Source organism: Pantoea sp. PNA 14-12, assembly GCF_004364735.1.
In the GTDB taxonomy this organism is placed as follows: Bacteria; Pseudomonadota; Gammaproteobacteria; order Enterobacterales; family Enterobacteriaceae; genus Pantoea; species Pantoea stewartii.
The window spans coordinates 1-115343 of sequence record NZ_SOAJ01000003.1 but is presented as its reverse complement, the minus strand read 5'-3'; the positions used below and the strand labels follow the sequence as shown (position 1 = coordinate 115343).

Sequence of the window (115343 nt, the reverse complement as noted above, 5' to 3'; positions counted from 1 at the left end):
GTCACCGCCCTGCGTCTCTTCGGTCAGAAAGGCCAGCTCTTCCTCCGACAGCTTGACCACATCTGCCCGTTGCAGCGCGCGGTTCACACAGTCACGTAACTGCGCGTCATCGCGCCACAGGTCGTGACGAATGTTGGGATCAAAGCTGACATATCCCCCGGCTTCGCTTATCCGCTGCATCGCCGTAAAGGTCGTGGAACGGGACGGTTCGGCGGCCAGCGCAATGGAACAGCAGTGAAGCCACTCGCCCGGCTGAAACGGCGGCAGATCGCCTTGTTCAAGAAACAGGTCTGCGCTGGGCCGGACCATGAAGGTAAAAGAGCGTTCGCCCTCATGGTCGAGCGCGACCACGACCGTTGACGTGCGATGCGCGCTGTCCAGCGTCATATACGCCGTCTCAACCTGCTCACTGGCCAGCGTTTGCTGCATAAAATGGCCAAAGGGATCGTCCCCGACCCGGCCGATAAATCCGCTCTTGCCCTGCAAGCGGGCAATGCCGACGGCCACATTGGCGGGCGCGCCGCCTGCACACTGAATTAAATGCCCCGGTCCGTCCGGAAGCAGGTCCACCACGGCGTCACCCAGACACCAGACTCGCGCTGTCATCGTTCTCTCCTGCTCAGCTATAGCTAAATTTTACTAAACCGTTTTAGCATAGCAATACTCAGCCGTCATCAATGTGATTTATGCAGAGAAAACAGACACAGGGCTGACGGTCAATTGCCTTAAGCATTGTAGTAAAGCGATACAAAGTCACCGCCACCAGGGTTAAACCGGCGTGCTGGCAACTGCTACACTCGTGACACTCCAAACACAAAAAGGCGAACCTCATCATGTCTGAACAACACTATCAGCCCGCTAAAGTCTGGAAGTGGGACCCGGAAGCCAAAGGTAACGGCGCCAAAACAAATCGCCCAACCGCAGGCCCAACGCATGAAAAAGCCCTGCCGGTCGGTAAACATCCTTTGCAGCTTTACTCCCTTGGTACGCCAAACGGCCAGAAAGTCACCATTCTGCTGGAGGAGCTGCTGGCGCTGAACGTAAATGATGCGGAGTACGATGCCTGGCTGATTAACATTGGCGAAGGCGACCAGTTCACCAGCGGCTTTGTTGATATCAACCCGAATTCCAAAATCCCGGCCCTGAGTGACCACTCTGCCACGCCGCCGATTCGGGTGTTTGAATCCGGTAATATCCTGCTCTATCTGGCAGAGAAATACGGTTATTTTCTGCCAAAAGACATTGCGAAGCGCACCGAGACGCTGAACTGGCTGTTCTGGCTGCAAGGCTCTGCCCCTTATCTGGGCGGCGGTTTTGGTCACTTCTATCACTACGCGCCAGAGAAAATTGAGTACGCCATTAACCGCTTCTCACTGGAAGCCAAACGTCAGTTTGACGTTCTGGATCGTCAGCTGGCCAATAACCGCTATCTGGCCGGTGATGACTACACCATAGCTGATATCGCCACCTGGCCGTGGTACGGCAGTATGGTGCTGTACAACCAGTACAACGCGGCCGAATTCCTGGATCTTCAGTCCTATAAAAATGTGGTGCGCTGGGCCAAAGAGATCGCCCAACGTCCGGCTGTAATGCGTGGTCGCAAAGTTAACCGCGTGATGGGCGATCCCGCCGACCAGCTGCGTGAACGCCATGATGCATCGGACTTTGATACCCAAACCCAAGACAAGCAGGCCTGAGGAGAAAGACAGTGAGTGCATATGTCGTATTTATTCGTGATAACACCCTGAATCAGGATGAAATGGCTGCCTACGCGGAAAAAGCGGGCAAAGCACGGGGAGACCATCCCATCAAACCGCTGGCGTTCTATGGCGAACTGGAAACGCTGGAAGGGCCTGAAGCCGAAGGCGTTGTGATTATTGAGTTCCCGACGACTGAGGCGGCGCATGCCTGGTATGACAGTCCGGAATATCAGGCGGCGAAACAGCATCGCCTGAAAGGCGCCAACTACCGTGTACTGTTAGTGAAAGGCGTGGACAGCTAACGGCCAGGGGCCGCTGTCGTCCTGCGGATCACGACGTCATCCTGACGGACCCGCAGGCCGGCGGCTGTCCACTTAGCCAGCCAACGTAACCCCTGCCCTTGTGAACCTCATCCCGGGATGGTTCCCCTGTCTTTGATCAGCTAAAACGAAACAGCGAAATCGCCTGCTGCAACGCGCCTGCCTGCTGCCGTTGCTGCTGCGCAACCTGAAGCGTTTCGGTCACATGTTTGACGTTATGCTGCACGCTGTGATCGATACTGCTAATACTTTGCTGAATCTGCGCAATGCTCTGATTCTGCTGGACGCTCATCTCAGAGAGTTCACTCACCAGCTGTGACAGGCTGTCGATACTCACGTGAATGGCCTGCATGGTTTGCGCGGCCTGGTCAACCTGAACGGTGCCCTGACCGGCGCTGGAGCTGGAGGCATCCATCAGTTGCCGGATTTCCCGTGCCGCATTCTCACAGCGTAATGCCAGGGTACGCACCTCACTGGCAACGACTGCGAATCCGCGCCCTTCCTGACCGGCTCGTGCGGCTTCCACCGAGGCGTTCAGCGACAGGATGTTGGTCTGGAAGGCAATGCCGTCAATCAGTTCAAGAATGGTTTTTACCCGCCCCGACTCGACATTAATCTGGGCCATTGAGTGCATGGCCTGCTGAATATTCTCCTGGCCTTTACTGGCGACCTGGCGGGTTTCCCGGGCCAGATCGCAGGCCGTTTGCGCTTTGTCGCGCGCCAGACTTGCCGCCACGCTGATTTGTGACATTGCACTGGTCGCAACATCCAGCGCCTGCGCCTGCTCGTCAGTGCGCTGTGACAGCGCGGCATTACGAGACAGCATGCTGTCTGATTCCTGCAGCAGTTCCGCAACGCCGTGGCTGACCTGATTTAACGTACCGCGCATCGTCCCCAGCGTCTGACTAAAGGTGCGGGCAAAGGGCGTTTCGCTCTGCTGACTGTCTGCAAACAGCGTCAGGCAACCAGGCTCGCGGTTAATGCGGGCAGCCAGTTGCGCCACTTCGCTGGAGGCGCGCAAATCCGCAGCCATCTGCCGGGCAATAAGCACCAGCATCGCGGTTTGCGCCACCACAAACAGTGAATGAAACAGCACCATCTCCAGACCAGGATGGTGAAAGACCACGATGCCAAACCGATCGTGCTCCTGTAGATAGTTGAATACCAGGTGATGCACCGCGCCCGTCGCGGCTGCCATCAGAAGCGGTCGGCTGTCGCGGTAAACCAGCAAGACCGACAGTAAAACAAACACCGAAAAGTGAAACTCGGTTTCGCCCCGGCCCAACTGAATCAGCAGCCCCGCAAACCCAATCAGCGTGAAGGCCAGCCAGAGTCGGGAAAACAGCGTTCCGTTTGCCAGCCATCCCACCAGCGTGGCGACCAGCGCCAGCGCGGTACCCACGGTTATGGCCAGCCACGTTGACTGATACAGACTGCCGACGATAGCGGAAATCACTACCAGGGCCCAGCACAGCATAACAATCAGCCTGTCGGCCTGCTTCGCAATACGCTGAGGGGAAACCCCCTCCCCGACGCGGGTTAAATCTGTATTCATAGGTACGCATCCACCAGAGGTTGCACCGCGCCTCAGACCTGAGGCGTGCCCAGAGTTGGTCGGCGCAACGGGCGCAGACACATAAGATTGGTATCGACGCGTTCCGTAAATACTTTATGGCGGGTAATGCATAACTGAGGGCGATTTTTCAAAACCTCACAGATTCGTTAACGATGCATCCATCTGCAAATTTTCCTGCAGAAAAGTCACAAACGCCGAGATGCGTGCTGGCGGCTGCCGCTGCGCCTGCCAGACGGCAAAAATATCGCCATCGGGCGCATGCCAGGCAGGCAGAACATGCAGCAATTCCCCCGCCGCAATGCTGTGTTTTGCGTCCCACCATGAGCGCAGCAAAATACCATGACCATCCAGCGCCATGCGCATCGCCACTTCCCCGTCGTTGGTCACCAGATTACCGCGCACCTTCTGGCTCAGGCTCTCAACGCCGCTGACTAAGCGCCACAGAGCGAAGTCGCTGTCATGTTGCCTGAGTAAAATGCAGTTATGTTGCGCCAGCGCACGGATACTGTCTGGCAGGCCGTGCTTCGCCGCATAGCCTGGCGAGCAGCACAGCACGCGCGGATTCTGGACCAGCTTACGGGCGATCAGCCGCGAATCCGGCGGCTCACCTACGCGAATATCAATATCCACATGCGCATCAAGAAAATTCAGCGGCTGGCTGCTGAGCTGCAGGGAGAGGGCCAGATGAGGATGGAGGGCGGCAAAAGCTGACACGCAGGGGGCAATATGGCGACGGCCAAAGCCGAAGGAGGCGTTGATGTTCAGCGTGCCGCGTAACTGCGTCGTTTCACCACTGACCGCCTCTTCCAGTGCCGCCAGTTGCTCCAGCAGCGGACGGGCACCGTCCAGATAGCGCCGCCCTTCCGGCGTCAGCTCCAGCCTACGCGTGGTGCGGCGCAGTAACTGTACGCCCAGCCGCTGCTCCAGCTGGCTTAATCGTTTGCTGACGGCCGCCAGCGATAATCCCAGCTCGCGCGCCGCCGCCGTTAAGCTGTCCAGAGAAGCGACGCGCAGAAAGAACACTAAGTCATCACTGGATGTGCGTGATTCTCTACTTTGATTCAACATGGGATTAACTTCCAGGCTAATTATTTACCTCAGGTGGAGAGTTATACTGCGCCGATGCCCGATCATTAATCAAGCTGCATATCGACAGCCTTCACCCACTGACGGGCCCCTACAACATCAACCTCAGAGGTACCCTGTGACAGAGAAAATTCATCGTATCGCCGTGATTCCCGGCGACGGCATTGGTAAGGAAGTAATGCCAGAAGGTATTCGCGTGATGAATGCAGCAGCAGAGAAATTTAATATTCCGCTGCAGTGGACGTGGTTCGATTATGCCAGCGCGGAATACTGGCAACAGCATGGCAAAATGCTGCCTGATGACTGGTTTGCTGAGCTGAAAACCTTTGATGCGATCTATTTTGGCGCGGTCGGCTGGCCCGATATCGTGCCGGATCACGTTTCTCTGTGGGGGTCGTTACTGCAGTTCCGTCGTGAGTTCGATCAGTACGTTAACCTGCGTCCGGTCCGCCTGATGCCCGGCGTGAAAGCGCCGTTAGCCAACCGGCATCCCGGTGATATCGACTTTTACGTCGTGCGCGAAAACACGGAAGGTGAGTACTCCAGCGTCGGCGGCACGATGTTCCCCGGCACAGAACGAGAAGTGGTCATTCAGGAAACCGTGATGACCCGGGTGGGCGTTGACCGCATCCTGAAGTTTGCCTTTGACCTGGCGCAGCGTCGGCCTAAAAAACACCTGACCTCTGCCACCAAATCAAACGGCATCGCCATCACCATGCCTTACTGGGACAACCGCGTTCAGGCAATGCAGGCGCATTATCCTGACGTTAAGGTCGACAAGTATCATATTGATATTCTGACCGCGAATTTTGTTTTGCATCCCGACTGGTTTGATGTCGTGGTGGCCAGCAATCTGTTCGGCGATATTTTGTCAGATCTGGGCCCTGCCTGTACCGGCACCATCGGCATCGCGCCGTCCGCCAATATTAACCCGGAAGGCAACTTCCCCAGCCTGTTTGAACCGGTACACGGTTCCGCGCCCGATATCGCCGGTAAAAACATCGCGAACCCGATTGGTCAGATTTGGTGTGGTGCGATGATGCTGGAGCATCTGGGCTACAAGGCGGCAGGAGATGCCGTGCTGGATGCCATCGAACGCACGCTGGCCGCAGGCGAGCACTTAACCCGCGACCTGGGCGGCAGCGCCAATACACAGCAACTGGGCGACGCTATCGCAGCGGCGCTGTAAGTTACTCCGCCAGCAGCACTACGCTGTCCGGATGCCAGCCTGGCGGCAGTGGCTCAGGCCGCTGAATCGCCAGGTGATGCAGGTGCAAATGTTCAACGCCGCGCGCGAACAGGCCCGGCAGCCCGCCCGGATAGCGCTCCACGCCGTACGCCTCGCCCGTGGTCACATCGACCCGGTACGCGTTGTCCAGCCCCATCCCGGTCGGTGAGTCCGGATTACAGGGCGGCCGAACATCGAACTGACCCTGTACGCCCTGCGCGACTGTCTGACGCAGCTGTAGCTGGCTGATGACGATGTCGCGGATCCAACCCGGCTGCGCCGCATGCAGGTTGATCGCCCCTTCTGCCACACCGCTGAGATGGCTGAACTGAACCTGTTCAACGATCCCTGGTGGCACCTGCGGATCGCGCGTGCGCACAGAAATAAACAGGGGATCGGCTTTGCCCCAGTGGCAGGCGGCAACATGGTGACAGTGAAAGGTGATGTGACTGAACAGGACGCGCCGTATCGCACCGCCGTCCCGCGAGACAATGCCAATGCCGCGGTTGGAATCAAATAGGCTGCAGCCGGTCACGGTAATATCTTCGACGTCATCCCAGGTTTCCGTGCCGATTTTAATCGCGCAGCTGTCGCTGCGCAGCAGGCAGTTGCTGATCGCGATGCGCCGGGCCGGACGGCGCAGGCTGCCAGGCTTCAAGGTCGTTTTAATGCAAATCGCATCGTCAGCGGCGCTGAAATAGCTGTTGCTAATCAACACGGCCTCGCAGCTGTCGATATCCAGCGCGTCCGTGTTGGGCAGCGTCATGGCGTTATCAATGGTCAGATGGTCAATGTGTACATGGCGGCAGCTGACAAGGTGCACCGTCCACATTGGGGCCTGGAACAGGGTAAAGTCCTTGAGCGTCACCTGCTCGCAGTCCTCAAAGACGATCATGCGCGGTCTGTCTGCCCTGGGCATGCGATAGCCCTGTTCGTCGGCCTCTGCCGCAAACCAGGCTTCGGCGTCGCCTTCTATACGGCCTTTGCCACTGATCGTCAGATTGCGCTGCCCCAACGCATACAGCAGGACGTTATGCGATTTCTCAGCACTGCTCAGCGTCTTCCATTGCTGATAATCTGCCAGGTGCCGGCTGGCAATCAGCACCGCCCCGGCGGCCAGATGCAGCTCAAAATTGGAAGGCAGATTCAGGCTGCCACTGCGATAACGCCCCGGTGGCAACGTCAGCCGACCGCCGCCCGCTTCAGCAATCTGATCGATCGCGCGTTGCAGTGCCTGCGTGTCCGGCGTTTCACCGTCCGCTGCCGGATGAAAATCAGCAAGAGAAAGATCCATTTTTCGGCCTCCGTCGTGAAGTGTGACCTGGTGGGGTTATTTCACCGCGCCTTCGGTCACGCCACTGATGAATTTGCGCTGGAAGAACAGGAACACCAGAATGAGCGGCATAATGACGATCATCGCCCCTGCCATCAGTACCGGGATATCGATGGTGTTTTTATTCTGAAAAAACATCATGCCAATCGGCAGGGTACGCAGTTCGTCTTTATTCACCAGAATTAACGGGATAAGAAATTCGTTCCACGTCCAGATAAATAGCAGCAAGGCCAGCGTGGAGATCGTCGGCCAGATAGCCGGGACTAAAATGCCCCACAGGATTTTGACGCGCGACGCACCATCCATCACGGCCGCTTCAACCAGCTCTTTCGGAACCTGCTGGAAGGCGCTGGCAATCATCAGCGTCGTAAAGGGCAACGAGAGCGCAATCTGCGGCAGGATCAGGGCCAGAGTGGTATTAGTTAATCCCATCCAGTGAAGTTCGTGATACAGCGGAATGATAAAGGCTTCACTTGGTAATACCATGCCCAGCGCCAGCATCGCCGCCACCAGCTTTTTACCGGGAATTTTCAGCATGGCAAAGCCAAATCCGGCCAGAATACCCAGCAAAATACTGCACAGCACCACCGGAATCACGACCAGCACGGAGTTCATAAAGTAAACGTTAAAATGCCCCTGTTGCCAGGCGGTCACGTAATTTTTGATATTCAGAGACGCGGGCAGCGTAAACACGCCCTGAAACAGCTCTGTCTGAGTCTTAAATGAGGTCATAAACGCCATCAGAAACGGCATGATGGTCAGCAACGCCACGACCCAGATGAGCGCACGAGAAATAACCGGAGTGCTTTTCATCAGTAACGCTCCTTCAGGGCCAGATGAATCAGGTAGTTAATCCCTAGCACAATCACCATGCTGAATACGGCGACCGATGAGGCATAGCCGAAGTAGTGCAGATCAAAACCCTGCTTATACATAAAGATATTGGTGACCATCGTGGAAGTGCCCGGCCCGCCCTGGGTCATCACATAAACCAGATCAAAGGCTTTTAAGCTGGCAATCACTGTCAGGAGCAGCGCGATACGCAACTCCGGGCGCAGGCCCGGCAGCGTGATGCGCATAAACTTACGCCGCCGCGACGAGCCATCCAGATCGGCCGCTTCCAGCAGGGACGGGTCCATACGCTGTAGACCCGCCATAAACAGCACCAGACAGAAGCCAAAGAAGTACCAGGTGGCCACCATGCCCACGGCAGGCAGTGCCCAGGTAAAATCCCCCAGCCACGACATTGCCAGCTGCGGTAAACCGACAGCACGCAGGAACTGATCGATCGGGCCAAATGCCGGGTTATAAAGCCAGCGCCAGACCACGCCCAGCACCGCCATCGGCATGATATAGGGCAGGAAGAACAGAATCCGCAGCACGCTGCGCTCGGTATTGTTGCGGGTTTCATACAAAAAGCTGCATAGCAGGAGTCCGACGCTGATCGGCAGCAGCGTATAAAACAGCATCAGGATGGCGTTGTTGCCCAGCGCAATCCAGAACACCGGATCGCTGAACATGCGCAGGTAGTTAGCGACGCCGGCAAAAACCGGCATGGATATGCCATCCCATTCGGTAAAACTGATTCCCAGTGACGCCAGCAGCGGCAATAACAGAAACAGTCCATAAACCAGCACGGCTGGAAGAAGATAGAGAAAATTGCGCCAACTGCTTTGATTCAACATAACCGTACTCGTCGTAGTGAGATCGACATTCAGGCCCGGCAGATATGCTGCCGGGCACCCGGCTTAGTGTTTCAGGGTTTTTATATAACGCTGATAGTTGTTATCGAAGTTAGTGACCATCTGATTCGCCGTGAGTCGTCCCGCCAGCAGCAGCTGTACGTTTTGATTGAGTTCGGCGTTCATCGTCGGGGTGGCCCAGTCCACATAGTGACCCAGTCCGTCATAGGCATTGAGCGTCAGCCAGACCTGATAGGCCTCGCCTAAGAGCGGATTGTCGGCCGGGATTTTTGCGTCTTTACTGGTGCTGGCGGGCAGGAAGCCCACACTCAGCCAGCGGTTTGCCATGCTGTCTGACACCATATAGTTGATAAATTTGGCTGAGGCATCCTGCTGCGCTTTGGTTTTTGCCATGCTGGTCATCGAGAAGGCCAGGTCAGTCCCGCCGACCATCAACGGCTGCTTCACACCCTCACCCGCCGGCATCGCGGCAAAGTGAATATCTTTATTGTCTTTAAACTGGCCCAGATACCAGGTGCCGCTGACCAGAAAAGCCGCCTGACCGTTCTGGAACAGCGTGGCGGCATCATCGTGGCCAATGCCCTGATAGCCAGGGAACAGGTAACCTTTATCGGCCCAGCCTTTCATCATCGTGGCGGCCTTAATCAGCTTTTCATCTTTGAACGTGCCGCCCACGTCATAAATCAGGTCATCCAGCGCTTTACGATCGTGACTTTCAATCTGCGCTTCCCACAAGGTGCTGAGCAGTTGCTGACCCATATTGCCGTCCAGCAGACCTAACATCATTGGCGGCGTGCCCTGCTGCTTCAGTTTTGCCATGGCGGCTTCCAGCTCGCTCAGGGTTTTCGGCACCGCAATACCGGCTTTATCCAGTAGCGCTTTGTTGTAATACAGGCCGACCATTTCACCGAGGCTGGCAACACCGTACAGCTTACCGCTGCCAAACTGACCACTGTCAGACCAGCGGTTACGCTTCAGAATGGAGTCCGGGAAGCGTTTGGTCCAGCCGTACTCGGCCGCATAGCTGTCCAGCGGCAGCAGCAGTTTGTCTTTTACCAGCGATCCCATATCGCCGCCGCCCTGGTTCACCTGTGCGATCTGCGGCCCTTCACCTGCGGTTAACGCCAGCTTCAGGGGAATTCGGGTATCTTCGAAAGAGTGCACGGAGCGATTAATGACGATGCCGGGGTTTTGTTGAGTGAATTCTTTAATGCCTTCATCGACTGCCGCCGTTTGCTGAGGATACGTATAGATATCCCACTCATTCAGCGTGACTTTGCTGTCGGCATGCGCAACGCTGCCCATCAGCAAGCCCGCCGCCAGGAGGCTACGAACCGACGTGCGAAAACGGAACGAACGAACTGAGGAATCAGACATCATGCTCACTTTCTCCAATAGAGGACGGGCATCCTTTCTTCACACGGTCTGCACTCCCGCAGACTGAAGCCGCATAACTCACCTTCTCATCCATAGTTACTTTAATAAAAAAATAAAGTCAAACACCGGGCCGGCGGAATTGCCAGGTTGTGAGCCTGCGCAAAAAATCAACCTGGCAGACCGCTTATCCGAATAAGCGCGGGGTGATAAAAAGAAATGCAGCGTAATATTCATGCTGATCTTTTCCGCAGCAGCACAATAATCCACCGCCAAAATGACGTAATAACCTGCTGATAAAAAATATGAAAATCCTATGACGCTCACATTTTTAACTTTTAATTTAAACGGGTAATCCGCGCAGGCCTTGCGGTAGCACGCCACAAGGGCGCACGGAGACTGGTCTGGTCAGGCAGAGCGCGGGCATAACGGGAAGCCCACTGACAGCACGGTAATTATTCCATCTTGAAAACTAAGTCAGCTTTCATTAACGTGAGATTGTTCAATGACTGACCTGTGAGAAATGACGATGGTGAATCAAGGTGTCATTCGTCCGGCGACCGCGTCGGATTATCCCGCGCTCTACCGTATTTGTCTGGAAACGGCCAATGCTGGAAAAGATGCCAGTCACTGCTATTCCGACCCTGAGTATCCCGGGCAGCGCTTTGCCGTGCCCTATGCACGCTTTGCCCCGGATTTTGCCTTTGTGCTGGAGGTTGAGGGTGAGGTGATGGGATATGTCGTTGCCACACCGGATACCGTCGCCTTTGAAGCGCAGCTTGCACGCGACTGGTGGCCCCGGCTGCAGGAGAAATACCGCGATCGCACACCTGTCGCCCCTTACGACAGCAAGATCCTTGACAGTATCCGTCAGCCTGAGCCTGCCGCACAGGCGTTGGTGACGCAGTGGCCTGCCCATCTGCATATCAATCTTCTGCCGCCCGTTCAGGCGGGCGGCTGGGGGCGCAGGATGATCGAACATGAACTGGCAGCCCTGCGCAACGCGGATGTGCGCGGTGTCCATCTTGGCGTCAGCCTGCAAAATGAGCAGGTTTGCGCGTTTTATCAACGCCTGGGATTCAGCCATATCCTGCGCAGCAACGCCATCTATATGGGCCAGTTACTTTGATCAGGGGAAGCTTATGACCAGCCTGCGCTTACAGAACGTTAAGAAGTCCTATGACAACATCGGGGTGATTCACGGGGTCGATCTCACCATAAACAGCGGCGAGTTTGTTGTGTTTGTCGGGCCTTCCGGCTGTGGCAAATCCACCCTGCTACGCATGATCGCCGGACTGGAAGAGATTACGGACGGAAAGCTGCTCATCGACGACAAAGACATGACCCGCCAGCCTGCCACCGAACGCGGCATTGCCATGGTCTTTCAGTCTTACGCGCTCTATCCCAATATGACCGTGCGCGGCAATCTGGCGTATCCGTTAGAGGTCATGAAGAAATCAAAAGCGGAGATTGCCCAGGCCATTGAACAGACCGCCGCGCGCTTACACCTGACAGAACTGTTAGACCGCCTGCCGCGCGCACTGTCCGGTGGTCAGCGCCAGCGCGTCGCCATTGGCCGGGCCATCATTCGTCATCCCCGCATTTTCCTGTTTGATGAGCCGCTGTCCAACCTGGATGCCGAACTGCGTCTGCAGATGCGCATTGAAATCGCCCGTCTGCATGCCTCACTGGGCAATACCATGATCTATGTTACTCACGATCAGTCTGAGGCGATGACGCTGGCCGATCGCATCGTCGTGCTGCGTAAAGGCAAGATTGAGCAGGTGGGCGCGCCGCTGAGCCTGTACAGCGATCCCGACAACCTGTTTGTGGCCGGATTTATTGGCTCACCGAAGATGAATTTCCTGCGAGCTGAGATTACGGCGACGCGTCAGGGCGAAGTGCAGTTAACCGTCCCTGATCTCGCCATCACGCAGCTGGTACTGAAGATTGAGGCGCCCTGCCATGAAGGTCAGCGCGTAACGCTGGGCATTCGCCCTGAACATATTCAGCCCGCTGCCGCCACACCATCTGCACAGCAATTTAGCGGAACGCTGTCCTTTGCCGAAATGCTGGGCCATACCAGCTACCTTTATCTGGATGTGGGCATTGAACAGATGTTGGTGGTAGAAGAACGTGAGGCTCAGCCACGTGAGTTGGGGACGGCGGTCAGGCTGGGACTGTCGACCGATCACTGCCTGCTGTTTGATGAGCAGGGGCAGCGTCTGCGCTAAACCGGATGGCGCCCCGGCGCCGTCAGATGACTTTTCCAGCTTCACCAGTGCAGACCGCATCATCATACCAGCGGCCTGCGTGCCCCTCGTCAGGTCACCGGTTCTTCGTCTGCCTGTGCAGCCAGCAGATCGAGCAGCATGTTCACGGCGAAACCCGCCGCGCCCAGGGCCCACATCCGGTTGGATTCGGTGAGAAACTGCAGCGGTGTCATATGAGGCGTAAGCTTCAGACGATAGGCCTGAAAGCTTTGGGTGATATGGTCTAAAAGAATACGCGAGGCCATATGCGGCTCCATAGCCAGATAAACGATATCCGGATCGTAGGCGACCGACAGGTTTGCCAGTGAAATTCCCAGCTCACGACCGGCCTCTTCCAGCGCCGCCAACACATCGGCCGTCGGACGCTGATCAAGCGCCTGCAGCGTTAACGGACCGCCCTCCTCATCCTGCGCCACACGTTGCAGAATGGCGCGGGACGAGGCCACATCCTCCAGCAGGCGCATCGAGCCATCACCGACCAGGCCATTGCCAATTTCGCCCGCTTTGCCGTGCCGTCCACGGTACAGTCGCCGGTTGAGAATGATGCCCGCACCGATGCCTTTGCCGTACGTGGCGATAACGGCAGACTGTGCATGACCCAGTTGCCCAAAGACCATCGTTGCCATCGCCATCGCGTTGGCATCGTTTTCGATAAAGACCGGCAGAGAAAAGCGCGTTTCCAGTAGCTGCGCAATGGGGACATTTTCCCAGTCGAGAACTTTAGACCGAATGCAGTAGCCGTTTTCGGCATCGACTAAGCCGGACAGGGCCAGGCCAATCGCGCCGACGTGTTTTTCTTCAACACCGCGTAAAAACCTGGCCAGCGCGTCGCCTAACTGACGCGGCGTGATCGCGCCCGCAGGCATCTGCTGTTCCCCCAGCAAATTGCCGCTGAGATCCGTCATGACGATCAGGTTACGTTCGGCATTCAGCTGGATTCCGATGACGCTGGCGCGATCGGGATTCAGCCCCAGCAAAGTTTTAGGCCGCCCCATTGACACCCGCCGCAGGCCAAGCTCCTGCACAATTCCCTGGGCGAGCAGGCGGTTGGTCGCCTGAGAAACGGTCGACATACTGAGTCCACTGCGAACCTTCAGGTCAGACTGACTGATGGGCGCATGTTCCACAATCAGTCGCAGAATGCGCGCGGTGACGTTGGGAGCGATCATAAAGTCCTCAGATTTGATCGTGCCATCATTAATGCGCCGTCCAGCGCATCGTATTGCGCAGCGACCAGGCGAGCCTGCACATCACTTGCCAGCCAGGGCAAAATCGGGGTTGCCAGCCCGCCCATTAACGCAACCTGCCCCTGACTGATGGCGGAAAGACGATTCACCATCAAACCAATATCGTGAGCGGTTTGCCGCAGTAAGACGGTAGCATGAGGATCGTCTGCATGTGCTGCGGCGAAAACCTCGGGCACCACGCGCGCCCAGTCGGCCGGCATGGCATCGCGCGTCCACAGCAGCATGGATTCCGGGCTGTGATCAAAACGCGCCATCAGGCTGTGCATCAATGCGGTACGTTCAACAATGGCTTCATGCGCCAGCAGCGCCAGTCGCAGTGCCCGTCGACCAAGCTCAGCGCCCGATCCCTGGTCGGAAAGCGCAAATCCCCAGCCGCCCAGCAGCGTAAAGCGTTCGCCATCCCATGCCGCGCCCTGGCTCCCGGTGCCGGTAATAAAGACCGCGCCCGGTGCCGCCGCATGCGCACCGGCGCAGGCGATTTCCACATCACTGACGACCTGCAGGGCCGCGCAGTCGGGCTGCCATTGTGCCAGACGTGCCTGAACGGAGGCCACATTGGCCCCCGCTAAACCGGCTACCAGCGACGTGTGAGACAGCGCCTCGGGGGCCAGACCGGCCTGAGACAGCACCGCCGCGATTAATTGTTCAACGCTGTTCAGTGCGGCATCGAACTGGGACCAGACGTTAGCGGGACCGCCCACAACCTGGGCCAGGAGCGTGCCCTCGCTGTCGGTTAACCGTGCGCGACACTGGGTGCCGCCGCCATCAATACCAAGGAGATAGTGTGATTGCACGCGCTTCCTCCCGCCTTAACTCATCTCGATTCTGTAATCTGCGAACGATAGGTGAAAAAAACTTAAATCGCAATAACAAATAAATATAGGGAAAAAACAATAACTATTTTTTATTTAAAATCAGTTAAATAACAAAAAATACGTACGCAAATCACACAACCCGTTATTGACATTACTTTTTCCATCGTAATAAGTTGGTGGGCAGCATCTCAACCATAACGTCCGGTCAGCGGCGTGATTACCGTTGTCAGAACTCAGGATCAGGGGTTTCCCATGAAAGTAGGCATTATTGGTCTCGGCTTTCGTCTTTCTCACGTGGTTAAAGAGTTTCACAAAGCCGATCCCGCATTTTCGCTGGTAGGCTATTGCGATCCCGCACCTGCCGGGCTGCCGAATCTGCACAGTTTTGGTATCGATCCCGGCAAGGCGTTTGACTCCATTGACGCGCTGCTGCAGCACGGCGGCTTTGATTTGTTGCTGGTGGGCTCGCCAAACTTTATGCATCTTGAGCATGTCACGCAGGCGCTGGCAGCAGGTTATACCGTATTTACGGAAAAGCCTGTCGTGATCAATGAAGAACAGACGATGGCGATGGCAAGACTGGTGCGCCAGTACGGTGAAGACCGAATCCTGGTTGGGCTGGTGCTGCGTTATTCACCGCTGTACCACGATCTGTTGGCCGCACGGGACGATCGTCGACTGGGTGAAATTACCTCAATTGAAGCCACTGAGCATATTAAGCCTTACCATGGCGCGTTCTTTCAGCGCGACTGGCGCAGGCTGGAAAAATATGCCGGCCCCTATATTCTGGAAAAATGCTGTCACGACATCGATCTCTATCAGGGATTAATGCAGGAACGTCCTGTGCGGGTTGCCAGCTTTGGTGGACGCAAATCCTTTACACCGCAACATGCGCCGCAGGGCGCAGTGAATGCGCAGTCTGAGATTTACCATACTAAACCGAGTGGCTGGGCGAGTACCGACGCGGTCTTTGACAGCGATGCGGACATCGTCGATTACCAGACGGCCCTGATTGAATATGCCAGTGGCGCGACGCTCGCCTTTCACGCCAACCTGAATGTCCCGGACGAGTTCCGTCGCTTCTGCGTGATCGGGACTGACGGCATGGCCGAGGGCGATTTTGTCCGTAACTATTTCCGCGTGCACAACGCACGTACCGGCGAAAAAGAGGTTGAAACCATCTATAACGGTAATGCCTACGATGGCCACTACGGGGCCGATGCCTTGATGGCTGAAGAGATCGTGAAACATATTAAGCAGGGCACGCCGCTTAAAGTTTCTGTGATCGATGCACTGGAAGCGGGCCTGACGGCCATTAAGATTGACGAAGCGCGCAAAACCCGCAGCGTCATCGATCTGACCGAAAGCTGGGAAAATTTTGACGCCAACCTGGGAAAAACGGGAACGCCTTAGTTCCCTCCTGATCTTTTCTCCCCCGAGAGCATCAGGTTGATCGCTAGCATCACTGACTGGTACCTCACTCAAACCGGCCCTCTGGGCCGGTTTTTTTTAGGGCAAAGGGAAACGTACCGTTTCTTACCAGCCTGCCCGCCGACACGAAAGGTTGCTGACAGCCTGTGCGTGAACGACGCTCCGCACCTGCGACGCCTTCATCAGGTTCACGCTGAGGCGCGCCAGTGTGGCTGCCTGCTTACAGGAGCCACATTCAGAGTGGCTCCTGTAAGCAGGCCATTCGGCGCTGCACGCGCCTTGCGGCGTCAGGGACCAGTCAGCCACAGCCCGGTTTCTTCGGGCGTTGAGGACAATGCCTGTACCCGCCCTGTCCGGCGTGCCATACCGTTTCGTACGCCCCTCAATTCGTCCCGCTATTTAGCAATCTGGTCGCGTTTTCTGTCACGATTATCACAATCATAATTACGTGCGAACGATAAAAAAACCGATAACTCTGCTGCTAACTTTAGCCAGGAGAAAATAAAGCCATAACCGAAGCGGTAAGTCAGGCAAAAACACGACAGTTTATTCTGTGAATCTTAACTGCGGACTTTCCCGATTTCGTAAAGTTATCGCGTGTTGCTAAATTAACATGCGTGCAGTAATCACGTCTGGAAAAACCATTCAACGTTATAATTAGATGTCATATAAAGTTAAATGAATGCCTAATAAGAAGAGTGAGATAATGTGTTTGCCAACAGAATAGCGTATATTCATTGCCGTACTTCACTTTGTTAATGAAAAAATATAACGCACAGCAAACATAAAAAACGTTTCGAAGAGATAATGAAAAATAGCTTATATAACCCTTATATTACTGAGCCTATTCATCACGTCACGAGCCAGGTGGCCGGTATTTGCTATCATCTTCCCAATGCGGACTTTGCACGTCCTGAGAAAATGATACTTAATGACGACAACATTATTTCATTACACAATCACCTTGCAACTGAAGCAGCATTAATGATTATTCCGCTGTGCGATCGCCAGTTAAAGGAATGGATGAATCAGCCTGCGCGTTATTTACCTTTGCAGGATTCACGGGTGCGTATTGGTATTAATTATCACAGTCTTTTGCTTTACCGGGAAAGATTACTGGAATTAATTAACACCTATGCTTTCTGGCTTTTTGATTTCGCACCGCCTGGCGCAGAGTGGCATTTAGTCGAATCTTTTCCCTTTTCCGCAATTGTCCTGAGTGAAACCTTCTTTAATGACAACTATCGGAAATTTAGTTTTCCTTTCTTAATTGAATCGTTAAGGGAAAAAGGCGCCGAGATATTCGTCCGCGGTTATGATCCAACGTTAAGCGCAGAACAACTCGCAGCCGTGAACATCAGCGGCTGGCAATTACAGCGTTTATCGGGCGATCTCATTCCTTTTACGCTTTAACCTTTCCTGCGTTCGATTAGTAATGGATCATATCGAGATGAACCATTAACCCCTTCTAAAGTGTTGCCTTAGGTGCGTTGTTAAGAGTTTTAAGCCAAAAAAATCAAAACTCATACCAATTTTGCTATAACATTTAACACATCTGGATCATCGAGCTTAACGGAAGAGCCTAATTAAGAATGCCTTTAACTTTTGTACTTTATGACTGAAAACAATCTATCTGATTGTTTTCTTGTGTTTTATGGCAACGAAACGAGGTCAACATTATGGGGAAAAACTCCTCATCCTTTAGCGTGGTCCGTTTTTTAACGGTGCTGTTCGCCGTGCTAACGGGTGCGTTCATGTTAATTGGTGGTATCTGGTTAGCCACGATTGGTGGTTCCTGGTACTACATCATTGGTGGTGCAGCTATGCTGCTTACCGCTTTTCTGCTCTGGCGTCGAAACAGTGCTGCGCTGCTGGTCTATGCATTACTGCTGCTGGCGACCCTGGCATGGGGCGTTTGGGAAGTCGGTACTGACTTCTGGGCGCTGGCACCTCGCACCGATGTCCTGGTCATTTTTGGCGTCTGGCTGGTGTTGCCTTTTGTTTACCGGGTCTTTTATCGCCCAGGCAAAGGCCCATTGAGTGCCATGGCGGTTGCCCTGGTGGCCAGTGCAGTCGTATTAGCCTATGCCGTCTTTAACGATCCGCAGGTTGTTAACGGCGCCGTGCCTGCCACAGCAGATACGGCGACACAGGCTCAGCCGTTGAGCAATGTTGCCGATGCTGACTGGCCAGCTTATGCACGCGATCAGCAAGGTACACGCTATTCACCGCTGAAGCAGATCAATCACGATAACGTGAAAGAGCTGCAGGTTGCCTGGCAGTTCCAGACCGGCGATATGAAAAAGCCGAGCGATCCCGGTGAAATCACCGATGAAGTGACGCCGATTAAAATCCGCGACACGCTGTATCTCTGCTCACCTCACCAGATTTTGTTCGCCCTGGATGCGGCAACGGGTAAGCAGAAATGGAAATTTGATCCCGTTTTGAAAACTGACCCAACCTTCCAGCATGTTACCTGCCGTGGTGTGTCCTACCACGAGTTCCCGGCAGCTAAAGATGCCGCGAATACGCAGCCTGCGCTGTGCTCGCGTCGTATCTACCTGCCTGTGAACGATGGTCGCCTGTTTGCACTGGATGCGGAAACCGGTGAACGTTGCCCGGCCTTTGGTAATAACGGTGAGCTGGATCTTCAGCACAAACAGCCGGTCACTACGCCTGGCATGTATGAGCCGACCTCTCCGCCAGTGATTACCGACACCACCATCGTGATGGCGGGTGCGGTGACCGATAACTTCTCAACCCGTGAGCCATCCGGCGTTATCCGTGGTTTTGACGTTAATACCGGCAAACTGCTGTGGGTATTTGATCCGGGTGCGAAAGATCCCAACGCGATTCCGGCGGATGAACACACGTTCACCATGAACTCGCCGAACTCCTGGGCACCTGCGGTCTACGATCCGAAACTGGATATCGTTTATCTGCCTATGGGCGTGACAACGCCTGATATCTGGGGCGGTAACCGCACCCCAGAGCAGGAGCGTTATGCGAGCAGCGTCCTGGCCCTGAATGCCACCACCGGTAAGCTGGTGTGGTCTTATCAGACCGTGCATCACGATCTGTGGGACATGGATCTGCCGTCGCAGCCGACGCTGGCCGATATTACCGATAAAGACGGTAACACCGTGCCGGTGATTTATGCGCCAGCGAAAACCGGGAACATTTTCGTCCTGGACCGCCGTACCGGTAAAACCGTTGTACCGGCCCCCGAAACCCCGGTTCCGCAGGGTGCCGCAAAAGGCGACCACGTCTCTCCGACTCAGCCTTACTCTGAACTGACCTTCCGTCCAAAACAGAATCTGACGGACAAGGACATGTGGGGCGCCACGATGTACGACCAACTGGTGTGCCGCGTGATCTTCAAACGCCTGCGCTATGAAGGTCCGTTCACCCCGCCTTCTGAGCAAGGTACGCTGGTGTTCCCGGGTAACCTGGGCATGTTTGAGTGGGGCGGGATTTCGGTCGATCCGCATCGTCAGATTGCGATTGCCAACCCAATGGCACTGCCGTTTGTGTCCAAGCTGATTCCGCGCGGACCGGGTAACCCGGAAGAGCCACCAGCCGGCGCAACAGGCGGTTCGGGTACCGAAACCGGTATTCAGCCGCAGTACGGCGTGCCGTATGGCGTGGAACTGAATCCGTTCCTGTCACCGTTTGGTCTGCCCTGTAAACAGCCTGCATGGGGTTATGTATCGGCGGTTGACCTGAAAACCAATAAGGTCGTCTGGAAGCAACGTATTGGTACCGTTCGTGACAGTGCGCCAGTGCCGCTGCCATTCAAAATGGGTATGCCAATGCTGGGTGGCCCGGTCGCCACAGCCGGTAAAGTGTTCTTTATTGGCGCAACGGCCGATAACTACCTGCGTGCTTACAGCACCGATACCGGTGAGCTGCTGTGGCAGGCGCGTCTGCCCGCAGGCGGTCAGGCGACACCAATGACTTATGAAGTTAACGGTAAGCAGTACGTCGTGATTGCTGCCGGTGGTCATGGTTCATTTGGTACCAAACTGGGCGATTATGTCATTGCCTATGCACTGCCGGACCAGAAATAACCTGAACCTGTAAAAACAAGGCGGACTCCGGTCCGCCTTTTTTATGCCGACCTTCCGCCCTTTCTGCCCTGCCGCCAGTTTAGCCAGGCGCACACGCCCACCACGAGGCTGGTCGCCAGAAAGACGGGCCGCATGCCCCATGCGCCGCCAATAAACCCGCCGAACACCGGCCCCGTTACCTGCCCGATATACTGCGCCGAGGTGGAATAGCCCAGCATCCGCCCCACCTGCGTGGCCGGAACAGTGTGACGAATAATGGCGGTAATACAGGGCATCAATCCGCCCAGCGCCAGCCCCATCAAAAAGCGCAGAGGCAGAAGTTGCCAGGCGTCGGTAATAAACGCCTGCGGAATGAGTAACAGCGCACAGCTCAGCAATCCGCCACTCAGTACGCGCCAGTGGCCGATACGGTCGGCCAGCCTGCCGGCATAAGGCGCGGAAAGAATGCTGCCCAGCGCGGCTGCCGCCATGACCACACCCGACATCAGCGTTATGGCATGCTGCTCATGTAAAAACTGGCCGATATACAGGGTAATGATCGGCTCAATCGACATGTTGGCAAAAATCAGCAGCATGCCTGAGAGCCACATCAGCCTGACGTTAACAAGCTTGTGCGGCGACGGGTCGTCAACCGGCTGAGACAGCTCCTGGTCGGTTTTTCGCACCGGCGGCCGCGCTTTCAGTAAAAAGGTCGTCGCCAGAAAGGCCACAAAGATGATCGCCCCCATCAGCCAGAAGGTCGCTCTGATCCCTATCAGCGGCGGCAGGACGCCACCCAGCAGCGGACCAACAATGTTACCGGCCATCATGCCGGATGCCAGCACACCCAGAGCCCATCCGGTGTGCGCTTTGGGCGTTTGTGCCGCAATCAAAATGGTCGAACCGGAGGCATAACCGCCCAGTAATCCCGCCAGTAAACGCAGCGCCACCAGTTGCCAGGCCGCCGTCGCCATGCCCGTCAGCGCCATGGCTACTGCCATACCCAGACTGGCGCGGATGAGCATCAGCTTACGTCCGTAGCGATCGGCCAGTTTCCCCCACAGCGGCGCGGTTAAGGCCGCACTGAAGAAGGTGGCACCATAGGCGATGCCCGACCAGCGCGCAATTACAGCAGGCGCGTTGACGCCAAGCTGCTGCACATACAACGGCAAAAACGGCAGCAGAAGCGTCATCGCTACCAGTGTGGTAAAGGAGCCGAATACGCAAACCCACAAGTTGCGTTGCCAGTGTTCAGAGTCAGGTGCTTCCGACGCGGTTGCCATGCGATATCCCCCTTATGTTCAGGGACTCAGGCTACCAATGGTCACGAGACAACAACAGTGAGGGCGGGATATTTGTCTGCTGGCATAGTTTGTTGCTGTATTGCAACAATCAGCGACCACTGAGCTGGCTGATAAGCACATCACAGAGCAGATTGACCGCGGAAACCGCCAGACTGTCCTGATGCACCAGCAGGTAACTCTGCAAGCGATCCATCTGCCACTCTGACAGCACCTGCACAATCGTGCCCTGCGCCAAGGCTTCCTGCACCATGTACGCAGGCAAATAGGCAATACCCGTGCCTGCCAGCGCGGCATTCAGCAAAGCCATACTGTTGTTAGCGCGAAAGCGGCTGCGGACATCCACCGCCAGGCGCTGTTTATCACGGCGAAAAGGCAGCGCAGCCGTATGTGCCGGGCCGTGGAACATCAATAAATCATGGCGCGGTAACAGGCGAGGATGCGAGATAGCAGGATGCTGCGCCAGATAAGCCGGGGCGGCATACAGCCCCCAGTGGATATCGTTCAGTACCCGGAAATTGCCCTGACGTGGCGCATGAGCGCGGATGATAACCGCGACATCCACGCCTTCGTCCATCGTCTCGTCGTTGTTATCCGTCAGACTGAGGTCGACGTTGATGTGCAGATGACCGCGCAGAAAGCGATTGAGGATGGGAACGATGCACTGACAGCCGAAGGTAACGGGAGCCTGCAGGCGCACATGTCCAACGGGATGTTGATGCGTCTCCTGAACAAACGCCTCTGCCCGCTGCATTTCATCCAGCATGCGCACGCAGTAGGGATAGTAAGCCTGGCCTAATTCGGTCAGGGTCATCCTGCGGGTGGTGCGCTGCAGTAAACGGATCCCCAACCGTTGTTCCAGTCCGGCGATCTCCCGACTGATGTGGGATTTTGACACGCCGAGTACGCGCGCGGCTTCTGTGAAGCTTTTTAATTCAACCACGCGTGCAAACACCATCATGGCGATGAGGTTATCGCTGTTATTCATGGGCTTCCTGCGGACATCGCGGCATGCTGCCGCCGGGTGCAACATGGCAGGCGCGCCATGTATCAGGCGTTAAGCATAAAGGAACGTCAGGAAAGCTGACAACATCACGGCGGAAAGGAGGCAGAACATCGCGCGGGCGATGTATGGACATTGCCACAAGCGATCAGGATGGCAATGTCCATACAGAGACTAACTGGCCATGGCGAGAGGAAACAACAAGCGATCCGGTTCAACACGGCGCTGGCGTCGTAACTGGCCGGGCGTCATCATAAAATAGTTTTTAAAGGTGCGCGTGTAGGCCTGTTGCGTATCAAAGCCGTAGTTCATCGCCACCTGCAGGATCGCTTCATTGCTGTTGAGCAGCGTCAGGGCCGATTCGGTCAGGCGGCGCTGGCGGATGTATTCGGCAAGTGAGAAACCGGTGTGCTGGCGAAACAAACGCTGTAAGTGCCAACGGGAATAGCCCGCCCGGCGGGCGACTTCGTCCAGATGCAGATCGTGTCCTAAATTGCTTTCTATCCATTCCAGCAAACTACGAATAAACTCGCGCTGATTCATGGTGTTCTCCTGGTTAAAGCAGATGTGCAGGAACACACTTTAGCGCGCTAAATTTATCCCTTAATTAGCGGAAAATTAGCGCAGAATTAGCAAAGCGCTCCATGCCTGCACCGACGCCAGGTTTTGTCGCCTTCCCGGCCAGTGCGGTAAGAGTGCTGAGGCTGGTAACAGCAATAATTCTGCGCTAATAATCCAGCGCTACACTGGGGTCATTTTTCTGGGGGACGTCATCCATGCGCGTGTTGCTGGTTGAAGATGATGAAATGATCGGTGCCAATTTACAGCAGGCGCTGGAAGCCGCGGGCTGGTCTGTCGACTGGGTACGCGATGGCGTGTATGCGCACAATGCCTGGAGCGAAGGCGGTTACAGTTGCGTGCTGCTTGACCTCGGTCTGCCTCGCGACGACGGGTTGCAGGTGCTCAGACGCGCACGTGGGCGCGGTGATGCCACACCGGTATTAATTCTGACCGCACGCGACACGGTCGCTCAGCGGGTGCAGGGCCTGGATTACGGGGCAGATGACTATTTGCTCAAACCCTTTGATCTGCAGGAAGTCATGGCCCGTATGCGCGCGATCACCCGACGCCACCATGGTTCTGCCGATTCGGTGCTGGGCAGCGGCGATGTTCAACTGGATATGTTGACCCGCGAAGTCCTGTACAAAGGGCAGCGTGAACAGCTCACCGCCCGGGAATATGCCCTGCTTTATGCTCTGCTGGAGCGGCCCGGTGCCATTCTGTCACGTGAACAGCTGGAAAACCGTATCTACGGCTGGGGCGAAGAAGTCAGCAGCAATGCCGTGGACGTTCTTATCCACGGGATGCGGCGCAAGCTGGATAATGATGTGATTCGCAACGTGCGTGGGCTGGGCTGGCGAGTACCGGCAATATGAAAATCTTTATGCGTTCATTACGAAATAAATTACTCAGTACCCTGCTGTTGATTCATTTACTGATGATTGGCGGTGTCGCCTGGTATTTTTTTAACTGCTACGGCGAAATGGTTGGCGTCATTAAGGACGAACAGCTCGCCAAGCTGGCCGATGCGTGGTCCGTTAACCGTGAAATCCCCCCGTTGATGCCGGTGATTGCGCCTGCGCATAAGATCAAAAGTGCCTTTGTCATTCAGCTGTGGGATGCGCAGGGCCGGTTACGATCCAGCTCATGGCCAGAGCTGCATGCGCCCTTACAGCCGGAAAATGGCTACAAAGACGTGCAGATAGGTGACTGCCGCGACTGTGAATGGCGTATTTACACCCGTTCCGGTCAGCCAGGCAGTGAGATTAAAACTATTCAGGTCATGCTGAACCTGAGCTACATGAAAGAGATGATGGTGCGACGGGCGCTATCGGCGATTATTCCGCTGATTTTGATGATGCCGCTGTCGCTGCTGGTCATCTGGCTGGTCGTGCGCAAGATCACCCGGGATTTGCGCGTTGCCTCGCGAGAAATCGCCGCCCAGGATGCGCACCATCCCCACAGCGTATCGCCGGAACGGCTGCCCGACGAAATTCAGCCCCTGGTTGAGGCCTACAACTCCTTACTGGATAAACTGCGTGCCGCCTGGTCTTCACAACGTCAGTTTATGGAAGATGCCGCTCATGAACTGCGGACGCCAGTCACCGCCGTCACGCTGCAACTGGAAAATCTGCGTCAGCACATTCAACCCGGCGAGGCCAGCCGTCAGTTCGCTCAACTGGAATCAGGTGTGACCCGCACGCGCCATCTGGTCACTCAACTGCTGAATATGTCGCGCTGGGAAGATCAGTCAGTCGTCGCGCACCTCGAAAATATCGATCTGGAAGATGTGCTGAAAGAGAGTATTGAACAGCTCATGGTTGTGGCGGATAAACGCGGTATCGACATTGGCTTTAGCGGCACCACGCACTATCGACTGCAGGCCGGGCGTTCCGAACTTCGCAGCCTGTTTGATAATCTGATTGGCAACGCGATGTTACATACGCCTGAAGGCAGCATGGTCGATGTGCTGCTGCATCGAGTGGCGGGACAAACCGTTGTCGACATCGTTGATAACGGTCCGGGTGTACCGGAATCCTTTCTTGAACGCGCATTCGATCGCTTTGCCCGTTCACCCGACGTTAAAGCGCAGGGCAGCGGTTTAGGTCTGTCTATCGTGCGCAGCGTCGCCCAGAAACACCATATCGACGTTGCCCTTGCCAACTGTCGGGACGCACAAGGCCTGCGCTGCGGTTTTCAGGTGCGCGTCACCTTTCCCTGATTCCTGCCGATCGATTCGGAACCCGACAACGTAAACGGTTGCCTGGTTCCGTTCGCCACAACCCTATATTGTGACAATCGTCACAATTATGATGAATTGTTATGCAACACATTTTGACAAATGTGATCAAAAGCTATTTTCTATCTCTCTGTTACAGGCACGCTACGCTAACTAAAACAGGCGGCCTGAGTACATTACTGCCCAACTTTTGGGATTGATTTCCAAACAGCACGCAAACGATTGTCTTGCGTATGAAAACCAGTGGTCAAATATAATGAAATTTAAAACGTTAGTTGCAGGTGCCCTGCTGGCAGGCTCCCTGAACGGTGCAGTGCAGGCTGCAGAAAACGATCCCCAGTACCTTTCCGACTGGTGGCATCAGAGCGTCAACGTGGTGGGCAGTTACCACACCCGCTTCGGGCCCCAGTTCAATAACGATGTCTATCTGGAATACGAAGCGTTCGCCAAAAAAGACTGGTTTGATTTTTACGGCTACGTTGACCTGCCAAACTTCTTTGGCGTAGGTAACAACAACGCCAACGGTATTTTCGACCACGGTTCACCGCTGTTCATGGAAATCGAACCGCGTTTCTCTATTGATAAACTGACCGGCACCAGCCTGGCTTTCGGTCCGTTTAAAGAGTGGTATTTTGCCAACAACTATATCTACGATATGGGCCGTAACAGCGCAAACCGCCAGAACACCTGGTACATGGGCCTGGGCACCGACATCGATACGCACAGCGATATCGGTCTGTCACTGAACGTCTATGCCAAGTACCAGTGGGAAAACTACGGTGCTGCGAACGAAGACAGCTGGGACGGCTATCGCTTTAAGGTGAAGTATTTCGTGCCAATCACCACACTGTGGGGTGGTAACCTGGGCTATGTGGGCTTTACCAACTTCGACTGGGGCTCAGATTTGCGTGATAAGACCGGGCCGATCCGTACCAGTAATTCCATTGCCTCCAGTCATATCCTGTCACTGGGCTACGAGCACTGGCACTTCTCTGCTGTGGCGCGTTACTTCCATAACGGCGGTCAGTGGGGAGACGGTCAGGAGTTAGGTTTTGGCAGCAGCGCGTCTGAAATTAAATCAACGGGCTGGGGTTACTATCTGGTGGCTGGCTATAACTTCTGATCAGTTTGTTGCAAGACAGGCACGGTAATTGACGGCGGCCTTCCCCCTGGGAAGGCCGCCGTTGTATGCGCCATCCAACGCCGTTGAACGGCATCACCGACAAATTACTCGTCTGATTTAACAACGTTAATGCGCCACGGAATATTGAATTTATCAATAAACATGGCGAAGCCATCAGACCAGAAAGTTTTTTGCCACGGTGTGGTCACTTTCCCGCCTGCCGACAGCTTTTCAAACCAGGCTTTACCCTGTTCTGAATCCGTGGTCGCCAGACTGACGGCATAGCCTGCGTGCTCTGACGCCGGTGGCTGGTCAGGATTGCCGTCACTCATCATCAGTTCGCCCTGCCCGATACGCAGATGCGCATGCATAATTTTTTCAGGTGGCAACGGGGGTGCAGACTGGTCGCCAATCTGTTCACCCTGCTCCGGCATATCACCAAACGTCATTTTTTGCAGCAGCTGTCCACCTGTTGCCTGCAAATAGAATTCCATCGCCTCTTCACAGCGACCATAGAGAAACAAATAAGGACATACTTGCATTATTACCTCGATACAGGTGAGTAGAAACTTCCTTATAAAGAAGTAATAAGTGTAGACGACAGCGCAGAGAAGAGGATTCATAACGGCGCAAAGAATCTCCTTTCAGAGGATTTACCCAATCGCCTGAGACGTCGCCCCCGTTTTTTTTCAATTAAATCAATGCCTGGTACGCTAATAATGTTTTACGTGTTAATAACCATATTATCTCACAGGCAATAGTCACCTTTATTTACTACTGCAAGGATTATAATTAACCCTTAAATTACAATGACTTAAAATAAATAATAAATGAACTGTTCAGACAAATGCTGACAACCGCACTTTCCTGCTTTGCACTTCCTCGTTGACTCAACCTATTACTGGACCTGAAAACCATACCGCCGGCGTTAAAGCATGAAATAACCGAAGCGGCAAGCGAAACGTCAACCTGATAATAGTGAATCAGTTGGTTCATTATTTCGCTTATGTTTTATGCACTTAATTCTGTGCTTATTTCGGTGCGTTCCAGCTAAATATTTAGCCCCAGGATGCCGATATATCTGTCCATAATCCCCCCTGTTCAGGACTGTGTTATGTCGTTAAAAAAATCATCACTGTTGGTGTTGTCTTTTCTGTTAATTCTTTTTCTTATCAGTATTTCCGTCAGCATCTGGTTACTGGCCCGCAGCAACGCGTCACTTAATGCCGTGAATAAAGAAATTCGTGTGGTGCTGTCGGTGATTGACCCCATCAACCACAGTCGTACCTTACGCGTCCGTCTGATGGAGTACATGAAAGAGACGGAGAATGGTGGCCCGCAGGGCGCCGCTTCACTGGACAGCGTAAAAAGCGTTGCCGCTAAAGCCGATGCCGCTTTCCAGGCTTATCTGAACGCGCCACGTATTCCGGGAGAAGAAGCGGAAGCAGAACGCTATCGTCAGGCTTACCTGGCCTACCGCGATCAGGGCATTCAGCCTTTAATCGCAGCGGCCGAGGCCGGGGACCAGCAGCGCTTTAAAAACCAGATCGCAAACGTCGTGCGCCTGGATCGCCAGTATGAAATTGTCCTGGACAAGGTGCTGGCACAACATGAAGCCTTTGCGAAGAAGCTCAATACGGATGCCCAGAGCAACTTTTCCTCTGGGATCCTGTTGTTAGTCGTATTTGGTGTGCTGTTTCTTGCCATTATCGTGGCCATACTGGTCTTTGTCAGACGCTATATTTTATCGCCGCTTGATCACGCCAAAGCCCACTGCAGCCAGATTGCCGCAGGAATTCTGGACAAACCGGTGCCGGTCAACACCGGTTCAAAGAGCGAGATTCAGCAGTTAATGACCTCTATGGAAAGCATGCGTACCGCGCTGACCGGCATTATTACCCGCGTCCGCCAGGCAACCCAGGCGGTCTCTTTCGCCTCGCAGGAAATTGCCAGCGGCAACGTTGACCTGGCCTCGCGCACGGAACAGCAGGCCGCAGCCCTGACCGAAACGGCCGCCAGTATGGAGCAGCTGGGCGCGACCGTGAAACAGAATACGGACAATGTCTTTGAAGCCTGCCGTCTGGCCAGCGAAGCCGTGAAGAATGCGGAGAGCGGCGAACACGTGTCCCAGCAGGTCATCGTTTCCATGTCAAAAATTAACGAGAGTTCGAAAAAAATCGAAGACATCACCAACGTCATTAACGGCATAGCGTTCCAGACCAATATTCTGGCGTTGAACGCGGCCGTTGAAGCCGCGCGAGCCGGTGAGCAAGGTCGCGGATTTGCCGTGGTAGCGGGCGAAGTACGCAATCTGGCCCAGCGCAGTGCGGTGGCGGCAAAAGAAATTGAAGGACTGATTGCAGAATCGGTGGCGACAATCCGGGTCGGCTCCGATCAGGTCAGCCAGACCGGTGAAGCGATGAATGCGATTATTGCCTCGGTCGGTCGGGTCAACGTTCTGATGGATCACATTTCGACGGCCTCCAATGAGCAGCATCATGGTATTAGCCAGATTGAAAAGGCGGTGACCGAAATGGACAGCGTGACCCAGCAAAACGCCGCACTGGTGCAGGAATCGGCCGCCGCGGCCGCGTCGCTGGAGGAGCAGGCGCAGTACCTGACGCATTCCGTGTCGGCGTTCCGTCTGGCTGACGCTTAATTGCCTGCCCGCCCCGGAAAAAAAGCGGGGCGGGCAGGGAAGTCTGTCAGGTGGTATCGACACCTGACAGGCTGTTATCGCATCTGACTTGACCTTATTTCTCTCTGCACCGCGTCTGAACGCTGACTGCCCATCCGATCCAGCCATAACTGGACTCTGCCCTGTTAAAAATTCACCACTATTCCTATCGGCAAGAATCAGAGAATTGATTATTCTGCTGCTTCCTGCTCGCGAACGGGCACCTGTTTCAAAGCGATTATTGCCTGTAGTGAGAATGGCCATCATCCTTACATGAGGTTTACCCTAAATGACACCAGCCTTGACTTCAGGGATGGCACCGACGTCTGCCTCGTCGACTGCCCATACCAGCTTAGCCGGGCGCATTGACGCGCTGCCCTCTTCTGGCGGTTTGTGGCGATTCATCTCGCTACTGGCGTTAGGCGGCTTTTTTGAACTCTACGATCTGTTTGAAACCGGCTATATCAGCACAGGGTTACTGGCCGCCGGCATTTTCCATGCGGGCAGCGCCGGTATTCTGGGCATTACCGATCAGGCCGCATTTGCGTCGGCGACCTTTCTGGGCTTATTTGTGGGGGCCAGTTTGCTTACGCCTTTTGCCGATCGGTTTGGCCGTCGGCTGACCTTTATCTGTGCGTTAGCCTGGTACGGATTTTTCTCGTTACTGATGGCGTTTCAGCACAGCGCAGAGATGGTGATTCTGTGTCGCTTTTTGGTCGGTATTGGGTTGGGCGTGGAGCTGGTAACCATCGACACCTACCTGAGCGAATGGATGCCCACGCATCTGCGTAACCGGGCGTTTGCCTTCTCCTTTTTTATTCAGTTTTTATCGGTGCCAACAGTGGCGCTCATGTCATGGTGGCTGATGCCGCAACATATTCTGGGCCTGGAGGGCTGGCGTTGGGTGGTCATCGCGGGCGCTGTCTGCTCGCTGATTATCTGGCTGGTGCGTAAAAACCTGCCGGAATCCGCCCGCTGGCTGGCCCAGCAGGGACGGCATGAAGACGCCCATGCCGTGATGTCGGCCATGGAAAAACGCTGCGGCATCGTGCCCGGCCAACACCTGACGCACTCACAGCCTGCGGCAGCCTCTGACACGAAAAGCCGCTTCCGCGACATCTGGGCTCCGCGCTACCGTAACCGCACCCTGATGCTGGTGATAATGAACTTCTTCCAGGCGATTGGCTTCTACGGCTTTGGTAACTGGCTGCCTGCGCTGCTGTCCGGGCAGGGTACGTCCATTACCCATAGCCTGCTGTATGCCTTTTTTATCACGCTGGCCTATCCCATCGGCTCGTTGATTTGTGGCAGCTTTACCAGCCAGCTTGAGAATAAATGGCAAATCGTCCTTTCTTCGCTGATGACAGTGGTGTTTGGTACGCTGTTTGCCCTGCAGACGAACCCGGTGTTGCTGGTGATATGCGGATTTTTGATCACCTTCTCTAATGCCTGGCTGACCTGCAGTTATCATGCTTACCAGACCGAGATTTTCCCGACCGCTATCCGCGCCCGAGCAGTAGGTTTTTGCTACTCCTTTAGTCGGTTATCGACCGCCTTTAGCAGTCTTCTGATCGGCGTGATTTTGCAGCACACCGGTACGCATGGCGTCATCGCCTTTATTGTATTGAGCATGCTGATGGTGATGCTGTCGGTGGGCGTTTTTGGTCCTAAGACGCGCGGTGTGACGCTGGAAAATATTTGATCGTGCAGCCTTCCCCCGGTGGGGGAAGGCTGCAACCTAACGTGTTACTTGCCTTCTAACACCTTGATATCTGCACTGCCCTGACGATCTTTCACATCCTTGCGCAGGTCAGCCACCTGCTTCGCGGTGACCGTTCCCGGTACGTTATTGCCCCAGCTGTGACGGATGAAGTTCACCACGTCTGCGACCTGTTGATCGTTCAGACGCCAGCCAAAGGCAGGCATGGTAATCGTTGACGGCGCGCCCTTCACCCCACGCAGCTCGCCTCCGACCAGCACAATGTGAATCAGCGAGGTCGGATCGTCCGCCATCACCACCGGGTTGCCGCGCAGCGCGGGATAAAAGCGTGTATAACCGCTGCCGTCCGTTTTATGGCAGGCCGCACAGCTGTCGACATAGGCCGCAGCGCCTGTCTGGCTGTCATCGCCTTTCCATAAGGCCTTCGCGGTCGCGTCATCCACGCTAAAAGCCACCTGATGCGGATCTTTCGCACCCAGCGACTTCAGGTAACGGGCAATCGCCGTGATGTCGTCATCCGTCAGGTGCTGCAGGCTGTGATCAACCACATCCACCATGCCGCCAAAGGCTGAGGTGTGATCGTTACGGCCATAGCGCAGGAACTGGCGCAGGTCATCCTCACTCCAGCGGCCCAGGCCGTCACGGTTGTCCCCGCGCAGGTTGCTGGCGGTCCAGCCATCAATCGGCGCACTGCTGCCCGCCAGATAATCGTTACTGTCGGCGTTGGTTAACGCTTTCTCCTGCATGGTCACGCTACGCGGCGTATGGCAGGCACCGCAGTGACCCAGCCCTTCTACCAGATAACGGCCTCGCGCCAGCGTCGGGTCCTCCTGCGCGGCAGGCTGGAACGCTTTTACATCCGGTGCGAACAGGTTGCGCCAGATCGCCAGCGGCCAGCGCATCGACAGAGGCCAGGGGATATCGCTCGCTTTGTTGGCCTGACTGACAGGGGCGACGTCATGCATGAAGTAGGCATACAGCGCCTTCATGTCCTCATCGCTGACCACCGCATAAGAGGGATAAGGCATGGCGGGATAGAGCGTATCGCCATTTTTCGCAATACCGTGCCGCACGGCTTTCTGAAAGTCATCGTAGCTGTAATCACCAATCCCGGTCGATTGATCCGGCGTGATGTTCGTTGAGTAGATCGTGCCAATCGGCGTGGCCATCGGCAAGCCACCTGCGAAGGGCTTGCCGCCTTCACTGCTGTGGCAGGCGACACAGTCGCCCGCGCGGGCCAGATACTCGCCGCGTTTTATCAGTTCGCTAGTGCTCTCATCGGCCAGGGCAACAAAGGAAATACCGCCCAGAATCAGGGCTAAAATGCCGTTTTTCATCGCCATCATCCTTATGCCTGCACCAGAGGGCCTGGGTTTTTCAGATACTGCTCGCGAATCGCTTTCGCTGACCAGTAAGTCAATGCCGCCACCATACCGGTGGGGTTATAGCCGAGTCCCTGAGGAAACGCCGATGCGCCAGGCACAAAGACGTTAGGCACATCCCAGCTTTGCAGATAGCGGTTAACCGCGCTGGTTTTAGGATCCTCACCCATAATCGCCCCGCCGCTGATGTGGGTGGTCTGGTAGACGGTGGTGTCGAAATGTGTGCCGGGTTTTTTAGCCCCGCCAATGATCATTTTCGGGTTCATGGCTTCGGCGATTTTATGCATTTTCCCCACCATAAACTGCGCCATCTTGATGTCATTTTCCTGCCAGTCAAACGTCATACGCAGCAGTGGCTGACCGTAGGCGTCTTTATAATTCGGGTCCAGATCCAGATAGTTCACGCGGTAAGACTGGTGCGCACCATGGGCATCCATAGAAAGGTGGTGCGTGTACGTATCGGCAACGGCGGCCTTCCACTGGCTACCCCAGTTAGGTGTTCCCGGCGGGGTGGGCAGACCCGAGATGGGTTTGGTGCCCGCCTGATTGACCCAGAATGGCGAGCCACCGACAAAACCGTGCGGCCCGTGGTCAAAGTTATCGGCGTTGAAATCATCCACGCCGACACCGGCACCGCCTGCCCCAATAAACGGGTTGGTGGTGGTGTTTTTGTCGAACAGCGCTTTCAGCGTCGACAGATTCTGGTAGGCAAAGTTGCGTCCGACCGTGCCTTCGTTAGTGATCGGGTTGTAAGGCTGGCCAATGCCGGACAGCAGCATTAAGTGGACATTGTGGAACTGGAAGGCTGACAGGATGACCAGATCTGCCGGTTGCACATGTTCACGCCCCTGCGCGTCTACATAGGTGACGCCGGTAGCGCGTTTCTTATCGTCCGTGAGGTTGACGCGCAGCACATAAGCATTATTGCGCAGCTCAAACTTTGGCTCCTGACGCAGCGCAGGCAGGATATTCACATTGGGTGAGGCCTTGGAATACATATAGCAGGCGTAACCGCTGCAGTAGCCGCAGAAGTTGCACGGTCCCATCTGCGCGCCATAGGTGTTGGTATAAGGACCTGAGGTATTCGCCGAGGGCAGATCGTAAGGATGATAGCCTACTGACTCGGCGGCCTGGGCAAACAGCTGTGCTGACCAGGTGCGCTTTTGCGCGGGCAACGGAAAGTTGTCAGAGCGATCGGGCGCAAACGGGTTACCGCCTTTGTCTTTGCCGACAACCTTACCCTGAATACTCCAGGCACTACCGGAGGTGCCAAACACTTTTTCTGCTTTATCAAAAAATGGCTCCAGCTCCTGGTAGTCCACGCCGAAATCCTGAATGGTCATCCCTTCAGGAATAAACTTTTTACCGTAGCGCGCCTCATAGTGGCTGCGAAGTTTTAGCTCAACCGGATCGACCCGAAAATGTACACCTGACCAGTGCAGTCCTGCACCACCGGTGCCCGTCCCCGGCAGGAAAGCCGCTAACTGCCGATACGGCACGGCAGTCTGTGACGCATCATGACGGATAGTGACGGTGCTTTTGGACAGATCCTGGAACAGCTTTTTCCGGATGTTATAGGTCAGTTCATCAATCGACTGTGGATAGGATCCATCGGGATAGGTATCACGATGCGGACCGCGTTCCAGTGCCAGCACATTCAGACCGGCCTCGGTCAGCTCTTTGGCCATAATGGCCCCTGCCCAGCCAAAGCCGACAATCACGGCATCCACTTTCTTTAATTCATTTGCCATGCTCAGCTTCTCTCTCCACGAATCGACACTGACGGGAACGGATACCGTTCACCGCGCTCTACCCAGTCCATAAAATCGGCGCGGGCGCCAGGGAAGTTGATGAGCTTCCAGCCCACCATGCCCTGATTGCCACCGTGGATCGGATCGCTAAAGAAGCCTTCACGGGTGTTTTGCAGGAGATAAGAGAAAAACACGTTGGCGGGGAGCTGGCTGAAATGGGCCTTGCCGCTCTCCATCACCTGAAGCGCCGCATCCTGCTGTTCAGCGTTCAGTTGGGCAAAGACCTTACCGTACTGCTGCCGGCTATACTGGTCGGCATCGGCAAGGCCGAGACGGTAAATCTGCTGCGGTACCAGCGGCAGCTGATAGCCCATTTCTTTGGGGAGATCCGGGTTAAAGGGGCCCTGCATATACCAGTTGGCCCCGGTGGCATAAGGCGTATTCATCTGGCGATCGATAAACTCCGGCACGCCCGCTTCCAGCGCGCCCGGACCGCGTTCATCGGCGGGGATCAGCCGCGCCACGGCAGCGTTGATAAACGCAAATTCCTCGGCAGTAAACCAACTGGGTTGATAGTCTCGGGCGACCTGGCTTTCGGCAGGCGTTGCGGCCTGTGCCTGAGCGGGTGCAGAAAAGGCACCCAATGCGCTGCTGCCTACCGCCACTGCGGGCGCCAGGGTGATGGTCTTCAGCAAAAAATCCCTGCGTGAATGACCCTTTTTCTGGTCTGACATGACATTGCCTCATCACCGCATCAACTGCGGTACGAAAAAGAGAAGTGAATGCGCGTTGTAGTGGTTTTTATTTGCGGATTTCGGGTACAACAAGCTGTTACCGGTAACAGTGGCGCTAAGTGTAACACCATTACCGACAAATACTTAGTTTAAGGAAACAAAAAAGCACAATTTCATTAACATATAAGTTGTCAATGTCATGTTCAGAAACAACAGGCTACAGACAGATGGCCGTTAAGACGTTATAAAAGCGATTACACAACAGCGGAGTACCTATGTTTAAGTCTTTCTTTCCACGACCTGGGCCGTTTTTGAGTTCGGCGGCCATCTGGAGTTTACTGGCGATTTTTGCCTGGTTTGGCTTTGCCAGCGATTTACCGGCCCATTTCTGGCCTGCGTTTCAGGCCGCCATCAGGCAGCCCCTGCCCACGACGGTGATGCGCTTTATTGCGCCGGGTGAGTTATGGTTCTATGGCTATTACTGGCTGATGGTTGCCCTGTTCGCTCTTGCGTGGCGCATCATTGATAACCATCCCTGGCAGCGCTGGTCGGTCTGGGGCTCCGCGCTGATTATTTTTGTGACCTGGTTTGGCGTCCAGGTTGGCGTGGCCGTCAATGCCTGGTATGGCCCGTTCTACGATTTAATTCAAAAAGCGCTGACGAAAGCCGGTTCGGTACAGATTGCCGAATTTTATGCTCAGGTCATCGCCTTCCTGGGTATCGCGTTGATTGCGGTGGTCATTGGCGTGATGAATGCTTTTTTCATCAGCCACTGGGTATTCCGCTGGCGCACTGCGATGAATAATTACTATATGCATCACTGGCAGCGCCTGCGCCACGTTGAAGGCGCGGCACAGCGTGTGCAGGAAGATACCATGCGCTTTGCTACCACGCTGGAAGGCTGGGGCGTGAGTTTCATTCAGGCCATTATGACCCTGGTGGCGTTTTTACCCGTTCTGGTGGCGCTTTCACATCATGTAAAAAGTATCCCGATTCTGGGCAGCATCCCCTATGCGCTGGTGATCGCGGCGGTGTTGTGGTCACTCTTTGGTACGGCGCTGCTGGCGCTGGTGGGCATTAAGCTTCCCGGCCTGGAGTTCCGTAACCAGCGCGTTGAAGCGGCTTATCGTAAAGAGCTGGTTTACGGCGAAGATCACGCCGATCGCGCCACGCCGCCGACCGTAAAAGTGCTGTTCCACAATGTGCGGATTAACTATTTCCGTCTCTATTTTCACTATCTTTACTTCAATATCAGCCGCATCCTTTATCTGCAGGTGGATAACGTGTTCGGGCTGTTCCTGTTGTTCCCGTCTATTGTGGCCGGTGCCATTACGCTGGGCCTGCTGAACCAGATCACCAACGTGTTTGACCAGGTTCGGGGATCGTTCCAGTACCTCATTACCTCGTGGTCCACCCTGGTCGAGTTAATGTCGATCTATAAACGTCTGCGCAGTTTTGAACAGATTCTGGACGATGTGCCGCACGATGAAATGATGCACGACGCTTCTGAAGAGGTGTCATAACCTTTCTGGTCGCCTGGGGTAGTTGCCGCAGGCGACCCGCGGTCGATTCCGCATTGTCTCCCCCACTTTCCTTTTCCTTCTCCTGCCATTCATTGCGCATGATGCCGCGGTGTTGTCCGTTCAGGACGACATCCGCGCCCGGGTTATCGCCGGTACGCGCAGCATTGAGGGATGATGGCGCGCATACAAGGGGCTTTTCTGGCAAAGGCTGAACGGTTAAGCGAACGATCTGTTGGTCAAAGAGACAGGCCCGATGGGGCAGAATGATGCCGGAAAGCGGAGTAGAGGCGGTAAAGTGACAGGTTCTGTTGCGCTAAAAACGGAGCCAGGACGCCATCAGGCGTCCTGTCAGCACAGACGTTCAAGGCTTATTTATACAGCTCAGCCGTCATGTGCACACCGTTGTTGGTGTTCGCTTCGGTGATCTTATAGGAAGCACCAGCATCCTGCGCCTGAGCAGCAATTTTCGCTTCTGCGCTGTCCAGTGTTGAGCCGGTCGCCGTCACAGTTTGTGCAAAAGCCGCAGCAGGCAGAATAGTCAGGGCGATTAAAGCAGCAAAAGTTTTGATAGTTTTCATGGTCAATTCCTCGGTCTTTTTCGTTTATATAAGGCTACATGCCTTGTGTGAAAGCATAATAGGACGAATATCGCACAAGAAAAAGCAGAGGGTTTTGCTCATATCATTCAATAAAACTGAAAATGAAAAGCACGTTTAGCGCTGTTTAAACACGAAAGGTTAAATGACTACACCTTGCATAGCAGGCAGTATTAATGACTACCTGTGCGCCTGACGACTTTCGCCCAGCGCTATGCTGTTATGTCACAAGACGGCAAAGACAGGCGTTACGCCGTGATGCTCTGAGACGAGCCAGGCCGTGATGGGATGTTGGCTGAGGGTATGCAATTGGGCAGCAGAAGAGACGATTAGGACGGGAAAGCCTCTTAGCGATCATGCCGTACCAGACGGCATGATCACGGTTCGCACCCTGCGCGCGCGAAGAGCGTGATCACGCCGAATGGCACAACACCATCCGGTGGCAGGCCGGTCGAAACTTAGCGGAACACGCTGATCGCTTCCACCAGACGGTTAGCCTGATGGGTCATACGGCCCGACGCTTCTGCGCTTTCCTGAACGCGGGCGGCGTTTTGATGGGTAATATCGTCCAGATCTTCTACCGCCGTGCTGACTTCACTGAGCGCGGTCGCCTGTTCCGCCGTGGCCGCGCTGATTTGGGCAACGAGCGAAGTGACGTTCTGCACCTGTTGCACAATATCCTGCATGGTATGTCCCGCAGCACCGGCGTGCTCGTTGCCTGAACTGACCCGGCTGGCGCTGGTTTCCACCAGCGCTTTAATCTCGCTGGCGGCTTTTGCGCTGCGCTGTGCAAGGCTGCGTACTTCGCCAGCCACAACGGCGAAGCCTTTACCCTGCTCACCCGCGCGTGCCGCCTCAACGGCGGCGTTCAGCGCCAGAATATTGGTCTGGAACGCGATGCTGTCGATTACGCTGGTGATGCTGGCAATGCGTTCTGAGCTGTCGGCGATATCCGCCATCATACTCATCATCTCTTTCATCACCTCGCCACCTTTGCTTGCCGCATCGCTGGTATTGACGGAGAGCGAATTCACCTCCTGGGCCGTTTGCGTATTACTCTTCACGGTGGCGGTCATTTCGTTCATGGTCGCGGCCGTTTGCTGCACGTTCGCTGCGGCCTGTTCGGTCCGGCGGCTCAGTTCATTGTTACTGCGGGCGATGGCGTCACTGGCGCTCAGCACGTTAATCGCCTGGCCACTCACATCGTCCACCAGCCAGCGGAACATCAGCCCTAGCTGTCCAATGGCGCGCAACGTCAGCCCCACCTCGTCAATGCGGTCCATCTGCTCCACCTGGTGACTGGCCCCGGTGGCCACGCGCAGTGCCTGTTTGCACATGCGCTCAACAGGACGGGAAATTTGCTGCTCCAGCCACAGGCTGGCAAGCAGCAACAGAACGGCCATGCCGCCCGCAAATCCGCTCAGCGCCAGCGGTGCCATTCCCAGCGCCCAGACGCCTGCGACGGACAGCGGCAGTAAAGCCAGCAGCGCCGTACGGATGCGCCAGCGCAGTGGCAGCGTTTTTAAGATCGAGCCAAGGCGACGCCAGCCGCTGCGGACAATTAATCCTTTGTGAAAGCGGCGGCCTTGCGCGCGACCTTCACGAAAATCACGGTAGAGCGCTTCACTGGCTTTCACGTCCTGGGCGGATGGCTTCGTCCGCACCGACATATAACCCTGCACCTGACCGTTGCGCACCACCGGAATCGCGTTCGCCCGCACCCAGTAGTGATCCCCGTTTTTACGGCGGTTTTTCACCAGCGCTGTCCAGGGTTCGCCCTGTTTTAACGTCGCCCACATATCGGCAAAAGCTTCGGGTGGCATATCCGGGTGACGCACCATATTGTGCGGCTGCCCTTTGACCTCATCAGATGAAAAGCCACTGGCTTCAACGAATGCATCATTGGCATAGGTGATATAGCTGTTGAGATCGGTCGTTGTCATCAGTGTGGCATGATCGTCATACACATATTCACGCTGAGAAACAGGTTGGTTGTTGCGCATAGGAGTCCTTGATAGTACCAGTCAGACTTGCACCAGAAGCATGGATGAAAGCACGTGAAAGGTAAGCTTTACCTTTTTTTATGTTTTCGGCAGTGGCGCATTTACACTTTAGTGCTACGCGTTAATTTATTGCATTAAAAAAGCCGCTCAGTAGCGGCTTCGTTTACTCACGGGGATTTTTAACCCATTACATTTTAACGATTTACTTTAACGCAACTGATTAGCGCGCAGCACCATCCCACCCGCGCCCGGCGCGTGACATCCGCAGTGAGACTAACGTCTTACCGTACCGCTTGACGGGTTAATAGCGCATTCCTTATGGATTCAGCTTAAATGGACATCCCGTAAGCCAAACCACCACGTCAGTACAAAGCCACTGACCCAGGCCACGATCAAACCTCCCAGGTACACGGCCATGCCAGCAAAAATGCCCTGATGCGAGGTCATTAACGGAAGCGTGACCAGACCCGAAGGACCAAACACCGTATTCATGCCGACCGGCAGCCCCAGCCAGGCCACCAGACCGATAAAAAATCCGCCCACTGCCCCGCCGCCGCAGGCCGTGATAAAGGGTTTGAGCCGCGGTAGCGTGACGCCATAAATCAGCGGTTCACCCACGCCCAGCAAGCCGGGCACGATGGCGCCTTTTATCTGGGTGCGCAACAACGCGCCTTTTTCCGCTTTACACCAGAGCGCCAGTGCGGCCCCCACCTGACCGGCACCGGCCATAGCCAGAACAGGGAACAGTGAATTAAATCCCTGGGTTTCCATCAGCGCAAAATAGACCGGAATAAACCCCTGATGAATGCCAAACATCACGGCGTTCAAAAACAGCCCAGCCAGCAGGGCGCAGCCGAAGGGGTTGTTATTGAGGTGGATAAACAACCACGACATTCCCTTAAACAGCTCGCCGCCGAGCGGCATGATGAGCAGATAAGTCAGCGCGCCCGTGATTAATAAGGTTAACAGGGCGGTAAGAATCATATCCAGGTTATCCGGGATGACCTTGCGCAACTGCCTTTCAAGCCAGCCACCAAACATCGCGGCCAGCAGCACACCGATAATGTTGCCACGCGGATCGATAGCCAGACCAAAAAAGCTGTCCATGCCGCTGTAATAGCCGACCTTCGCATCGGGCACATAGCCCAGAAGAAACAGCGAGGCGATAATGGCCCCGTTTACGCCGGTGCCGCCAAAGGCTTTTTGCGCGTTATAGCCAATCAGGATGCTGAGAAAGGTGAATAACCCTTTACTGAACACTTTCATATAGGCCACGGTGTGCAGTAAGCCTGCAGGATGTGCGCCCGGCGTGCTGAGGTGCAGGCTTTGCTCAATCAGCGTGGCGAATCCCAGCAGTAAACCTGCGGCGATAAAGCTGGGGATGAGCGGTGTGAAAAGGGTGGCGAAACGTGCCAGAAACTGATGCACTGCGCGGGTCTGTCTGGCCTTTATCTGCTGTTTTTGTTGCGCAGCCACCTGTTGCAGATTCGGTGCCCCCTGTGAAAGCAGCAAATGCATCCGTTCCGCCGCCGTTTGCGCCTTGCCGGGACCGAGCACGATCTGCAGTTGATCGTCACCCTTGATGACACCCAGCACGCCAGGCAAACCTTTCAGCCGGGCGATGTCAGCCTGATTCTGCTTCAGCGTCAGGCGTAAACGGGTCATACAATGGCCGCAAACGGCAATATTGTCTGCGCCGCCTGCTGCCTGCACGATAGCGTGCAGAAGTGAATCGGTCACGTCCGCCATCAGCGTGCTCCCGCAGCCTGTAGCGCCCGACGAATAAAGCCCTGATGTTGGGTCAGCAACGTTTTTGCCTCATCAGCACTCAGTTCCGCCAGCACCATGAGAATGGCGGTTTTGCAGTGCCCGCCGCAGGCCGCCAGGGCGGCACTGGCGCAGGCTTCATCACAATCAGTAGCCTGCATCACAATATTGACCTGGCGCTGTACCAGCTTCTGGTTCGTGGCTTCAACGTCCACCATCAGATTGCCGAAGACTTTGCCTGTACGAATCATCGCGCCGGTCGTCAGCATATTCAGGACCAGCTTCTGTGCGGTCCCCGCCTTCATGCGTGATGACCCCGTCACCACTTCAGGCCCGACCACGGGCGTCAGGGCAATATCGGCGAAGTCGGCCATTTCGCTGTGCGGATTACAGGTCAGCGCAACCGTCGTCGCCCCACATTGCCGGGCGTAATCGAGCGCGCCCAGAACATAAGGCGTGCGTCCACTGGCGGCGATGCCCACCAGCACGTCCTGCTGGCTGAAGTGGATATCTTTCAGATCCTGCGCGCCTTGCGCCACATTATCTTCAGCGTTTTCCACCGCCTGCAAAATGGCCTGATGGCCCCCGGCAATCAGGCCAGTTACCTGCTCACGCGGTGTGCCAAAAGTTGGTGGGCATTCACTTGCATCCAGGATCCCCAGGCGGCCGGAGGTGCCCGCGCCCACGTATATCAGTCGCCCACCGGCCTGAAAGGCGGCGCAGATAATATCCACAGCGCGGGCGATAGCCGGCACAATAGCCTCAACGGCCAGCGCAACTTTTTTATCTTCATCATTAATGACGCGAAGCATCGCTTCCGTGCTCATTTCGTCAATATTCAGGCTGGCCGGATTGCGCCCTTCCGTGACCATCTGACTGAGATCAATTTTCACGCTTGTTCTCCACAGGAATAATTTATTCTGGATATTTTTAACACAGCGAATGAAAAATTCATCCTTTCCAGCTGCTTTTTTGTGGCGCCGTGAGCGGTGCAGCCAGACAGAATAAAAAAAAGGCCCAACCATCGTTGAGCCTTTGATTTGCTAATCCGCATTAAGGCGCGGTTTGCGTCCGTAACTGCAATTCATACGCTTTCGCCTGCTCTGCATCGAACTGGTTTTCCCAGCGGGCAATCACCAGCACCGCCAGGGCGTTACCCACGACATTCAGCGCGGTACGGGCCATATCCATGATGCGGTCAACGCCAGCAATAAACGCCAGTCCTTCCAGCGGAATACCGACGCTGCCAAGCGTCGCCAGCAGGACGACAAACGAAACGCCTGGCACGCCTGCAATCCCTTTAGAGGTCACCATCAGCGTCAGCACCAGGATGATTTCATCAGTCAGTGACAGGTCGATACCGTACAGCTGCGCGATGAAAATCGCGGCGATACTTTGGTATAACGTTGAACCATCCAGGTTAAACGAGTAGCCGGTGGGCACGACGAAGCTGGTGATGGCTTTTGGTGCACCGTAAGCTTCCATCTTCTCCATGATGCGTGGCAGCACGGTTTCAGAACTGGAGGTCGAGTAGGACAGGATCAGCTCGTCTTTTAAAATGCGCATCAGCGTAGTAATGCGCAGTTTGCAGAAGCGTGCTACCGCCCCCAGCACCACAAACGCAAAGAACAGGATAGCGACATAGACCAGCAACACCAGCTTCGCGAGTGGCCACAGCGAGGCAAAACCAAAGTTAGCAATCGTCACGGCGATCAAAGCAAACACGCCCACTGGCGCGTAGCGCATGATCATATGCGTCACTTTAAACATGGTTTCAGACACGCCGCGGAACAGGTTGACCAGCGGATCGCGCTGTTCGGAGGGCAGGGCCGACAGCCCCAGACCAAACAGGACTGAGAAGAAAATAATCGGCAGCATTTCACCCTTCGCCATCGCGGCAAAGATGTTCTGCGGGATCAAAGAAAGGATGGTCGCAACCAGACTGTGCGTCCCTTCTTGTACCTGCGCCGTCGTGGCTTCATATTTAGAGATGTCCACCGTTGCCAGCGTAGACATATCAATGCCAGTGCCGGGCTTAAACACATTTGCCAGGGTAATCCCGACCACAATGGCAACGGTGGTAATCACTTCAAAGTACACAATGGTTTTGAGACCAATACGACCCAGCTTTTTCGCATCACCAACACCGGCTATACCGACAATCAGGGATGAAATCACGATAGGCACGACAATCATCTTTATCAGGTGAATAAAGATATCGCCCGCCGGGCTGAGAATATTATTGACTAACCATTCACGATCATCTGGCTGATTATGCAATACGGCACCCACGATGATGCCGAGCACCAGTGCTATCAGAATCTGCCACGCAAGGCTGATTTTAAAACCTTTCATAACGCGTAATTTCCTCAGTCAAAACCCGTTTCTCTCTACTGCGAAGGTGCAGAAGACAATACACACAGGGAAGTGAGCAAAAAGCCCGGTAAAGTAGAGGGTGTTTTAGACAGCGTCCCGCATTGCGATGCGATGATTTCTAAACCCATTTCAGACGCGGTCTGAGTTGATACCTGATTATCAGGGGCGAGATAAGTACCATTTTCGCTGCAGTAAATGCAACCCTTGGTGGCTTCGATTAAAACTTAACCATCTCTTAAGCATAAAATGCTGATACGGTTATTTATTCCTAACCTGCTGTTATGAAAAGTAAACTTTCGATAAGTTTTCGCATAGCTATTCAGATTGTGGGCAAACACTACGCGGTTCGTTCGCTGCTTTTTTAAACAGCGCAAGACACAAAATGTTGCAATCTAAATCCCTATCCTTTGCATGGCGTTAGCGCGTTTTTCATTCTTTTGCGACGTTTTTATGTCAACAAGGTTAACGCGTGATCTATGGCGCAAAAAAGAAACAAATCTTGTTGCTCCGCTTCACTTAACTATTGATTGACATATGATTAACATCTTCAAGGAGAATCGCCATGAGCCAAAATCATAACTATCCTGTTCCAGAAAATATCGCAGCAACCGCGCTGATTACGGCCGAACAGTATCAGGCGATGTACCAGCAGTCTGTTACCGATCCAGAAACCTTCTGGGGGGAACAAGGTAAAATCCTCGACTGGATAAAACCTTACAGCAAAGTCAAAAACACCTCATTTGCGCCAGGCAATATTTCAATTCGTTGGTATGAAGACGGCACGCTCAATCTGGCCGCCAACTGCCTGGATCGCCATCTGGCTACCCGGGGCGATCATCCCGCCATTATCTGGGAAGGCGACGATGCCAGTGAAAGCAAAACCCTGACCTTCCGTCAGCTGCATGCTGATGTGTGCCGCTTTGCCAATGTGCTGGAACTGCTTGGCGTCAAAAAAGGCGACGTTGTGGCGATTTATATGCCCATGGTGCCCGAGGCCGCCGTCGCGATGCTGGCCTGTGCTCGCATCGGGGCGGTGCACTCCGTCATTTTCGGCGGCTTCTCACCGGAAGCCGTCGCGGGCCGGGTGATCGACTCCAGCGCATCATTGATTGTGACAGCCGACGAAGGCGTACGTGCGGGCCGCACGATTCCACTGAAGAAAAATGTGGATGATGCATTAAAAAATCCCAATGTGAACAGCGTGAAAAACGTGGTGGTCTTTCAACGTACCGGCAAAGATGTCGGCTGGGTTGAAGGACGCGATCGGCACTGGCATGAGCTGATGCAGAACGCCAGCACCAACCACTCTGCCGCCGAAATGCAGGCCGAAGATCCACTGTTTATTCTCTACACCTCCGGTTCAACCGGTAAGCCTAAAGGCGTACTGCATACCACGGGGGGCTATCTGGTTTACGCCGCCACGACCTTTAAATTTGTCTTTGATTATCATCAGGATGACGTTTACTGGTGTACGGCGGACGTGGGCTGGGTCACCGGCCACAGCTATCTGCTCTATGGTCCCCTGGCCTGTGGGGCCACGACGCTGATGTTTGAAGGCGTGCCAAACTGGCCGACGCCAGCCCGCATGGGCCAGGTGATTGATAAGCACAAGGTGACCCTGTTGTATACCGCGCCTACCGCTATCCGCGCGCTGATGGCGGAAGGGGATAAAGCGATTGAGGGCACCGACCGTAGCAGCCTGCGTATCATGGGTTCAGTGGGCGAGCCCATTAACCCGGAAGCCTGGGAGTGGTATCACAAAAAAATCGGCAACAGCCGGTGTCCGATTGTCGATACCTGGTGGCAGACAGAGACCGGCGGTTTCATGATTACGCCGTTGCCGGGTGCCACCGTGCTGAAACCCGGCTCGGCGACCACGCCGTTCTTCGGTGTCCAGCCTGCCCTGGTGGATAACGAAGGCAATCCTCAGGACGGCGCCTGTGAAGGTAATCTGGTGATCACGGATTCCTGGCCAGGTCAGGCGCGCACGCTGTTTGGCGATCATGAACGTTTCGAGCAGACCTACTTCTCGACGTTTAAAAATGCCTATTTCAGCGGCGATGGCGCGCGACGTGATGAGGACGGCTACTACTGGATTACCGGCCGTGTGGATGACGTACTGAACGTGTCAGGGCACCGCCTGGGCACTGCCGAGATCGAATCCGCGCTGGTGTCGCATCCGAAAATTGCCGAAGCGGCCGTAGTAGGTATTCCGCACAGCATTAAGGGCCAGGCTATTTATGCCTATATCACCCTGAATCACGGGGAAGAGCCCTCACCGGAGCTTTACACCGAGGTCCGTAACTGGGTGCGTAAAGAGATTGGCCCGATTGCCACGCCTGATGTACTGCACTGGACGGATTCGCTGCCAAAAACCCGTTCCGGCAAAATCATGCGCCGTATTCTGCGCAAGATTGCCGCAGGCGATACCAGTAATTTAGGCGATACCTCCACGCTGGCCGATCCTGGCGTCGTTGAGAAACTGCTTGAAGAGAAACAATCCATCACCCTGCCGTAATACCACGCCGGCGGAAAGCATCAGGCTTTCCGCCACCGCTTCCCTACGTAGTGTGTTTCTGTAGTCACAAAAAATATAACGCATTCACGCCGTTGCGTGAGGTCCACGCCTGCAAGCTTCTGGAGATAATGTGATGAACGATGCCCTGCCCGAACAGGAAAGAATCTACCAACAAATTGAAAAGAATCCGCGCTTTCAGGAGTTGGTCCATAAGCGCCAGTCCTTTGCCCTGCTGCTGTCGCTAATCATGCTGGTGCTCTATGTCGGCTTTATTCTGCTGATTGCGTTTGCTCCCGGCTGGTTAGGTACGCCGCTGCATGCCGGTACCAACGTGACGCGCGGTATTCCGATTGGCGTGGGCCTGATCGTTATCTCCTTTTTACTGACCGGCGTGTATGTCTGGCGCGCCAATGGCGAGTTTGATCGCCTGACAAAAGCTATCCTCAGCGAGGTAAAACCATGATGCGTCTTATGCTGTGGATGCTGGCCGCCCTCCTGCCCTTTTCCGCCCTGGCCGCCGATGCGATTACCGGGGCGGTGCAGAAGCAGGCCGTTAATTATCAGGCCATTGTGATGTTTGTCATTTTTGTCGGTGCGACGCTGAGTATTACTTACTGGGCGTCAAAGCGAACCCGCTCGCGTAGCGATTATTATACGGCGGGCGGCAATATTACCGGCTTCCAGAATGGGCTGGCGATGGCCGGTGACTTTATGTCTGCCGCCTCCTTTCTGGGGATTTCTGCGCTGGTTTATACCTCGGGTTATGACGGCTTAATCTATTCGCTCGGTTTTCTGGTCGGCTGGCCGATGATCCTGTTCCTGATTGCTGAACGTCTGCGTAACCTGGGCCGGTATACCTTTGCCGATGTTGCCTCTTACCGCCTCAAACAAAAGCCCATTCGCACCCTGTCCGCCTGCGGCTCACTGGTGGTGGTTGCGCTTTACCTGATTGCGCAGATGGTCGGTGCCGGTAAGCTGATTCAGTTACTGTTTGGTCTGAACTATCATATCGCCGTCATTCTGGTGGGCATTTTGATGGTGCTGTACGTGCTGTTTGGCGGGATGCTGGCGACGACCTGGGTCCAGATCATCAAAGCCGTTCTGCTGCTGTTCGGTGCCTCATTTATGGCGATTATGGTGATGAAAAGTACCGGCTTCAGCTTTAATACGTTGTTCACTGAGGCGATGGCAGTGCATCCGAAAGGGGCGGCCATTATGCAGCCTGGCGGGCTGGTTAAAGACCCGATCTCTGCCCTGTCGCTGGGGCTGGGGCTGATGTTTGGAACGGCGGGCTTACCGCATATCCTGATGCGTTTCTTTACCGTCGCCGATGCGAAAGAGGCGCGTAAAAGCGTTTTCTGGGCCACCGGCTTTATGGGTTACTTCTATTTCCTGACCTTTATCATCGGATTCGGTGCCATTTTACTGGTCGGAGCTAACCCGGCCTTTAAAGATGCTTCGGGTGCGCTGATTGGCGGCACCAATATGGCGGCAGTGCATCTGGCTAACGCCGTGGGCGGCAGCACCTTCCTGGGCTTTATTTCCGCCGTCGCTTTCGCCACGATTCTGGCGGTGGTGGCGGGCCTGACCCTGGCTGGCGCGTCGGCGGTGTCGCATGATTTGTACGCCAGCGTTTACCGTAAAGGCCAGGCCAGCGAGCGCGACGAACTGCGGGTATCGAAAATTACGGTGCTGGTGCTGGGCGCAGTAGCCATCGCGCTGGGCATTCTGTTTGAGAAGCAGAACATCGCGTTTATGGTGGGACTGGCCTTCTCGATCGCGGCCAGCTGTAACTTCCCGATTATCCTGCTGTCCATGTACTGGTCAAAGCTCACCACACGAGGTGCGATGGTGGGCGGCTGGCTGGGGCTGATCACGGCAGTGGTGCTGATGATCCTGGGACCCACGGTCTGGGTACAGGTGCTGGGACATGCTTCCCCCATTTACCCTTATGAATATCCGGCGCTGTTCTCCATTGCCATCGCCTTTATTGGCACCTGGCTGTTTTCCATTACCGACCATTCACCGCAGGGTGCTGAAGAACGCTCCCGTTTCCGGGCACAGTTTATTCGTTCCCAGACGGGTTCAGGTATTGAGCAGGGTAAAGCGCACTAATCTGTAGTGCCTGCAATAAAAAAAGGGCAGCCACCGCCAGGTCGCTGCCCTTTTTCTCAGACCGCTGTCAGAAACGCAGTGACGCGCCGACGTACGGACCGTCGACCAGTACGTTATCTTTACGGCCACCTTTGTTATTCAGCTCGATATACTGATAACCGACGCGCAGGTTAAGCAGAGAAACAGGCGTGAAGCTCACACCACCGCTTGCCTCCTGGTAGCTGTCCAGGTGGTCAGTCAGGCCTTCTGGTGCGTAATAGTACTGACCGAATAAGCCCCACATGCTGTTGATGTTGTACTGCGCGCTGCCGCCCAGCGCCACCGCAAATCCGTCTTTCCCGTCTTCAGGATGGGTAAAAATCGCCTTTGCGGTTGGCGCCAGGCGCAAATCGCCAACATCAACGTTGTAACCCAGTCCTGCACCGTAGGTGCTTCCGTCATGATCGCTACGTAACCAGTTGCCATTCAGGAACAGGCCCGGTGACGTGGTGCCCAGTCCGAGATTGAGATTCGTACTGTGCTCGCCCACATCCACGCTGCCTTCGATAGCCTGCGCAGCGCCGCTCAGCAACATAACGCTCAGCGCGCTTCCTGTGACAAGTTGTTTAAACATGATTCTACTCCATGAGGGGTCCAATAATTCCGCCTCAAGGGTAGCAGTCTGAAACGAGGTGACAACTTTATTTGGAAAGCTTTACGTAAAAAGTGATGTCATTCATGACAATCATGTCTGTCAGCTGGCCAGTGACGGCGGGCACCGTTGTGCCGTCTGCCGCCTTACTGTGCCCACATAATGTGCCCGATTAACGGTGCCAGAATCACCGTAACCACGCCGGATAACATCATCACCAGGCTGGACACGACGCCTTCCTGTTGGCCCAGCTGGTAAGCCCGCGCGGTGCCCGCACCGTGGGAGGCGGCCCCAAATCCAGCCCCTTTCGCCACGCTTTGCTGGATAGCAATGCGTAAAAACAGGACGTCGCCGACCGCCATGCCAAATACGCCAGTAATGACCACAAACAGCGCCACCAGATCGGGCTGTGCGCCCATGGGTTTGGCGGCCGCCAGGGCAAAAGGCGTGGTAATGGAGCGCACCGCCAGGCTGCGTTGCAGGCTTTCGGGCAAACTCAGCAAACGCGCCAGCCACACCGAGCTGCACACCGATACCGTGGTGGCGGTCAGCACACCGGCGCTGAGCGATAACCAGTGGCGTTTTATCACGTCCATGTTTTCGTACACGGGCACTGCAAACGCCAGCGTGGCGGGCCCCAACAGCCACAGCAACCAGTGACTTTCGGCAATGTAGTTTTGCCAGCTGATATGGGTGACCAGCAACAGCAGCACCAGAATCATGGGCGTCATGATCAACGGCATCAGCAGCAGCGTTGGCCAGCGGCGATACAGCCGTTTATTCACGTAGTAGATCACTAACGTGGCGGCCGCGCACAGGAGGCTGATCGGCAAATCAGGCATCGTTGTTCTTCTTACGCGCCGCGCGCGCCACTTCAAACCGATAAAGCCGGTCCACAACCAGCGCCGTTGCCGCCAGCACCAGCGTGGTACTGACCGCAATCACCAGAAAAATTCGCCAGCCGTCCACCTGCAGCAGGTCCGCGTAGTTGATGACCGCAACCACCGCCGGGATAAAAAACAGTAGCATCTCTGCCAGCAACCAGCTTGCCCCGGCCTTTACCCAGCGCAGGGGTAAAATACGCAGCGCGATAAGCAACAGCAGCAGGAGCATGCCTACCACGTTGGCTGGCAGCGGCAAGTGCAGCCAGTTCACCAACTGTTCGCTGGCGATAAACAGCGAGATGTAGAGCGCCAGTTGTACCGGCACGCTCAGCCGGTTTATGTGGCTGACGTTCAGGCGACGCAAGGCCAGTGCCATTTGTCTTTCCCCTCTGGAATGAATGCGTCCAGTATAGATTTGCTGCATGGGGTGAAAGAAATGAATTAAAATTATCCAAATCATGCCAAAAGGGAATAGTTATGGACGTTCGCGCCCTGCGTTACTTTACCGAGGTCGTCCGCCAACAAAGCTTTACCCGGGCTGCACAGGCGTTGTTCGTGACGCAGCCGACAATCAGCAAAATGGTGCGCCAGTTAGAAGAGGAACTGGGCTGTGCCTTACTTCTGCGTGATGGTCGCCGCCTGCATCTGACGGACAGCGGTCAGGCGGTCTACCAACGCGGTCTGGCGATTCTGCAAGAGTTTCATCAGCTTGAGGCAGAGATAGGCGATATTAACGATCTGAAAACCGGCCAGTTGCGCCTCGGTATTCCCCCAATGGTGGGCATGCAGATTGCCGGTTCCGTCTCCGCGTTTCGCCGCCGCTATCCGGGCGTGGAACTCAACATTGCTGAATTTGGCGGGCTGACGGTGCAGGAAGCCGTGCTGGCCGGAACACTGGATATCGCCCTGACGGCGCTCCCGGTCGATCCCGAACTGCCCCTCGCCACCTTATCCCTTATGCGCCATCCGCTCTGTGTGTTGCTGCCGCGTAAGGCGCCCTGGCTACGTCGCACCCGGCTTTCACTCTCTGAGCTGGCGGCGCATCCGCTGCTTATCTTTAACGAAGAATTTTCACTGAACCGGCAGTTGATGCAGGCGTTTCAGCGTCAGGGAATAACGCCCACGATTGCCGTCCGAAGCGGGCAGTGGGATTTTCTGGCCGCCATGGTTCAGGCAGAGATGGGCCTGGCCATTCTGCCGGAACCCATTTGTCAGCGTTTAGATAAGCAGTCGTTACTGTGGCTGCCGCTGGCGTCTGAACTTCAGTGGCATCTGGGGCTGATTTGGCGGGAAGGAAGTTATCTGTCGCGCAGTGCGCAGGCGTGGATCGCCTGTTGCCGGGCCCACTGGCCCGATGATGCACCCCGCCTGTCTGTCTGATGCCCCGCCAGCTCACCGCCGCACGGCGAAGCAGGCTGGGCCCGAAAGCGGCGGCGAGTTACGCCTCTTTCTCGATTAACAGCGCTTCCAGCAGATCCAGATCGTGCAGCAATTTTTGCATGGTCTCGTTCGAAATCGCCTTGGTGGCACGCAGGTGATAGACCTCCGCACGCTCGGCACGGAGCGCGGTCAGACGGAAGCGGCGCTCCAGATTTTCGGCAAACAGGGCATGTTCAAGGTCATTTTTGCCCTCGGCGCGACGGCGCAGATTCCCGGTCACGCGCAAGCTTACCTCTTTTAACAGCTCTGGATCGATGTTTTCATCGGTTTCTTTTTCGAGCCTGGCTTCCATTTTTTGCAGACTCTCAATCGCCGCCCCCGCCATTACCGCCTTCGCATGCTGTATTTCATGGCGATGCGCATTTTTATCCAGTGTTTCGACGCCGCGCAGCAGGACGGGCAGAATAATGACGCCGACCAGCAGGGAGAACAGAATCACCCCGGTCGCGATAAACACCAGTTCGTAACGGGCCGGGAAAGGATTGCCGTTGCTCAGAAACAGCGGGATCGACAGCACACCGGCCAGCGTAATCGCACCGCGCACGCCCGCAAAGGAGGCGATCAACAGTTCACGCAGTGAGTACGAGGAGAACACTAACGGCTTGTTTTTCAGCAACCGTTTACTGAAGCGCTGCATAATCCACAACCAGCCGAAGCGCACCACCATTAACGCCGCATAGACCAGCACGATATCGGCAAAAATCATCCAGATATCCACATTGGGATCCGCATTGGCCTCGGCGATGGATTTTTGCAGGATAGAGGGCAGTTGCAGACCCAGCATCAGGAACACCATGCCGTTAAACACAAATTCCAGCATATGCCAGACGCTGTTGGCGCGCAGGCGCATCGTCAGCGGTGCCTGACGAATAATGCCAGAGCGCGTAATCGTCATCCCGGCCGCGACGGCGGCTAAGATCCCGGATACGCCGAGGTGCTCAGCAATCAGATAAGAGGCGAAAGGCAGCAGTAACAGCAGAACAATTTGTGTGGCTGCGTCATCACTGCCGCTCCAGCGGTTCAGCACACGTAGCGACTTCCCGTAAAGCCAGCAGACCGCAACCCCAGCCACCAGGCCGCCCAGCGCCACCTTGAGGAACTCTACGCTGGCACCGCCCCAGCTAAATACCATGGTGCCCATCGCGACCGCGACGGCGAACTTCAGTGAAACCAGGCCAGAGGCATCGTTCATCAAGGCTTCGCCCTGCAGAATCGCCATGATTTTCTTAGGAATGCGGCCTTCACCGACGATACCAGAAAGGGCCACGGCATCGGTGGGTGAGAGCACGGCGGCCAGCGCAAACGCAGGGATAAGCGGAATGCCCGGCACGGTCCAGTAAATCAGGTAGCCGATACCGACGACGGTGATCAACACCAGTACCAGCGCCAGGCCAAGGATTTCCCGGCCATAGTGCAGAAACTCGCTGACCGGTGTTTTCCAGCCGTCGGCAAAGAGCAGCGGCGGAATAAACAGGACGAGGAATAATTCCGGGTCAAAATCCACATGCAGCCCAAACGTGGGCCAGGCCAGCAGCGCACCAACGGCAATTTGCACCAGCGGCAGCGGGATTTGAAAAGGCAAGATACGCGCGGCGACCCCAGAGAGCGACACCACCAGCGTCATGATCAAAATAGTAAAAAAGATTTCCATGCTTTCCTTAGGCGGGTTGTTATCTTTGAATCAACGTGAAGATAAAGTGTAAAACAAACTGGCAAGCGCGGAAAAAGCTACGTGTGCTTCGGTGAGGAAAAAGCGGAAAATTCCGGACGCGCGGCTGCACGTCCGGTCAGACAGTCAGATCGCCCAGCCTCCGGCATAAAAAGCCACCAGCGCAACGGCAATCACGACCGTGCCAATATTTAACTTACGCCATTCACCGGCAAACAGTCGGCCAACCACAAGGGTGGCAAAACCGATCATGATGCCGGTAACAATGTTACAGGTCAGGACAATAATGACTGCGGTGAGCAGGCCCGACATCGCATCGACAAAGTCGGCGAAGTCGATTTTAGCGACGTTGCTCAGCATCAGCAGGCCGACATACATCAGGGCGGGTGCCGTCGCATAGGTTGGTACCAGATAAGCCAGCGGAGACATAAACAGAATCACCAGAAACAGCAGACCCACGACGATTGCCGTCAGGCCGGTTTTACCGCCTGCCGCCGTACCGGCCGCCGATTCAATATATACCGCGGCGGGCGACGCGCCCACCAGTCCGGCAAACAGGCTGCTCAGCGAATCCGTGGTCAGTGCCCGTCCGCCGTTAATAATCTGCCCGTCTTTATCGAGTAAATTGGCCTGCCCGGCCACGGCGCGAATCGTACCGGTCGCATCAAATACCGCCGTCATCACTAACGCCAGTACGGTGGGCAAGACGGCAGGCTGCAACGCGCCCATAATGTCGAGGCTGAAAAACAGCGATGTCCCCTGCGCATCACGCAGGCTCGGCAGCGCAAACAGCCCTTGCCAGCGGACGGCGGGATCGAAGGCCAGGCCGAGAGCAGAGATCACGATGACCGTCAGCAAAATACCGCCAGGCACCCGGCGCTTCTCCAGACCAAAAATCGCCGCCAGTCCCAGCAAAGACATGAGGACGGGGAAGGAGGTAAAGTGCCCCAACGCCACCGGTAAACCTGAGCCAGGGTTTCTGACCACCAGCCCCACGTTGTCAGCGGCAATCAGCAGTAAAAACAGGCCAATCCCGATGCCCGTACCGTGTGCGACGCCCATGGGCAAATTACGTAAGATCCAGGCCCGAATCCCGGTGGTGGAAATCAGCGTAAACAGCAGCCCCATGAGGAACACAGCGCCAAGCGCGACCGGCACGCTGATGTGCTGACCCAGTACAAGACTGAACGCTGTAAAGGCCGTCAACGAGATTGCACAGCCAATCGCCATGGGTAAATTGGCCCACAGCCCTATCAGGATTGACCCGAAGCTTGCCACCAGGCAGGTGGCAACAAACACCGCCGTAGGAGAGAACCCCGCTTTACCCAGCATACCGGGGACCACGATCACCGAATAGACCATGGCAAGAAAGGTCGTCAGCCCGGCCAGGATTTCCTGTCGCACGCTGCTGCCACGGGCCGAAATGGCGAACCAGGCATCCAGTCTTCCACTGGTCGGGCGTGATTCAATTGACATAGTTAAGCCTCAAAAATTTTTATTGTGTAATTCACGCGGTCACCGTTCTGCATTCCCTGAATATGTCTTTACCCACGGGCAACCGACAAAAGGCAAACGTTTACTTCGCCACGCAGAACGGGTGTAACAAGCACCACCAGACTGAAGGGGGCAGATTATCCGGTCTTTAACCGCCGCTTTTCAACCGTTCAGAGGGAATTACTGCGTATAAAGATCAGGTTAGTAACATCAGGAACGTGCTGGAAACCTGCCAGTAACATTCTTGCAGGCAGCGTGGCCGGTCGATGAAAGAGGATGTTGGTGGAAGAGAGATGACGCCGGACGGCGTCATCAGAGCGCATCGCCTCAGCCCGGCAGAGTGAGTTCACCGCCCTGCTGGATGGCCCGTTGCCATGCGGCGCGCTGCTGAACGGTGGTTAACCATTTTTGCGTGGCGGGCGCATTGTGCAAGCCGGCGCGCTGGCTCAGCGCCAGAACAGGAAAGCTCATTTGCACATCGGCGATGCTGAATCGTTGACCGGCAAACCAGGGATTGGCCGAGAGATGATCTTCGATCATTTGCCTGTGGACGTGGAGCTGTTTGTCCAGCCAGGCTTTTTGTACGCCTTTCCCCAGCGCGGCACCCACGGGACGCAGCAACCAGGGCACGGGCGCGCTGCCCAGCCGGCCAAACACCAGCTTCATGACCAGCAGCGGCATCAGGGAACCTTCAGCGTAATGTAACCAGTAACGCGCCTGGAGGCGCGCCTCTTCGTCGGTAAGCTGTAATCGCTTCTCGCTGTCGTACTTTTCTTCGAGGTATTCCAGTATGGCCCCGGACTCCGCCACCACCCGATTGCCATCTGTGATAACCGGCGATTTGCCTAAGGGATGCACTTTTTTCAGTGCTTCCGGTGCCAGCATGGAGGCTTCACGCTGGTAACGTTTAACCTGATAAGGCACTTCCAGCTCTTCCAGCATCCACAGCACGCGGTGCGAACGAGATTGTTCCAGATGGTGAACAGTAATCATCATGATTCCCTGCGAATGAATATGCAGACAGTATAGACGTCACTTCACCTTGTGCAGAGAACCATCCTGCTCGGGATCCAGCAGGACCGCACCTGATCCCTGCTGTCCCAGCCGATCACCGGGGTTACGGAGCGGACAGTCACGCATGGATAAACAGCCGCAGCCAATGCAGCCATCCAGGTCGTTACGCAGGCGCGTCAGGGTTTCGATGCGCTTATCCAGTTCATCCCGCCAGTGCTGCGTCAGATTGCCCCAGTCCTGCGCAGACATGCGTTTATCCGCAGGCATGTTTTCCAGACTGTCGCTGACGCTGGCGAGCGGAATGCCGATGCGCTGGGCGATTTTAATGATCGCCACACGGCGCAGGACATCACGGCTGTAGCGCCGCTGATTGCCGGGATTGCGCGTGCTGGAAATCAGCCCTTTGCTTTCATAAAAATGCAGCGCTGATACGGCCACGCCGCTTCGCCGCGCGACTTCCCCCGGTGTCAGCACCGGTTTTGGATAATTGCGATCTTTTTTCATCTGGCACTTTACCTCAAGTTAACTTGAGGAATTATACTCCTTTCCCATCAGAACAACACCCGCCCTGACGACGTCACGCCCCCTGCAGGCTGATTATCAGCCTCACAAACTGCGGCATGCACGGTGACGGGGACATTCACCAGAAGGATGAGGCCATGATACAAGAAGAGATCATTCATTCACTGACCCACTGGATTGACCAGAACCTGGATAAAAGCCTGTCAATCGATGAGGTGGCCGCGAAGTCCGGTTATTCGAAATGGCACCTGCAACGTATGTTCCGTAGCGTAACGAAACAGACGTTGGGTGGTTATATCCGCGAACGCCGGCTGACGCTGGCCGCAGAAGCGCTGCGTCAGACGCAGCGTCCGGTATTCGATATTGCGATGCAGTACGGCTACGATTCGCAGCAGACCTTCTCACGGGTCTTTCGCCGCCAGTTTTCCCAGACGCCTACGGCGTATCGCCACTACATGCGTCGCCAGGCGGTTCAGCGTCCACGCCTGCTGAGCTTTGACTGTGGGGAAACGATGAGCAGCTTTACGCAGCGTACAACGGGTGAATGTTGTCCGCTTAATTAACAGCCCGCGTGCGCCCGATCGGGCGCACGGCTTTATCCCCTCTTTTTACCCTTCCGCTGGCTTGACACTGCGCTGACAAATCAAACAAATTCTGTACAAAAATTGAGAACCAGATGATATAATGTGACCCACATCACATTATGACGTTTGTTGCCGACGAAAGAGCCCCACCTGACAGACTTTTCCGCCGACGTGATGTTCGCAGACAGTCAGGCGTCCTTTCCGATTTTGAGGTCAAAATTGATGGCTACCCTAACCACCAGTTTTCTTGTTATGCGCTGGGAATTGCTGAGCGCTGTAATGATGTTTTTCGCCAGTACACTGAAAACCCGCCTTCGCCAGGACAGCCATCATGTCATGGCCTTTCTCTGTGGCGGCGTGGGCGTTGGTCTGTCGTGCTGGTTTGTGACCGGTTTAATGGGCATCACGCTAAGCATGGAAAACGTGCACCATTTTTTGAGCGTCTCTAAAGAAGTGTTCATTGACATGATGAGCCGTGCGCCTGCGAACTGGCCAATGCCCTGAATGACCAATAAAAAACCCCGCAAAGCGGGGTTTTTTATATTGCTGTGTAAAGTCAAATTTTCTTCAACATGACAGGAATGGCGACATCCTGTACGTCAACGTCCGGTCTCTGCGTTCCGCAACGTTCCTGAATCCACATTTCACCCATCATCTTGTCTAAGCCACGATCCAGTCCGGTTACCATGCCTGCGCCAGGCGTAAACGTCAGTTCACCAAAATAGATGTGCTGGTCGTGGATATACCAGTCGACTCGCACGTAGTCAAAGTCACTGGCCAGCGTTTTGCTCAGGGCTAGTGCCCGCTCCAGTGAGGGCATGATCGGGGAAACATCCAGGCCGGTATCGCGAATTTTATGGTAAGCCTCGGAGAGGTTATTAACGTAAAAATTCATCGAAAGCTGAGGCTGACAGCGGTTGTAGATGACCTGAAGAACATACTCAAAATTGCCATCGCGCTTATTGAACATATGAAACTTGTAATCAACCGGCGCGCTTTTACCGTCACCAATATACTGCTCAACCAGAATACGTGGCTTGATATAGCGATAGTGGATCTCACGCGCTTCGTTGGCGAAATCGGTTTTTAACCACGAATAGCAGTTATGAATGATTTGCTGCTTACGAAGCGCATCCGGTTCTTCCAGCACGATCTCTACCATGTTTGAAGCATGATTCGGTTTGATAACCGTGCCCTGCCAGCGCGTAAGATCATTCAACGTGGTGGGATCGGTGGTGTCGTGGAGCAACGGAATCAGATAGTCATTACCGATCTTTTCCGCAATATAGTCGCGCACCGAATACTTATCGGACAGGCGCGCATACAGCTGGTAATCACCATGGATAAACTTGCGATACAGCACTTTTTCGTTAAAGACCTTGGGCTCACGCAGATTCGGGAGCTTTCTGAACTTGCGGAAGTAATAAATACGATCCTGATAAGTCCAGGGCATCTTCTTAATAAAGTACTGCAAACTTCTTCTGAGCTCTTGCTTCAACCTGAGCATATTTGACCTCATTTGTAGGTTTTGTAGTTAAGTGAGGAAACCTGAATTTTTTGAATCACGCCGCGTTTAAAGAAGTAATTCATGACGGTGAGGGACAGGAGCTCAGACAGAAAAACGCTCCAGGCGGCCCCCATGATGCCGTAGCCCTGAATTAGCCACCAGGAAAGCGGGATGCTGATGAGCACCAGACAAATGATTTTCTTCAGTAAATAATCAAAGCCCCCTTCTTTCACCATAAAACGGTACGCGACGGTTCCCATTGCCGAAAAACTGGTCGCCAGGGATAACAGCGTGATGAGGTTGCCTGACTGCCTGTAGGCCGGGCCATATAACGCCACAATAATGTGCTCACCCCACAACGCGACGATAAACAACATCAACAGCGACACGGCCATCACGTAGCCATTGAGCCGGGCCGTCAGCCTGACGGCTTCGTCTCCACGCGCACGAAAAATCTCGCTGAAACAGGAGGTAATCAGCGCCACGGGAATAAAAATCCAGGATGCGGCAATCGTATTGGCAGCAGCGAATAAACCCAGCTCGCGCGCCGAGGCGATGCCGGCCAAAAACATCTGCGCGGTTTTGACCTGGACAGAAATAAAAATGCTGGAAATGGCCAATGGCAAGCCCGCATATAGCAGATAACGCAAATACAGGGTGCGTGTTTCCCGCGGGGGAAATTGCTCCTGATGCTGCTGGTAAAAGCAGTAGCGTTTAATGACATACGGCACCAGCGTTACCGTGATAACTGACAATGTCAGCCACAGCGGATTCAGGCGTAGCCAGGCAATAGTGAAACTCAACGCAAAACTCACCAGCATGCCGACGGCATTCGCCACGGTATTCAGCTTTGATGCCAGACGTGCATTGTTATAAACGCTAAACGTATCCTGCGTGACAAAAACAGAGGCAACAAATGAAGCCAGTGCAAATGCCAGGAAATTTTCCTGCATGTTGTACCAGACCCAAATTAACACTGGTGCCGAGGTAATAAGTAATAAAACCATACGCAAAGTACGTGCAATACGCATTAAGCGCAAACCTTTGGTGGCATTTTTGCTGACACGTTTAAACAAAATAGTTTCAGTGCCAAATAGGGCTATGGTTTGCACCATGGCAAATAACGATGTTGAAAACGCCATCTGCCCAAATAGGGTTGGGCCAAAGGATTTAGCCACGTAAGACGTCACGAAAATGACGCCAAAGACGGAGATAATCTTTTCAGACATCATCCAGGCGGCATTAGACATTACGCTAAATTTCATCGACTGTTCCTTAGTAATACTCAACATCTACCGCTTCGGCACGCCCATCCGTGGGCGAATTAATAAGCGCTTAAATTTCAAAGCGAAATGATAATCATCAAGCCAACCCGGCTCGAAAATGAGAATCCGATTATATTTTAATGAAAGAATTCAGGAGAATTCTGATTATATCTGGCACGAATGCCGACTACTGGAAACGATTTCAAAATGAAATCATTAATGTTAACAAAAACCGTCATTCCTGAATAAAACGGATGCGGAGGCGTCAACCAGCCAAATTACAGTCATTTTTTATCTTTGGGGTGCGATGAATTTATATCAAAAAACCCATACCAGGAAGGCGCGGCATCCCGATCAGAATAAAATAAGATTTATCCCATGATGATATTTATTCTAAATATCTTAATTTAACCCACGTAATTTAACGTCCGTATTTAAACACGGCATTCCACACACTTTTACAGTACCAAAGGTTAATAAAGTAATCCTCATCCATTAATTGATAAGAAAGGTAAGAGCATTTATGAGAAAGTCACGATATAGCGAAGATCAAATCACAAATGCCATTAAAGCTTCTGAATCGGGCGTTAAGGTTAAAGAGATTTGTGAAGAGCTTGGCATCTCTGAGGCAACCTTCTATAGCTGGAAGAAGAAGTTTTCTGGGTTAGCCTCGGAAGAAGGCAGAAAAATCAAGGAGCTGGAAGAAAAGGTTCAGTTACTGACGCGCGAACTGCACGCACTTCATTCCGACAAGGAGATGCTGCAAAGCGTTCTGAAGAACTTCTTTACTACGCACGAGAAGCGTCAGGCCGTCAACTTCCTGCAGGACACATTCGATGTCGGCACCCGCCGCAGCTGCCGTTTGCTGGATATTAGCCGTAGTGTTTACCATTACCCAACGGGATCAGAAAACCGTTAATACTGAGAGCATTGCTTTTGATAGCTACCTCGCTGAGATTTGTTCTTACCAGAAGAGATGAAGAGCATTTAACAGGACATTAGGATGGCGCGCCTCGCCCAGTCCGTAATTAATGAATGGATTTGCGGTTACGCTTCCTTTTTTGCGGTAAAATTGATTTACAACAGCAAAAGTCTCTCAATCTACACCACTTTTATCCCCCCAGTCTCATTTCGATGAGACTGGACCTTCCTTTTTTTTCATTAGCTCGTCTAAAAGAAACTGCCGCTGTTCCACTTTTTCGTTTAATCCCAGTAATCATATTTTGATTTCTCCGTACATTTCCTTAGCACCGACTGGTCCTGAGAAATGTTTTGCCGATCGTCAGATTATGCGTAATCGCATAAAAAGATAAAAATGGCCCAGAATAATCTCAGATTAACAGTTTATTGATACTTAACACTTTCATCCGGTAGCGCACAATTGATGACTATTTCTGCCTGCTATTGATGTCTGCTGTTAAACAGTAAATATAAGCGAAGCGCAGTCTGATTCTGCTGAAATTAAGGCTGCCTGAAGTAAAAGGTGGTTTCTGATAAGGATTTCTCTTAGCCAAACGGTATGTTTTCCCCGTTTTTTAAACATAAAAGCTGGGTGCGGGTTAGCGCTTTACCTTCATCTGTCCGCTTTTTGAGGAATAAACGCGCTTTACTCAGCCATTTTCTGGCTATTTATTGAACAATATGTGCGATTGTCTTGCTGTTAATGGGGCGGAAGCCGCCTGTGTGGATAAATACGGCATGGCTGAGTGGCGGTTTTGAGGAAGATTTAAACCCGGCAGATTACCGAGGCGGCTTTATTTCGCCGTTTTACACCTCGGTATAATCCGAAAAAGCGTGAATATCACTCCCAGTAATTATTCATTATCCGGGACGTTCAGATGATTTCCTGTTCAGGGCGGTCACGCGGGGTTGTGGCTTGATGCGCATCGCCCAAATCACGCCAACGATCAGGCAAACAATACCGATCATTGTCAGAACAGGTGGCCAGTGTTGATACCAGATAAACGTCCATAGCAAGCCAAAGAGAATCTCAAAGACGATGAGTGGCCCCATCAATACGGTAGGCAGTCGCTGGCTGGCCGCATTCCAGCATAACGTTCCGGCCCATGAGCACAGCAGGCCAATCGTCAGCATTAATGCAATAAACACCAAAGGCCGGGGGCCGAAAGGCAGCGCAAAATCAGGCTGTTGCCACGCCAGCTGTATGCTGACCAGCGCATACATGATAAGTGCCAGCGGTAAGGTCACAATGCCCTGCGCGGTGGCCCAGGTCGCAGCCTTAAGCTGAGGATGGTTGCGTAACCAGCGCGCATTGCGCAACGGATACCAGGTCCAGCACACCACCGCCATCACCGCCAGGGCAATGCCGGTCAGATAACGCTGGCCGTTGAGCGTTGCCCCCTGGAGTTGCCATTCCGCCGCATTAACGCAAACCAGGCCTGCGCCCGTCACCAGCAGTGCCGGGATAAGCCGTCGCCATGAGAGCCGTCCTTCAAGATGGCCATAACAGAGGTTTGCAGTGACAGCGATGACGATCGGTAAGGTACCAATGATCATCGTGGAGACCGGAGCCCCAGTTCGCTGAATCGCATTGGCGAGAAACGCGTAATAGAAGAGATTGCCAACCAGCGACAGCTTTAATGCTTCCCGCCAGTGGGCGGCGCTCAGTTGGCGCAGTTGGAAACGATCGTGCCAGGCAAGCGGTAACGCAACCAGGCCAAACGCGACATAGCGCCCGGCTGACTGCAACGCGCCCGGATAATCCGGGACGATGACCGGTCCAACAAAAATCAGCCCCCACATCATGCCTGCGGCAAGGGCAAACATTATTCCTGTCAACATGGCTTTTTCCTGTCTGTCTTTTTGCTTCAGTGTGAACCAAACAGGTAAGCATGCCTTGTAGCAAATTGCGGTCAGGACGTGTGTGGCGCGATCTGCTTTTGATAGCGGCCCGGTGTAATGCCGTAACGTTGGGTAAACGCACGGGTCAGATGCGCCTGATCGGTTAAGCCTACCGCTGCCGCGACGCTGGCTATGGCCTCACCCCTGGCAAGCATCTGTTTGGCTTCATAAAGCCGGTAAGCCATTAACATTTGCTGGGGCGTGACATGGAAATGATCGCGGAAGGCGCGTAAAAAATGCCACGGTGATAACGACGCTAATGCCGCCAGCGTGTCCAGCCTGACCGGCTCCCCAAGATGGGCGCGCAGGTAGTCGCGCACGTCATCAAAACGGTGTCTGGCATCGACTTTACGCGCTGAGGCCATACGGGCCTGTGGACGGATGCGCACCAGCAGGTCTGACAGCAGGCTATAACGCGCCAGGGCCGTATCGGCCTGCCACAGCGCCGCCAGACACTGCGACACAGGCTGCGCAAGTCGCACGTCCGTTCGCAGCGCATCCCCGAACCACCAGCCACGGTCGCCACTCAGCTCATCCATACAGTCGGGCTGGATGTAGATCATTTGATAACGCCAGCCCGTTTCGCAGGCCGATTCCCCGGTGTGCAGCTCATCAGGATTCATCATGACCAGAGAATGGACAGGGGCAGTGTAGTGCGTACCGCGGTAACGGAAGCGCTGTGCCCCGGCCTCGATGGTGCCGATGCCAAAGGCTTCGTGCGTATGCGGAGCAAAGGCATAACGGGAAATATGCGCCTGGTAAAGTTCCACGCCCGGCAGTTCAGGCAACTGCCGAAACAGCGCACGATCTTTTTCACAGGGAAAAACAGCTGGAACGCCTTCCACGTTATCGCTCCTTATCCGGTTGGCAGAATGTGCAAGCATGCCGTTAAAAGGGGATGAAATGCAAAGATTGTCATCCCCGGTTGAATACATGACACTGCGTAACAGGTGTACTGACGAGGAAACATCATGCAGCGTGTTGTAATGGTAGTTGATATGCAAAATGGCGTATTTACCACGCCGCGTTTCGATCGGGCTGGCCGGGTCAGGCAGATTAACCGCCTCATCGAACAGGCTGATCTTACGCTGTTTATTCAGCATAGCGAAGGCGACATGGTGCCAGGCAGCCAGGCCTTTGCGCTGTTACCCGAGATGGCTCAACCCCGGAATGCGCACTTTATTACCAAGACAGCCTGCGACAGTTTCTGGCGGACGTCCCTGGCCTCACTGCTGAGTGAGCTGGCTATTCATGAGTTTGTTATTTGTGGGTGTGCCACTGATTACTGCGTCGACACCACCATCAAGGTCGGCGCAGGACTGGGCTATCGCATCACCGTCGCCGCTGACGCCCATACCACCGCCGACCGGACCTGTGCCAGTGCGGAACAGTTAATTGGCCAGCATAATGAAGTCTGGGCGGGCTTAAGTCTTCCGGGTAACGTACCACGCGTGATCGATACCGATACCGTGCTGGCCGGGTGGCGTTAAGCGACCACGCTTTCATCCGTGTCAGACCATCTGACTCTTTCTTCATCCTGAGTCGCATCAGCCCGGCCAGTCATGGCCGATTTTGGAGGCGCTATGTTTGAGTCGTTTGCCTGGATCAATGAGCCTGCAACGTGGCAGTGCCAGAACGGTACGCTACAGGTCACCACCGATGATAAGACCGATTTCTGGCACAAGACCTGGTACGGGTTTGAGCGCTTTTCCGGCCATGTCTTTGCCACGGAGGTGGACGGCGAAATGACTTTTCAGCTCAAAATCTGCGCAGACTTTACCACGCTGTACGATCAGGCCGGACTGATGCTGATACGCGACGCACAGCACTGGCTAAAAGCAGGAATTGAATATAACGATGGTGCGCCCGCCATTGGCAGCGTGCTGACGCTCGGCCATTCCGACTGGGCAACGGGGATATTTCCTGGCGATCCGCGAGCGTTCTGGCTCCGGCTGACGCGCAAAGGTGACAGCCTGAGACTGCAGTATTCGGCAGACGGACAGACGTGGCCTTTATTACGTCTGAGCTATTTTCCACCCGGTCCGCTCAGGATAGGTGCTATGTGTTGCACGCCGGAGCGTGCCGGCCTGGCGGTCACCTTCCGCGACATGCTTCTGACGCCGCCGCTGGATAAAGCACTGCATGATTTAAGTTAACGGCGGACGCGTCGTCCAGAGATGTGATGACATGTTTTTTGTCGCCCGTGCCCGATCTTGCCCGGGCTTTCAGGATACAGGCCATGTATTTCGGCCAGGTCATGCCCGCCGGGTCATCGCGCCTCCAGTGTCGGCGCTGGATAAACCACGCCAGGGTGTGCGTGAAAGGCGGGATAGTGGTGCAGAGTTAAACCAGACATCCCCAACAAAACAAAAATGCCCCGGTAATGGGGCTTTCTGCAACAGAGACTGACAGACGGCTTAGAACGGAATGTCGTCGTCAAAATCCATCGGCGGTTCGTTATTGTTGCTGGCCGGAGCGCTGGGCTGCTGCTGCGGACGAGACTGTGCGCCGCCGCTGAACTGGTTGTTATTGCCCTGCTGCGGTTGCTGAGGCTGGCCCCAACCATTGTTGTTGCCCTGACCGCCGCCTGCTGGCGCGTTACCGCCCTGCTGACGTCCACCCAGCATCTGCATAGTGCCGCCCACGTTGACAACCACCTCCGTGGTGTAACGTTCCTGACCGCCCTGATCCTGCCATTTACGGGTGCGCAGCTGGCCTTCAATATACACCTGAGAACCTTTACGCAGGTATTCGCCCGCCACTTCCGCCAGTTTGCCAAACAGCACGACACGGTGCCATTCGGTAATCTCTTTGTTCTCACCGGTCTGCTTGTCGCGCCAGCTCTCAGAGGTAGCCAGCGTAATGTTGGCGACAGCGCCACCATTTGGCATGTAACGTACTTCCGGATCCTGACCCAGATTCCCGACAAGAATCACTTTGTTAACGCCACGACTGGCCATGTTGCTGTCTCCCGATGAATGATTACGTCAACTCTAAACAATCAATTCTAACACGTCCCGCGCCTGGTTTCCCACTTTCGAGCGGTGTTCCATTTTTAATCATCTGCCGGAAAAAAGCAAAAAACTACTGGATATTTATTCAGTCTATTTTTTGTGCCATAATGATGCGTTTATTCTGGCCGTGTCACAGGGCGCGGTGAGTGCAGCTAATCCGGGAAAGGTGAATGGATAAGATCGAAGTTCGTGGTGCCCGCACCCATAATTTGAAAAACATCAACCTGACCATCCCTCGCGACAAACTCATTGTGGTTACTGGCCTTTCCGGGTCCGGTAAATCCTCTTTGGCGTTTGATACGCTGTATGCGGAAGGTCAACGCCGCTATGTGGAGTCGCTCTCTGCCTATGCGCGCCAGTTTCTGTCTTTGATGGAGAAGCCTGACGTCGATCATATTGAGGGTTTGTCGCCGGCCATCTCCATTGAGCAAAAGTCGACCTCGCATAACCCGCGATCGACGGTAGGCACGATTACGGAGATTCACGATTATCTGCGCCTGCTGTTTGCCCGCGTGGGTGAACCGCGCTGCCCGGACCATGATGTCCCGCTGGCTGCTCAGACAGTGAGCCAGATGGTCGATCAGGTGCTTGAACAGCCCGAAGGTCGCCGTCTGATGCTGCTGGCACCGGTCGTGAAAGATCGCAAAGGTGAACATACCAAAACGCTGGAAAACCTGGCGACGCAGGGCTACATCCGCGCCCGGATCGACGGCGAAGTGTGCGATCTTTCCGATCCCCCTAAGCTGGAACTGCAGAAAAAACACACCATTGAAGTGGTTATCGATCGCTTTAAAGTCCGCGATGATCTGGCGACACGCCTGGCGGAATCCTTTGAAACGGCGCTGGAACTCTCTGGCGGTACCGCGATTGTGGCCGATATGGACGACAGCGCGGCAGAAGAGTTGCTCTTCTCCGCGAACTTTGCCTGTCCGGTTTGCGGATACAGCATGAGTGAGCTGGAACCGCGCCTGTTTTCGTTTAACAACCCCGCCGGTGCCTGCCCGACCTGTGACGGTCTGGGTGTGCAGCAATATTTCGATCCCGATCGCGTAGTGCAAAATGCAGAGCTGTCGCTGGCTGGCGGCGCCATCCGTGGCTGGGACCGTCGTAACTTCTATTACTTCCAGATGCTGCGCTCACTCGCCGATCATCTCGACTTCGATATAGAAGCGCCGTTTAACAGCCTCAAGGACAGCGTGCAGAAAGTCATTCTGTACGGTTCCGGCAAAGAAACGATTGAATTTAAATATATTAATGACCGTGGCGACACCTCCGTGCGCCGCCATCCGTTCGAAGGCGTGCTGAACAATATGGAGCGCCGTTATAAAGAGACGGAATCCTCAGCGGTACGCGAAGAACTGGCGAAATTTATCAGCAATCGCGCCTGCGCCAGCTGTGAAGGCACGCGTCTGCGTCGTGAAGCGCGCCACGTCTATGTCGAAAACACCACGCTGCCGACCATTTCAGACATGAGCATCGGTCATGCCATGGCGTTTTTTGAAAATCTGAAACTCAGTGGTCAGCGGGCTAAAATCGCGGAAAAAGTGCTGAAAGAGATCGGCGATCGCCTGAGTTTTCTGGTCAATGTTGGCCTGAACTACCTGTCGATGTCGCGTTCTGCAGAAACATTGTCGGGCGGTGAAGCCCAGCGCATCCGTCTGGCAAGCCAGATTGGTGCCGGTCTGGTCGGCGTGATGTACGTACTGGATGAACCGTCAATCGGCCTGCACCAGCGGGATAACGAGCGCCTGCTGGGCACGCTGATTCACCTGCGCGATCTGGGTAATACCGTGATTGTGGTAGAGCACGATGAAGACGCGATTCGCGCCGCCGACCACGTGATCGATATCGGTCCCGGCGCGGGCGTGCACGGCGGCGCTATCGTCGCGGAAGGTACGGTTGAGCAGATTATGGCGGAAGAGGCTTCGCTGACCGGCCAGTTCCTCAGCGGCAAGCGCGCAATCGCCGTGCCTGAAACGCGCGTGAAAGGCGATCCCTCGAAGGTCCTGAAAATTACGGGCGCGCGCGGTAACAACCTGAAGGACGTCACCTTAACGCTGCCTGTTGGCCTGTTTACCTGCATCACCGGCGTCTCCGGGTCAGGGAAGTCGACGCTGATCAACGATACGCTGTTCCCGATTGCCCAGCGCGCGCTGAACGGGGCCACCATTGCTGAGCCAGCACCGTATCGCGATGTCGCCGGTCTGGAGCACTTCGATAAAGTCATCGATATCGACCAGAGCCCCATCGGCCGCACGCCGCGCTCTAACCCGGCCACCTACACCGGTATTTTTACGCCGGTTCGTGAACTGTTTGCCGGCGTGCCTGAATCACGTTCACGTGGTTATAACCCAGGCCGTTTCAGCTTTAACGTGCGTGGCGGACGTTGTGAGGCCTGTCAGGGCGACGGCGTGCTGAAAGTGGAAATGCACTTCCTGCCGGATATTTATGTGCCGTGCGATCAGTGCAAAGGCAAACGCTATAACCGTGAAACGCTGGAGATTAAATACAAAGGCAAAAGCATTCACGAAGTGCTGGAAATGACGATTGAGGAAGCGCGTGAGTTCTTTGATGCCGTTCCTGCCCTGGCGCGTAAGCTGCAAACGCTGATGGACGTTGGATTGTCCTATATCCGCCTGGGTCAGTCGGCCACCACCCTGTCCGGTGGTGAAGCGCAGCGCGTCAAGCTGGCGCGTGAGCTGTCGAAGCGCGGCACGGGACAGACGTTGTATATTCTGGATGAGCCCACCACCGGGTTACATTTTGCCGATATCCAGCAACTGCTCGAAGTGCTGCATCAACTGCGCGATCAGGGCAACACCATCGTGGTCATTGAGCACAACCTCGACGTCGTGAAAACGGCGGACTGGATTGTCGACCTGGGGCCGGAAGGCGGCAGTGGCGGCGGTGAAATTCTGGTGGCAGGCACGCCAGAAACCGTGTCCGAATGTGAAAAATCACATACGGCCCGCTTCCTTAAGCCCTTGTTGAAAAAATAAAATTGCAGGCCCGCATCACGCGGGCCTTCTTACAGGGATTGCACAATTTACCCTGAAAAATGCAGGATCAGGCAAGATTCAGACACATATAGGCATATACGCTTTTCCCTCCCCTGACTATCCTTAATTCGTTCCCCTTTGGTACGCCCCTGGCGTCACCTTCTTGCTGCGCGCGTTATGCTGCGGCGTTGATCGAAAAATCACGACACACTTTAACTGGAGACACCATGAACATTACCCATGCGTATGCTGCTCAGGATGCAAAGTCCAAACTGGCACCGTTTGATTTCAAACCGCGTGAGCTTCGTGCTCATGACGTACAGCTTGACGTGCTGTTTTGTGGCGTTTGTCATTCTGACTTGCATCAGGCGCGCAATGAGTGGAAAAACACCATTTTTCCTGTGGTTCCGGGACACGAGATTGTTGGCCGCGTGACCGCAGTCGGCCCCGAGACGCAGAAGTACAAAGTCGGCGACCTGGTCGGCGTTGGCTGTATGGTTGATTCCTGCCGCAGCTGCCCAAGTTGTCAGGAAGGTCTGGAGCAGTACTGTGAAAATGGCTTTGTCGGCACGTATAACGGTCAGGATCGCCAGACAGGGGCTATCACCTACGGTGGATACTCCACCTCTATGGTAGTGGATGAAAGCTTTGTGCTGCGCGTTCCAGAAAACCTGGAGCTGGCCGGTGTGGCACCGCTGCTGTGTGCCGGTATCACCACCTATTCACCGCTGCGTCACTGGAATGTCGGCCCGGGTAAAAAAGTCGGGATCGTGGGGCTGGGTGGCCTGGGGCACATGGGCGTAAAAATTGCTCACGCGATGGGCGCGCATGTCGTGTTATTCACCACCTCACCGTCAAAAATCGAAGACGGAAAACGTCTGGGCGCAGACGAAGTGGTCATTTCGAAAGATGCCGACCAGATGGCGCAACATGCCAACAGTTTTGACTTCATTCTTAACACAGTGGCGGCGCAACACGACCTTAATCCGTTTATCACCTTGCTGAAGCGTGACGGCAATATGACTCTGGTCGGCGCGCCTGAACACGATCATCCCGCGCCACAGGTTTTCAATTTGATCTTTAAACGCCGCAGCATCGCTGGCTCGCTGATTGGCGGTATCGCTGAAACCCAGGAGATGCTGGATTTCTGTGGCAAACACGGCATCACGTCAGATATTGAGCTGATCGCCATGGATCAGATCAACGAGGCTTACGAACGTATGCTGAAGAGCGATGTAAAATATCGCTTTGTCATTGATATCGATACGCTGCGTAAAAACGCGGCGGCGTAATGCTGTCCTGTGCCCTTTCCCACGCCGGGAAAGGGCCGTTACCGCCCGGTATCTGCCTGCTGAAAAGAGGCATCCACCAGATAGTAAATTTGCGAATCTTTCAGCGTGCCGTCTAAAAACAGCGTGTTCCAGTGTGATTTATTCAGATGTTCACTGGGAAACACATCGCTGTGCTCATCCCGCATCAGTTCAGCCAGCGCGGGCGAGGATTTGAGCGACACCGCCGGACGCCCTTTGACTTCATGCACCATGGCAAACAGCACGCCGTTGCTCTTGATCTGCGTAGCTTTCCAGTCGCTGTGAACGCTCTGCTCTGCGCCGGGTTTGCTCATGCAGTACGTCAGTAAGTCCGAATTATTCATACTCATTCCCCTTGTAAGGTCGCCACAATACGTCGGGCTCCGCCATGAATACGATGTTCCCCCAGCCAAATGCCCTGCCAGGTGCCCAGTACCAGCTGTCCACGCTGCACCGGTAGCATCAGTGAAACGCCCAGCGTGGACGACTTAATGTGGGCGGGCATGTCGTCACGGCCTTCGTAATCGTGTTGATAAGGAGCCGCTTCCGGGACATGGCGCATAAAGTGTTGTTCCATGTCGCTCCGCACTGTCGGATCGCAGTTTTCATTCAGCGTCAGTGAGGCCGACGTATGCTGCAACAGCAAATGGAGTAATCCGGTGTGGATATCACGGAGTGCGGGCAACTGTTGCACAATCTCTTCCGTGACGAGGTGAAAACCTCGCGATTTTGCGCTTAAGGTCAACGTTTGTTGATACCACATACTTTTTTCCTGAATCTGTGAGACACAGTTAAGTGTGCAGAATGTGGCGCAAAGGTAAACCCGATCCGTAAAAATAAAAAAGCCGCCAACAAGGTTGGCGGCCCGGGGAAGATTGTGTGCGGAATTACATTACTGCCGCAAAGGCTTCCGCGACCTGATGCACGTTTTTGCTGTTCAGACCTGCCACACACATACGGCCGCTGCCGACGAGGTAGATCCCAAACTCTTCACGCAGGCGGTCCACCTGCTGCGCACTCAGGCCGGTGTAGCTGAACATCCCGCGCTGCTTCAACAGGTAGTCGACGTTCTTACCGGGTAGCGCCGTACTCATCACCTGTACCAGCGCCTGGCGCATGTCGATAATGCGCAACCGCATGGCTTCGACCTCGGCCAGCCAGTTAGCTTTCAGCGTAGCGTCGTTTAACACGCGGGCCACAACCTGTGCGCCGAAGTTTGGCGGGCTGGAATAGTTACGGCGGACGGTCGCTTTGAGCTGACCTAATACGCGGCTGGCCTCTTCAGCGCTGTCACATACCACAGACAGGCCGCCGACGCGCTCGCCATACAGCGAGAAAATTTTTGAAAAGGAGTTGCTGACCAGCGCAGGCAGACCTGCCGCAGCAACCGCACGCATCGCGTACGCATCCTCTTCCATGCCAGCACCAAAGCCCTGATAAGCGATATCCAGGAACGGGATCAGCTCCTGTGCTTTCAGCACGGCAACGGTTTCGTCCCACTGCGCATTGGTCAGGTCGGCCCCGGTTGGGTTATGACAGCACGGATGCAGCAGCACGATGCTTTGCTTTGGCAGGGTTTTAAGCGTGCTCAGGAACGCATCAAAACGTACACCGTTGGTTTCCGGGTCATACCACGGATAGGTCTTCACCTCGAAACCGGCACCGTTAAAGATGGCGATATGGTTTTCCCAGGTCGGATCGCTGACCCAGACGTTGGACTGCGGGAAATAACGCTTCAGGAAATCCGCACCGACTTTCAACGCACCTGAGCCGCCCAGGGTCTGAATCGAGGCGATCTGGCCCGCTTTTAATACGGGATGATCGGCTCCGAACAGCAGTGGCGCTATCGCGTTGCGGTAGGTATTTAATCCTTCCATAGGCAGATAGAGCGAAGCCTGCTGCGGTTCGGCACGTAACTGCTCTTCAGCATCAGCCACCGCCTGCAGCTGAGGGATGATGCCTTGCTCGTTATAATAAAGCCCAATACTCAGGTTCACTTTATGCTCGCGCGGATCCTGTTTAAAGGCTTCCATTAGCGACAAAATCGGGTCGCCAGCATAGGCATCAACGTTCTGGAACACGGTGCAGATCTCCATGATTGTTCTTGAAATAAAAAAGGGCGATTAAACCCTGTACCGCCCGGGACGATGGTTCATTGCGATGATCATATTCAGTACCACCGCGCCCGCAATGGACGCAAGCAACATCGGCAGGCTGACGACAAACAGCGAGGCCAGCACCACGCAGGTATCGACCGCCATTTGCAGTTTACCGGCGCGAATGCCGAAATGGTCTTGCAGCCAGAGCGCCAGGATATTGATCCCGCCCAGGCTGGCTTTATGGCGAAACAACACTATAAACCCAATCCCCATGATGACGTTACCGAACAATGCCGCATAAAAAGGATTCAGTGTGGAAAAATGCATAAACAGGGGATGAAGATGGGTAAAAAGCGACACCAGCCCCACGGCACAAAAGGTTTTTAGCGTAAATTCCCAGCCCATTCGCTTCACAGCCAGCCAGTAGAACGGCAGGTTGATTACAAAGAAAACGCTGCCAAATGACAGGGGCGAAAGATAGCTGATGAGGAATGCCAGCCCAGCCGTGCTGCCGGTCAATGCGCCTGCCTGCTTCAGCATGAGCACACCAAACGAGACCATTAAGGTGCCGAGCAGGATAGCCAGCGCATCTTCAAGGCGAGAGTGAGGAATATCGGCGGGTTGTACAATGTTGTCCATAAAGCAGTCTCAGTGCGAATGATGCAGCACCAATGCAATAACTGCGCCAGCCTGTGCAGGCGCTCAGGCATAAGCGTCTTACCGGATTTTACTGCCCCGCCGGGGAGGTCGATTGTGCATTGCACGACTCAAATACGCATAAAAAACGCATCATTCCGCCACATCATGCACCACCTGCGCGCATTATGCCTTTTTTTGGCGCACAGCCTGCTGCTCGCCCATCATTAATCCGTTCTCTTTGAGTCTGCCCAGTACCACCGATGTTTTGACATGGGAAACGCTCTGGTGACCGGCTAACAGCTGGCTGATTACCGCGCTCAGTGAAGCCAAATCGGCCACGGCGACTTTCAGCAGGTAGTCGGCATCACCGGTGGTTTTATAGGCATCAATAATTGCGTCTTCCTGTTCCACCATGCGATGGAAGCTGTCGACATAGTCAGCGGTATGGTTAATGAGCCGCACTTCAATGAGTCCGACAATGCCCAGCCCCACCGCGTCCGGCGACAGCCGTGCGTGATAGCCAAGAATCAGGTTGGCCTGTTCAAGATTGATACGCCGACGTGAACATTGTGAAGCAGAAAGACCGACCAAATCGCTGAGTTCCTGATTGGTCAAACGGCCATTAGATTGGAGCAGAGTAAGGATTTTTAGATCGTAATCGTCTACGTGCGTCATGCTGTTTCCGTCGCGTGTCAGTGTCGCTTTGCTACAGATAACCCGATTCACTGCGACGTTGTCCAACACTATTTTGCACGGTCCTGCCTGCCATGCACAGATCGTGCATGGCAGGCCAGTGACGGATTATTCGTCGTCGTACTGCGGGCCTGCATAGTTATCAAAGCGTGACCACTGACCGTTAAATGTCAGGCGTACGGTACCGATCGGGCCGTTACGCTGCTTACCCAGAATGATCTCTGCGATCCCTTTCAGGTCGCTGTTTTCGTGATAAACCTCGTCACGATAAATAAACATGATCAGGTCAGCATCCTGCTCGATCGAACCCGATTCACGCAGATCCGAGTTTACGGGACGTTTATCGGCACGTTGCTCCAGGGAGCGGTTCAGCTGAGATAACGCCACCACGGGCACGTTAAGCTCTTTTGCCAGCGCTTTTAATGAACGGGAAATCTCGGCGATTTCCAGCGTACGGTTATCTGACAATGCGGGCACGCGCATCAACTGCAGGTAGTCGATCATGATCAGACTGAGGCCACCGTTTTCACGATAGATGCGACGCGCGCGGGAACGGACCTCGGTCGGCGTCAGGCCAGAAGAATCATCGATATACATATTCTTCTTTTCCAGCAAAATGCCCATCGTGCCGGAAATGCGCGCCCAGTCTTCATCGTCAAGTTGACCGGTACGAATACGGGTTTGGTCAACCCGCGACAAGGAGGCCAGCATACGCATCATGATCTGTTCGCTGGGCATCTCCAGACTGAAAATCAGTACCGGTTTGTCCTGCAGCATCGCCGCGTTTTCACACAGGTTCATGGCGAACGTGGTTTTACCCATTGAGGGACGTGCGGCCACGATAATTAAGTCTGAGCGTTGCAGCCCGGCCGTTTTCTTATTCAGATCCTGATAACCGGTATCGATGCCCGTGACGCCATCGTGCGGCGTCTGAAACAGCGACTCAATCCGTGAAACCGTCGCTTCCAGAATTTGTTCGATGTTTTTGGGGCCCTCGTCTTTGTTAGCCCGCGCCTCAGCGATTTTAAATACGTTCGACTCGGCAAAATCCAGCAGGTCTTCACTGCTGCGCCCCTGGGGATCATAACCGGCATCGGCTATCTGATTCGCCACGGCGATCATTTCGCGCACGACCGCACGTTCACGCACAATATCCGCGTAAGCGCCGATGTTCGCCGCACTGGGCGTGTTTTTCGCCAGCTCAGCCAGGTAAGCAAATCCGCCGGCCATCTCCAGTTCGCCGCGCGTTTCCAGCGATTCTGACAGCGTAATCAGGTCGATAGGTTTGCTGTTTTCCAGCAGGCGCTGCATCTCTGAGAAAATAAGACGGTGCGAGCGATTGAAAAAATCATTTGCCACGACGCGTTCGGACACGTTGTCCCAGCGCTCGTTATCCAGCATTAACCCACCCAGCACCGACTGCTCCGCTTCCAGCGAATGCGGGGGCATTTTCACGCCTTCTAACTGGCGATCCTGCGTTTCGTTCGATTTGTTGGTGGGTTTATTTCCTGCCATAGTGAATGCATTACCGATCTTCTGTGGGGACGCGCAAGTATACCTCAGTTAAGGGGCGTGCCTCACCTTCATGATGAAACAATCACAGGAGTAAGCATGGCAAAGCGTATTCAGTTCAACGCACACGGCGGCCCGGATGTCCTGACCTGGATTGATTTTGAGCCTGCCGATCCCGCCGATGATGAAATCCAGGTCGAAAACCGCGCGATTGGCATTAACTATATTGATACTTACGTGCGCAGCGGGCTGTATCCGACAGGTCATTTTCCCTCTGGTCTGGGCACCGAGGCGGCGGGTGTGGTCACCCGCGTGGGATCGGCGGTCACGCGTTTCAAACCCGGCGATCGCGTCGTGTACTGCCAGGCCGCACTCGGGGCTTACAGCGAGCTGCATAACGTGGCGGAAGACCGTCTGATGCTGTTACCCGACGCCATCAGTTTCGAGCAGGCTGCCGCCAGTTTTTTGAAAGGCCTGACGACGCAGTACCTGTTACGACAGACCTATAAGCTCAAAGCCGACGAAATTTTTCTGTTTCATGCCGCGGCGGGTGGCGTGGGGTTGATTGCCTGCCAGTGGGCAAAAGCGCTCGGCGCCCATCTGATCGGCACCGTCGGCTCCGCCGAAAAGGCGACACTGGCCAAAAACGCGGGAGCCTGGGCCACCATTAATTATCAGCAAGAGGACATTGCACAACGGGTCAGTGAGCTGACCGGCGGCAAGAAGGTTGGCGTGGTGTACGACTCTGTGGGGAAAGCGACCTGGGAAGCCTCGCTGGACTGCCTGCGTCGTCAGGGACTGATGGTGAGCTTCGGGAATGCTTCAGGGCCGGTGACCAATGTTGATCTCAGCATTTTAAATAAGAAAGGCTCGCTGTTTGTTACCCGTCCTTCCCTGTTCGGCTACATCACCAATCGTCAGGAGCTGGAAACGGCCAGTGCAGAATTGTTCTCTTTACTGGCAAGTGGCGCCATTAAGGTCGATGTGCCCGAGCAGCAAAAATTTGCACTGAAAGAGGCCAGCCGCGCTCACCAGTTGCTGGAGAGCCGCGCGACGCAGGGATCGAGCCTGCTGATTCCCTGATGTAAAAAGGGCTTCCCGCAGGAAGCCTTTCTTTTATTTTTCATTCGCACTGATGTAGGGGCAGAAGCGATGAATATGTTATGAATCAACGACAGCTATCCTGACAGAAAACATAAGTAAAAAGTATGATTGTTGTTAATATTCTGAGCACCAATTTTGCACTGTGTGATCACGCACACATTTATCCCCTGCCATTCCGCTCCAGCCTGCGGATCCTGCGCCTGTACAGGACGCGCTGGCGAGTGTCTTCGTCAGTGAAAAAGCGCCGATAGAGCCATACTGCGGCCACGGCCAGCAGTAGCCAGGGCAGCACCTTCACAATCAGCATCACCATACCGCCGACAAACATCACGATCGTGGCCACGACCAGGGCAGCAATGACGCCGATTAAGGACACGCCAGTCAGCAACAGCATCAGGAAGAAACCGAATACAAAAATAATGTCCATTTGTTCACTCCTCACGATGAATACGTTACGTATTACAAGAACCATGCCAACAAGTAACCTGTTGATAGTGATGAGTTAAGTATGAAGTATGCAAAATCAACGTGGCGAGATTCACCTGATTATGGTGAAAAAAAACCAGCCGGCTGGCTGGTTTAACTGTATCAGGCTTCCTGAGGGATCTTATCGGCGACCAGCGCTAATGCAGCCTCCAGTACCCGCACATCGGCACCGGGCTTATGGGCATTCTCGCTAAGGTGACGACGCCACTGGCGCGCGCCAGGGATTCCCTGGAACAGCCCCAGCATATGGCGCGTCACATGGCCAAGGTACGTGCCTTTTGCCAGCTCGGCTTCAATATAAGGGTACATGGCGCGCACCACCGCCACCGGATCAGCGGCAGGCTGTTCCCGGCCAAACACTTCCCGATCGACATGCGCCAGGATGCCGGGGTTTTGATAGGCCTCGCGGCCCATCATGACACCATCCAGGTGCTGAAGATGCGTTTTAGCCTCTTCCAGCGTTTTCACGCCGCCGTTAATGGCAATCGTCAGTTGTGGAAAATCACGCTTTAACTGATAAACCCGGGGGTAATCAAGCGGTGGAATCTCGCGGTTTTCTTTCGGACTCAGACCCGAAAGCCATGCCTTGCGCGCATGAATGATAAAGGTGTCGCAGCCACCGCGCTCTGCCACAGTGCCGATAAAATCGGTCAGGAAGGCATAGCTGTCCTGTTCATCGATACCGATACGGGTTTTGACCGTGACCGGAATATCCACCACATCACGCATCGCTTTGATGCCGTCAGCGACCAGCCCGGCTTCCGCCATCAGGCAGGCACCAAAGCGGCCATTCTGAACACGATCTGACGGGCAACCCACATTGAGGTTAACTTCATCGTAACCGCGCTGTTCAGCCAGCGCCGCACACTGCGCCAGTGCAGCCGGATCGCTGCCGCCCAGTTGTAACGCGACCGGGTGCTCCTCTTCACTAAAGGCCAGATAATCGCCTTTACCGTGAATAATGGCTCCCGTGGTGACCATTTCGGTATACAGAAGCGTATCGCCGGTCAGCAGACGATGGAAATAGCGACAGTGACGATCCGTCCAGTCGAGCATGGGGGCAACAGAGAAGCGTTGGGAGGAAAAAGTGTCGGTCATGAAGCGCAGTCGATCCGGTGGTTAACAGTGATGATATTCTGCGCAAGGATAGCATAAGGGCGGGCGACAAGGTATCGCCCGCCCGTTAATGGCACGGAATCAGAAGTTAAATCCGAGTTGCGCCATGGCACCCCAGGTATTGTTTTGCCCCACCGAGCCTGCCAGATCCAGATGCACAGAATTGTTGAACGGTGACAGCCCAAAGCCTGCGGTCGCCACATTTTCGTCGTTGGAACGCATATCTGCGCGATAACCGGCGCGTAACTGTAACCAGTCCAGTACGCGATATTCCGCGCCCACGCCTGCATACTGGCTGTTTTCCTGAGATTTGAAACGGTGCGTTTCGGTCAGGTCAACATCGCCTGTCAGCGTTACTGGCCCTTTATCCCAGGCTAAACCCGCCGTCACTAATGGACGGATTTCATAGGTATCCTGATAGCCATTCACCTCTTTGGTTTGCAGGTCACGTGATACCAGGTTCTGTCCGGTCACGCCTAATGTCCAGTTTTCTGCGAATACCGTCGCCAGGCCGGCGTCAACGTTGAACCCGCTTTCGGTGCTGCGGTAGCGACCATCCCGTAAATCGTTTTTATCGTAGTTATAAACGCTGGCGGAATAGTTATACAGCCAGGTCTTTTGCAGCTTAGGCGTCACACCAATCGACACCGGATGGCCGGCAATCGTGAACTCATGGGCAACGGCGATACCATAATCGGTATTTAGCGCAGCCAGCCCGTTCGCGCTTGAGCCCAGCAAGTTTTGTACATTAGGCAGACCAAATACACCGCCAGGAATACCGGCAAACGTTCCGTCAGCCACGCCTTGTAAAATAACGATATCGCCTTCTTTTACATTCGCGCGGACATGCGCCGTACCATAGGCTTTGGTGACAAAGGCAAAAGGCAGCGTTTCATTCGGAACGGTGACTGCAATCGCGACACCTGCTGTCGCGTTGGCTTTGTTACCGCGTAAATCTCTGAGCGTATTGGCCAGATCCCCTGACGCAGCCTGTATCTCAGGAATACGGCGCAGCAGCTCTAACGTCGAGGCATTATCAAACAGATCCTGATAGCGATTTACCGTGTCAGTAATGTTATCGATCTTATCGACCATCTTGTCTTTATCAGTAATTTGCGCGCCCGCACTGGGAAAAATGATGCTGACGTTGTCATCGGGCTTCGCTTTGGTCATTAACGCCGGGTTAGCTAAAACGGCAGACCCGTAGGTAGAGGACGCCACGCCCGTTCCCCCCATTGCATCGTTACGGGCATCGTACCAGGTTCCCGCGGCCAGCGCGGATGATGAAAAAACCAGAGCATTAAACACTGCAGGGAAAACCAGAACGGAACGTGGGACGGTTAATTTTGCCATTTGCTTATCATCACCTGAAAAATTGCCGTTAAAACATTAACGACCGAATAGTTTGTTAGCCCCATTGTGGAGGATGGCTAACGCTTTATTGCTGTGAATTCAGAGTAAATAGTGGCGCAATTCCATTGATTGATTATTTTTCGATCCGTTATGTCTGGTTACCGTCCAAAAAGCGTTAACAGAAGGAGGCCGGGACCAGCACTTTATTAAGAACTTTTAAACATTAGTTCTTAACTCAGTGAGATGTAAAGCAAAAGGAAAAAATATTTACAAACATTCTGACATATATTGGCATCGCAGACGGGCGCAAAGTCGTAAGGAACAGATAAGCACGGATAAAGGGAGGAGGTGCAGACAGGCAAGGTGCATCGTACGTATCATTAATGTGATAAGATAACATCACCTGTCAAACGGAGAAATTCCATGTCAACCATGACGCCAGAGCAAATCATGACCCAGGCTGAGAAACTGTGTTTACAGCGCGGTGTACGCCTGACGACCCAGCGCGCAGAGGTCCTGCGGTTGATGGCCGGACAGCCAGGATCGATCAGTGCTTATGACCTGCTTGATCAGTTGCGTGTCAGTGAGCCTCAGGCCAAGCCTCCTACCGTCTACCGTGCGCTGGATTTTCTTCTTGAGCAGGGTTTTATCCACCGCGTCGAGTCCAATAACAGCTATGTGATGTGTCACCATTTCGACGCACCCGCCCATACATCGGTGATGCTGGTCTGCGATCGCTGTGCAGTGGTCACGGAAAAGCAGGCGCAGGGCGCAGAAAAAATCATCGCATCGCTGGCGCAAGAGGCAAGCTTTGTCCTACGGCATAGCGTGATAGAGGCGCACGGGTTATGTGAAAACTGTGCGGAAGTTGAAGCCTGTGAACAGCATGAACATTGTGATCATGACCATCAGGCTGACGGGAAGAAACGCAGTAAACGAAGTTAATTGCACATCCTTGTGCGGTCTGGCCGGCATGAGCGTACCGGCCCGGGTAGGAGCATCCCTGAATAACGTGATTACCAGCGGTAATCCTTGTTGTGACCTTCCCAGTCCGTTACTTCTTTCTCCGCCTGATCTTTCGCGTAGCCGTAACGTTCCTGAATTTTGCCGACCAGCTGATCGCGTTTACCTTCAATGACTTGCATGTCATCATCGGTCAGCTTGCCCCATTTCTCTTTCATTTTTCCTTTGAACTGTTTCCAGTTACCACTCGCTTCGTCTTTATTCATTGCAGACCTCCACGTCATCCTTCGATTTCGTTTTATTTTGCCATCAGGCAAAATTACGATATAAAGCGCTGTTTAATAGCGCCATTCAAAGATAATTGTAGTAGCTAATTTCAGTTTTGCCGGAAAAAATGAAAATTTTATGTATCCTGCGTCATATTTCAGGCAAGTTGCTCAGGCGCTAAACCAGGTGCCATTGCGCCAGTGCCTGCGCCAGACCAGCCAAAGTGACAGGCCGCGAAGCGCCAGAAAAACGGCTATCGCCAGCCATAGACCGTGATTACCGATAAAAGGCACGGTTAACAGCGTCAGGAAATAGCCCAGTGCGGCAATCGCCATACTGTTGCGCATTTCTCTTCCGCGGGTCGCACCAATAAACATGCCATCCAGCAGATAGCACCAGACGCCAACCAGCGGCATGACAACCTGCCACGGCAGAAAGCGGTCAGCCGCCTGTTGAAGTGCGGGAATCGATGTCAGGAGAGCCACGATCTGATAGCCACAAACAGCATAGACCAGGGAGAAAAACAGCGCGACTGACAGGGCCTGACGGCAGGCAGCAATCCATACCAGTTGCAACCGGCTGCCGTCTTTTGCGCCGTGTGCCTCACCAGCAAAGGCTTCGACGGCGTAAGCAAAGCCATCCAGCGCATAGGCGGTAAACGTCATGAACATCAGCAGGATGGCATTTACCGCCACCACATCAGGTCCGATACGCGTTCCCAGCACGGTCAGAGAGGCAAAGCAAAGCTGTAACAGTAAGGTACGCAGCAGGATATCGCGATTCAGGCGAAGCAGGCGGTGGATATCGCCACGCCAGCTATGGACCAGACTGTGCAGCGTGATGCCGCGCAGCGCCAGCACGCGCCAGACCATAAGTGCCCCGACCAGCAACGTCGCATACTCCGCGATAGCCGTCGCGGCTGCAGCCCCGGCGACGCCCCAGTGCAGCCCCAGCACCAGCCAGAGGTCCAGCAGAATATTGATAACGTTGCCCACCACCAGCAGGATGACCGGCGCTCTGGCATACTGTACGCCCAGCAGCCAGCCCAGAATCACCAGGTTAGCCAGCATGGCGGGCGCACTGAGCCAGCGAATATGGATAAACAGCGCAGCCTGCTCAAGCACGGCGGCCTCTCCGCCGATAAAGCGGGTTGCTAATGCCGTCACGGGATGACGCAGGGCAATAAACAGGCTGCCGGCCAGTAAGGCAATGATCAGGGGCTGTGCCAATGCGCGCGCCAGCGCCGTTTTATCGCCCGCGCCAAACGCCTGAGCCGTCAGGCCTGTCGTACTCATCCGCAGAAAAAGCAGCAGCATGAAGATGAAACTGGTAACGGTCGTCCCGACCGCAACGCCGCCCAGATAAACCGGGCTGTCGAGATGGCCAATAACGGCTGTATCGACTAAGCCGAGCAGAGGAACGGTGATATTTGACAGGATCATGGGCAGCGCCAGCCGCCACAGTTTTTTATCGGTAGCTGTCAGGAAGCGCATGTAACGTCCGTGCAATGCGCCGCTGGTGTTACAGATGAACCCACAGCGGCAAAACAGGGGCAGACTGGGTAACGTCAAGGTTGACGTAAAGAGCCAACCTTAAGAGGATTTATAACCACTCACCGTTACGTACGATGCCAACCGCCAGACCTTCAACCGTCAGCGACTGCGCACGTGTATCGACAATGATAGGCTCAAAATCCGTATTTTCAGGTAACAGATGCACCACTGATCCCTGCTTTTTCCAGCGCTTCACGGTGACTTCGTCGTCAATGCGCGCTACCACCACCTGACCATTACGTACTTCCTGCGTTTTATGCACGGCCAGCAAATCACCATCCATGATGCCAATGTCTTTCATTGACATGCCGCTAACGCGCAGCAGGAAATCGGCAGAGGGCTTGAACATGTCTGGATCCACTTTGTAGTGGGTTTCGATATGTTCCTGGGCCAGCAACGGCTCACCCGCCGCAACGCGCCCAATGAGTGGCAGGCCATCTGAAGGTTCTTCTTCCATTAACAAACGGATACCGCGGGACGCACCAGAGACGATTTCAATCACGCCTTTACGCGACAGAGCTTTCAGATGCTCTTCTGCCGCGTTAGGTGAGCGGAAGCCCAGTTGCGCAGCAATTTCTGCACGCGTAGGCGGCATGCCCGTTTGATTAATGTGGTCGCGAATCAAGTCGTAGACCTGTTGCTGCCTGCTGGTTAATGCTTTCATCCCGCCCCCTGGTTGTTTATACAGTCGCTGTGAGTATATACAGGTATTGGTGAAATGGAAACCAAAAGTCAGGCCAAAATCAGTAATTTGACGGGAGATGGAATGCTTATCGCAAATGCGACCAAAGTAGCGTTCCCCAAACGAACAGGGCCAGTACTATTGCCAGCAAAACAGCGGCCGATCCCATATCTTTGGCACGGCCGGCAAGAGGGTGACGTTCCTGCCCTGTGCGGTCCACCACCGCTTCGATGGCGCTGTTCAGAACTTCAACAATCATCACCAGCATGACCGCGCCAATCATCAGGATGCGCGAAATAGTATCGACATCCAGCCAGCAGGCCAGGATAATTGCCGCCAGTGAAATTACGGCTTCCTGGCGGAAGGCAGCTTCATGCTGCCAGGCGGCGCGAAGACCTTGCCATGAGTAGCCAGCCGCTTTCACAATCCGGGTAATGCCGGTGACATTATTTGTCATGATAAAGGAACTCGTTTCAAAGGATTGACGTCAATACCGGGCAGCGCACAATTGTCGCTGTCACAGATTTTTGCTGCGCGTTCTGATATGCTTGCGCCGCTTTGCTAACAAGAGGCTTCATGTTGTCTATGTCAGGTTGGCGTAAAATTTTTTATAAATTGCTGAACTTACCCCTTTCATTTCTGGTAAAGAGTAAGGCCATTCCGGCTGATCCCGTGTCCGAACATGGGCTGGATCCTACCCGGCCTATTATGTATGTCCTGCCTTATGATTCAAAGGCCGATCTCCTGACTTTACGCGCGCAGTGCATCCGGCACGATCTGCCTGATCCGCTTATTCCGCTGGAGATAGACGGCGCCCTGTTGCCGCGTCATGTTTTTATTAATGACGGTCCGCGTGTGTTCCCCTATTTTGTGCCCAGCCTTGAATCGGTCAAAATCTTCCACGAGTATCTTGATCTGCACCGCAGCAACCCTGAACTTGATGTTCAGATGTTACCGGTTTCAGTCATGTTTGGCCGTGCGCCAGGTCGGGAAGTCCAGGGCGACGATCATCCGCCTCATTTGCGGCTCCTTAACGGCATTCAAAAATTCTTTGCCGTTCTCTGGCATGGCCGCGACAGTTTTGTGCGTTTTTCGCCCACGGTCTCCCTGCGTCGTATGGCGACCGAACACGGTACCGACAAGTCGATTGCGCAGAAGCTGGCTCGCGTAGCGCGCATCCACTTTGCCCGTCAGCGCCTGGCCGCGGTGGGACCGCGTCTGCCGGCTCGCCAGGATTTATTCAATCGCCTGTTGCAGTCGAAAGCGATTGAAAAAGCCGTCGAAGACGAGGCGCGTAGCAAGAAAATCTCCCATGAAAAAGCGCAGCAAAACGCCATTGAAATGATGGAAGAAATTGCGGCCAACTTTTCCTACGAAGCGATTCGTATCACCGACCGCGTGATGGGCTGGCTCTGGAGCCGACTCTACCAGGGGATCAACGTTAACGGCGGTGAGCGGGTACGTCAGCTGGCGCAGGACGGCCATGAAATTGTTTATGTGCCCTGCCACCGCAGCCATATGGACTACCTGCTACTGTCTTATGTGCTGTATCACCAGGGCCTGGTTCCGCCGCATATTGCCGCAGGGATTAACCTGAACTTCTGGCCTGCCGGGCCGATTTTCCGTCGTCTGGGTGCCTTCTTTATTCGTCGTACCTTTAAAGGCAACAAGCTCTATTCAACCGTGTTCCGTGAATACCTTGGCGAGCTCTTTACCCGCGGCTATTCCGTCGAGTATTTCGTGGAAGGTGGACGCTCACGTACCGGCCGACTGCTGGATCCGAAAACCGGCACCCTCTCTATGACGCTGCAGGCCATGCTGCGCGGCGGCACGCGACCTATTACGTTAGTGCCCATTTACATCGGTTATGAACATGTAATGGAAGTGGGTACTTACGCTAAAGAGCTACGCGGTGCGGCAAAAGAGAAAGAAGGCTTTATGCAGATGGTGCGCGGCCTGCGTAAGCTGCGCAACCTGGGCCAGGGTTATGTGAACTTTGGTGAGCCGTTGCCGCTGATCAACTATCTGAACAAGCGCGTACCGGAATGGCGTGAGTCTATCGATCCCATTGAAGCGCAACGTCCGGGCTGGTTAACGCCAACGGCCAATGATATCGCCGCCACCATCATGGTACGTATTAATGAAGCCGGGGCCGCGAACGCCATGAACCTGTGCGTAACGGCACTGCTCGCTTCACGCCAGCGTTCACTGACCCGTGAACAGCTGATTGAGCAGCTGGAATGCTATACCCAGTTATTACGTAATGTGCCCTACTCGCCGGATGCCACTTTGCCTGACATGTCTGCGGAAGCGTTGCTGGATCACGCGCTGAGTATGAACAAGTTTGAGAGTGAGAAGGACAGCATTGGCGACATCATTATTCTGCCGCGCGAGCAGGCGGTGCTGATGACCTATTACCGGAATAACATCCACCATATGTTGGTGATGCCCTCTCTGATTGCGGCCATCATCCAGCAGCACCGTAACCTGAGCGAAGCCGAACTGCTGCGCCAGGTCAGCCTGATTTACCCCATGCTGAAGAGCGAGCTGTTCCTGCGCTGGGGCAACGACCAGCTGCCGCAGCTGCTGGCTGACTTATGCCAGGAGCTGGCGCGCCAGGGACTGATTACCGTTGAGGCAGGTCTGCTGTCGTTCAACACGGCACGTTACCGTACGCTGCAGTTGCTGGCTGCCGGTGTACGTGAAACGCTGCAACGTTACGCCATCACCTTCTCGATTCTCAGCGCCAAGCCCACCATCAACCGCGGCACGCTGGAAAAAGAGAGCCGCACGCTGGCCCAGCGCCTGAGCGTACTGCATGGCATCAATGCGCCTGAGTTTTTCGATAAAGCGGTGTTCTCTACACTGGTACTGACCCTGCGCGATGAAGGCTATATCAGCGACAGTGGCGATGCGGATGTGGCGCAGACGCTGGCGACCTGGCACATTCTGGCAGAACTGGTCACCAGCGATGTCCGTATGACCATCGAGAGCGCCGTTGCACACAGCTAACGTGCTGGCATGACAAAAAAGGCGACCTGACTGGTCGCCTTTTTTATTGCTTACTGAAACTCACACTGTGCATCGCACTGGCGCTACGTTCGGTGCCTGCCCTATAACAGGTTTAAGAACGGCGGAGTATTCATTAACACGCCGAGAAACAGCACCAGCCCTACATAATTGTTATTCAGAAACGCCTGGAAACAGGCCTGACGCGCGCGCTTTGCGATCAGTTTTTGCTGATAAACAAATAAACCGCCCGCCAGTAACAGCGTCCAGTAAAACGCCCCATTCAGATGCAGCCGTGTCCCTACCAGCGCCATCAGCCCCAGCGTCGCCAGTTGCAGCAGGCCGATAATCAATTTGTCGTACTGGCCAAACAGAATGGCTGTGGACTTCACGCCAATCTTCAGGTCGTCCTCGCGATCCACCATGGCATATTGCGTATCGTAGGCCACCGTCCAGCAAATGTTGGCGAAAAAGACCAGCCAGCAAACCAGAGGTAAGGACTCACTAACCGCGGCCCAGGCCATGGGAATTGCCCAGCCAAATGCGGCGCCAAGGACTACCTGCGGCAAATGCGTATAGCGCTTCATAAAAGGATAAACCCAGGCAAGCGCCAGCCCGACAACAGAAAGCATAATCGTCATCAGGTTCATGCTCAGTACCAGGCCAAACGCGATCAGCCCCAGTACCACAAACAGCATTTTAGCCTCTTTCGCCGTGACAGCACCGCTGGCCAGTGGCCGGAGCTTTGTGCGTTCCACATGGCCGTCGACTTTGCGGTCAGCATAATCGTTGATCACACAGCCGGCTGCACGCATGACAAATACGCCCGCGACAAACACGATCAGTACCGGTAACGGCGGCATCGCCCTGTTAGCCAGCCACAGCGCCCACAACGTCGGCCACAGCAGCAGCAGCGTGCCAATAGGTTTATCAATTCGCATGAGGCGGCTGTAAGCCTGCCATTTGGTCATTTGTTGTCTGTTTTGCACAGGTCAAATCCTTAACCCTGGTAACGGTAAACCGGCGACGCCGGTAAAAATAATTCGGTTAGTAGCAGGGGCTTCCCCGATAAACGCAGGCGCGACCGACGTCCCCACAGCGATTCAACGTTACCGGGCTCGATAAAATCGCGGGTCAGGGTTGAAGAGGAGAACAGGTAACGTCCCAGCGGTCGCGTTCCGAGCTGCTGCAACATCGCTTCGGGACCGTTCAGGGTGCTTTCAGGCACCAGCGTGCGTCCCGCCAGCCAGGGTTGTTCGTCGCCATACAGGATCACTTCACGCAGCCAGAGGCGCTGATCAGCGGGTAACAGCGCACCTTCTTCACCTAATTCGTCAGCGTGGATAAACCCTTCACGAACGGGCTCCACCCTGACCTTCTGGCAATGCTGTTCGAAGCGCCTGGTCATAGAGTCCTCCTCCATCAGCCAGTCACGAAGTGATGGCGACAGAGCAGCACCGTCCAGCGCCAGCCAGTTGAGTGAACGTAATAAACGGAGCGGGTCTTGCGTCATGACACTTTCCCCCAAAAATTTTCAGGCAGGTAGTTTAGCGCAGAGCGATTCACGGCACACCCGTCCGTCATGCAAACGCGAGGTTATTCGCGCTTAAGCCGGTTACTGTTTGCCAGCCACAGGGTGATAACCAGCAGCAGAATAGCAGCCGAGTAGCACAGCGTATCAAAGGGATTTTTGTGGTCGACGATAATCAGCCTGATGATAGCCGTGATGCCGATATAGACGAAATAGCGTAACGGGAAATGGTAACCCGACTGGAAGTACTTCACGATGAGGGCAATAAACTCAAAGTAAAGGAAGTAAATCACAATGCCTTCAATCAGCAGATAAGAGGACGCCTGCTCGCCCGTGCTGAACAGGACGTTGGCTAAATGGACCGTCTCTTTGCCCAGGAAGACCATTAAAATGAACGCCAGAATCAGCAATCCTGCATTCAGCACCCATTGCATCAGGCGCGCTATCTTTTGTGCTATCGGGTTTTTATCACTCATTTCACGCCTCGAAAATAAAGGGATGTTTTCTGGCATTATCATGCTTTAGTGTGACGTAAATCACAATATAGCCGTCAGGCTTACTTAACAGCGTCTTTCAAATCACCAGACTGCGCGATGGAATGCCAGCCCCGGCATCCTGGGTTATACCGCCGGGACCGTACGAACCTGTCTTTTGATGAAAGCAAACCGGACAGACCGATCATATCGGCTGGCAGACCCACTCCGTCGTGCCGTCCTGTCATACGGTTTTCACATCCGACATTTACATTGGCTCGGTTTTTCAACCCCGGCAGTCAGTTAGCGCCCGCTTCCATACCCGACTCAATGGATAAGCGTCCTGAGGCGGCACGTTGCGTTAGCCTCCGCGCAGCCAACAGCGGCGTTCAGGCCCGGCCAGGCTTAATCTGTTCCGCATTAACGGTTACGGGATTACGTCAGGTTAGTGTGCACTTACTCAACTATTAAGATGCGGCCGGACGGCGTTGCGCTGGCGGCGTTAAAACAGCCCGACGTCAGAGACGCAGACAAACGCCCCCTGTGGCGTGAAGACGCCGCAGCAAGAGAGGACAACATGAAAACAATTCTGGTGATTCTGGACGGCCTGAGCCATCACGTTGCCCATCATGCGATGGGTTATCTGCACGCAGAATGTGCGCAAGGTAAAGGGCATTATTATCATCTCACCTGTGCACTGCCTTCTCTGTCGCGTCCGCTGTATGAATGCATTCTGACCGGTGTTGCGCCTGTGCAAAGTGGAATCATCCACAACGGGGTAAACCGCCTGAGTCACGAACAGAGCGTATTTCACTATGCGCGTGATGCGGGCCTGACCACCGCCGCAGCGGCTTATCACTGGATCAGTGAACTTTACAACCGCAGCCCTTTCGAGCCCGCGCGCGATCGTCATACCGAAGCGCCGGCCCTGCCTGTCCAGTTCGGGCACTTTTACGTTGACGACAGTTACCCCGATTCGCACCTGTTTGAAGATGCCGAGAGCCTGAGGTTGCGGCACAACCCGGACTTCCTCCTCATCCATCCGATGAATATCGATTATGCCGGTCATCAACATGGCCTGTCCTCGCCCCAGTATCGTAACCGGGCACGCATGGCGGATGGTTACCTGTCGCAATGGATGCCTGGCTGGCTGGCAGAAGGCTATCAGGTGATGGTGACCGCCGACCATGGCATGAACGACGACCGCTCACATGGTGGCATGCTGCCGGAGGAAACGACCGTTCCCCTGTTTGTCTTTGGTGACGGGTTCTCGCTAAAGCCTGGGCTGGAATTGCAACAAACCGATCTCTGCGGCACGCTGTGTACACTGCTCGGCGTTCCTCATGACAAGCCGGTGCATCACGATCTGCTGGCACAGGTTTCGCTCTGACCCTCTTCCCGCTTCTGGCGGCAGGAATACAGTAAACTGCCGCCCCGGGTCTGGCGGGTTGGGCAAACGGCACAACCCGTCCTTCTGTTGCCGTTATTCCGCTGATCCCCTGCCGTACTGACTTTGTCGCCATGCCCTTCACTGACCACAGAAAAAAGCGCACCGGCCGCGCGCGGCGGGAAAGGTCCGCCTGAGGCCAGCCGGATTTGTCGTGAGGTACCCGCAGAGTGGTCTACATTTAAAGGGGCCGACGCTGCGCAGGTCATTTAAAACACTGGAAAAAAGTTCGCAACGTCCGGCAGCCATGTTCGCAGATTGCGCTCTCCATCAGGCTGGCAATCTGTCATGCCGTAAGCCTGATGGTTGAGGAGCAACGTTACGTGTTAACCCTGCTTAACTTACTGTCTGCCGTTGCGCTTCTGGTCTGGGGTACGCACATTACGCGCTCCGGCATTATGCGCGTTTACGGGGCCGATTTGCGCCGGGTGCTCAGTCGCAGCGTGGAAAAGAAGCCGATGGCGTTTCTTGCCGGTATCGGCGTAACGATGCTGGTGCAAAGCAGTAATGCCACCACGCTGCTGGTTACCTCGTTTGTGGCTCAAAATCTTGTCAGCCTGACACCCGCTCTGGTAGTGATACTGGGCGCTGACGTCGGTACGGCCATTATGGCGCGCGTCCTGACATTCGATCTCTCCTGGCTTTCCCCGCTGTTTATCTTTTTTGGCGTGGTTTTCTTCCTGAGTCGCAAACAAAGCCGGGCAGGTCAGCTTGGCCGGACCAGCATAGGTCTGGGGTTAATTCTGCTGGCGCTACAGCTGATTGTTGAAGCCGCCCGACCGATTACCCAGGCGGCTGGCGTGCAGGTTCTGTTTTCCAGTTTAACCGGTGACGTCATGCTGGACGCTCTGCTCGGAGCGGTCTTTGCCATTATCAGCTACTCCAGTCTCGCCGCCGTGCTGATTACCGCCACACTGACCGCCACAGGCGTGATCGCCTTCAAGGTGGCCCTGTGCCTGGTAATCGGCGCGAACCTGGGCAGCGGCTTACTGGCGGTTATTAACGGCAGCGGATCCAATGCGGCCGGGAAACGCGTTGCAATGGGCAGCTTTCTGTTTAAGCTGACGGGCTGTGTAATAATTCTGCCCTTTGTTGAAACCGTAGCGGGCTGGCTGGATAAACTGCCCGTTAATGACGAAGAGCTGGTGATCTTCTTTCACGTTTTCTACAACCTGTTTCGCTGCATTATCATGGTGCCCTTTGCCGATGCGATGGCACGCCTGTGCCGTCGACTGATTGCGGACGATGCCGAAAGTGACGTCACGCTAAAACCCAGACACCTTGACAGCAGCGCGCTGGATACGCCCGCTCTGGCGCTGGTGAATGCTGCGCGCGAAGCGTTGCGTATGGGCGACGTGCTGGAGCAGATGCTGGATACGTTTCTGCAGGTGGTGCGCGGCGAGTCGCGGGCAGAACGCACGGTACGGCGGCTGGATGATGATGTGGATGTCCTGTATACCGCCATCAAACTCTATCTGGCGCGCATGCCGAAAGAGGATTTATCAGAGGAGGATTCCCGCCGCTGGGGGCAAATCATAGAAATGTCGCTGAATCTGGAGCAGGCCGGTGACATTATCGAGCGCATGAGCGGGGACGTCGCCGATAAATCTCTGGCTGCCCGGCGAACCTTTTCGCCCGAGGGCCTGAAAGAGCTGGAAGCCTTGCATGAGCAGCTTATCGCGAATCTACGGCTGAGCCTGTCGGTATTTTTATCTCACGATGTTACCAGCGCTAAGCGGCTACGCCGCGCCAAACACCGCTTTCGCCTGAAAATACGCCGCTATTCACACTCGCATGTTGATCGGTTACATCAGCAGAACATTCAGAGCATTGAAACCAGTTCGCTGCACCTGGGCTTGCTGGGCGATATGAAGCGTCTGAACTCGCTGTTTTGCGCGGTCGCTTACACGGTTCTGGAGCAGCCTGACGATGAGCGGGATTATGACTAAAGAAAGTGCGAAGGCCGTTTGGCCTTCGCACTGTGTCTCTCAGGGACGGGATGACGGCTTTTTATCTGTGGGCTTACCGGACCAGTAGCCCGCCAGCAGGGAACCGGAAAGGTTGTGCCAGACGGAAAACAACGCCCCCGGCAGTGCAGCCAGTGGCGAGAAATACAGTTTACCCAGCGTCGCCGCCAGCCCTGAATTCTGCATGCCCACTTCCAGCGCCAGCGTGCGGCAGGTAGATTCATCAAAGCCAAACAGCTTGCCGCCCCAGTAACCGCCGAGCAGACCAATAGCGTTATGTAACATGACGGCGGCGATCACCATCACGCCAACCGAGGCAATAAAGCTCTGGCTACCGGCGACCACAGCACTGATGATCAGCAGAATACACACCATTGAAAAAGCGGGAAGATAAGGCTCTACCCGACGAACCAGACCGTTAAACGTGTGGTGAATGATCAACCCTAACCCGATAGGGATCACGACGATCCTGATGATGCTCAGCAGCATACCGGCAACATCAACCTGAATATGCGTATCCACATAAAAACGGGTCAGTAGCGGCGTGGCAAACACACCAACCAGCGCGGACACCGAGGAGATGGTCACCGAGAGCGCCACATCGCCTTTTGCCAGATAAATCATCACGTTGGAGGCGGTTCCACTGGCAACGCTGCCCACCAGAATCATCCCGGCAGCCAGATCGGGCGGCATGTTAAACAGTTTTGCCAGCGCCCATGCCGCCAGGGGCATCACCAGATAGTGCAGGAATGTACCTGCAAGCACCGGTGCCGGACGGGTTAAGACGCGTTTGAAATCATTGATATTCAGCGTGACGCCCATACCGAACATAATCAGCATCAGCAGATACGCGACCCACGGGCCAATGCCAAGAAAGGTGGTGGGCGAGTAATAAGCCGCGACAGACAACAGGACGGCCCACAGGGGGAACAGACGGGTTAAGTTGGCAAGCATCAACAAACATCCTTTTAGCAAAATCAGCGACGTGCGTGGAATGATGTCCGGCGGCATCACAGCCGGTCAGTAAAAAGCCGGACAGGGTCCGGCTTTCTTTTGATGTCAGCGGCGCTTATTCAAACAAGTTGTGGTGCAGCGTACGCACCACACTTTCCGCATCGTCACCTGGCACCAGGAAGCAGAGGTTATAGCTGCTGGCTCCGTAGCAAATCATGCGCAGGTTAAAGGGCTCAAGTACGCCAAACACCTCTTTACCTACCCCACAGGCTTTCGACAGTTCATTGCCGATTATGGCCACCAGCGCCAGGTTTTCCTCTACTTCCACCCGACACAGGGATGAGAGCTCGGTTAACAACGCCTGGCTCAGCAGATGGTCGCCGGTTGAAGTCGAGCCGGTCGTATCCAGCGTCAACGCGACGCTGACTTCCGAGGTGGTAATCAGATCCACCGACACGTTGTGACGCACCAGGATATTGAACACTTCAGACAGGAAGCCCGGCGTATGCAACATATTCAGGCTGTGCAACGTGACCAGGGTTTGCTTGCGGCGCAGCGCCAGCGCTCTGAACAGCGGCGGATTCGCCGTCTCATTGCACACGCGCGTACCGCCTGCTGCAGGATCTTTACTGGAGCCGACGAACACCGGAATGTCGCTACGGACAGCGGGCAGAAGCGTGGCAGGATGCAGAACTTTGGCACCAAAAGTGGCCATTTCAGCCGCTTCTTCAAAAGTGATTTCATCAATACGTTTAGCCGCCGGGACTACACGCGGATCGGTGGTGTAAATGCCCGGCACGTCTGTCCAGATATCCACGCGCGCAGCGTTTAATGCTTCACCCAGCAGGGCGGCCGTGTAATCACTGCCGCCGCGGCCCAGCGTGGTGGTGCGTCCTTTTTCTTCGCTGCCGATAAAGCCCTGCGTGACCACCAGAGCGGCGGCAATGCGCGGCTGCAACTGCACACTGACCTGCTCGGCCAGTACGGCAACATCAGGCTCCGCACGGCCAAAGCGATCGTTGGTGCGCATGACTTTACGCACGTCAAACCATTCCGCATTGACCCCGCGCTCACGCAGGATCTCGACAAACAGCAGAGTCGACATGAGTTCGCCGTGGCTGACCAGTTCGTCGGTTAAGGCGCTGGAGGTGGCGAGAGCCGCGGCGTCAGACAGCATGCCGATATTGTCGATAATGCGGTCGATTTCATCGCGGATAACGTCTGGATTGTTCAGGCGATCGATGATGGCATATTGAATGCGGCGGATATCATCGAGCTGCGCCGCGCGTTGCGATGTCTCCTGACCTTCGGCAAGGGAGACCAGCAGATTGGTGATGCCTGCAGAGGCAGAAAGCACCACCAGCCGGGTATTGCTGTCCTGCAACACCACATCGGCGCTACGGTTCATGGCATCGAAATCGGCAACGCTGGTACCGCCAAATTTCGCTACATTCAGATTCAGAGACATTGTATGACCTCGTGTCAGGATACGTTGCCCTCACCCGTTAAGAGATGAGAAACAGTAATTCAGCCTAAGCACAAGGAAAGAGCAGAAACGGGTAAAATCGAATAGACGAGTCACCCAGAAGCGCTCCACCTTGCGAAACGTCCGACTGTGGACGTTTCTGGTGACAACCCAGGGGATTCAGCCCCTGTAGCCGACAGCCAACACACCGTGATGTTGACCACCTCGGCGTCGCTCCCCCTGATGTGTTATCTCTGGATACGGTTCCTCCAACACACTGCCTGGTCGACGCGCCTCTTCTGGCTTGCGCACAGGTGCGCAAGTAGCGCGCATAGATTTAGCGATTTCTGGCCCTGCTGTCAATGACCGTCACGGGACAATTTTTCATGCAGAGCGCACCGGATAACAAATTTTGCCTAATCTCTGCGACTACAGTGCTAAATGGCTTCAGCAACGTCGTCACATTCTGATGCGGCACAATGTTCGTGGGCTGCCGTTGCGCCATACTTTTCAGCCTTTCGCCCATGGAAACAGTCCGAATGATTGCCGCATCATCTACTGCGAAACGGGCTGTATTCGTGCGCTGACACCATCGCACTGACAAAGTTTTTCCTTTCAGTTGCAACTGTGGTCATACTGAAATGCTAACCGGGTACGATGCGACCCCGATGGAATGACGGTTCTTAATATCAACAAGAGTGTTGCCATGAAAAATATCAATCCGACCCAAACCGCAGCCTGGAAAGCGCTGCAAGAGCATTATGAACAGATGAAAACGGCGAAAATCGCCGACCTGTTTGCCCAGGATGCCGATCGTTTTGCTAAATTCTCAGCCACCTTTGACGACCAGATGCTGGTAGATTTCTCGAAAAACCGCATCACGCAGGAGACGCTCGATAAACTGCTGGCCCTGGCAAAAGAAACCGATTTAAGCGGCGCGATTGCGTCCATGTTCTCGGGCGAAAAAATTAACCGGACGGAGGATCGCGCCGTCCTGCACGTCGCCCTGCGCAACCGCAGCAATACGCCAATCAAGGTGGATGGCAAAGATGTGATGCCTGAAGTCAACGCGGTGCTGGCGAAAATGAAAAGCTTCTCCGAGCGCATTATTGGCGGTGACTGGAAAGGTTACACCGGCAAACCGATCACCGATGTGGTGAACATTGGTATCGGCGGTTCCGATCTGGGGCCGTTTATGGTGACTGAGGCACTGCGCCCGTACAAAAACCACCTGAACATGCATTTTGTGTCCAACGTTGACGGCACGCACATCGCCGAAACGCTGAAAGACCTCAGCCCCGAAACCACGCTGTTTCTGGTGGCGTCAAAAACCTTTACCACCCAGGAAACCATGACCAATGCGCACAGCGCACGCGACTGGTTCCTGAAAACGGCCGGCGATCAACAACACGTTGCGAAGCACTTCGCTGCGCTCTCCACCAATGCTAAAGCCGTGGGCGAATTTGGTATCGATACCGACAATATGTTCGAGTTCTGGGACTGGGTCGGCGGCCGCTATTCGCTGTGGTCGGCCATTGGCCTGTCCATTATTCTGTCGATTGGTTTTGAGAACTTTGAGCAGTTGCTGAGTGGCGCGCATGCCATGGATAAGCACTTCTCTACCACGCCAGCCGAAAAGAATATCCCCGTTCTGCTGGCGCTGATTGGTATCTGGTATAACAACTTCTTTGGCGCGGAAACCGAAGCTATCCTGCCTTACGATCAGTACATGCACCGTTTTGCAGCCTATTTCCAACAGGGAAATATGGAGTCGAACGGGAAGTACGTTGATCGCACAGGCCAGCCGGTGACCTATCAGACGGGCCCGATTATCTGGGGTGAACCCGGCACCAACGGCCAGCATGCGTTCTATCAGTTGATTCACCAGGGCACCAAACTGGTACCTTGCGATTTTATTGCACCTGCCATCAGCCACAATGCCCTGGCCGATCACCATCCTAAGCTGCTGTCGAATTTCTTTGCTCAGACCGAAGCGCTGGCATTTGGTAAGTCACGCGAAGTGGTGCAGAAAGAATTTACTGATGCGGGTAAATCGGCGGAATCTGTCGCGCACATCGTGCCGTTTAAAGTGTTTGAAGGGAACCGCCCGACCAACTCAATTCTGTTGCGCGAAATCACGCCATTCAGCCTGGGCGCGCTGATTGCGCTCTACGAGCATAAGATCTTCACCCAGGGGGCAATTCTGAATATCTTCACTTTTGACCAGTGGGGCGTGGAATTAGGCAAACAGCTGGCTAACCGTATTCTGCCGGAGCTGGAAGATGACAGTAATATTACCAGTCATGACAGTTCGACTAACGCCTTAATTAACTGCTACAAGAAATGGCGCTAATCGTATAGTGACAGAGGCGGCCTGCCGGCCGCCTTTTTTTTGTCATCACGATCGGGCACGCTGCTTTTTATCTGAAAAGCCTGCTGGCAGACTGGAAAATTCTTAAAATGCACTGCGGCAATTCTGAACCTCGCGCTGCGCAGAGCGCATCACCCTACTAAAAACCGGATCTAAAACGGTAAGCCAATGCTTCTTACCTCTTGTTTTATAAGGTGATTGGATTTTACGCTTATTCAGGTAATTCCGATTATTCTCATTCCGTACCAAAAGATACTAAATAAGTAGAAACCGCTTTGCTTTCCTCTTACTCACAGACAAATATCCGGCCTTTCACGGTAAATCCACCAATTTAAAATAAGTTAACGCTGAATCCGCTTAATTTGCCCCGTTTTTTTACGCGTCATTTACCGGGTTTTAAGACTACTCAACTCTGGTATTTTGTTGCCCTATACTGGACGCGCCCATAATGGGTCTGTCCTTCGGTTTGCGATAACCGTTTATTCTGTTTCGCGAATGTGTTGGATAGCAATCCTTCATTCAACCAATGTAGGTGTTGTTATGAAAAAACGCATGATTGCCGGTCTGGCATTACTCGTCGCCGTCTCTTCCAGCGCTTATGCGGCACCGGAAGAAGCTGGTGCCGCAGCAGGCGCACAGGCGGGGACAATCTCCGCAGGTACGACTACCGCTGTAGGTATCGGCGTGCTCGGCGCGTTAGTAGGACTCGGCGTTGCCGCTTCTGGCGGTGGTGACGGGGCAAATACGGGTACAACTACCACGACCACAACGGGCACCACACGTTGATGGGTACCCTGATTCTTTAGGCTGCAGCAAGGCCGCGAACGTGTGAGTCGTGATGCATTTACGCAGGTGAGTGTGTTGCGACGAGGACGCCAGCGTGTCGGCAGCTGAAAGAACAGAGGTATGGGAGCATTAATCATAACCACACATTCGTGTGGTTATTTTTACTTTGGCATCATTTATCAGGGACACATTGTGCGCCAACTTCCGCTGCTGCTCGTTTGCCTGCTGCTGCAGGCCTGTACACAAACGCAAAAAGGACTCGAACAGACGGTGATAATGGCCATCGAAGGGCCAAAAGATGTCACTGTCACGCCTCAGGAAATTGATGCGCTGCCCTACGCCAGCCTGTATGCACGCATTAATGACGGCCCACGCATTTTTGTCGTGCTGGGTTACAACGAAAACGGCCAGCAAAAATGGATTACGCGTGACCAGTCCATGCTGGTAACGGCCCACGGCAGGCTGATTAAAACGCTGGGCCTGCCCGACAACCTGATGAACGTCAGTAACCTGCAACAGGATCCGCTGGCGAAAGGCCTGTCGCTGACCAACGGCCAGCACTGGACGCGGATTGTGCAGTGGACCGGGCAGGGCAAATTCCAGAGCGCCACCGTCAGTTCCACTTTCGAGCGTGGCGATGATGAAGTCCTGACGATTGCCGGAAACCGCATCCCCTGCCGCGTCTGGCATGAGGCGTTACGTATCGACAGCCTTGGCCGTGAGTGGCAAAACACGTTCTGGATCGATAACAGCAGCGGTCAGGTCGTGCAATCCCGACAGATGCTTGCTGCCGATACCTTCCCTGTTGAAATCACCATTCTGAAGCCGGCGAAATCATGAAAAAAATAACGCTATTGTTGGCAGGCGTGAGTCTGCTTACCAGTCTGGGTGCCCGTGCCGCAGGTCAGGTTACCGTCCATGCCCCGCAGGACACCGCCAGTGTGCAGCTCAATCAGGTCGAAAATCTGGCGCAGTTGGTGACGCAGCCCGCATTAATGGCCCAAACCGACTGGCGACGGGCCGTGATTGCTGAGCAGGGAGCGACAACCCAGGCCCGGCAGCAGTATCAGCAGGCCCTGGCCGCGCTGCGTACCTGGCGGGCGGACAGCAGTGGTGAACAAGCCGCCGCCATTGACGCGGTGATTCGGCAGTTCAGCAACATGAAGGTGACGGGCCGCCAGTTCGTCACGCTGGATCCTGATCGCATCCGGCTGCATTCAGCAGACAACCGCCGCCTGGACGGGCGTTATGATCTCTATCTCACTCAGCCCAGTCATCATGTGCTGCTGCTGGGCGCGATTGCCGGAGCCGGACGCGAAGCCTGGCAACCGGGCAAGTCCGTGCGGGAATACCTGCGTGACCATCCACGGCTGGCCGGTGCAGAACGCAATTTCGCGGTTGTGATTGCGCCAGACGGAACGACGCAGAACGTCCCGATTGCTTACTGGAACCATCGCCATGTCGAACCTGAAGCTGGCAGCATTATTTTTGTGGGCTTTTCCTCATGGAGCCTGCCAGGCGCCTTTGACGATCTGAATAGCCGCCTTGTTTCTGTTCTGACTCACCGGATACCAGACTGATGAAAAAACGTTATCTTCTCAGCCTGTTGGCTGTTTCAGTAGCAAGCGCCTGCCAGGCGCAGGCGGAAATGTATGAGGCGCCCGTCACGCCGTCGCAGTCTGATTTCGGCGGCGTAGGGCTGATGCAGGTACCGACTGCGCGAATGGCAAGAGAAGGCGAATTCAGCCTTAACTTCCGCGATAATGACCAGTATCGCTACTATTCCGCCTCATTACAGCTTTTCCCCTGGCTGGAAACGACTGTGCGCTACACCGATGTGCGGACACGACGTTACAGTGCGGTAGAGAGTTTCAGTGGTAATCAAAGCTATAAAGATAAAGCCTTCGACCTGAAACTGCGGCTGTGGCAGGAAGGATACTGGTTACCTGAAGTCTCGTTCGGTACGCGCGATCTTGGCGGTACCGGCTTATTTGACAGTGAATATCTGGTCGCCACCAAAGCCTGGGGGCCCTTTGACTTTACGCTGGGCTTTGGCTGGGGCTATCTGGGCAACAGCGGAACCGTTTCCAACCCTTTCTGCTCTTACAGCGACAGCTTCTGTCAGCGCCCGGGCGTAGGACAGGCTGGCTCGATTAACGGTTCTCAGATGTTTCACGGCCCTTCTGCCGTGTTCGGCGGTATTGAATACCAAACGCCGTGGCAGCCGCTGCGCCTGAAAGTGGAATATGAAGGCAATGATTATAAAGATGATTTTGCCGGACGCCTGCCGCAGCGCAGTAAAGTTAACGTCGGTGCGATCTACCGCGTAACTGACTGGGCGGATATCAATGCCAGCTATGAGCGCGGCAATACCTTTATGTTCGGCTTTACCATCCGGACTAACTTTAACGATATGCATCAGGATCATATCGACAGCCCTAAACCGGCCTATGATCCGCATCCGCAGCCGAAATTGCTGGAGACCACGGTGACAGGCAATCAGCTGTCTGCGCTGAAGTACGACGCAGGCCTGGCGGGCCCGAAAATCCAGACCAAAGGCAATACGCTGTATGTATCGGGCGAGCAGACCAAATATCGCGATACCCGCGAAGGAGTCGACCGCGCCAATCGTATCATCATGAACAACCTGCCGGACGGCATCGATACGATCAACGTCACAGAGTCGCGCTTCAATATGCCGCAGGTGACGACAGAAACGTCCGTTGCCAGCCTGCGTAATGATTTGACTGGCTACCCGTTAGGACATGAGCAGTCTCTGCAGCAGGTACGCAAAAATCCGGTCGATCCGGGTCAGACCGAGCAGGGGATGTTTATTCGCAAAGATCGCCTGGATTACGGTCTGTCTCCGGTACTCAATCAGTCTGTCGGCGGCCCGGAGAGCTTCTATCTGTATCAGGTCGGCGTCATGGGCAACGTCGATTACTGGCTGACCAATCATCTGCTGGTCAGTGGCAGCCTGTTTGCTAACGTGGCAAATAACTATAATAAATTCAACTACAACGGTGCCCCCGCCGATTCTACCCTGCCCCGCGTGCGTACGCATATTCGTGACTACGTTGAGAACAACGTTTACGTCAACGATCTGCAGGCTAACTACATGGATTATCTGGGCAATGGTTTCTACGGCCAGGTCTATGGCGGCTATCTGGAAACCATGTACGGTGGTGTCGGGGGCGAAGTGCTTTATCGTCCGGTGGACAGCAACTGGGCGGTGGGCGTAGACGCCAACTATGTGCGCCAGCGTGACTGGAACGACATGATGCGGTTTACGCATTACGAAGCCCCGACCGGCAACCTGACAGGTTACTGGCGGCCGTGGTTTGCGGAAGATGTGTTGGTTAAGGCCAGTATCGGCCAGTATCTGGCGAAGGATAAAGGCGTCACGCTGGATGTCTCTAAACGCTTCGACAGCGGCGTCATGGTCGGCGTCTATGCGACCAAAACCAATGTCTCCTCTCAGCAGTACGGCGAAGGCGACTTTACGAAAGGTTTCTACATTTCCATCCCAATGGATCTGTTTACCGTGACGCCAACGCGTGGCCGTGCGCAGATTAACTGGGTTCCGCTCACCCGCGATGGCGGTCAGATGCTGGGACGCAAGTACCAGCTGTATGACATGACCTCGGATCGCGATGCGCGGTTCAACTGATAAAGAGGGCAGCCTGCGGGCTGCCTTCTTTTGTGTCTGCGTCGTCCTCAGCTGAAAGGCCCGCGCGCCACGCCGCTCACCGACGTGTTTTTACAGCCGCATAATCTTCCACCCGATCGCGCTGGCTTTGCGCCACCGCAACATAGCGGCTGGCAGGATGACTAAATTATCTGCCTCACCTTGACGCGCCTGACCACATCACAAATTACCCCCACAGGTTTCATTCCAGCGTGTGCCTTCACATCCGGCCAGGCCCGGCGGATTGCGGAGACGGAGAGCAGGTCTGACCAGCGCACCAGCGTTTGCATTTACGGTGATTAAAACGAAAATGGTTTCCACTATGTGAAAGGAGAGACTCTATGGCTACGCCTGTTGCCGCCAAACGCGGTAAAAAACCTCGCAGCACGTCGGCACCTCCCGCTCCGGCTGGCGGTCAGGTTCAGTCACTGACACGGGGGCTGACGTTGCTGGAGTTGATCGCCAGTTCACAGGGTAGCGTGGCACTTACCGAACTGGCACAACAGGCGGGTTTACCAAACTCGACCACCCATCGTCTGCTGACCACAATGCAGCAGCAGGGCTTTGTGCGCCAGGTGGGCGATCTGGGTTTCTGGACAATCGGCGCGCATGCGTTTGTGGTTGGAAGCAGTTTTTTGCAGAGCCGCAACCTGCTGGCGCTGGTGCATCCGGTGTTACGTTCACTGATGGAGAGTTCGGGCGAAACGGTCAATCTGGCGGTGCTGGACCTGAGCGACTTCCAGGCGGTCATTATTGACCAGGTACAGTGCACGCAGCTCATGCGCATGTCCGCACCGATCGGCGGCAAGCTGCCCATGCATGCTTCCGGAGCGGGCAAAGCCTTTCTTGCCCATCTCAGCGACGACAAAGTGACCGCGCTGCTGCACCAGAAGGGCCTGCATTACTACACACCCAATACGCTGATGTCTCCGCAGAGCCTGAAAACTAACCTGGCACAAATACGTACCCGTGGATTTTCTTTCGATGACGAAGAGCATGCGCTCGGCTTGCGTTGCGTGGCGGCACCCATTTATGACGAACACGGCGAGCCTTTTGCCGCGCTGTCGATTTCGGGTCCAATTGCCCGCATGACTGACGATCGCATTACCGAACTGGGCGCGCTGGTCATTCGGGAAGCGCGCCAGGTTACCCAGGCTTACAGCGGTCGTTAAGGAACGGGCTTTGCACCGTGCGCGAGTCCGGAAATCGACGCGTAGATCACTGGCGCGATCCAGCGCGCCAGTGGCTGATGGCCTGTCATATCAGGCGCTTAGTAAACCTTTATAGACGGCATCACGCACCATCACAGGAAACTGCCCATTCACCCCCTCCGGTGTGGTATTGGTCATGGCGACCACGCACAGCGCGTTTTGACGATCCACGAACCAGGTGTGTCCATACGCTCCACTCCACGACAGCGTACCGGCTGACTGAGGCGACAGGGCAGCATCCGGATCCACCAGCAGTGCCCAGCCCACACCAAATCCCCATCCCGGCCCCTGCGTAGCCCAGTTTGCCGTCACGTGTTCCTGCGTCATGTAGTCAAAACTTTCACGCGTGATTAGCGGCGCGCCTTCACGCCGGACGGTTTCCAGCACTTGCATAAAATCGAGGGCCGTTCCTGCCATACCGCCGCCGCCGCACGGCCAGGCATCGGGTTTGAGAATACGGCCGGGGCTAAAAATCGCGGTGCCTTCACCGAAAGGGATCTGCTGATCATCACGCATGACTGAAGGCACCGGGTTGTCGTCCGTGTAGACCGTGGTTAATCGCGACGCGTCTCTGACGCTAAACAGCGTGTCTGCCATCCCCAGTGGGCTCGTTATATGGTGATTCACCAGTTCTGGCAGGCTTTTACCGGTCGCCCGCACCATGATTTCACCGAGGACATCAATGCCCAGGGAATAACGCCAGCCGGTGCCGGGACGGAACTGTAACCGGGTGCCCGCAAGGCGCTGCAGATTCTCTTCCAGGGTGAGTCCGGGCTGATAGTCGATGCCGTCTGACACATTGCGTGAGTGATAAAGCGAATCCGCCGGGGCGGAATAACGATAGCGTAAACCTGACATATGGCTCAGCAAATGCCGCACCCGGATAGTGGCTGGCTCACCGTTCTCAAGGCAGGGACGGAAATCCGGAAGCCAGCGGGTGATATCGTCGTCCAGAGTGATATCCCCTTGCTCGATCAGGCGCATGGCGGTCAGGCTGACAATGGGTTTGGTGAGTGACGCAAGACGGTATATCGCATCCACAGACATGGCTTTATTTTGCTCTCTGTCCGCCCACCCCGCCGCCCGTTGATAAATCAGTTTTCCCGCCTGAGCCACCATCACTGTGGTACCCACAACACGCTGGCTATTAATCGCATGATCAATAACCGCATCCATTGCGGCTTCGAACTTTGCCGGGGCAGGAGAGAGTCCAGAGGTAAAATAAAACATAATGAAGTCCTTTTTTAATCAGAAGTAATGAGAAAGATAAAACATCCAATCTCAGGCAATATTTAATCTTTAAAGAATGTATTCACTTAGATAATTTAATAATGAAAAATAAAAACCAAACCACAATAGTTAAACTAGATAACATCTCATCATTAAATAACACACGCCTTACATAATAACTCCCTCCCCTTTTCAACTGGTCAACCAATAGGGAATTTGAGTCTACCTTATCGGCATCCATAGTATTTGTGACCGACCTCTTTTTTTTAAAAGGGCAGAATGATTACCATGCTCTACGCCGAAAATACGCGTATTAACGCATCAGTACAAATAACAGCGCGCCTTTTAGAGAACACAGAGCGGGGCATTATTCTGGTCAACCAAAATTTACCACGCTAAATAACGGCGTTAAAAATTACTATTTATTTAACAAAAAATACTCACCTGCATTAAAGACTGACAACGCAAACACACACCCGCGTTGTTTATTCTTTAGAGCTTTATTTAAAAGTTCGCATTACTTTTTCACGCTTATACGACACCTGAATGCGTCTGAGCGCCACTCCGATTTTATTAAGGGAATATTATGACAACGTTAGCACAGCCCGTGCGCAGAAAAGTGGGGACAGGCACCGCCATTGGCTATGGCATTACCGATATTTTTGGCGGTGGGTCCATGGCTTTAATCGGTACATGGTTACTGTTTTTTTATACGACGTTCTGTGGGCTTTCAATGTTGGAAGCCAGCTCAATTTTTGCTATTGCCCGTATTATTGATGCCATTCTGAGTCCGGTGATGGGATATATCACCGATAAATTCGGCAGTACCCGGCTGGGTAAGCGCTTTGGTCGCCGTCGCTTCTTCCTGCTCATCAGCGCGCCAATGATGTTTGTTTACGCGCTGGTCTGGGTCAGCGACATGAACTACTGGTACTACCTTGGTACCTACCTGGCGGTAGAACTGCTGGTTGCCATGGTGCTGGTACCGTGGGAAACCCTGGCGGCAGAGATGACCAATGATTTTGGTGAAAGAACACGGATGGCCGCCATCCGCCTGACATTTTCTCAGGTAGGAACCTTCCTGACCGCTTCGGTGCCGGGCATTGTGATTCAGTATTTTGGCCAGGATTCGGCGCTGACCTATACCTACACCGGTATTATGTTTTCCTGCCTGTTCTTTATTGTGGTGTTGATTACCTGGTATTGTACCTGGGAGTCAAAAGATATGAACCCGGAAGAGTTTGAACGGCGCAATACGGGTCCCAGCCTCGGATTATTGAGCCACCTGAAAAATATGTTTGTCGAGTTAATGACAACATTCAAAATAAAAATATTCAGACAACATTTAATTATCTATATCTCTTCATTTACCGCACTGGATATTTTTATTGCTGTCTTCGTTTACTTTGTTGTCTACGGTTTAAATCTGGATGCGGCAAACGCGTCGGCCTATCTTTCCATTGCGACGTCCGTCTCCATTCCTTCCACGCTGCTTTTCATGTTTATGCTGGATAAACTGAATGTCAGGCCCGCCTACGCCATGCGTATTTCCTACCTGTGTATTTTAGGTGTGCTGGGTTATCTGATTTTAATGTTTATCGGCCATTCGGCAGTGTCGTCATGGTGGTTGACCACGCTCATTTTTGTCCTGCTGGGTTTTGGCCGTGCGGGGCTTTACTTTATCCCCTGGAATATTTACAGCTTTATTCCCGATGTGGATGAAATGGTCACGCGTCAGCGGCGCGAAGGCGTTTTTGCTGGCGTCATGACGTTGATGCGAAAAAGTACCGTGGCCGTCGCCATTATGGTGGTGGGTGCGGTACTGGAACACAATCATTTTGTTAAAGGCCAGTTAATTCAACCGGAAAGTGCGCTCAATGCGATTACCGGGCTCCTGGTCTTCGGCACCGGCGGTCTGTTACTGATCAGTTTATATATGACCTTCAAATTTAAACTGACACGCGAAACGCATCGGGTATTGGTGAATGAAATTGATCGCCTCAAGGCAGGCGGCGATAAAGCCGACTGCACACCCGAAACCAAAGAGGTCGTGAAAGCCCTGACGGGCTACGACTACGAGCAGGTCTGGCAACAGGATAAATGCACCCGGCCTTAATCTGGTCGGGTTGACGCGGGTCAGGAAAGGTAAAACGCAAGGCATGCGGATAACCGCCCGGCCCGACGTCATCCGGCTCTGTTCACATACGGTATGGATACGTGATGAAAATTGCCCTATTTTGCATTCTGCTTGTCAGCCTGTTTTTCCCGTCCTCTCCGCTTTATGCTGCCGCGATTAATGACGATGAGGACAGCCTGCGCATTCGTCTGAAAAACGATTTTCGGCGGGCCGACAAACCCAGCGCGGGTTCAGATCGTCATATTTACGCCTGGGTACAGGGTGGGCTGATTGATGTGAATACGCGCTATTACAATGACGTCATCGGCGTGAGCGCGGGAGCGTATTATGTGTACAAGCTGGGTGCAAACGCCGGCTGGAGCACCCGCTATTATCTGGACGGTCACGACAGCTTTGGTGTGGCCATTGGCGCGGTCAAACTTAAACCGGCAGAGAATCTTCACCTGACGCTCGGGCGGTTTGGGACGGATTATGGTTACGGCAGCCTGCCCTGGCGCATCCCGTTGATCGCCGATAATTCGTCACGCACGATACAGACAATTTCTGAAGGTGCGCTGGCCCACTTTGAGGCGACAGAGAATCTGGAATTCTGGTCAATGTGGCGTAAGCGCGCGTTCTATTATGTCGACTCTGCCACGGGCGTGCGTGATGAAGGCGTGATTAACAGCACAACAGGGAAATACCATCCCCATCGGAGCCGCGGCTATCTGGTGGGATCCTGGCACGATGCTTCTTCGCGGTATTCACTGGGTGCCTCTTATCAACAAGATGTATCGACTCAGGTGCAAAGCATCATCGAAAAAACCTATACCTTTGCTGACGCTCGCGCACTCAAATGGGAGCTGATGGGTTTTTATGGTCAGGTTGAGGGGATGAGTAAGCCTCTCAGTTATCACCACGAGACGGCGTTGATTTCCGGGCGATTAACCTATTCGTTTGCGAATGCCCGGTTATTTGGTGCCGTGGGTAAGCTTACCCATGATATTGATGGTCGTATTATCTATACGGATATTGGCTATCCCGACTCGCTGAGTATTGATCGCAATAAAGAAGGCATGCTGTCTGTTCAGCTTGGCGGGCAATATTTCTTCACCCCGAACGTCGGCGTTATGCTGGGCCCGATTCTTACTCACGGTTATGAAGACAAACAGCGCCATACCAGAATCAACGGAGTGGGCCTGATGGGCGCGATCCTGTACAACGTCGCAGAGGGCCCGTTTAAAGGCCTGAACATGTATATTGCCGCCGACAGAGCCAGGGAGAAGCGCCCCGGTAGCTCACTGGGTGACCGGCTCAATTACTGGGATGTGAAAGCCGGTATGCAATATGACTTCATGCTGAAGTAACAAATCATCAGATGAAGTAGTCTGTATGTTTCCAAAGTGGCATCTCTTGATGCCGCTTTTAATTATTCTCGCAATTTATTGTTAAATAAAGAATAAAACAGCGTGCCAACCCGTCAGCCTGCTTATCTTAACGTGCGCTGAACCCTGTTATCCCGATCGTGAGGTGGTAAAATTTTTGCCGCAACGGTATCTGACGGGAGCATCACTATGAGATCTGTCTCTCAGCAACGTCCTTATCAGCAAGTCGCCGCAAAAATCCGGCAGCGCATTGTGGAAACGCCCTATCGCCCGGGCGGGCGCCTGCCACCCGAGCGTGAAATGGCTGGCATGCTTAACGTCAGCCGCACCGTCGTTCGCGAGGCGCTCATTATGCTGGAAATCGAAGGGCTGATCGAAGTCAGACGGGGAGCCGGTATTTACGTCACAGCGCACAGCTCTCCATGCCGTATTAGTGAGGCAAATCCCTCCTATCACAACGATGCCGGCCCGTTTGAGCAGCTTCAGGCGCGACAGTTGCTGGAAAGCAATATCGCGGAGTTTGCCGCCCTGCAGGCGACACGGGCGGACATCATCAAAATGCGTCAGGCTTTGCTGCTGGAAGAACGCGAGCTGACCTCGTGTTCGCTGGGAAACCCGGAAAAAGGTGATATGCACTTTCATCTGGCCATCGCTGAAGCCACGCATAACAGTATGCTGGTCGACGTATTTCGCCAGTCATGGCAGTGGCGCGAAAACAACCCTATGTGGATTCAACTGCACAGCCATCTTGGCGATACCCAATACCGTAAAGCGTGGCTGGTCGATCACCGGCAAATTCTTGCCGCGCTGATCAAAAAAGATGCCCGCGCCGCTAAGCTGGCTATGTGGCAGCATCTGGAAAATGTGAAGCAGCGTTTACTGGAATTTTCCAACGTGGACGATCTCGACTTTGATGGTTATCTGTTTGACTCCTGGCCGCTGGCAAAGAGTGACGGCTGAAGCGGTTCCCGTTCCTGGTCGGGATGCTCTGGGGTTTTATGCCGCGGTGCAAGCCTGCTGCCATAGCGCACACAGAAGCGCTGGGCGGGCTGCCAGGCAATAACATCCTCAATATGCCCCTGCGCAATGCGCCGCTGCTGGGCGCGCCACCAGCCCGCGTCAAAAATTTCCGGATGCCGTTGCTGGAGCAGCGCACCGACTTTCGGCTCACTGCACAGGGCATAACGAAAGGTTTCAGGAAAAACATCATCTGGCCCAACGCTGTACCAGGGCTCGGCGCTTAACTCGTCCTCGTCATAACGCGCCGCAGGCACGTCACGGAAATGGAGTTCCTGCATCGGGCGAATCTCATCGTAGTCATAAAACACCACGCGTCCATGACGGGTGATGCCAAAATTTTTAAACAGCATATCACCGGGAAAGATATTAGCGGCAGCCAGTTGTTTGATCGCGTTGCCATATTCTTCAATGGCCTGAGCACGTTGGCTGTCGCTGGCCTCAGCCAGAAAAAGGTTAAGCGGCTGCATACGACGTTCCAGCCACAGATGACTGATGATCAGGCGATCGCCTTCAATACGCATTTTTCCGGCAATCGTATTCTGGAACGCCACCAGCAGTGCCGGCGTAATGCGTGCGAGCGGCAGCGCAAACTGTTCAAAGGCCTGCGTGTCAGCCATGCGTCCCACACGGTCATGTTCTTTAACCTGCTGATAGCAGGCCCTTACCTGCTCTTCCGTGACCTCTTTTTGCGGAGCAAAGCGATCTTTGATGACTTTGAACACCCGATCAAAGCCCGGCAGCGTAAAGACCAGCATCACCATGCCAGGGATGCCTGGCGCAATCTCAAAGGCGGCATCCGTTTGCTCCAGCGCCTGCAGATATTCCCGGTAGCTTTCCGTTTTGCCATGTTTCTGGCAGCCGATGGCCATATAACGTTCTGCCAGCGTTTTACCCGGTAAGACAGGCTTCAGCCATGCGACCAGCGCGCCGGGTAATGGGGCATAAACCATGAAGTACGCGCGGGCAAAGCCGAACACGATGCTGGCCTCGTTCACATCCGTCAGGCAGGTATCGATCCACAATTCACCTTGCTCGCTGCGCTGAACCGGCAACAGGCATGGCAGGATAGCGTCGGGCAGATGCAGGCGAGCCACTATCCAGGCGGTTTTGTTGCGGTAAAACAGCTCACAACAGACGTCCAGCCAGCCCTGTGCCAGTTGCGCGGAAGAGAACGCCTCATGCAAATGGCGTACAATCCAGGCTTCATCGCGCGCCTGATCCTGCCAGGGCAGCGTCAAAGGCACATCGCGTAGCACCTCATGCAGCAGTGTTTGCCAGCCCCGATCGGGCCGATAGGTTCGCGCCAGTGGACGCGAAACCTGACGTTGTGGCGCAGGCGGTTGCGAGCTGAAGATAAATAACCGTTCCGGCTGTAATGCATGGTGACCATGCAGCCGGCAGTAAACGGAATTGAAAAAGCTTTCAGCAATTTCATAACGCGGATAACCGGGTAACAGGGTTTCATAGTGGTTTTTGATCTTCAGCCAAAAAGCATCGTCCCAGTGCGCCGCCCCGTTCAGTGCGCGCAGTTGATCGGCAACCAGCGCCACATGGTGGTCATAAAGATGAATTCGTGCCTTCATAGCCTGCTGTACGGCCAGCCACTCAGCCTGTTCAAAACGCTGCTGAGCACCCGCCGTAATATCAAGAAAACGGCCATACTGCGCATCGAAGCCCTGCAGAATGGTGTGCGCGATTAGGGATTCACGTGGCGGCATAATCCACTCCTGAAAAAGCCCGCCCACAGTTACCGGGCGGGAAAGACACAGACTTCACTCAAAACTGATGCTCTTCGGTCGATCCGGTCAGCGCCGTAACGGAGGACTGACCGCCCTGAATAATCGTGGTGACCTGATCGAAATAGCCGGTGCCCACTTCCTGCTGATGCGAGGAAAAACTGTACCCCCGCTCCCGGGCAGCGAACTCTGGTTGCTGGACTTTTTCAACATAGTGACGCATGCCTTCGCCCTGAGCATAAGCCTGTGCCAGGTCGAACATGTTGAACCACATGCTGTGAATACCGGCCAGGGTAATGAACTGGAAGCGATAGCCCATCTCACTGAGCGCCTGCTGAAAGGCCGCGATGGTGCTGTCGTCGAGGTTCTTTTTCCAGTTAAACGAAGGCGAACAGTTGTAAGCCAGCAGTTTACCGGGAAAGCGGGCATGGATGGCTTCGGCGAAGCGCTGCGCCATCGCCAGGTCGGGCGTCGACGTTTCACACCACAGCACGTCAGCATAAGGCGCATAAGCCAGACCGCGGCTGATAGCCTGCTCAATGCCGGCATGAGTGCGGTAGAAGCCTTCCGCGGTACGATCGCCACGGATAAACGGACGGTCATAGTCATCGCAGTCAGAGGTGATCAGGTCAGCGGCATCGGCATCCGTTCGCGCCAGCAGAATGGTGGGAACACCCATCACATCGGCGGCCAGGCGTGCAGCAACCAGTTTCTGTACGGCCTCCTGGGTAGGCACAAGTACCTTGCCTCCCATGTGGCCGCATTTCTTCACGGCCGCAAGTTGATCTTCAAAGTGGACCGCTGCTGCCCCTGCGCTGATCATCGCCTTCATCAGTTCAAAGGCATTCAGCACGCCACCAAAGCCCGCTTCGGCATCCGCCACGATGGGCAGAAAATAGTCGATAAAGCGGCTGTCGCCCGGTTCAATGCCGTTGGCCCATTGAATCTGATCGGCACGTTGAAAGGTCTGATTAATCCGGGTGACAACCTCAGGCACCGAGTTCACCGGATACAGCGACTGATCGGGATACATTTGCCCCGCCAGATTGGCATCGGCGGCGACCTGCCAGCCAGAGAGGTATATGGCTTCTATTCCGGCTTTGGCCTGCTGCAATGCCTGACCGCCGGTTAAAGCGCCGAGGCTATTGACGTAACCTTTGCGCGCGCTGCCATTAAGTAATGACCAGAGTTTACCGGCACCCCGCTCGGCCAGCGTACAGGCTGGCAGAACTGAACCGCGCAGCGAGATAACATCTTGTGCGCTGTAAGGGCGGGTAATTCCCTGCCAGCGTGCTTCCTGCCAGTCTTGTTCGAGTTGCTGAATCTGTTGCGTACGTGTCATGGCAACCACTCCTTATGTCAGGGAAGCAGGCGATAGCCCGGCAGAGTAAGAAAAGGAACCAGTTCGTTTTCGGTGGTGATTTGCGCCATTAATCGCGCTGCTTCCTCATAACGACCTGAACTGAACGTCTTATCACCCAGATTCATCTGCAGCGTGTGCAACTCATCGTTGAGCAACTGCTGAAACAGCGACGCCGTGACCTGCTGCCCATCGCGCAGGGTTTTCTTGTGATGGATCCATTGCCAGATAGAGGTACGGGCGATTTCGGCGGTGGCGGCATCTTCCATCAGGCCGTCAATAGGAACGCAGCCGTTGCCGCTAATCCAGGCTTCGAGGTATTGCAATGCCACACGGATATTGGCGCGCATCCCTGCTTCCGTTCGATCGCCTTCGCAGGGCGCCAGAAGCTGTTCGGCCTGCACCGGAGCGTCTTCGTGGCGCAGAACATGAAGCTGATTGGGGTGATCGCCCAGCGCCTGGTTAAACACCGCCATTGCGGTATCGGCCAGGCCTGGATGTGCGATCCAGGTGCCATCATGTCCGTTACTGGCTTCGCGCTGCTTGTCTTCCCTGACGCGCTGCAACACCCACTGATTACGTGCGCTGTCTTTACTGGGAATAAGCGCTGACATACCGCCCATAGCAAAGGCACCGCGGCGATGACACGTTTTAACCAGCAACCGCGAGTAAGCATCCAGAAAAGGCTGAGCCATGGTCACGGACTGACGATCAGGGAGAACCCGATCTTCATGTTCCCGTAATGTTTTGATGTAGCTGAAAATGTAATCCCAGCGCCCGCAGTTCAGGCCTACGATATGATCGCGCAGATTCCACAGAATCTCGTCCATCTGAAACACGGCGGGCAGCGTTTCAATTAAGACTGTGGCTTTAATTGTGCCTCGCGCCAGATCAAAACGATCCTCAGCGAAGCTAAAGATCTCTCGCCACCAGGCCGCTTCCTGCCAGCTTTCCGTTTTAGTCAGATAAAAATAGGGACCGCTACCTTTCGCCAGGAGATTCGTGACGTTATGAAAAAAGTAGAGTGCAAAATCAAACAGTCCGCCAGGAATGGCATTGCCCTGCCAGCTGACATGTTTCTCTGACAGATGCAGTCCGCGTACCCGACACATCAGGACAGCCGGATCGGCGCGAAGCTGGTAGATCTTGCCTGTCTCGCTGGTATGAGACAATGTGCCAGCCACGGCTTCACGCAGGGTTTGCTGCCCTTCCATCAGCTTTTCCCAGGTCGGTGCCAGGGAGTCCTCAAAGTCAGCCATAAATACTTTTACGTTCGCATTCAGGGCATTAATTACCATTTTGCGATCCGGCGGTCCGGTAATCTCCACGCGACGATCCCGTAAATCCGAGGGAATACCGCGAATCGTCCATTCTCGCTCTCTGATGGAAGCTGTTTCCATTTCGAAATCAGGTAACGACCCGGCATCGTACTTTTCTTGTCGTGCCTGTCGCGCCGCTAATAACGTATCGCGTTGGGGGGCAAAACGGATAACCAGATCCTGTAAAAACGCGACGACCTCTTCAGTAAGTAGCTGTTTTTCAAGATTATAAAAGGGCTTCTGGAAGTGTAATTCGTGGGTAATAACTGAGTCTGTCATGCTTGCTCTCTCCTGTTTACAGGCAGATCAACATGGTCGATCCACAAATAGGGTGATTACTGAGCTACAGGATCAGAGCATATGTATTTTAAATTTAAAATCAAAAACTATTTCCATTTTAATTAAATATTATATTTATATCATTGAAATTTATGATTTTATTTTTACTTTCCTTTAGGTAATGCCTTTCAAAGCTTTTTAAGGACGAAAAAAAACCGTGTTGCCAGCCAGCTAACACGGTTCAGTTGTAATGAAAGTGCGCTTATTCCAGCGTCGGATTCATATGGCGCAGATCAAACGGCGTAATTTGATAGACGTAATAGTTCAGCCAGTTTGAAAACAACAGGTTTCCATGGCTACGCCATGTGGCGCGTGGATGACGCTGCGGATCATCGTGGGGGAAGTAATTGTACGGCACGTCAGGGTTCAGCCCTGCGTCATAGTCGCGCTGAAACTCTCCCGCCAGTGTTAACGCATCATATTCCGGGTGACCCGTAACGAACACCAGCCTCTTGTCCTTGCTTGCCATCAGGTAGGCACCGGTTTGTTCCGATTCAGCAAATAATTCCAGATCGGTGTAATCGGTGATCAACTGAGTGGGGAAATCCGCATAACGCGAATGCGGAGCGAGAAAATTATCATCGAATCCCCGCGTCAGTAAGGCATGGGGATGAAGAATCTGATGTTCAAATACGCCTGCAAGTTTCGTCTGTCGGGTTTGTTTAGGAATACCATACAAAATATTCAGTGCTGCCTGTACAGCCCAACAGACAAACAGGGTCGAGGTAACATGATCTTTCGCCCACGCCAGCACCTGCTGTATCTGGGGCCAGTAGGCGACATCGTTAAATTCAACCAGGCCCAGCGGCGCACCTGTAACGATTAAGCCATCATAGTTATCGTGCTGGATGTCCTCAAAGTTACGGTAGAAATTATTAAGGTGATCGCTGGGTGTGTTACGCGATTCACGGCTGTCGATACGCAGCAACTGGACATCAATCTGCAAAGGTGAGTTAGAGAGCAAGCGCAGGAACTGGTTTTCGGTCTCAATCTTTTTAGGCATCAGATTAAGTACCAGAACTTTAAGTGGGCGGATCTCCTGAACACTGGCGCGCGACGACGTCATCACGAAGACATTTTCGTTACGTAAAAAATTCACTGCCGGTAATTCATCGGGAACCCTGATTGGCATGACTTAATCACCTCTTGTAACCATATATACGTTTAGACATCCAGACAGCCAAAGATAACGGCTCTTTTGCTAAATGTCGAGTCTGCATATCGACAGGTGAAAAAGTTTCAAGGCACTGTTACAGCCCGCACTGGTGGGTCAGAGACAGGCTTTACCTTGTACGGGCTTTCTGGAACCAGACGGTGGCAAAAAACCATAGCGCCGCAAAATACGCTGTGCCTCATCTGTATGGAGGAAGGCGGCAAGCGGTATGGCGGAGGGTGAAAGAGTGGCCCAGCCGTATTGCGCCCGTACGTTGTAAGCAGGAGGAATATTAAGCACCAGCAGGGACTGATGATGCCTCAGGCGGGGCGCATAACTGGCATAGCCGATAAACAGTTCAGCGTAGCCTTCATCAATGAGCCACTGGGCTGCCAGTCTGCCAACAGGAACAGGCAGACTGTCCGGGCCACCAACCAGGGCGTTTGCTTTGTTCCGGATTCGGCTGCCCTGACCGGGATATCGCTGCTCAATGTTTTCGAATAACTGCCACGTGTAATCCCCTGAGGGATCGTACAGGGGCGTTGAGGTTGCCAGCCGTAAATCATCACGTTGCAGTAATGACAGCCAGTCGTCTTCTGCAGAGACATCCTCCCGCCTGGCAGTCAGACACAGCCTGTTATCGATGAAATGCCCGGTGTCCTCTGCCAGACCTTGTCGCGACAGGCTTGTGGGATGCTGCAGGTTGGCCGAAACAAACATGTCACCGACTTCACCCTGTTCGATGCGCTGACGCAGTAAACCAGCCGGGCCATAGTGTGTTTGTGTCGTTATGCCGTATTCCGCGCTGAACGCGGCAACCAGCACCGGCCACACATCGCGCAGACTACCGGCCGCCAGAATCTGGAGAGGTTTCATGATAGGCGGTCCGGTAAAAGCGGCGATACCAGCGGTCGGCCCGCTGCTGCATATCCACATCGCGGAATTTGTCAGGATAGAGTTTTTTCGCCATCCACAGTTCACCTAACCCTATGGCTTCTGGCATCGGATAGCCCCATGCCTTGGCATAGTCAGGCATCAACCAGACACGGTGATGTTTGACAGCATCAATGGTCTGCCAGAGCGGATCGTGCTGAATCGCCTGAACAACCTGCGGATAGCGGTTCTGCACAAAAATTACCTGCGGATTCCAGACCACCACCTGTTCCATGCTGACCTGCCTGAAACCCTGAATAGTCGATGCTGCCACGTTCAGTGCGCCAGCATGGGCCATCATCAGCCCCGTATATTTCCCGGCACCGTATGTCGTCAGACTGGGATTGGCCATATAGGCGCGTACACGCTGCTGTTCAGGGAGATCGTGGAGACGATCAGTCACCTCTTTACGCCCCGCAAAGGCTGCTGAGATGAGAGCTTTGGCCTGCTGCTGCCTGTTCACCACCTCACCTATCAGGGTGATGCCTTCCTTTATCCCGAGATCGTAGGCCTTATCTTCATTTTGCATACTGGGATTAATTTCGCCCTGCTGCCCGGCGTCATCGTGACGCAGTGAAATCGCCAGTACAGGAATGCCCAGTGCGGAGATCTGGTCAATCATCTCTTTCGGCGCATAGTTGGTGACGAATACCACCTGTGGATGCAGTGCAATTAGCTTTTCCAGATCAACATGGGTCAAATCACCCAGCATTGCTTTATGCGTCAGCTCAGGCACCAGCGTTGCGTAATTGTCCCCTAACTGCTGTTTCCAGTTAGCCAGTATCCCTACGATTTTATCTGTCGCATTTAACTGCACCAGAAGATTCAGCGTCTGGTGCTGAAGCACAACTACGCGATCAACCCGATCCGGGATTGTAACGTTACGACCAAGCTGATCGGTCACGATGCGGCTGGCGTAGCTGTTCCATGCGGTAAAGATAAGTAAGCCTGTAAAGACGAGGTGGTTCGGTCTGATTTTCAATGAAGGTCCCCTGTAGCGTAATGTATTTGATTATATAGCGATGCACCGCGACAAGGTAAACAGTGGATGCGCCTGTCGTTGTCACGGGTCTGCGTGGCAGGGATGACTGTCGGTGTCGTGGCATTTTCGATGCAGGACGCGCCTGACAGACAGCGCCAGCCCATTGGTTCGGTTTGCTGACCCTGAAATGCGCGTATGCCCTGACATCGCTCTGCATGCTGATATCCACTTAAGAGGGCATGTTTTTAGCTGAGACAAACTACAAAAGATGAGAATAAATCGGCAGGATTAGTGCGTACTCAGCAAATACGCTTTATCCTGGTGCATTTAACCTGTTTACTTATGATTAGGGCCTGAAAATGTCAGTTCAAAATAACGTCCCCATTGTTGAAATATGTTATTTCCGTATTAAATCCCTACACAGTTAACCTGATGATATTCACTTTTACACACTGCAATTAATCTTATCAGCTTGATATTAATTAGAGCACACGACGTTAATTTTAGATCGCGTTCCTTTTGCTAATTTGATTTTAACGGAGCCAGACAGACTCCTTCATCAACCGGAATCAAGGGGTAATGTTATGAAAATCAATAAAGTATCATCAGCCGCTGCGGCTGTAGCATTGACACTGATGTCTTTTGGTTGTTTCGCCGCAGAAACGGTCTCTGCCACCTCGTTAACGCTGGATGGCGCGGTTTCTAAAATCGCCAGACAGGCTAAACAGCAGGGCGAGCATTTTAAAGTGATTAGTGCTGACACGAATAACTACGCACACGTCACCGCTGAATTATATAAATAATGTCAGTAAGTGAAATAAAAAGCCGGTTTTAAAACGCCTCCCGGCGCTTTAATTACCGGCTTTTCAAACTTTTTTATTCATATCTTACCGTGCCGACGTATATTTCCCTGCATTAACACATAATTAAATCACCAGTATTTAGCCCCTGTACGTCCCATCTTTTCTTCCAGTAAAACGAATGCGCCCAAAGTCACGTTAAGCACAGACATAACCGTTTCTTGGATCACGGCAGGGGTGACGCGTTCGTTTGATTTACTGGTTTTGATATTGAAAGAGATCGGATGTCATAACGTCGGGATGATGGCAGGCTTACCCTGTTTCACGACAATATTTAAATTCAGGAAAGGAGGCGGAAATACGTCATAAGCCATCGTTTCATCGCGTTGCTATAAACGGGATGAGAATGGGCTGACAGTCGACGGAGGCTTCCGGCATAACGGTTCCGCGCGCCCGGTCAGGCAGCAACAGAGATCTGTGAAGCCCGCAGAGGTCCGGCAGGCCCCGCTCTCTCCGGACGCCGGACGTAAAAAAGCCCCGTACTTCCGTACGGGGCTTCTTCACCTGATTGATGCCTGGCAGTTCCCTACTCTCGCATGGGGAGACCCCACACTACCATCGGCGCTACGGCGTTTCACTTCTGAGTTCGGCATGGGGTCAGGTGGGACCACCGCGCTACAGCCGCCAGGCAAATTCTTGCTGCCCTGTCCTGTGTCTTTTGGGCTGATGCCGCGTTGCCTCAGCGCAAAATCCTCCGGACTCACGTCCGCAGAACAGAACCATATTCTTATCCGGTAAACAAGGCTGAAAATTCTTTCTGTCTCTCAACCCAAAACGCCTCTGGCGTTGTAAGGTTAAGCCTCACGGGTCATTAGTACCGGT

The 115343-nt window shown here is 54.3% G+C and carries 98 protein-coding genes, 1 rRNA gene and 1 riboswitch (1 of these 100 running past the window's edge); of the genes, 40 read left to right on the top strand and 59 right to left on the bottom strand.

From position 1 onward, the window contains the following. Positions 1-606 carry the 5' portion of an aminoimidazole riboside kinase gene (locus C7434_RS11660; RefSeq protein WP_033739058.1) on the bottom strand. Its footprint begins 312 nt before the window's first position, so 606 of the gene's 918 nt are visible here — the first part of the coding sequence; it begins with the start codon at positions 604-606; the stop codon falls past the left edge of the window. 227 nt (positions 607-833) lie between these two features. Between C7434_RS11660 and yghU the strand changes: the two genes are divergently transcribed. Both yghU and C7434_RS11650 read left to right on the top strand, forming a co-directional pair. Next, the gene (gene yghU / locus C7434_RS11655; protein ID WP_006121666.1) at positions 834-1697 is read left to right on the top strand and encodes a glutathione-dependent disulfide-bond oxidoreductase; all 864 of its coding nucleotides are present in this window, start codon (positions 834-836) and stop codon (positions 1695-1697) included. A gap of 11 nt (positions 1698-1708) precedes the next feature. Further along, entirely contained in the window at positions 1709-2002 is a 294-nt protein-coding gene (locus C7434_RS11650; RefSeq protein ID WP_006121667.1) for a DUF1330 domain-containing protein, read from the top strand. A gap of 136 nt (positions 2003-2138) precedes the next feature. On the opposite strand, the gene C7434_RS11645 is transcribed toward C7434_RS11650, so the two are convergent. Together C7434_RS11645 and C7434_RS11640 are read right to left on the bottom strand one after the other, a co-directional pair. Further along, positions 2139-3575 carry a methyl-accepting chemotaxis protein gene (locus C7434_RS11645; protein ID WP_033739053.1) on the bottom strand — a complete coding sequence of 479 codons (1437 nt, stop codon included), beginning with the start codon at positions 3573-3575 and terminating at the stop codon, positions 2139-2141. Between the two features lie 156 nt (positions 3576-3731). Further along, entirely contained in the window at positions 3732-4664 is a 933-nt protein-coding gene (locus C7434_RS11640) for a LysR family transcriptional regulator (RefSeq protein WP_033739051.1), read from the bottom strand. 136 nt (positions 4665-4800) lie between these two features. Between C7434_RS11640 and C7434_RS11635 the strand changes: the two genes are divergently transcribed. Next, entirely contained in the window at positions 4801-5871 is a 1071-nt protein-coding gene (locus C7434_RS11635; protein WP_033739048.1) for a tartrate dehydrogenase, read from the top strand. A gap of 1 nt (position 5872) precedes the next feature. On the opposite strand, the gene C7434_RS11630 is transcribed toward C7434_RS11635, so the two are convergent. The 4 genes from C7434_RS11630 to C7434_RS11615 form a co-directional block, all read right to left on the bottom strand. Then, positions 5873-7204: a glycoside hydrolase family 28 protein gene (locus C7434_RS11630; protein ID WP_033739046.1), complete on the bottom strand. Its 1332-nt coding sequence runs from the start codon at positions 7202-7204 to the stop codon at positions 5873-5875. 36 nt (positions 7205-7240) lie between these two features. Beyond that, positions 7241-8056, bottom strand: a complete 816-nt coding sequence (locus C7434_RS11625; protein WP_039339038.1) for a carbohydrate ABC transporter permease — start codon at positions 8054-8056, stop codon at positions 7241-7243. Further along, entirely contained in the window at positions 8056-8928 is an 873-nt protein-coding gene (locus C7434_RS11620; protein ID WP_033739042.1) for a sugar ABC transporter permease, read from the bottom strand. Before C7434_RS11620 ends, C7434_RS11625 begins: the two co-directional genes overlap by 1 nt. 63 nt (positions 8929-8991) lie before the next feature. Continuing rightward, a complete protein-coding gene (locus C7434_RS11615) occupies positions 8992-10323 on the bottom strand; it encodes an extracellular solute-binding protein (RefSeq protein ID WP_033739253.1) in 1332 nt (443 codons plus the stop codon). Positions 10324-10849: 526 nt separating this feature from the next. Here C7434_RS11615 and C7434_RS11610 point away from each other — a divergent pair. Both C7434_RS11610 and C7434_RS11605 read left to right on the top strand, forming a co-directional pair. Further along, the gene (locus tag C7434_RS11610) at positions 10850-11449 is read left to right on the top strand and encodes a GNAT family N-acetyltransferase (RefSeq protein WP_033739037.1); all 600 of its coding nucleotides are present in this window, start codon (positions 10850-10852) and stop codon (positions 11447-11449) included. A 13-nt stretch (positions 11450-11462) separates the two neighbouring features. Further along, positions 11463-12554 carry an ABC transporter ATP-binding protein gene (locus tag C7434_RS11605; RefSeq protein WP_033739035.1) on the top strand — a complete coding sequence of 364 codons (1092 nt, stop codon included), beginning with the start codon at positions 11463-11465 and terminating at the stop codon, positions 12552-12554. An 89-nt stretch (positions 12555-12643) separates the two neighbouring features. Here the strand turns inward: C7434_RS11605 and C7434_RS11600 are convergent, their stop codons facing one another. After that, positions 12644-13762 (bottom strand): ROK family transcriptional regulator, encoded by a 1119-nt coding sequence (locus C7434_RS11600; RefSeq protein ID WP_033739033.1) that lies wholly within the window; start codon positions 13760-13762, stop codon positions 12644-12646. Further along, positions 13759-14634 (bottom strand): BadF/BadG/BcrA/BcrD ATPase family protein, encoded by an 876-nt coding sequence (locus C7434_RS11595; RefSeq protein ID WP_033739031.1) that lies wholly within the window; start codon positions 14632-14634, stop codon positions 13759-13761. The genes C7434_RS11600 and C7434_RS11595 overlap by 4 nt, the downstream gene beginning before the upstream one ends. A gap of 273 nt (positions 14635-14907) precedes the next feature. Between C7434_RS11595 and C7434_RS11590 the strand changes: the two genes are divergently transcribed. From C7434_RS11590 to C7434_RS11580, 3 genes are all read left to right on the top strand, one after another. Continuing rightward, positions 14908-16068, top strand: coding sequence for a Gfo/Idh/MocA family oxidoreductase (locus C7434_RS11590; protein ID WP_033739029.1), 1161 nt, complete (start codon positions 14908-14910; stop codon positions 16066-16068). An 825-nt stretch (positions 16069-16893) separates the two neighbouring features. Beyond that, complete coding sequence (locus C7434_RS11585) at positions 16894-17499, top strand: hypothetical protein (protein WP_033739027.1); 606 nt, start codon at positions 16894-16896, stop codon at positions 17497-17499. A 266-nt stretch (positions 17500-17765) separates the two neighbouring features. Continuing rightward, entirely contained in the window at positions 17766-20156 is a 2391-nt protein-coding gene (locus tag C7434_RS11580; RefSeq protein WP_033739026.1) for a glucose/quinate/shikimate family membrane-bound PQQ-dependent dehydrogenase, read from the top strand. Between the two features lie 41 nt (positions 20157-20197). On the opposite strand, the gene C7434_RS11575 is transcribed toward C7434_RS11580, so the two are convergent. The 3 genes from C7434_RS11575 to C7434_RS11565 form a co-directional block, all read right to left on the bottom strand. Beyond that, positions 20198-21418, bottom strand: coding sequence for an MFS transporter (locus C7434_RS11575; protein ID WP_033739024.1), 1221 nt, complete (start codon positions 21416-21418; stop codon positions 20198-20200). A gap of 109 nt (positions 21419-21527) precedes the next feature. Continuing rightward, a complete protein-coding gene (locus tag C7434_RS11570) occupies positions 21528-22424 on the bottom strand; it encodes a LysR family transcriptional regulator (protein WP_033739022.1) in 897 nt (298 codons plus the stop codon). A gap of 189 nt (positions 22425-22613) precedes the next feature. Then, positions 22614-22982 carry a helix-turn-helix domain-containing protein gene (locus C7434_RS11565; protein WP_006121688.1) on the bottom strand — a complete coding sequence of 123 codons (369 nt, stop codon included), beginning with the start codon at positions 22980-22982 and terminating at the stop codon, positions 22614-22616. 233 nt (positions 22983-23215) lie between these two features. On the opposite strand from C7434_RS11565, the gene C7434_RS11560 reads away from it, so the two are divergent. The 3 genes from C7434_RS11560 (at position 23216) to C7434_RS11550 (ending at position 26362) form a co-directional block, all read left to right on the top strand. Further along, entirely contained in the window at positions 23216-23875 is a 660-nt protein-coding gene (locus C7434_RS11560) for a response regulator (protein ID WP_033739018.1), read from the top strand. Beyond that, on the top strand, positions 23872-25221 hold the full coding sequence (locus C7434_RS11555; protein WP_006121690.1) for an ATP-binding protein: 1350 nt from the start codon (positions 23872-23874) through the stop codon (positions 25219-25221). Before C7434_RS11560 ends, C7434_RS11555 begins: the two co-directional genes overlap by 4 nt. Before the next feature lie 274 nt (positions 25222-25495). After that, a complete protein-coding gene (locus C7434_RS11550; protein WP_006121691.1) occupies positions 25496-26362 on the top strand; it encodes a nucleoside-specific channel-forming protein Tsx in 867 nt (288 codons plus the stop codon). A gap of 104 nt (positions 26363-26466) precedes the next feature. On the opposite strand, the gene yjdN is transcribed toward C7434_RS11550, so the two are convergent. After that, on the bottom strand, positions 26467-26904 hold the full coding sequence (gene yjdN / locus C7434_RS11545; protein ID WP_033739013.1) for a VOC family metalloprotein YjdN: 438 nt from the start codon (positions 26902-26904) through the stop codon (positions 26467-26469). A gap of 572 nt (positions 26905-27476) precedes the next feature. Here yjdN and C7434_RS11540 point away from each other — a divergent pair. Continuing rightward, the gene (locus C7434_RS11540) at positions 27477-29021 is read left to right on the top strand and encodes a methyl-accepting chemotaxis protein (RefSeq protein ID WP_033739011.1); all 1545 of its coding nucleotides are present in this window, start codon (positions 27477-27479) and stop codon (positions 29019-29021) included. 307 nt (positions 29022-29328) lie between these two features. Then, complete coding sequence (locus C7434_RS11535; protein WP_205956236.1) at positions 29329-30741, top strand: MFS transporter; 1413 nt, start codon at positions 29329-29331, stop codon at positions 30739-30741. Between the two features lie 44 nt (positions 30742-30785). Here C7434_RS11535 and C7434_RS11530 read toward each other — a convergent pair whose 3' ends face one another. Genes C7434_RS11530 through C7434_RS11520 form a run of 3 tightly spaced genes read right to left on the bottom strand, consistent with a single transcriptional unit; the run spans position 30786 to position 34626 of the window. Beyond that, positions 30786-32096 (bottom strand): cytochrome c, encoded by a 1311-nt coding sequence (locus tag C7434_RS11530; protein WP_133745489.1) that lies wholly within the window; start codon positions 32094-32096, stop codon positions 30786-30788. 11 nt (positions 32097-32107) lie between these two features. After that, positions 32108-33892 carry a GMC family oxidoreductase gene (locus C7434_RS11525; RefSeq protein ID WP_006121596.1) on the bottom strand — a complete coding sequence of 595 codons (1785 nt, stop codon included), beginning with the start codon at positions 33890-33892 and terminating at the stop codon, positions 32108-32110. Between the two features lie 2 nt (positions 33893-33894). Then, positions 33895-34626, bottom strand: coding sequence for a gluconate 2-dehydrogenase subunit 3 family protein (locus C7434_RS11520; RefSeq protein ID WP_133745488.1), 732 nt, complete (start codon positions 34624-34626; stop codon positions 33895-33897). Positions 34627-34901: 275 nt separating this feature from the next. Here C7434_RS11520 and sbmA point away from each other — a divergent pair, with 275 nt between their 5' ends. Continuing rightward, complete coding sequence (sbmA, locus tag C7434_RS11515) at positions 34902-36149, top strand: peptide antibiotic transporter SbmA (RefSeq protein ID WP_133745487.1); 1248 nt, start codon at positions 34902-34904, stop codon at positions 36147-36149. 368 nt (positions 36150-36517) lie between these two features. Here sbmA and C7434_RS11510 read toward each other — a convergent pair whose 3' ends face one another. From C7434_RS11510 to gltP, 5 genes are all read right to left on the bottom strand, one after another. Continuing rightward, positions 36518-36727, bottom strand: coding sequence for a DUF1471 domain-containing protein (locus tag C7434_RS11510; RefSeq protein ID WP_006121592.1), 210 nt, complete (start codon positions 36725-36727; stop codon positions 36518-36520). A gap of 476 nt (positions 36728-37203) precedes the next feature. Then, on the bottom strand, positions 37204-38748 hold the full coding sequence (locus C7434_RS11505; protein ID WP_133745486.1) for a PAS domain-containing methyl-accepting chemotaxis protein: 1545 nt from the start codon (positions 38746-38748) through the stop codon (positions 37204-37206). 324 nt (positions 38749-39072) lie between these two features. Beyond that, a complete protein-coding gene (gene murP / locus C7434_RS11500; RefSeq protein ID WP_133745485.1) occupies positions 39073-40497 on the bottom strand; it encodes a PTS N-acetylmuramic acid transporter subunit IIBC in 1425 nt (474 codons plus the stop codon). Next, a complete protein-coding gene (gene murQ, locus C7434_RS11495; RefSeq protein ID WP_110268106.1) occupies positions 40497-41408 on the bottom strand; it encodes an N-acetylmuramic acid 6-phosphate etherase in 912 nt (303 codons plus the stop codon). Before murQ ends, murP begins: the two co-directional genes overlap by 1 nt. Before the next feature lie 160 nt (positions 41409-41568). Beyond that, complete coding sequence (gene gltP / locus C7434_RS11490) at positions 41569-42870, bottom strand: glutamate/aspartate:proton symporter GltP (RefSeq protein ID WP_006121589.1); 1302 nt, start codon at positions 42868-42870, stop codon at positions 41569-41571. Positions 42871-43453: 583 nt separating this feature from the next. On the opposite strand from gltP, the gene acs reads away from it, so the two are divergent. The 3 genes from acs (at position 43454) to actP (ending at position 47524) form a co-directional block, all read left to right on the top strand. Further along, the gene (gene acs / locus C7434_RS11485; RefSeq protein WP_110268077.1) at positions 43454-45409 is read left to right on the top strand and encodes an acetate--CoA ligase; all 1956 of its coding nucleotides are present in this window, start codon (positions 43454-43456) and stop codon (positions 45407-45409) included. A gap of 133 nt (positions 45410-45542) precedes the next feature. Then, positions 45543-45872 carry a DUF485 domain-containing protein gene (locus C7434_RS11480; RefSeq protein ID WP_054688417.1) on the top strand — a complete coding sequence of 110 codons (330 nt, stop codon included), beginning with the start codon at positions 45543-45545 and terminating at the stop codon, positions 45870-45872. Beyond that, positions 45872-47524: a cation/acetate symporter ActP gene (gene actP, locus C7434_RS11475; RefSeq protein ID WP_039339123.1), complete on the top strand. Its 1653-nt coding sequence runs from the start codon at positions 45872-45874 to the stop codon at positions 47522-47524. Before C7434_RS11480 ends, actP begins: the two co-directional genes overlap by 1 nt. A 67-nt stretch (positions 47525-47591) precedes the next feature. Here the strand turns inward: actP and C7434_RS11470 are convergent, their stop codons facing one another. The 3 genes from C7434_RS11470 to C7434_RS11460 all read right to left on the bottom strand — a co-directional run bounded on the left by C7434_RS11470 (position 47592) and on the right by C7434_RS11460 (position 49415). Then, a complete protein-coding gene (locus C7434_RS11470) occupies positions 47592-48137 on the bottom strand; it encodes a YfaZ family outer membrane protein (RefSeq protein WP_006121584.1) in 546 nt (181 codons plus the stop codon). Positions 48138-48301: 164 nt separating this feature from the next. After that, positions 48302-48997: an LrgB family protein gene (locus C7434_RS11465; RefSeq protein ID WP_033738999.1), complete on the bottom strand. Its 696-nt coding sequence runs from the start codon at positions 48995-48997 to the stop codon at positions 48302-48304. Beyond that, positions 48990-49415: a CidA/LrgA family protein gene (locus tag C7434_RS11460; protein ID WP_039339056.1), complete on the bottom strand. Its 426-nt coding sequence runs from the start codon at positions 49413-49415 to the stop codon at positions 48990-48992. Before C7434_RS11460 ends, C7434_RS11465 begins: the two co-directional genes overlap by 8 nt. A 101-nt stretch (positions 49416-49516) precedes the next feature. Here C7434_RS11460 and C7434_RS11455 point away from each other — a divergent pair, with 101 nt between their 5' ends. After that, on the top strand, positions 49517-50419 hold the full coding sequence (locus tag C7434_RS11455) for a LysR family transcriptional regulator (RefSeq protein WP_039339057.1): 903 nt from the start codon (positions 49517-49519) through the stop codon (positions 50417-50419). Between the two features lie 58 nt (positions 50420-50477). On the opposite strand, the gene C7434_RS11450 is transcribed toward C7434_RS11455, so the two are convergent. The 4 genes from C7434_RS11450 to soxR all read right to left on the bottom strand — a co-directional run bounded on the left by C7434_RS11450 (position 50478) and on the right by soxR (position 55160). Beyond that, positions 50478-52130 (bottom strand): Na+/H+ antiporter, encoded by a 1653-nt coding sequence (locus C7434_RS11450; RefSeq protein ID WP_033738994.1) that lies wholly within the window; start codon positions 52128-52130, stop codon positions 50478-50480. 144 nt (positions 52131-52274) lie between these two features. Continuing rightward, complete coding sequence (locus C7434_RS11445) at positions 52275-53624, bottom strand: NCS2 family permease (RefSeq protein ID WP_033738992.1); 1350 nt, start codon at positions 53622-53624, stop codon at positions 52275-52277. A gap of 345 nt (positions 53625-53969) precedes the next feature. Beyond that, positions 53970-54635 (bottom strand): glutathione S-transferase, encoded by a 666-nt coding sequence (locus C7434_RS11440; protein ID WP_033738991.1) that lies wholly within the window; start codon positions 54633-54635, stop codon positions 53970-53972. 39 nt (positions 54636-54674) lie between these two features. Then, on the bottom strand, positions 54675-55160 hold the full coding sequence (soxR, locus tag C7434_RS11435; protein WP_006121571.1) for a redox-sensitive transcriptional activator SoxR: 486 nt from the start codon (positions 55158-55160) through the stop codon (positions 54675-54677). A gap of 155 nt (positions 55161-55315) precedes the next feature. Here soxR and soxS point away from each other — a divergent pair, with 155 nt between their 5' ends. Both soxS and C7434_RS11425 read left to right on the top strand, forming a co-directional pair. Continuing rightward, positions 55316-55741, top strand: a complete 426-nt coding sequence (gene soxS / locus C7434_RS11430) for a superoxide response transcriptional regulator SoxS (protein WP_006121570.1) — start codon at positions 55316-55318, stop codon at positions 55739-55741. 243 nt (positions 55742-55984) lie between these two features. After that, positions 55985-56266 carry a YjcB family protein gene (locus C7434_RS11425; protein WP_006121568.1) on the top strand — a complete coding sequence of 94 codons (282 nt, stop codon included), beginning with the start codon at positions 55985-55987 and terminating at the stop codon, positions 56264-56266. A gap of 52 nt (positions 56267-56318) precedes the next feature. On the opposite strand, the gene C7434_RS11420 is transcribed toward C7434_RS11425, so the two are convergent. Together C7434_RS11420 and C7434_RS11415 are read right to left on the bottom strand one after the other, a co-directional pair. Next, positions 56319-57269, bottom strand: a complete 951-nt coding sequence (locus tag C7434_RS11420; protein WP_133745484.1) for an ATP-grasp fold amidoligase family protein — start codon at positions 57267-57269, stop codon at positions 56319-56321. An 8-nt stretch (positions 57270-57277) separates the two neighbouring features. Next, positions 57278-58534, bottom strand: coding sequence for an oligosaccharide flippase family protein (locus tag C7434_RS11415; RefSeq protein WP_033738990.1), 1257 nt, complete (start codon positions 58532-58534; stop codon positions 57278-57280). A gap of 523 nt (positions 58535-59057) precedes the next feature. On the opposite strand from C7434_RS11415, the gene C7434_RS11410 reads away from it, so the two are divergent. Continuing rightward, entirely contained in the window at positions 59058-59453 is a 396-nt protein-coding gene (locus C7434_RS11410) for a transposase (protein ID WP_033738988.1), read from the top strand. Between the two features lie 902 nt (positions 59454-60355). On the opposite strand, the gene C7434_RS11405 is transcribed toward C7434_RS11410, so the two are convergent. After that, complete coding sequence (locus C7434_RS11405) at positions 60356-61336, bottom strand: DMT family transporter (RefSeq protein ID WP_033738986.1); 981 nt, start codon at positions 61334-61336, stop codon at positions 60356-60358. Between the two features lie 71 nt (positions 61337-61407). Continuing rightward, complete coding sequence (locus tag C7434_RS11400) at positions 61408-62241, bottom strand: AraC family transcriptional regulator (protein ID WP_033738984.1); 834 nt, start codon at positions 62239-62241, stop codon at positions 61408-61410. Between the two features lie 126 nt (positions 62242-62367). Between C7434_RS11400 and C7434_RS11395 the strand changes: the two genes are divergently transcribed. Both C7434_RS11395 and C7434_RS11390 read left to right on the top strand, forming a co-directional pair. Beyond that, positions 62368-62886, top strand: a complete 519-nt coding sequence (locus C7434_RS11395; RefSeq protein WP_033738983.1) for an isochorismatase family protein — start codon at positions 62368-62370, stop codon at positions 62884-62886. Between the two features lie 93 nt (positions 62887-62979). Beyond that, the gene (locus C7434_RS11390) at positions 62980-63552 is read left to right on the top strand and encodes a DUF1349 domain-containing protein (protein ID WP_033739247.1); all 573 of its coding nucleotides are present in this window, start codon (positions 62980-62982) and stop codon (positions 63550-63552) included. Between the two features lie 261 nt (positions 63553-63813). Here C7434_RS11390 and ssb1 read toward each other — a convergent pair whose 3' ends face one another. After that, complete coding sequence (gene ssb1 / locus C7434_RS11385) at positions 63814-64356, bottom strand: single-stranded DNA-binding protein SSB1 (RefSeq protein ID WP_006121517.1); 543 nt, start codon at positions 64354-64356, stop codon at positions 63814-63816. Between the two features lie 224 nt (positions 64357-64580). Here ssb1 and uvrA point away from each other — a divergent pair, with 224 nt between their 5' ends. Together uvrA and C7434_RS11375 are read left to right on the top strand one after the other, a co-directional pair. Continuing rightward, the gene (gene uvrA, locus C7434_RS11380) at positions 64581-67409 is read left to right on the top strand and encodes an excinuclease ABC subunit UvrA (RefSeq protein ID WP_033738980.1); all 2829 of its coding nucleotides are present in this window, start codon (positions 64581-64583) and stop codon (positions 67407-67409) included. 227 nt (positions 67410-67636) lie between these two features. After that, entirely contained in the window at positions 67637-68701 is a 1065-nt protein-coding gene (locus C7434_RS11375; protein ID WP_033738979.1) for an NAD(P)-dependent alcohol dehydrogenase, read from the top strand. A gap of 38 nt (positions 68702-68739) precedes the next feature. Here the strand turns inward: C7434_RS11375 and C7434_RS11370 are convergent, their stop codons facing one another. From C7434_RS11370 to dnaB, 6 genes are all read right to left on the bottom strand, one after another. Further along, positions 68740-69063 carry an MmcQ/YjbR family DNA-binding protein gene (locus tag C7434_RS11370; protein ID WP_006121520.1) on the bottom strand — a complete coding sequence of 108 codons (324 nt, stop codon included), beginning with the start codon at positions 69061-69063 and terminating at the stop codon, positions 68740-68742. Positions 69064-69065: 2 nt separating this feature from the next. Further along, positions 69066-69482, bottom strand: a complete 417-nt coding sequence (locus C7434_RS11365; RefSeq protein ID WP_033738976.1) for a secondary thiamine-phosphate synthase enzyme YjbQ — start codon at positions 69480-69482, stop codon at positions 69066-69068. Positions 69483-69606: 124 nt separating this feature from the next. Continuing rightward, entirely contained in the window at positions 69607-70800 is a 1194-nt protein-coding gene (locus C7434_RS11360; protein WP_133745551.1) for an amino acid aminotransferase, read from the bottom strand. Between the two features lie 42 nt (positions 70801-70842). After that, the gene (locus tag C7434_RS11355; RefSeq protein WP_133745483.1) at positions 70843-71457 is read right to left on the bottom strand and encodes a YitT family protein; all 615 of its coding nucleotides are present in this window, start codon (positions 71455-71457) and stop codon (positions 70843-70845) included. A gap of 183 nt (positions 71458-71640) precedes the next feature. Beyond that, a complete protein-coding gene (locus C7434_RS11350; RefSeq protein ID WP_054688430.1) occupies positions 71641-72132 on the bottom strand; it encodes an Lrp/AsnC family transcriptional regulator in 492 nt (163 codons plus the stop codon). Between the two features lie 126 nt (positions 72133-72258). After that, positions 72259-73665 (bottom strand): replicative DNA helicase, encoded by a 1407-nt coding sequence (dnaB, locus tag C7434_RS11345; protein WP_033738967.1) that lies wholly within the window; start codon positions 73663-73665, stop codon positions 72259-72261. A 96-nt stretch (positions 73666-73761) separates the two neighbouring features. On the opposite strand from dnaB, the gene C7434_RS11340 reads away from it, so the two are divergent. After that, the gene (locus tag C7434_RS11340) at positions 73762-74745 is read left to right on the top strand and encodes a quinone oxidoreductase (protein ID WP_033738966.1); all 984 of its coding nucleotides are present in this window, start codon (positions 73762-73764) and stop codon (positions 74743-74745) included. A 181-nt stretch (positions 74746-74926) separates the two neighbouring features. Here the strand turns inward: C7434_RS11340 and pspG are convergent, their stop codons facing one another. From pspG to C7434_RS11325, 3 genes are all read right to left on the bottom strand, one after another. Next, on the bottom strand, positions 74927-75193 hold the full coding sequence (gene pspG, locus C7434_RS11335) for an envelope stress response protein PspG (protein ID WP_006121560.1): 267 nt from the start codon (positions 75191-75193) through the stop codon (positions 74927-74929). A gap of 161 nt (positions 75194-75354) precedes the next feature. Beyond that, positions 75355-76350 carry a tRNA dihydrouridine(20/20a) synthase DusA gene (gene dusA, locus C7434_RS11330; protein WP_033738964.1) on the bottom strand — a complete coding sequence of 332 codons (996 nt, stop codon included), beginning with the start codon at positions 76348-76350 and terminating at the stop codon, positions 75355-75357. 99 nt (positions 76351-76449) lie between these two features. Then, entirely contained in the window at positions 76450-77721 is a 1272-nt protein-coding gene (locus C7434_RS11325) for a conjugal transfer protein TraF (RefSeq protein ID WP_033738961.1), read from the bottom strand. 423 nt (positions 77722-78144) lie between these two features. Here C7434_RS11325 and zur point away from each other — a divergent pair, with 423 nt between their 5' ends. Next, positions 78145-78666: a zinc uptake transcriptional repressor Zur gene (gene zur, locus C7434_RS11320; protein WP_033738958.1), complete on the top strand. Its 522-nt coding sequence runs from the start codon at positions 78145-78147 to the stop codon at positions 78664-78666. 71 nt (positions 78667-78737) lie between these two features. Here the strand turns inward: zur and C7434_RS11315 are convergent, their stop codons facing one another. The 4 genes from C7434_RS11315 to C7434_RS11300 all read right to left on the bottom strand — a co-directional run bounded on the left by C7434_RS11315 (position 78738) and on the right by C7434_RS11300 (position 81643). Then, positions 78738-78950, bottom strand: coding sequence for a CsbD family protein (locus tag C7434_RS11315; RefSeq protein ID WP_006121556.1), 213 nt, complete (start codon positions 78948-78950; stop codon positions 78738-78740). A gap of 171 nt (positions 78951-79121) precedes the next feature. Continuing rightward, entirely contained in the window at positions 79122-80444 is a 1323-nt protein-coding gene (gene dinF, locus C7434_RS11310; RefSeq protein WP_033738955.1) for an MATE family efflux transporter DinF, read from the bottom strand. A 109-nt stretch (positions 80445-80553) separates the two neighbouring features. Then, complete coding sequence (gene lexA, locus C7434_RS11305) at positions 80554-81168, bottom strand: transcriptional repressor LexA (protein WP_006121554.1); 615 nt, start codon at positions 81166-81168, stop codon at positions 80554-80556. Positions 81169-81274: 106 nt separating this feature from the next. Beyond that, positions 81275-81643 carry a diacylglycerol kinase gene (locus tag C7434_RS11300; RefSeq protein ID WP_006121553.1) on the bottom strand — a complete coding sequence of 123 codons (369 nt, stop codon included), beginning with the start codon at positions 81641-81643 and terminating at the stop codon, positions 81275-81277. Positions 81644-81771: 128 nt separating this feature from the next. Between C7434_RS11300 and plsB the strand changes: the two genes are divergently transcribed. Then, the gene (gene plsB, locus C7434_RS11295) at positions 81772-84198 is read left to right on the top strand and encodes a glycerol-3-phosphate 1-O-acyltransferase PlsB (RefSeq protein WP_039339074.1); all 2427 of its coding nucleotides are present in this window, start codon (positions 81772-81774) and stop codon (positions 84196-84198) included. Between the two features lie 101 nt (positions 84199-84299). Here the strand turns inward: plsB and ubiA are convergent, their stop codons facing one another. The 3 genes from ubiA to psiE form a co-directional block, all read right to left on the bottom strand. Continuing rightward, the gene (ubiA, locus tag C7434_RS11290; protein WP_133745482.1) at positions 84300-85184 is read right to left on the bottom strand and encodes a 4-hydroxybenzoate octaprenyltransferase; all 885 of its coding nucleotides are present in this window, start codon (positions 85182-85184) and stop codon (positions 84300-84302) included. Positions 85185-85195: 11 nt separating this feature from the next. After that, the gene (gene ubiC / locus C7434_RS11285; protein WP_033738953.1) at positions 85196-85708 is read right to left on the bottom strand and encodes a chorismate lyase; all 513 of its coding nucleotides are present in this window, start codon (positions 85706-85708) and stop codon (positions 85196-85198) included. 83 nt (positions 85709-85791) lie between these two features. Then, positions 85792-86202 (bottom strand): phosphate-starvation-inducible protein PsiE, encoded by a 411-nt coding sequence (psiE, locus tag C7434_RS11280; RefSeq protein WP_006121549.1) that lies wholly within the window; start codon positions 86200-86202, stop codon positions 85792-85794. Between the two features lie 574 nt (positions 86203-86776). On the opposite strand from psiE, the gene C7434_RS11275 reads away from it, so the two are divergent. Next, positions 86777-87589 carry an alkaline phosphatase family protein gene (locus tag C7434_RS11275; protein ID WP_033739245.1) on the top strand — a complete coding sequence of 271 codons (813 nt, stop codon included), beginning with the start codon at positions 86777-86779 and terminating at the stop codon, positions 87587-87589. A gap of 380 nt (positions 87590-87969) precedes the next feature. Next, the gene (locus C7434_RS11270; RefSeq protein WP_006121547.1) at positions 87970-89595 is read left to right on the top strand and encodes a Na/Pi cotransporter family protein; all 1626 of its coding nucleotides are present in this window, start codon (positions 87970-87972) and stop codon (positions 89593-89595) included. A 39-nt stretch (positions 89596-89634) separates the two neighbouring features. On the opposite strand, the gene panS is transcribed toward C7434_RS11270, so the two are convergent. Together panS and lysC are read right to left on the bottom strand one after the other, a co-directional pair. Next, positions 89635-90567: a ketopantoate/pantoate/pantothenate transporter PanS gene (panS, locus tag C7434_RS11265; protein WP_033738950.1), complete on the bottom strand. Its 933-nt coding sequence runs from the start codon at positions 90565-90567 to the stop codon at positions 89635-89637. A gap of 115 nt (positions 90568-90682) precedes the next feature. Continuing rightward, on the bottom strand, positions 90683-92035 hold the full coding sequence (lysC, locus tag C7434_RS11260) for a lysine-sensitive aspartokinase 3 (RefSeq protein ID WP_006121545.1): 1353 nt from the start codon (positions 92033-92035) through the stop codon (positions 90683-90685). A 110-nt stretch (positions 92036-92145) separates the two neighbouring features. Continuing rightward, positions 92146-92339: riboswitch (Lysine riboswitch) on the bottom strand. A 399-nt stretch (positions 92340-92738) separates the two neighbouring features. Here lysC and pgi point away from each other — a divergent pair. From pgi to iclR, 6 genes are all read left to right on the top strand, one after another. After that, positions 92739-94385 carry a glucose-6-phosphate isomerase gene (pgi, locus tag C7434_RS11255; protein WP_033738948.1) on the top strand — a complete coding sequence of 549 codons (1647 nt, stop codon included), beginning with the start codon at positions 92739-92741 and terminating at the stop codon, positions 94383-94385. A 558-nt stretch (positions 94386-94943) separates the two neighbouring features. Next, positions 94944-95189, top strand: coding sequence for an exopolysaccharide production protein YjbE (gene yjbE / locus C7434_RS11250; RefSeq protein WP_006121543.1), 246 nt, complete (start codon positions 94944-94946; stop codon positions 95187-95189). Between the two features lie 192 nt (positions 95190-95381). Next, positions 95382-96029, top strand: coding sequence for a YjbF family lipoprotein (locus C7434_RS11245; RefSeq protein WP_006121542.1), 648 nt, complete (start codon positions 95382-95384; stop codon positions 96027-96029). Beyond that, a complete protein-coding gene (locus C7434_RS11240) occupies positions 96026-96769 on the top strand; it encodes a capsule biosynthesis GfcC family protein (protein ID WP_133745481.1) in 744 nt (247 codons plus the stop codon). Before C7434_RS11245 ends, C7434_RS11240 begins: the two co-directional genes overlap by 4 nt. Next, complete coding sequence (locus C7434_RS11235) at positions 96769-98859, top strand: YjbH domain-containing protein (RefSeq protein ID WP_006121538.1); 2091 nt, start codon at positions 96769-96771, stop codon at positions 98857-98859. The genes C7434_RS11240 and C7434_RS11235 overlap by 1 nt, the downstream gene beginning before the upstream one ends. Positions 98860-99218: 359 nt before the next feature. Further along, positions 99219-100049, top strand: a complete 831-nt coding sequence (iclR, locus tag C7434_RS11230; RefSeq protein ID WP_039339083.1) for a glyoxylate bypass operon transcriptional repressor IclR — start codon at positions 99219-99221, stop codon at positions 100047-100049. 90 nt (positions 100050-100139) lie between these two features. Here iclR and C7434_RS11225 read toward each other — a convergent pair whose 3' ends face one another. Continuing rightward, complete coding sequence (locus tag C7434_RS11225) at positions 100140-101318, bottom strand: serine hydrolase domain-containing protein (protein WP_054634678.1); 1179 nt, start codon at positions 101316-101318, stop codon at positions 100140-100142. A gap of 586 nt (positions 101319-101904) precedes the next feature. On the opposite strand from C7434_RS11225, the gene C7434_RS11220 reads away from it, so the two are divergent. The 3 genes from C7434_RS11220 (at position 101905) to uxuR (ending at position 105779) form a co-directional block, all read left to right on the top strand. Then, entirely contained in the window at positions 101905-103434 is a 1530-nt protein-coding gene (locus tag C7434_RS11220; protein WP_054634679.1) for an MFS transporter, read from the top strand. Between the two features lie 104 nt (positions 103435-103538). Next, positions 103539-104801, top strand: a complete 1263-nt coding sequence (gene uidC, locus C7434_RS11215; RefSeq protein WP_133745480.1) for a glucuronide uptake porin UidC — start codon at positions 103539-103541, stop codon at positions 104799-104801. A 207-nt stretch (positions 104802-105008) separates the two neighbouring features. Then, positions 105009-105779, top strand: coding sequence for a Uxu operon transcriptional regulator (gene uxuR / locus C7434_RS11210; RefSeq protein ID WP_133745479.1), 771 nt, complete (start codon positions 105009-105011; stop codon positions 105777-105779). On the opposite strand, the gene aceK is transcribed toward uxuR, so the two are convergent. The 6 genes from aceK to C7434_RS11180 form a co-directional block, all read right to left on the bottom strand. Beyond that, entirely contained in the window at positions 105737-107557 is a 1821-nt protein-coding gene (gene aceK / locus C7434_RS11205) for a bifunctional isocitrate dehydrogenase kinase/phosphatase (RefSeq protein WP_133745478.1), read from the bottom strand. The genes uxuR and aceK overlap by 43 nt on opposite strands. Before the next feature lie 58 nt (positions 107558-107615). Continuing rightward, positions 107616-108917 carry an isocitrate lyase gene (aceA, locus tag C7434_RS11200; RefSeq protein ID WP_058702324.1) on the bottom strand — a complete coding sequence of 434 codons (1302 nt, stop codon included), beginning with the start codon at positions 108915-108917 and terminating at the stop codon, positions 107616-107618. A gap of 17 nt (positions 108918-108934) precedes the next feature. Further along, positions 108935-110533: a malate synthase A gene (gene aceB / locus C7434_RS11195; RefSeq protein ID WP_133745477.1), complete on the bottom strand. Its 1599-nt coding sequence runs from the start codon at positions 110531-110533 to the stop codon at positions 108935-108937. Positions 110534-110795: 262 nt separating this feature from the next. After that, positions 110796-111725, bottom strand: coding sequence for a homoserine O-succinyltransferase (gene metA / locus C7434_RS11190; RefSeq protein ID WP_033738928.1), 930 nt, complete (start codon positions 111723-111725; stop codon positions 110796-110798). A 138-nt stretch (positions 111726-111863) separates the two neighbouring features. Then, positions 111864-112622, bottom strand: a complete 759-nt coding sequence (locus C7434_RS11185) for a substrate-binding domain-containing protein (RefSeq protein ID WP_133745476.1) — start codon at positions 112620-112622, stop codon at positions 111864-111866. Next, complete coding sequence (locus C7434_RS11180) at positions 112591-113655, bottom strand: ABC transporter substrate-binding protein (RefSeq protein WP_185200093.1); 1065 nt, start codon at positions 113653-113655, stop codon at positions 112591-112593. Before C7434_RS11180 ends, C7434_RS11185 begins: the two co-directional genes overlap by 32 nt. 590 nt (positions 113656-114245) lie before the next feature. Here C7434_RS11180 and C7434_RS11175 point away from each other — a divergent pair. Further along, positions 114246-114464: a YdgH/BhsA/McbA-like domain containing protein gene (locus C7434_RS11175; RefSeq protein ID WP_006122329.1), complete on the top strand. Its 219-nt coding sequence runs from the start codon at positions 114246-114248 to the stop codon at positions 114462-114464. 570 nt (positions 114465-115034) lie between these two features. On the opposite strand, the gene rrf is transcribed toward C7434_RS11175, so the two are convergent. Next, a 5S ribosomal RNA gene (rrf, locus tag C7434_RS11170) occupies positions 115035-115150 on the bottom strand. Positions 115151-115343: the final 193 nt, after the last annotated feature.

Coding starts and splice junctions, on each gene's coding strand:
- yghU (WP_006121666.1), top strand. CDS start 834: ATGTCTGAACAACACTATCAGCCCGCTAAAGTCTGGAAGTGGGACCCG.
- C7434_RS11645 (WP_033739053.1), bottom strand. CDS start 3,575: ATGAATACAGATTTAACCCGCGTCGGGGAGGGGGTTTCCCCTCAGCGT.
- C7434_RS11640 (WP_033739051.1), bottom strand. CDS start 4,664: ATGTTGAATCAAAGTAGAGAATCACGCACATCCAGTGATGACTTAGTG.
- C7434_RS11630 (WP_033739046.1), bottom strand. CDS start 7,204: ATGGATCTTTCTCTTGCTGATTTTCATCCGGCAGCGGACGGTGAAACG.
- C7434_RS11625 (WP_039339038.1), bottom strand. CDS start 8,056: ATGAAAAGCACTCCGGTTATTTCTCGTGCGCTCATCTGGGTCGTGGCG.
- C7434_RS11620 (WP_033739042.1), bottom strand. CDS start 8,928: ATGTTGAATCAAAGCAGTTGGCGCAATTTTCTCTATCTTCTTCCAGCC.
- C7434_RS11615 (WP_033739253.1), bottom strand. CDS start 10,323: ATGTCTGATTCCTCAGTTCGTTCGTTCCGTTTTCGCACGTCGGTTCGT.
- C7434_RS11610 (WP_033739037.1), top strand. CDS start 10,850: ATGGTGAATCAAGGTGTCATTCGTCCGGCGACCGCGTCGGATTATCCC.
- C7434_RS11605 (WP_033739035.1), top strand. CDS start 11,463: ATGACCAGCCTGCGCTTACAGAACGTTAAGAAGTCCTATGACAACATC.
- C7434_RS11600 (WP_033739033.1), bottom strand. CDS start 13,762: ATGATCGCTCCCAACGTCACCGCGCGCATTCTGCGACTGATTGTGGAA.
- C7434_RS11590 (WP_033739029.1), top strand. CDS start 14,908: ATGAAAGTAGGCATTATTGGTCTCGGCTTTCGTCTTTCTCACGTGGTT.
- C7434_RS11585 (WP_033739027.1), top strand. CDS start 16,894: ATGAAAAATAGCTTATATAACCCTTATATTACTGAGCCTATTCATCAC.
- C7434_RS11580 (WP_033739026.1), top strand. CDS start 17,766: ATGGGGAAAAACTCCTCATCCTTTAGCGTGGTCCGTTTTTTAACGGTG.
- C7434_RS11575 (WP_033739024.1), bottom strand. CDS start 21,418: ATGGCAACCGCGTCGGAAGCACCTGACTCTGAACACTGGCAACGCAAC.
- C7434_RS11570 (WP_033739022.1), bottom strand. CDS start 22,424: ATGAATAACAGCGATAACCTCATCGCCATGATGGTGTTTGCACGCGTG.
- C7434_RS11565 (WP_006121688.1), bottom strand. CDS start 22,982: ATGAATCAGCGCGAGTTTATTCGTAGTTTGCTGGAATGGATAGAAAGC.
- C7434_RS11560 (WP_033739018.1), top strand. CDS start 23,216: ATGCGCGTGTTGCTGGTTGAAGATGATGAAATGATCGGTGCCAATTTA.
- C7434_RS11555 (WP_006121690.1), top strand. CDS start 23,872: ATGAAAATCTTTATGCGTTCATTACGAAATAAATTACTCAGTACCCTG.
- C7434_RS11550 (WP_006121691.1), top strand. CDS start 25,496: ATGAAATTTAAAACGTTAGTTGCAGGTGCCCTGCTGGCAGGCTCCCTG.
- yjdN (WP_033739013.1), bottom strand. CDS start 26,904: ATGCAAGTATGTCCTTATTTGTTTCTCTATGGTCGCTGTGAAGAGGCG.
- C7434_RS11540 (WP_033739011.1), top strand. CDS start 27,477: ATGTCGTTAAAAAAATCATCACTGTTGGTGTTGTCTTTTCTGTTAATT.
- C7434_RS11535 (WP_205956236.1), top strand. CDS start 29,329: ATGACACCAGCCTTGACTTCAGGGATGGCACCGACGTCTGCCTCGTCG.
- C7434_RS11530 (WP_133745489.1), bottom strand. CDS start 32,096: ATGAAAAACGGCATTTTAGCCCTGATTCTGGGCGGTATTTCCTTTGTT.
- C7434_RS11525 (WP_006121596.1), bottom strand. CDS start 33,892: ATGGCAAATGAATTAAAGAAAGTGGATGCCGTGATTGTCGGCTTTGGC.
- C7434_RS11520 (WP_133745488.1), bottom strand. CDS start 34,626: ATGTCAGACCAGAAAAAGGGTCATTCACGCAGGGATTTTTTGCTGAAG.
- sbmA (WP_133745487.1), top strand. CDS start 34,902: ATGTTTAAGTCTTTCTTTCCACGACCTGGGCCGTTTTTGAGTTCGGCG.
- C7434_RS11510 (WP_006121592.1), bottom strand. CDS start 36,727: ATGAAAACTATCAAAACTTTTGCTGCTTTAATCGCCCTGACTATTCTG.
- C7434_RS11505 (WP_133745486.1), bottom strand. CDS start 38,748: ATGCGCAACAACCAACCTGTTTCTCAGCGTGAATATGTGTATGACGAT.
- murP (WP_133745485.1), bottom strand. CDS start 40,497: ATGGCGGACGTGACCGATTCACTTCTGCACGCTATCGTGCAGGCAGCA.
- gltP (WP_006121589.1), bottom strand. CDS start 42,870: ATGAAAGGTTTTAAAATCAGCCTTGCGTGGCAGATTCTGATAGCACTG.
- acs (WP_110268077.1), top strand. CDS start 43,454: ATGAGCCAAAATCATAACTATCCTGTTCCAGAAAATATCGCAGCAACC.
- C7434_RS11480 (WP_054688417.1), top strand. CDS start 45,543: ATGAACGATGCCCTGCCCGAACAGGAAAGAATCTACCAACAAATTGAA.
- actP (WP_039339123.1), top strand. CDS start 45,872: ATGCGTCTTATGCTGTGGATGCTGGCCGCCCTCCTGCCCTTTTCCGCC.
- C7434_RS11470 (WP_006121584.1), bottom strand. CDS start 48,137: ATGTTTAAACAACTTGTCACAGGAAGCGCGCTGAGCGTTATGTTGCTG.
- C7434_RS11465 (WP_033738999.1), bottom strand. CDS start 48,997: ATGCCTGATTTGCCGATCAGCCTCCTGTGCGCGGCCGCCACGTTAGTG.
- C7434_RS11460 (WP_039339056.1), bottom strand. CDS start 49,415: ATGGCACTGGCCTTGCGTCGCCTGAACGTCAGCCACATAAACCGGCTG.
- C7434_RS11455 (WP_039339057.1), top strand. CDS start 49,517: ATGGACGTTCGCGCCCTGCGTTACTTTACCGAGGTCGTCCGCCAACAA.
- C7434_RS11450 (WP_033738994.1), bottom strand. CDS start 52,130: ATGGAAATCTTTTTTACTATTTTGATCATGACGCTGGTGGTGTCGCTC.
- C7434_RS11445 (WP_033738992.1), bottom strand. CDS start 53,624: ATGTCAATTGAATCACGCCCGACCAGTGGAAGACTGGATGCCTGGTTC.
- C7434_RS11440 (WP_033738991.1), bottom strand. CDS start 54,635: ATGATTACTGTTCACCATCTGGAACAATCTCGTTCGCACCGCGTGCTG.
- soxR (WP_006121571.1), bottom strand. CDS start 55,160: ATGAAAAAAGATCGCAATTATCCAAAACCGGTGCTGACACCGGGGGAA.
- soxS (WP_006121570.1), top strand. CDS start 55,316: ATGATACAAGAAGAGATCATTCATTCACTGACCCACTGGATTGACCAG.
- C7434_RS11425 (WP_006121568.1), top strand. CDS start 55,985: ATGGCTACCCTAACCACCAGTTTTCTTGTTATGCGCTGGGAATTGCTG.
- C7434_RS11420 (WP_133745484.1), bottom strand. CDS start 57,269: ATGCTCAGGTTGAAGCAAGAGCTCAGAAGAAGTTTGCAGTACTTTATT.
- C7434_RS11415 (WP_033738990.1), bottom strand. CDS start 58,534: ATGAAATTTAGCGTAATGTCTAATGCCGCCTGGATGATGTCTGAAAAG.
- C7434_RS11410 (WP_033738988.1), top strand. CDS start 59,058: ATGAGAAAGTCACGATATAGCGAAGATCAAATCACAAATGCCATTAAA.
- C7434_RS11405 (WP_033738986.1), bottom strand. CDS start 61,336: ATGTTGACAGGAATAATGTTTGCCCTTGCCGCAGGCATGATGTGGGGG.
- C7434_RS11395 (WP_033738983.1), top strand. CDS start 62,368: ATGCAGCGTGTTGTAATGGTAGTTGATATGCAAAATGGCGTATTTACC.
- C7434_RS11390 (WP_033739247.1), top strand. CDS start 62,980: ATGTTTGAGTCGTTTGCCTGGATCAATGAGCCTGCAACGTGGCAGTGC.
- ssb1 (WP_006121517.1), bottom strand. CDS start 64,356: ATGGCCAGTCGTGGCGTTAACAAAGTGATTCTTGTCGGGAATCTGGGT.
- uvrA (WP_033738980.1), top strand. CDS start 64,581: ATGGATAAGATCGAAGTTCGTGGTGCCCGCACCCATAATTTGAAAAAC.
- C7434_RS11375 (WP_033738979.1), top strand. CDS start 67,637: ATGAACATTACCCATGCGTATGCTGCTCAGGATGCAAAGTCCAAACTG.
- C7434_RS11370 (WP_006121520.1), bottom strand. CDS start 69,063: ATGAATAATTCGGACTTACTGACGTACTGCATGAGCAAACCCGGCGCA.
- C7434_RS11365 (WP_033738976.1), bottom strand. CDS start 69,482: ATGTGGTATCAACAAACGTTGACCTTAAGCGCAAAATCGCGAGGTTTT.
- C7434_RS11355 (WP_133745483.1), bottom strand. CDS start 71,457: ATGGACAACATTGTACAACCCGCCGATATTCCTCACTCTCGCCTTGAA.
- C7434_RS11350 (WP_054688430.1), bottom strand. CDS start 72,132: ATGACGCACGTAGACGATTACGATCTAAAAATCCTTACTCTGCTCCAA.
- dnaB (WP_033738967.1), bottom strand. CDS start 73,665: ATGGCAGGAAATAAACCCACCAACAAATCGAACGAAACGCAGGATCGC.
- C7434_RS11340 (WP_033738966.1), top strand. CDS start 73,762: ATGGCAAAGCGTATTCAGTTCAACGCACACGGCGGCCCGGATGTCCTG.
- pspG (WP_006121560.1), bottom strand. CDS start 75,193: ATGGACATTATTTTTGTATTCGGTTTCTTCCTGATGCTGTTGCTGACT.
- dusA (WP_033738964.1), bottom strand. CDS start 76,350: ATGACCGACACTTTTTCCTCCCAACGCTTCTCTGTTGCCCCCATGCTC.
- C7434_RS11325 (WP_033738961.1), bottom strand. CDS start 77,721: ATGGCAAAATTAACCGTCCCACGTTCCGTTCTGGTTTTCCCTGCAGTG.
- zur (WP_033738958.1), top strand. CDS start 78,145: ATGTCAACCATGACGCCAGAGCAAATCATGACCCAGGCTGAGAAACTG.
- C7434_RS11315 (WP_006121556.1), bottom strand. CDS start 78,950: ATGAATAAAGACGAAGCGAGTGGTAACTGGAAACAGTTCAAAGGAAAA.
- dinF (WP_033738955.1), bottom strand. CDS start 80,444: ATGCGCTTCCTGACAGCTACCGATAAAAAACTGTGGCGGCTGGCGCTG.
- lexA (WP_006121554.1), bottom strand. CDS start 81,168: ATGAAAGCATTAACCAGCAGGCAGCAACAGGTCTACGACTTGATTCGC.
- C7434_RS11300 (WP_006121553.1), bottom strand. CDS start 81,643: ATGACAAATAATGTCACCGGCATTACCCGGATTGTGAAAGCGGCTGGC.
- plsB (WP_039339074.1), top strand. CDS start 81,772: ATGTCAGGTTGGCGTAAAATTTTTTATAAATTGCTGAACTTACCCCTT.
- ubiC (WP_033738953.1), bottom strand. CDS start 85,708: ATGACGCAAGACCCGCTCCGTTTATTACGTTCACTCAACTGGCTGGCG.
- psiE (WP_006121549.1), bottom strand. CDS start 86,202: ATGAGTGATAAAAACCCGATAGCACAAAAGATAGCGCGCCTGATGCAA.
- C7434_RS11275 (WP_033739245.1), top strand. CDS start 86,777: ATGAAAACAATTCTGGTGATTCTGGACGGCCTGAGCCATCACGTTGCC.
- panS (WP_033738950.1), bottom strand. CDS start 90,567: ATGCTTGCCAACTTAACCCGTCTGTTCCCCCTGTGGGCCGTCCTGTTG.
- lysC (WP_006121545.1), bottom strand. CDS start 92,035: ATGTCTCTGAATCTGAATGTAGCGAAATTTGGCGGTACCAGCGTTGCC.
- pgi (WP_033738948.1), top strand. CDS start 92,739: ATGAAAAATATCAATCCGACCCAAACCGCAGCCTGGAAAGCGCTGCAA.
- yjbE (WP_006121543.1), top strand. CDS start 94,944: ATGAAAAAACGCATGATTGCCGGTCTGGCATTACTCGTCGCCGTCTCT.
- C7434_RS11240 (WP_133745481.1), top strand. CDS start 96,026: ATGAAAAAAATAACGCTATTGTTGGCAGGCGTGAGTCTGCTTACCAGT.
- C7434_RS11235 (WP_006121538.1), top strand. CDS start 96,769: ATGAAAAAACGTTATCTTCTCAGCCTGTTGGCTGTTTCAGTAGCAAGC.
- iclR (WP_039339083.1), top strand. CDS start 99,219: ATGGCTACGCCTGTTGCCGCCAAACGCGGTAAAAAACCTCGCAGCACG.
- C7434_RS11225 (WP_054634678.1), bottom strand. CDS start 101,318: ATGTTTTATTTTACCTCTGGACTCTCTCCTGCCCCGGCAAAGTTCGAA.
- C7434_RS11220 (WP_054634679.1), top strand. CDS start 101,905: ATGACAACGTTAGCACAGCCCGTGCGCAGAAAAGTGGGGACAGGCACC.
- uidC (WP_133745480.1), top strand. CDS start 103,539: ATGAAAATTGCCCTATTTTGCATTCTGCTTGTCAGCCTGTTTTTCCCG.
- uxuR (WP_133745479.1), top strand. CDS start 105,009: ATGAGATCTGTCTCTCAGCAACGTCCTTATCAGCAAGTCGCCGCAAAA.
- aceK (WP_133745478.1), bottom strand. CDS start 107,557: ATGCCGCCACGTGAATCCCTAATCGCGCACACCATTCTGCAGGGCTTC.
- aceA (WP_058702324.1), bottom strand. CDS start 108,917: ATGACACGTACGCAACAGATTCAGCAACTCGAACAAGACTGGCAGGAA.
- aceB (WP_133745477.1), bottom strand. CDS start 110,533: ATGACAGACTCAGTTATTACCCACGAATTACACTTCCAGAAGCCCTTT.
- metA (WP_033738928.1), bottom strand. CDS start 111,725: ATGCCAATCAGGGTTCCCGATGAATTACCGGCAGTGAATTTTTTACGT.
- C7434_RS11185 (WP_133745476.1), bottom strand. CDS start 112,622: ATGAAACCTCTCCAGATTCTGGCGGCCGGTAGTCTGCGCGATGTGTGG.
- C7434_RS11175 (WP_006122329.1), top strand. CDS start 114,246: ATGAAAATCAATAAAGTATCATCAGCCGCTGCGGCTGTAGCATTGACA.